Consider the following 115,343-nt stretch of genomic DNA (forward strand, 5'->3'; position numbering starts at 1 on the left):
ATGTTTATATGTGTAGACTGCCTTTTCAAGCACAAATAAGTGTACCTTTGAGTACGTAACCTTATCTTTGTTTAAACAATCTCGTTTAAATGCTAGGCTGTCAGTCAATGTCGTTTATCCCTATAATTTTTTAGAACTTCTTAGTTCAGAAAGGAGTCCCATATGGCTTTGAAAATCGTGTACAAAATCTGTTGTGGAATTGATGTCCACAAAACTTTTGTAGTTGCTTGTATTGCAACTACTAATTCTATAGGTATTACTACCTACAAGAGCCATCGCTTTTCTACCTACACGAGGGGTCTGAAAGAGCTGTTACAATGGCTGCTTGAGTCTAATTGTAAGGATGTCTGTATGGAATCTACCGGTAAATACTGGATTCCCGTGTACAACGTCTTAGAAAAAGGTTGTTCCATTGTACTTGCACATCCTAAATACGTTAAGGCTATTCGTGGTAAAAAAACTGACAAGAAAGATGCGAAATGGACTGCTGACCTGTTTAAGCATGATCTTGTTGCCGGTAGCTTTATGCCTCCTGCTGATATCCGTCAGCTGCGCGACCTTATGCGCTATCGTTACAAACTAACCTGCTTTATGTCCAGCGAGAAGAACCGTCTCCAAAACTGTCTCACGGTTTCCAACATTCAATTGGGAAACGTTGTTTCGGACACTTTTGGTAAAAGTTCAAAAAGAATTTTAGACAAAATTCTTGAAAATCCTTTGGATACTTCTTTTGATATTAAACCTTTAATTCATGGCTCTATGAAGAACAAAATTCCCGAACTAGAGCTCGCCGTTGATGGATATATTTCTCCTGAACAGGCTGGTAAATTAAAGATTATTAAGAAGCATTTTGAGGATTTGGAATCCCGGAAAGCAGAGTTAGAAGAACTGATTCTTGCGCTCGCCAGTCCCTATCAGCAAGAACTCGACCTAATTCTAACTGCTCCATCATTTAAGAATCCTTTCTCTGCAATTACTGTTATTTCAGAAATTGGTGTCAACATGGAGGCTTTTCCTTCGGCGAAACACTTATGTTCATGGGCAGGTCTAACTCCTACCAACAATGAAAGTGCAGGGAAGAAAAAATCTGTCCGGGTTTCCAAAGCCGGATGCTACATCAAGCCACTTTTAGTACAATGTGCTACTTCTGTGGTTAAAAGTGAAAAGCATCCAGAAATACGTAACCGCTATCTTCGTTTAAGAAAGCGTCGCGGTCACAAGAAAGCAATCATTGCAATAGCAAGAATGCTTCTAACAGCATTATACAACATGTTAAAAAATAAAGAAACTTATAATGCTGAACTTTATAGAAAGGCAGATGTTATACCTGTTGAACGTGAAATCACAGTGGAGCAAGCAATTTTAATGGCACAGTTCCAAGGTTACAAAATCAAGTCAGCTACCTAACCTTAACTTGCTAAATATTTAATTTTCAAAAAGTCATCAAATGATGGCTTATTTGCTATGCGCTTTTACTATGTTTCCAATTCATACTTTAATTTTCAACCTTGAATTCCTCCAAAGTCCACTTATTATAAATTTTATATGTTTTCAAATTGTACATAATATCTTTGATCATTTACCTAATTTTTACTCATACATGTTATTCAATTTATTTTGCAGCACGATCCCAACTATATCAGCAAATCTTTTTGGAGATTTTATATACACTAAATTGCGGCCGTATATCTTCTTGGCAGCAGGAAGATCTTCATTACGTCCTGTGAAAACACCAAGGACGTAAACTCCATTCTGCTGCAAACCTTTCCTCACTTCCAAAGCAGTGTCATTTACACCCATATCATCTGAATAACTGTATTCAACAGGATTGGTTCCACTTGCAGGGATACACTGCATATCATTGGGTTTCCCATCAGATAGGACTATGAGCATTTTATGTCTGCAGTTTAATTTTTTCATCATATGAAGTGCAGTACGTATAGCCAAACCGTCTCTATTACATCCTGAAGCCGTATAATTGAAAATCCTATTGTTCTTGTCAACTTCATCATAATCACGAAAAAGATTGATAATTGTATAATCGTGAAAACTGCAAAAAGAGTAGACTTTTACAGGAATTTGACAGCGTGTAAGGCTTTCAGCTATGATATATCCTTCCGTTGCAATAATTTCCTGACGATTTTTTTGTGATAATGATGCATCCAGCATTATATCCACCGTTAGATCTCTGATATCATTTTTAAGATTTTTTATAAAAATTTTATTGTCATAAAGATAAAGACTTCTCCAAATCTTTCCTACTATAAGTTTTCCCCTTTCCGCTCTGCAGGAAGATTCACGGTTAATGAGCATTACATTTTTAATTTTATTCGTCAACTTTAAGATGTTATTATTATTTCTTGCAAAATTTTCATTATAATGTATATTATTTTTTTCTCTTTGTTTTAAAACATCACCTCGATGTTTAACTGTACTAATATTACTTTTAATATGAACATCAAAATCCCCTCTTGTAAAATAAACATGACAATTTTTATGGTTTCCAACACACAAAATTTTTTCTAAAGCCTTTATCCGCGGTTCTTGCAAAATGGAAACTCCATAATACCCCTGCATAAATTTTCTATCGTATTTATTGATTTGATCTACAGATTTAAGCCAACTAAAAGCTCTGCGTAATTCATTTTTAGGACGTTTAAAAAATGAATTATGCCTAGAATTCGCTCCCTTCACCTTTACTTGAAAAATACTTCTGTCCTTATGTGATGTTGGAAGTATATTTTTTGATAAAAAGCGGGGTCCATATTGAAAATAAACTTTTATAATCTCCTTCATACGAGATATAATCTGCTTTGTATTCATATGTTCATCAAACTCTAAATCATTTAAAATGGTAAGTGCTAGATTTGTTGTATTAGGTTTTTCACCCAACGCTCTTTCAAAATGAGCTATCTTGATCTGATCTATAATGTCAAAAGACAAATCTGGATTACACCCGTCAAGAAATTTTTTTGAATAATCACGCCGCAGATTTTCAAGAACTAGTCGTTCATTTTTTGCTTTTTTATAAGTACAATTTTCTAAAGCTATCCATGTCAACTCTTTCAATAATTCACAGTTAGTGTCTTTTTTTAAATAGTTAAAAAATCCCTCTAAAAGTGAATAGTCATAGTATTTATGAACAGCTCCTATAATATAATTCAAGTAAAGATCAGCTTTTCCATTTTTATCATATGCCTTTATTTTTGAATTGAAGGAGTAATCAGACGAAGCATTCCATATAATATTATTGGCTCTTTTTATCTCATCATTTTGTTCCTGCATAGTTAATCTGTAAAAATTTCACTCCTTTCCGCCCTTTCTGGTATTCTCAGGCGAATAACGTCTTCTATAATCTCTCTTTCAAAGCCATCAAAAGATTTATTTGTAATGCCCATTTTCAAAGCCTCAGATGCTTTTAAGCCCTTGTCTATAAGATGAATAGAAGAAATAAGCCCCCTTAGATCTACGGATTTCGTAGAGATCTCCGAGCTTTCACTTTTCTTTTGAAGATCCTTAAACAGACCTATAAATTGTTCAAGATATTTATCTTTCATATTAGGAAATTCTCGCTTAAGCAGCTTCATAAGATTCTTGGAAGAAATTGTTGGCATTTCAATAACCATAAAACGCGAAACCAGAGCTTCATTAAGTTCTCTAGTACCTGCATATCCATAATTCATCGTAGCAATGAATCTGGCAGCATCTTCCAGAGGGATTCTGTCATAACCTGGTATGTCAATAATTCTTCGAAAATCCAGGATAGCATGAAGAAGTGCAATGGATTCATTCCTCGCCATATTGATCTCATCAAGAACTCCGAAGCCTCCCAATGTGGCACATTCATAAATTGGACCTTTTCTAAAAATGACTTGTCCATTTTTAAATGTATCAGCTCCCACAAGAGATGAAAAATCCGTATTGACATGAAAAGAAATATCCCAGATGGGCCTCCCAAAAGCAGCTGCCAGGTTTTCTGCAAAAACATTTTTTCCACTTGCCTTAGGACCAACTAAAAGAAGATTCTCTCCACAGAGAACAGCTGTAATTGCCTCCTCCCAAATTTCTTTCCCGTAATAATTGTATTTAGGTTTGGGTATTCTGTATTTTATATCAGGATTCACCTTATAAAAATTTCGGTAACACTCTATTTCAGAAATTAATTTTTCATCAATTCCCTCTCCTCTCAAAAAATTTAATATAATTAACACCTCCAACTATTCAATATCAATATTTTAAGCATAACTTCAAGTCATTCAATATACATTAAGGAAGTTGATTTTTATATTGGTCATTGCTTATTGACTCCACTGGTTCCACATATTCCTCATCTTCATCCCTGTATTCCTCTACTATATTTTTCCTTTTATTAAATTTTCCAACTGCCTGATAGCTGTCCTCCGCATCAAATTCAGTATGCCTATCATATCCGTCCTCCATGACATCTTCAAGTACATCTTCTTCCGGAGGTCTATTTTTTGTTTCTACAGGCTTTAAATTGTCCATATTTTTTTGACAGTGAACACAGTATTCTGCATAGGGAACATATTCCAAACGTTCCTTTTCTATCTCTTTGCCGCATTTTTTACACATTCCATAGGTACCGTCTTCCATATTCTTCAACGCACTGTCTATCTTCCCTATAATAATTTCCTCATTTTTTTGAAAAGCCAATCCTCTCTCTTTATCGTACAGGCTGCTGGCACTATCTGCAGGGTGATTGTCATAAGCAGACAATTCAGAAGAAAATTCTTCATTGGACTTTATAGTGTCATTCCTTTCCATCTGTATCAATAGATCCTCTGCTTCCCTTCTTTGTGATTTCAATTTATTCTTGAACTTTTCCAGTAAATTATTATCCATAGTTATAAAACTTCCCTTCATAATTATTTCAACATACATATATTTTAGCTAAAATGATGAAGGTTTATTCTATAAGCCAAAATTTTTCTTTAATTTTTTCAACATATTTTTATACCTAGTATTTTTCTTCAGAGCTTCGAATGAGGTTCAGATGAAAAAAAGCATTTCTCACTAGCAGACTGCATCTGAACCTAGAAATCACTTGACCTAGTAACTTCCCCTAGGTATTTTAAATTCACAGGGTACTTCAACCTGGCATTTTCCACATCCATACCTGGGCTTATATTTTTCAGATGTTTCATCTAAAAATCTGGCACAGACAATATGATCTTTTCCTCTTTCTACGGATATGGCCCTGGAGGGGCAATTCTCAGCACATTTACCGCACATTATGCAGTATTCATATATGTCCTTGTATTTTCTCTCATCAGGAGATAAATATAATTCTGTAACAATGCTTCCAATTCTTCCGGCTATGCCCTTTTGCGTTATAAGCCCCCTTGAAAGTCCAAATGATCCAAGACCGCATACAAAACCTACATGCCTCTCAGACCAGTTGCTTGTAAAGGACAATTCAGGATGTAGTGGACTACCTTCAAATTTCACTGACCAAAACCTTTCATCCAAGGAAGGTACTACACTATCATATCCTTCTTCCATTAATTTTGATTTCAAATGATTGCAAAGTTTATTTAAAAAATTTTGGCCTTCAATACGCCCATGAAGCCACTCTCTAGAAGGCCACAACATGTCCCTTTTATTTCCCTTCCTGACTGTTTCACTAAAAGGCAGAAAAAAGGATATAACAGTCTTAGAGTTTGGAAGCCATTCTTTCGGTGCCATAAAATGTTTTCCAACTGCATACGGTTTCTTCAACAGTAAAAAATACTCGTCACTGGCAGATCCAAATACCAAGATCGGTTTCTCGAAAATTTTCATCCCTATGACATCTTCTGAAATAGCTTCTTTCTTACCTATATAATTGTACTTTGAGTTCTCAACAAAATCCTCTGCGGCTTTTATTAAATCCTGTCTATTCACTATTATCCCCCCATATCACCACAATTTAAGATTATAATATAATCAATCAATCATTTTACTCAATTCATCTATACCATCTGATATCTCTTTTTCAAGTCTCTTTACTCTGTCAAGAATAACTTTAGGCTCATCGTAATGAACTTCCTTATATTCTACTTCCCTATACCTGTTTATAGAAAGATCATAATCATTTTCTCTTATTTCATATACAGGCACAAAAAAACTCTGGTCAGTTCTCTTTCTATCCGTTTCACCTTCTAAGTTGTTGAATCTTGCTATTATATCAGGTATATCGTTGTTTGCCACAGGTCTTCTCTTGTCATCCAGCGAAAATCCATCTGACTTCATATCATAAAACCATACCTTGTCTGTTCCACCGCTGCCCGTTTTTATAAATATAAGAACCGCTGTGGATACTCCTGCATAAGGTTTGAAAACTCCACTTGGCATACTTATAACAGCTTTCAGCTTGTTGTTATCTATTATTTCTTTTCTTACCTCCTTGTGACCTTTGGTAGATCCAAACAGCACCCCTTCTGGCACAATAGAAGCACACCTTCCCCCAATCTTTAATATTCTCAAAAAAAGTGCCAGAAACAAAAGCTCCGTCTTCTTAGTTTTAGTAATTTTTAAAAGATCTCCAGAAACCGCCTGATAATCGAGGCTTCCCTTGAAAGGAGGATTTGTCATAACAAGCGTATATTTTCCGATGTCTCTGTTTTTTTTAGAAAGAGAGTCCCTATATTCAATATTTGGAATGTCAACTCCATGAAGCATCATATTCATGGCACCAATTCTAAGCATAGTTCTATCAATGTCAAATCCATTGAACATCTTGTTGTCAAAGTGATCTTTTAGCCTGGATATTGAAAATAAATCACTGTAATTATTCCTCAAATATTCCTCTGCTCCAACTAGAAAACCTGCAGTACCCATTGCAGGGTCAACTATAATGTCTTCTGGCGTAGGTTTCATCAACTCAGTTATCATCTTTATTATATGCCTTGGGGTTCTGAACTGACCATTGGTACCTGAAGTGGAAACTTTAGAAAGCAGATACTCATAGAGATCTCCCTCTACATCTCCAACGCCTAAATCAAGTTTGTCTATGGCATCAACTATCTTAGACAACATAAGATCTGTAGGTATCTTGAAAATGGCATCTGACATGTACTTTGAATATGCAGAGCTTCTATTTCCATAAACGTTTTTTATAAAAGGAAAAACCCCTTCAGACACTATTTTGTACAGCTGCCCTGCTTCTTCATTCTTAAATCTACTCCACCTCAAATATTGTTTACTTTCCGGAAATGTTTTTTTTAATTTGGCTGCAGTAAGCTCAGTATTGCTCTCATTTAAAGTTTCATTATCATCTAGATCTTTTATAAACAGAAGATATGTAAACTGCTCTATTACCTCCAGCGGATTTGTAATACCTCCGGTCCAGAATATCTCCCATATTCTATCTATTTTATTCTTCAATTCACCCGTGATCATCTGCTATCTCCTATATTATATAGATGAATTTTTTCAACTCTCCTGATTTAAGTATACTATAAAGTACTGAAAATAAAAGTTTTTTACTAAATTTAGTTTATGCACATATTTCAAGCATATAATATCTTAGGCTGTATTTACAATCGAAATCCGTCAAAATACTAGCTTATTAATGGTTTCTTTGATAAAATATTCATAACAATCATCTGTTATGAAATTTTTCTAAATTATAGTATAATTAGACTCTAATAAGAAAAACTTATATATAAAATAAACACAAAGGAGGAACAGATATAATCATGAAAATTAGTGCGAGAAATCAACTAAAGGGAAAAATAATTGAAATCAAGGAGGGAGCTGTAAATGGTGAGGTAATACTAGATATAGGAAATGGGAACAAGATATGCTCCATCATAACTATGGATGCAATAAAAAACTTGGGACTTAAAGTAGGATCTGAAGCCACGGCAGTGATCAAAGCATCAAATGTAATGATTATGATCTAGTATGGCTTACTTGTATAAAATTTTTTATAATGTATGATGACTGCCTTTATGAATAAAAAATATCCATAAAAAGAACGCCTTTTATAGAGGCGCTCTTGACATACCAACAATTACATTCAACACCTGCATAAATTTCAGAAAATCACAGTTCCCAGCTCTTTCACCTATTCCGGATATAGTACAGTCCACAAATTTAGCCCCCGCCTCAGCTGCTCCGAGAGAATTTGAAAGAGCCATCCCAAAATCATCATGGGCGTGTATTTCAATTTCCACAGGTACTTCCTGCATCAATTTTTTTACACTGTAGAATACCCTCCTGGGATAAGATATTCCAACTGTGTCTGAATATCTCACCCTTTTAATTCCCATTTCAGAAACAGCACTACAGAATTCAATTAAAAAATTTATATCCGATCTGCTGGCATCCTCCATCCCTATGGTGACTTCAAAGCCTCTGTCAAGGGCATAGGCAGCACACCTTTTTACTCTGTCCAAAACCCATTTCTTATCTTTTCCCAGTTTTGAACTAATCTGCAGATCAGATGTCGGAATAGATATATGAATTATATCAACATTGCAATCTATGGATGCATCTATATCCTTGATATTTGCCCTGTTCCATGAAGATATCCTGCTTTTTAATCCCAAACCTGCAATTCTTTTAATGCTTTCCTTCTCATATCCGCCCATAGCCGGACAGCCCGCTTCTATTTGATAAATTCCCATGTCATCGATAAGTTTTGCAATTCTCACTTTTTCATTTACTCCAAAAGCTATACCAGCTTTTTGCTCGCCGTCTCTTAAAGTAGTATCAACTATCTTTACATCCACAATCACACCTTCTTTCAGATAAGCTCTACTTCAAGCTGATTTTTTAAAGTCGTTGAACATTTTGAGCAATTCATCATCCAAAATATTTCTCTTGAGTTCAGTACTCACTTTTCTTATTTTATCCAAAAATTTTTCAATATTCACACCCTCATAGTCCACATTGAGTTCTTTCAATTTGACCATGACAGCCTTTTTACCCGAATGTTTGCCTATATACATGGTTCTCGTTCCACCTATATCACAGGGATTGTAAGGTTCGTAATTTCGAGGATTTTTTTCTATTCCATCCACATGAATTCCCGATTCGTATTTAAAAATATCTTTTCCTATTACAGCTTTCATGGGGGATACTTTTTTATCTGTAAGTTTTTCATAAACTCCCACCGCTTTTGCCAGTAATTTTAAATTACCGTGAAGCTCTCCATTTTTTATGATTTTAAGGGCTAAAACAACTTCCTCCAGGGGTGCCATATTGTAAATTTGTCCATTAAAAGCTGTAGATACAGAGTCCGCTCCGTCGACACAGGCTTCCAGACTGACAGAAGTGGCCATATAATATTTATTGCTTGCACAAAAATCAACATAGACAGAAAATCTGTCCTTTATACCTTCTATAAATCTACTCCAGCCTGATAAATTGTATTTTACCACATCTTTTACTCTAATACACACCACATCCATGCTGTTGAATATCTTATCAGATTCCTCCATAGCAATTTTATCTAAATCCCTGATACTGACTTCAAGCATTATTTTCTTGTCTTTTAATTTTTCCAGAGAATTTTCATCCAAATATCTCAGCTTTTTATAATTTAAAATGACATATTTAAATTTTTGTGCGTCAAATGCATTTTCAAATCTGCATATATATTTGAGTCCTTCTGGCAGTTCCGTGATTTTTTCAACCACTTCCTGGTTTATCTCTATAAAATCCACTCCCAGATCTTTAATAAGCGCAAGAAATTCGGCTGTCAGTTTTAGATCAATGTTTCTATTTGCTTTCACAATTTCAGGCAATGTTCTGTCTATAATGATCTTTCTATGTTTGTCTATTACAATGGACATTTTATACACCCCCTCATTCAATTCACAATTCACAGTTGAAAATTATCAGTTATCAATCTCAGTAATAGACAAAATTTCAGGTTCGGCAGCTTTTTCAAGTTCCTTTGCAGCTTTTACCACCGCCCTGTTTATGGAATCATACATCTCCATAACCTTTATATTCTTCGCCTCCAGCTTTTCTCTGGGATCATCTCCAATTCTCAGCACGATTACTCCATCACAGTCACCTATAGTCCTCATTATTTTAGACATTTTATCTTCCTGATCCAAACAATCATAAATTCCCATACAATACTTATCTACATTTCTTTTTTCCAGAAGTCTTATGCTGCCCTGGTCATAGGAATATATATAAAATTCGTTAGCATGCCCAAAATGCTGATCTATGTTAATGCCCGATTTAGAAGAAATTGCAAACTTATATTTTCCACCCTCAGGGGCAGTTTCTTCAGGCTCATTTTTTTCTACTTTACCGGAGCACTTGCTTATGCAGCCTTCGCAGCCTATATTCCTAAAATCTATAGAGTGATCCTCCGACAGAGTTCCTATGGCATCTGCCCTGCACTGCCTGCAGTGATACATCTGCTTTATATCAACTTCACATTTTTTTCTCATTTCATTCAATTCCACATTTGAAACCAGCGGCAGATCTTCAAATCTGCTTCCCTGTACAGGTATCATCTGCATTATATTTGTCATATATGCCCCGCACTCTTTTACCTTTTTTATAACTTCCACTATGTGATTGTCATTTATACCCTTGAGCATAACTGTATTTACTTTGCATACTATGCCTTTCGAGCAGAGATACTTGAGCCCTGCGAGCTGGTTGTTTAAAAGTATTTCAGCTCCCTCTTCCCCTGTATATTTATGTCCTAAATAATTGACTTCCCTGTATATTTTTGCCCCTATTTTCTTGTCTACAGCATTTATCGTAACTGTAACATGCGACACTCCAAGCTCTATCAGCTGATTTACATAGAAAGGAAGCATAAGCCCGTTGGTTGAAAGACAGAAAGTTGTCTCAGGAGAATACTGTCTTATGAGTTCAAGAGATTTTTTCACTTCATCAAAGTTTGCAAGAGCATCTCCAGGTCCTGCTATTCCCACCACAGTCAGGTTTTTAATCTTGCTTTTCACCGCCTTGAATTTTTGAAGGGCTTCCTCAGGACTAAGCACCCCGCTTGTAACTCCTGGTCTGCTTTCATTTGCACAGTCATATTTTCTGCTGCAGTAATTACAGCTTATATTGCATTTAGGTGCAACAGGTATGTGCATTCTGGCAAATTTATGTGCGTTGTCTCCAAAACACGGATGAGTGCAGGTTTTATCGCCAACTGATTTTTCTTCTTTCTCCATTTTTGCCATAGGTGCATAAAAATCATTATATGCCTTTTCCCTATAAGTATTTTGAGTATGCTCCAGAACTGCATTTGCCACAGAATCTATTAAAAACGAAGAACCCGTGTATCCGGTTATAACCTGTCTCTGACCGCCAACCCTGTCATGTATAGGAAATCCTATCCTTATCAATTTCAGCTTCAGTTTTCCTGCCATCCTCCTTCCATCGGAATTTCCAAGCATCAAATTGATTTTCAGCTTTTCTGCATAACTTTCCATGGTGCCAAAATCCGTATCATCCAAAACTATGGAATCTTCCTTTTGAACTTTAAGTTCCTCCTTGAGTCTGCGGCGAAGTTCAGGATTTTTAGATCCCATTGCAGCCATCTTTATAAGTATCCCATTTTCAAGACAGAGTCTGGCAACTGCATATACAAGCTCCGGCTCGCCATACAGCATCACCCGGGCTTCCCCTGTATACTTATGGTTGTCAATCATGGCATCCAGATATCTTCCTCTCTGAACTACATATTCCTCTGGAATAGGAACTCCAGTCAACTTCGATACCAGGTCGATAAACTGGTTCGTATTTCTAAAGCCAATGGGAATAGGGCATTTATAAAGAGGTACATCGTACTCATTCTGCAAATACATTCCTGGAGACTTTTCATCGGATACGGTAACTCCCATTTCAATAGTGGCTGCTGCTCCAGGCATTTTTTTAATATCCTCTATTTTTGTGCCGCCCTTCGGTATCCTCCTGTATTTGTCATTATGTGCAGAATCGAGGGTATTTGACACATCCGGTAAAATTGTATATCCTATCTTGAAATCATCAAGTATTCTCTTTATATTTCTCACATCTCCCGGATTCAGGTTGGCACATATTATATTCAATTTACCTGTACTTTCAGATTTCTCACAGACTTGTTCAACAATACTCCTCAGTGCCGTATAGTATCCCTCGGCCTGAGTGGCTCCATATCCTGGAGTTGAAGCAGTTATTATTTTTATATGCTTTATCTTTTCATTATCCTTTTCTTCTTCATAAAATTCTTCTACAATTCTTTTTGTATCTTCTCCTATAGTCTCCGCAAGACAGGTTGTCATTACACCAATAGTAGTGGGCTCGTACATCTTAATCATATTTCTAAGACCTTTTTTAAGATTTTTGGTACCTCCATACACAGTGCCTTGTTCGGTAAGAGCAGATGATGCTATATCAACAGGTTCATTATAATGAGTTGCCATATGTCTTCTTATATAAGTACTGCAGCCTTGAGAGCCATGTAAAATAACCATGTTGTTTTCTATTCCCTTAAAAGCCATTACTCCTCCCATGGGCATGCACATTTTACACGGATTTACATCCACATTGACCAGTTTTTTATTACCCATTCCAATCATCTCCTCAAATTTTTTATACATAGTCCCAAACAGGGCTGTTTACAGTTAAATCTATCTCTTTTGCAAAATTTATAGCACCCTGAAATCCCCCAAGTATGTGCTTTCTCTCATGATTATGATCGCAAAATGCAACTCCCAGCTTATATGCAAGAGGCCTCTCTTTGACGCCGCCTACAAGTACATCTGCTCCCTTTTCCACCATGAATTTCTCAAGTTCATAGGGATTTGCATCATCAAGTATTACTGTTCCATCTTTTGTAATCTGCCTTATTATTTCATAGTCCTCAGGTTTTCCAGTCTGTGTTCCCACCATTACAGTTTCCATTCCCAGATCCCTGAACTGCTTTATAAGAGATATGGCCTTATAACCTCCGCCTACATATATAGCTGCTTTTTTACCCTTAAGTCTGCCCCTGTAATAATCAAGCTCCGGCTGTATTTTTTCACTTTCAGCCTTTATAAGTTCCCGAGCTCTTTCTACAGTTTCCTCATCTCCCACAATATTTGCAACCTGAAGCAGTGAATTTTCAGTATCTTCAAGTCCCACGAAGCTTGTTTTTATAAATGGAATATCATATAATTCCTCCATCTGCTTGGCCAGATATCCCATGGAACCGGCACATTGAACTATATTGAGCTTTGCCTCAGGTGCCTTGACTATTTCGTCAACTTTTCCATCACCTGTAAGTTTTGAAACAATATCAATGCCTATTCTCTTTAAATAATTTTCCACTACCCAGACTTCTCCTGCCAGATTGAAATCCCCAAGATAGTTTATTCCGCTCACTTTCTTATCACTTTTTTTATCTCCTATGAGCTTCAATATAGCATTACAGGCAGCTCTGTAACCTGTGGATTTATTCCCTGAAAATCCTGGCGACTTTACAGGTATTACCCTTATTCCATATTTTTCTTCAGCATTTCTACAGACTGCATCTATGTCATCACCTATAACTCCCACTATGCAGGTGGCATATATGAAAATAACCTTGGGATGAAATTTTTTAACTATCTCATCAACAGCTTCCCTCAGCTTTTTTTCTCCTCCAAATATGACATCTGTCTCACTTAAATCCGTTGAAAAACTGTTTCTGAACAATTCCGAACCGCTAGACAGGCTGCCCCTCAGGTCCCAGGTATAAGCTGCGCACCCTATTGGTCCATGTATTAAATGGAAGGCATCTGTTATAGGATTTAGTACTACTCTTGCGCCACAGTACACACAGGCTCTCTGGCTAACTGCACCGGAAACACTGTTTTCTTCGCATCTGATCTTTGAATTCTTATTTTTGGAGTTGTAACATACAAATTCTCTTCTATCTTCTATAATTTCAGCTTTCTCGGCTTCCAATCTCAACTGAATATTTTCCATAAAGATCCCCTCCATTAAATAAAAAGTACTTATAATATCAAGTTTGGATTCAAGGTGATGCCTGAATCCAAACCAGTCTTTAATTCATATGATTTATCGTACTACTTCAAAATCCTCCTCTTTACACTCTCTGTCATCCTTGTCGAGCATTGCATCACACATTCTCCTTACCAAATCTATGGCACCGGAGTAGCCCACTTTAGGAGTGTACTGATGTCCATACCTGTCCATTACAGGAAATCCAAATCTGACAAACGGAATGTCTTCTGCTCTGGCAATAAATTTTCCATAGGTATTGGATATCAAAAGATCCACGCCTTCATTTTTTATAAGCTGATGCATCTCAAAGAAATCACTATTAGCTTTTACAATTCCCTCTATACCGGCTTTATCCATAATGGCTTTGATCTTTTTCTCAAATAATGCTCCAGGAGTACCTGTTATTACATATTTGGGGGTCATTCCCAGGGTTATTAAAAATTGAACTAGTGGAATTACAACATCTGGATCTCCAACTACAGCTGCCTTTTTACCGTTGAAGTATTGAGCACAGTCAAGGATTAAATCAAGAAGCTGACCTCTTTCTTCCTCAATTTCTTCAGACACAGGCTTTCCTGTAATTTTAGCTAATGTCATAATCAAATCATCCATTGCATCAATTCCAATGGGAACCTCTAATGTTTTGAAGGGAACTTTGCATTTAGTCTCCAATTTCTTGGCTGCATCTTCTGAAGAATAGCTCCCAAAAGCTATAGTCATATCCGAATTTCCAGCATCTATTATATCTTTAACCCTGGTACCGCCTTCAGGAAATACTTTATAGTCGCCTGTATTTGGTGCATCAAGCACTCCATTGGTATCAGGAAATATTATATATGGGATATCCATAAGTCTGAATATTCTTTTCATCTCTTTCATGTCAGCAGGTCCTACAAAGCCAGGAATTATATTAAATTTCCCATTTTTCTTTCCACTGTTTACCGAAAGATACTGCACCATACTTCTTACCATGTTTGAAAATCCGGTGACATGTGATCCCACGTAACTTGGCGTATTTGTATGAATAACCAGCTTTCCTTCCGGTATTTCCATGTCCCTTATATAAGTAGGAAGATCATCTCCTATGGTTTCAGAAAGACATGTGGTGTGGATGGCTATTATATCTGGATTGTACATTGCAAATATATTCTTAACAGCTGTCTTTACATTTGAACCACCGCCAAACACACAGGCACCTTCAGTAAATGAACTCGAGGAAGCCAATGCCGGCTCTTTGAAATGTCTTGAAAGCACCGTCCTGTGATAAGAACAGCATCCCTGGGAACCGTGGCTGTGCGGCAGGCAATTGTGAATTCCAAGGGCTGCATACATTGCTCCAACTGGCTGGCAGGTTTTGGCTGGATTTATTCTCAAAGCTTTTCTTTTTACTAATTGTTTTGGTGTTGCATCTAACATTATTTTTCACCTCCTGAAACTGCTGCTTCATCCGACAATTTTCCCTCTATTAAAGGTTGTTTTTTCCAGGGCGGAGTCAAATACTTCCATGCCGGAGTATAAACTCCCCTTGCCAGTTCTCTGGCAAATACAACTGCACCTTTAAATCCTGCATAAGGTCCTGTATAGTCATAGGAGTGAAGCTGCCTTGACAACACTCCCATTTTTTCAATTACATACTTCTCCTTTATTCCTGTCAGAAACATATCAGGATGGAGTTCTCTTATGAATTTTTCCATTTCGTGGGCATTTAAATCGTCTATTATCACCGTATCATTATCCATTTCCTTTTCCAATCCGCCGTAATAAGATACTGGCACACCTTCTTTTCTAAGAGCTTCTGCTCTTTCCTTTGGTACTATAACACGATATTTTTCTTTATCCGGCTCTACAGTTATTTCAGGAATATTCTTGCTGTCCGCATCAACTTTTATAGTTGGAATAACTTCACTTCCTTCATAATCGTCACGATGTCCGAACTCATGGCCTGCAAGAATGGTTTTTACACCAAGATCCTTTAGCAGAACCTGATATGTCTGGGCTCTTGAGCCGCCTACATATAAACAAGCCAACTTGCCTTTTAATCTCTCTTTATAGTAATCTATGTCTGTTTCAATTTCAGCAAGTTCTTCTGCAATGATCTCTTCTGTTTTTTTATACAGATATGGATCATCAAAGACTTTTGCCAGCTCCCTCAGGGTATCAATTGTTCCCTTTATGCCTATAAAATTGCATTTGATCCATGGTATACCATACTTGGTCTGCATCATGCCTGCTATATAGTTGATTGATCTATAACACTGCACCAGATTTACATCTGCCAGATTGGCATTTTGAATGTGCTCATAACTTGCATCTCCTGTGAGAGCTGTAATCACATTATAGCCTATTTTTTCAAGAATTCTTTCAATTTCCCAGGAATCCCCGCCTATATTGTACTCTCCCAGTATATTTACTGAGTACTTTTTATGCTGGCCGTTTCCCTTTCCTATTATTTCACTCATAACCGTATTGTTCGCTATATGGTGACCTGCAGATTGTGTTACACCTTTATAACCCTCACAGTTAAAAGCAAGAACATCAATTCCATAGAGTTTCGAGGCTTCCCGTGCTACTGCATTTATATCATCACCTATAAGTCCAACAGGACATGTTGCATATACACCTATAGCCTTGGGATGGAAAATTTCAACTGCTTCCTTTATTGCATTTTTTAATTTGTCAACTCCGCCAAAGACTATATTTTTTTCTTCCATATCCGTAGAAAAAACATATTCATTAAAATTTTGTCCACCTTCTTCAGCTTTTGATTTAAATCTCCTTCCGCCCCAGGTATAAAAACAGCACCCTATAGGTCCGTGGGTTATGTGTACCATATCCTTTATAGGTCCCATAACAACGCCTTTACAACCGGCATAACAGCATCCTCTGGCTGTAATCACACCTGGTATAGTCCTTACATTAGCTGTAATGACCGGGTTTGGAGATTCTTCCGTCTTTATGACAATATGCTCTTTTCTCTTTTTATAGGTTTTAGCCGGATATGGTTCCAAAACCTCATTTACTACTTTATCTAATTTTTTTCTCATAAAATCCCATCCTTTCACAAAAATTAAATAGCGGCGTCTCCTGTTTCTTCTGTCCTTATCCTAACTATGTCTGTCACTTTTGTTACAAATATTTTTCCATCTCCGGGATTTCCCGTTCTATTAGTCTCTATTATAGTATCTACAACCTTTTTTACATCTTCGTCCCTTGCCAATATAATTACCAATCTTTTGGAAATGAGTCTGTGGGTTTCAGATATCTGTTCTGCAATTTTCCTGCCCGATGCCTCCAGTATATCTTTTTCACTGATAAAATCCTGGATAATAGAAAAATCAACTTTTTTTCTGCCTCTGCCAAGCACCTTTTTACATGTAATAGAAGGAAAACCAATTTTGGCAAGAGCATCTTTTGTCCTGCCCACCATATCCATTCTGATAATAACCATAATTTCTTTCATGCCGCTTTCCCCCTATAATTCCTCTGTATTTGAACTTATTGTATATGCTTCTTCTACAGGAGTTACAAATATCTTTCCATCTCCAAAGGCTCCTTTGGTCCCGGTTTTCGCATTCTTAGTGATTATGCTTATAATATCATCCTTGTCCTCATCTTTTATCACTATCAGCAGCATCTGTTTCGGTATTTCATCATAAAATATTTCTCCAACTTTTACCCCTCTCTGTTTACCTCTGCCCGTCACATCAAGCTTGGTAACTGCCGGGAAACCAGCATCACATAATTCCGAAAGTACAATTGAAGATTTTTCCGGCCTTATAATAGCTTTTACCATTAACATTATTGAACACTCCCCTTTTTTGTGTTAAACTTACATTGTATTAGAATTTAGTCGATTCTGGTACTTTTTTGGGTGTATCCCTTAAATCGCCTCAAAATTTAGGGATACACTTTATTATTTTATTCTCTATAAGCTGTACTTTCATATTATGACCTCAATCCATAAGACCATGTTCCATCATTATGGCTTCCAGTTCATCCTGTGCCATCGGCTTTGGTATTACAAACATGTCATTCCCATCTATGGCCTTGGCAAGTGCCCTGTATTCATCTGCCTGCTTGGCCTCTGGATTATATTGTATAACAGTTTGCTTATTTATCTCCGCCTCCGTAACCTCCGGGCTCCTCGGTACAAAATATATCAGTTGGCTGCCAAGTTTCTTTGCAAATGCATCAAGAAGCTCTCTCTCATTGGCAACCTTCCTGCTGTTGCATATTATACCTCCCAATCTAACTCCACCTGCATTTGCAAATTTACTTATACCTTTCGATATGTTGTTTGCCGCATACATGGCCATCATTTCACCACTGGCCACTATATATATTTCTCTGGCCTTTCCTTCACGTATAGGCATTGCAAATCCACCACAGACAACATCACCTAATACATCATAGAAAACATAGTCCAAATCATCCGTATAAGCTCCCAGCTGCTCCAGCATATTAATTGAAGTTATAATGCCTCTTCCGGCACAGCCGACTCCCGGTTCCGGTCCTCCGGATTCAACGCATTTTATGTTTTCAAATCCACTTTTCAATATTGAATCCAGATCAACATCCTCACCTTCTTCTCTCAGAGTATCCAAAACTGTCTTCTGAGCTAGTCCACCCATTAGAAGCCTGGTTGAATCCGCCTTCGGATCACAACCTACTACCATTATGTGCTTTCCCATTTCTGCCAGTCCTGAAGTAAGATTTTGCGTTGTAGTGGATTTTCCAATTCCACCTTTTCCATAAATAGCTACTTGTCTCATTCTACATATCTCCTCACTTATAAATTTTAATATGATCAATCATTATATATTTCAAAAAATATAACACAACTTTTTCAAAAATGCAATAGATAAAATTATTAATTTATCAAAATAAATATATTGTAAATGATAACATATCAATAATATAGTGCTTTAAAATATTGTTTAATAATTATCCACTTATACTCGTTGTATAATATGTTCACTATTAAACACAAAAAATATGGGTACTTATAATAGGATTTACAATGACCGTCATTGGGAGCAAATGGAGAGCAATAATATTATGACATATATTAAAAGAACAACCAATCAAATACGGTCAACTGAAAAAATCTATTTCGAACATATGTAATAAAATATTATCACAGGAATTAAAAAAATTGGAGATGGATAACCTTATTGAAAGAATTCCCTATACAACAATTCCGCCTAAAGTTGAATATCTACCCACTAACAGAGGAAAATCCTTGGAAAACATATTATATGAGCTATGCCTTTGAGGTAAAAAATACATGCCCTAAATATAATCTACATAAAAATAAATACATAACCATGTTGAATTTTCCAACACAGCTATGTACTTATAAATTTTAATAACAGAGGTTAACTCAATTTAAATTTCACTATTTTTTAGCACTGTTCATCATAAATAAATTTAAACTTTCTATTTATTTCTTTAAATTTATCTGTCCAATTTCTTCGTACATTTCATCATAATTACCTATGCATATAACTGAATTAAAGCCTTTTTTTATATCCTTATTTAATCTGAAAATATCAACCTTATCCTGTATTTTCTGTTTTACTAATGGAATTCTAAAATTCCAGTTTCCTTTTAAATTATCATCTCTGGCAAAATTCATGTTGAAATCAAATTTATCGGGAACTATATCTCCGCCGGTTACAGGAAAAACCTCTGTAACTACAGTCTTTGTATTATCAGATCTTTATAAGTCTGCCAAAAGCTTCCTTGTCACCTTTCTTAGCCCTCTTAGCCAATTTTGTTAAGTCTATATATCCCATCTTAGCCTCCATCTTAAAATATGATCATATTTTATATTTACATATTAGATAAGTTAAGTTCACTTTTGGTTCTTCATTTAAGCAAAAATAATTGGAATAGCTTTTCACTATTCCATACAGCCTTAAACTTTATATAGAGTTTTAAATTATTTTTACTTTTTTTATGAAATAATCAATTCAAATAGTTTTACCAATTCACTTCCAACCCTACTCCAACTTCTTTCACAGGTAAAAATTTATTTATCTCCGCTTTAACGACAAAGGATGTACAGTGACATGGATATAACTCTTTTATGTTGTTTCGTCTTAAATAATTAACAGTCTTATTAACCTGCTCATCTATTTCAAATAAGTGAAACCCACCTATAACTCCCAATACTCTATTATCTTTACATATTTTCTTTGCATATTCTATTATATTGCATATTCCACTATGAGAACATCCAGTAATAATATAAATACCATTTTTACTTTTATATGCAAGTGCTGTATCATCCATCAGATAATCCTCAACCAAAATTCTATCAACATTTTGTTTTCCAATAGGTCTTCTTCTTTCAAAATTATTTGTCTGCGGTATTTCCCCTAAAAAAGTTATGTGTTCACTGACTTTTTTAGGTTTTCTTGAAAGTATTAAATTGCACTTTTTTTCTAGTTCCCCCTGTAAAATGGGAGAACAGATTTTCAAATTTCCTTCAAATTTTTCTGTAAAGGCATCTGGATGTGCGATAATGTTTATATTGTTTTTATACTGATGCTCAAAATAATATTTTAACCCTCCAGTGTGGTCATTATGGCCATGTGAAATAATAATAGCACTTACTTTTTCTAAATCTACACCTAATGAAGCGGAATTTCTGAGAAATATATCAGAATAACCTACATCAAATAACAATATAGTATCCTCATCTTCAATATAATATGAAACAGCAGGTTCACCATAATAATATTGGTCAATATATGTATTATTATCCACTAAAACTTTTAATTTCACTTCTGCATCTCCCCTTCTTAAAATCACCTATGTTTTTTCATATTATTCACTCTATCTGAAATCTGTACGAATCTGTCGTCTTCCCTTACAGGATCAAATATATCATCCTCAAGAAGCTTGCTCATATTTTCATACATATCCAGTGTAAACCCTGGCTTGTTTCCCGAAAGCTCATCAAAACACCATACAGAAGAAATTTTCTCTTTTTCGTTCAGGTTGTTTACCTCAATATACTCTATCCATTTTTCAAGCATGCCGAAAGCCTTTTCATTTTGTCCCATTTTTAAATACACATTTGCAAAATTCATATATTCTATATGAAGTCCAAGTACAGCCTCGGCTTCAGGTGAAAACGCCCTTTTAATGTCAACTGCCGTATTGAGGTATTTTTCCACTAATTTAAGATTATTCTTGTCTTCACAATAGGATTTTGCAAGACACATTAAAATAAGACTCACATAAAATATATCCTTCCAAAGCTGTCCCTGAAGGATTTTGCGCCCTTTATTTAAAGTATCTTTCTTCTTCAAATATATATTTGCCAGCATGAAGTCAACCTGGTATTCACTTTTATTTATTTTGTTGAGCACCTCCACTGCCCTGTCATCTTCACCTCTTGATGAATATATGCTGCTCAGCGCATAAAGCGCCTGTTCAGTTATATCTCTGTCACTGCAGTTTTTCTCTATATCCTCAAACAGTTCTTTTGCATAATCCTCCATTTTATCTTCCTCTGCCTTGTCTTTACATCTCCAGGAATACATATTGTACAAAAATCCTATTCTTAATTTCAGAAAATAACTTGAACTATACTTCTCTATATATTTTTTGCCAAGTTCAATGCCTTTTTCCATATCCTTTCCAGCCATAAGTGCTTCACACTTTTTAAATATATCTATCACTTCTTCTTCAGACAGCTGTATCCTGTAATTTAAAAGCTTATCTATGGAAACACCAAAAAAAGAAGCAAGTGCCGGAAGAAGTTCAATATCAGGATAAGAATTGCCCATCTCCCATTTTGACACGGCCGCAGTAGAAACACCTATATATTTTCCAAGCTGCTCCTGGGTAATCTTTCTTTCTTTTCTAAGCTTTGATACTATTTCACCTATCTGCAATTTCCCCATAATCCACTCACTCCAGCATTTTTATATTATAGAGCTCTATAAATACATTATAACTTAACCCTTTAAATTCATCTACGGATTTCTAGTTTAGCATATTGCAAAAATTCAACCAGCAGTTGAATATCTGTAATTGACTATGAATAAATCAACCTTGGTCTTTTATATTATAATAACGTAAATAATAAGCCAATGCTTAGTTTTATCAAGCATTGGCTTTAGATTTTCAGGGTAGCAAACCCTATATTATTACACCCTGTGATTTTTTATCATCAATCTCTTTGCTGGACCAGAAAGCTGCAAGAGCAGAACCGGATATATTGTGCCATACACTAAATATTGCCGCTGGTATTGCAGCTGCCGGTGAAAAGAAGCTCATGGCCAATGTCACCCCTAACCCTGAATTCTGCATACCCACTTCAAATGATACAGCTCTTCTTTTACTTTCATTCATACCAAGCACTTTTCCTGCTAAATATCCAAACAGGAAACCAAATAAATTGTGGAGAATTACAGCACCAATTGCAATTGCAGCAGTTGTCAATAATTTTTTTGAATTGGCACTTATTACTCCTCCAACCAGCAAAACTATGCATATAGTTGATACAATTGGAAGTGCTTTTACAGCTTTTTGCGTTTTTTCTCCAAATATGCAATTTACTATAACACCTAAAAGTATAGGTACTATGACTATCTTAACAATTTCCATAAACAATCCCATTATCGGTATTGAAATCCATTTACCTGCCAAAAGTAATATTAAAATAGGCATTAAAAACGGAGCAAGTATTGTAGAAACTGCACCTATGCAAATAGAAAGTGCAAGATCTCCTCTGCCTATATAGCACATTACATTTGATGCGGTACCGCTTGGACAGCACCCTACAAGAATGACTCCTACTGCCAGCTCTTTAGGCAGTTTTAAAATCAAACACAGTATATATGCTACACAGGGCATTATACAATAATGGGCTGCTACACCTATAAATACATCTTTAGGTCTAGTAAACACTTCTTTGAAATCTTCCTTTTTTAAAGTAATACCCATTCCAAACATTATAACTCCTAAAAACACTGAGATATCAGGTACAATCCATAAAAAGGTCTTCGGCTGCAGAAGTCCTATGACCGCAACAGCTATGATTAACACTGAAAAATATCTGTTTAACACTTTCCCCAGTTTTTCCATAAAGTCCATGATAAATCTCTCCCAAACTTTTAGTTTGATTCATAATCGGATATTTTTTGTCTTGTCATCCGCACTTTATTTTTCTCCCGTTCTAAATGTAAAATTATCTATCAGCCTGGTTTTTCCTATGAATACTGCTATAGCTATCAATAAGAATTCATTTGTTTTTTTAACCGGTCTCAATGATTCACTATCTACAATTTCAATATAATCTACCCTGGCTAAAGGCTGCTTGTTTATTTCCTGCTCAATTACACGTTTAACCAACAATGTATCTTTTTCACCATCTTCCAATAGTTTTTTGGCTTTTTTCAGACTTTTATTCAACACTAAGGCCGCCTGTCTTTCTTCCTTTGAAAGATAAGTATTTCTTGAACTTTTTGCCAATCCATCCTCTTCTCTTATTATTGGACAGCCTACAACCTGGACATCAAAATTTAAGTCCCTTACCATTCTTTTAACTACAGCTAATTGCTGTGCGTCTTTTTCTCCGAAATAAGCCATGTCTGGTGTTACTATATTAAATAGTTTGGAAACTACAGTACACACTCCCCTGAAATGTCCTGGGCGCTTAGCTCCACATAATCCTTCCGTTAACCCCTCTACTTCTACATTGGTAGATCTATCTCCAAAATACATCTCTGAGGGCTCAGGATTAAATATCATGCTTGCTCCCGAACTTTCACAGAGTTTTTTATCATGTTCTATATTCCTTGGGTAAGTTCCAAAATCCTCGTTAGGTCCAAATTGTATAGGATTGACAAAAACACTGACTACCACTTTATCATTTTCTTTCACGGCTGTGTCTATGAGACTTTTATGTCCTTCATGAAGGCATCCCATTGTAGGAACAAGCCCTATGGATAATCCTTCTTTCTTCCATTCTCTGACTTGTTGTCTGACTTCTTTTATTGTTTTTACTGTTTTCATTATTTTCCTCCAAAAAGCATAATTTTAATACAACTTCACTTATTTAAAGAAGCTTTCAATAAAAAATACGTATTATTTAATTTTTCAAATTTTTTATAGGTGAAATATTTATTAGAAAATTAAAATATGGAATGAATTTATATCTGAAAACACCAAAATTGTTTATATTTAGAAAAGATTTTTGAAGATAAAAGCTATTGACGTGACATATAACCTTATCTTTCGAATTAAATCTTTGTATATTCTGCCAAATACTTGAGATTATGTCATCAAGAATTTTAATAAATGTTGTATCACTATTTTTTAATATTAGTCCCTCTAATTTCACATTAGTACCTTTAGCTTCTAATGCATACTTGTAGTTTCTGCTATCATAACCCTTAATACCCACGTTACCCGGGACAAAATATTCACTTAAAAAAAGCCTGATTTTTCTACTCCAACAAATCTATTATCAACCAATCACTCCTTTCTTCCTGTAAATTTAAGAAGTGATACAAAACTCCTAAGTTTAATTCAAAACCAGGGAGACCTTTATTGACTGTCTTATTCAAATGATATAAGCAGATATATGTATATAAATAATATTGGTACAGCTTTTAATAAATACCGCCCACTTTTACATTTTATTACATGATCAGCTTTCAGTCAACAGTAGTATTTCAAGTAAACATTCTTTATATATCACTTTGTAAACTGGCTGTCAAGACAATAATTTAAAACATTTTCTTATCCTCAAGCATGAAGACAATAGTCCTAATATCAATATAATATACAATAAGAAATTTACCATATATGCAGAGTTATCATATGTAAAAATATTAAATATACAAGCTATACCCGGTACAATAAAAATCATAACTGCTGCAATTCTTCCCAGTCTGTCAAAAATGAATGGATGCATTGATAATTTATCATATCTCTTTATAAAATTTGATGTACATAAAAACTCTATAAATTTGAGGCACATAAATATCAAGAACCATAAAGGCAATATTCTCAAAATCACTAAAATTACATAAGATGAAATTATGAAAAACAAATCTGCAAAGATGTCAAGTTTGGCACCTGCTGTTGAAGTGCAGTTGAATTTTCTTGCAATGTACCCATCAATAAAATCTGATACACATATACAAAAAAATAAGGCTATAAGGCTGAAAATTTTCTGCTGTCCATGCTTAAACTGCTCCAAAATATTTGATACAAATAAAATGGACATAATTATCCTTAGCACTGTAATTCCGTTGGGTATAAACCTGACTATTTTCTTCACTTTAAGCTAATCCTTTCATTTTTAGGTTTTTCTAAAGTTCTTGAAAAAGATTTTTCTCAATATAGGCAAAATTTTTTTACAATAATTCTATACTGTAATTTTTTTTGATACGTTCCCCCAAAAATCCACGGCTTCTATTTGATATTTAGATTCCGCTGAAATATTTTTACATACAAATTTTCCCCATGTCTGATCTTTATTCCCGCCATATTTTCTCTGCACAACAGGAGAATATATATTCTTTCCATTGCAGTATACTCTATACCCCGCTATATTTCCAGATGCTTCCCACTGAAGTGAAATTTTATTCTCCATTTTGTGAATTTTAACCCATTTAGGCGGATCCGGTCTTTTGTTATAGACTTCATGCTGATACAAATACCTTTTATAGGCCCTGTGAAAACCACTATTTATATTGACCGGGCTGTAATAGTGGCTGTAGGAAAAAGTTATGATATCATCTATAAATGGATTTTCAAGCCTCATTTGCTTTATAAACCTCTTCATAAATGCACTTGACCAGTTGGTATGATCAAAGGTCTCTACATTGGCCCAAAATAAAATTCCCTTTTTTGATTTTACAGCTCCCTCAAGAGCCTGAAACCAATCTTTCACCTGGCTTATATCAAGTCCTCCGCCTCCCACTGAATCCTGTGGACAGAATACATCCCCTTCTTTTAAATCAACTATTTTGAAAAAATACTTCCAATTATCTGCATAGAGCTGCGGAGTAGAATATTTTGAGTTCATGAAAGGCGATATCATAAATGGCAGTCTCAAATCATTTTTATCCATATATTCCAAATTTATATTTACAGCATTGGCCAATACTTTAAAATCTCTTAAATTTTTAAAATTAAGATTATCCACTTCATAGACCCAATACCATCCGTAAAAAGCATTTTTATATTTGCCATGGTATTTTTCATACAATTCCTGCACTATCAGATTTCCTTTTTTCATCTGTTCATACAGCCATCTTGGTTTTCTAGGCCCTATCCTCCACCACAAGACATTGTAATCAATTCCCAGGAATACCTTAAAGCCAAATTTTTCACAATTTCTCAGGCAGGTGTCAACTACATCCACCCTTCCAGCCCTATTTTCATTTTCTATTGAAGTCTCATATACTCTCTTGATACTTTGGTTTTGAACCACAAAAGTGTTCATCACAATATATTTCATTTTAACTTCTTTCAAATAGGAGAGTTCTTTCTGCCATTCCAAGTCATTCCATTTTATCACCATATCCGGTTGAATAAATGTACCCGATGCCTGTGGAAAATTATTTTGCATTTTTTTATTGTAATAATTGAACATTTTACGAAAGGGACTATCTATCATCAATGCAATCACCATACCCTGCAATATATTTCATTTCTCTATAAAATTAGTATGTGCAGTGTACTCATATTATTCTTCAAAGCAGTAAAAAACTGTAATTATCTTTGAGAAAATTGAGTATTATATGGGCAATCAGGGAATGTCCCTCCAAATTAGGATGAATACCGTCTATGCACAAAAATTTATTGTAGTCATTTTGTTTGAGAATTTCCGATCTCACATCAATCAAGGTAGTTTTTGTCCTATGGGCCACCTTTGTAATCATTTCACTGTATGTCCTGTGCCAATTGTAAATTTTCACTTCCGAACCCAACCACTTTAAAACATTTTTTTCGGCTGTTTTATCTCCCTTTGTAATCCAGTTAAAGTATCTTTTATAATCCAGAGGAGGCAGTGTCATAAGCATCGGTATTATACCGGATTCTTTAAAGGTGCATATCATATTGGACAGCATATCATTAAAAGTTGAGATATCCGTCTTTGGCCTGTGCTTGGAATCGGGGTCTTTTGCTATATCCCCCCAGTCAAAATCACAGTCATTTCCCCCAAACTCTATTAATACAATATCTGGAGTTTTTATTATGACATCAGTATACATCTTGCTTATTCCTCTCTTGATCGTACTTCCAAACCTCCCGGCATTGCATACAGTTCCCTTAAAACTTCTTCCAACTATACTGGCAAAACAGTCCTTTAACCTTGAATATCTTGCCCTCCTGCTGTCATATATAACGCCCTTTGTTATAGAATCACCAAAAGCAACTAAATTATAACTTTCTTTTGTTTTCATAGTATCCCCCCTCAAAACATAGGAACTTAAAAATCACTTAATCCAGCAGTAAAAAACATTTAAAATATCTTCCAGGTTTTCAATTCCACCATAACCCTTAAATAAACCATTCTTTTTAATACACTTAAACCAATTATCATCACCCTTTCGTATATATACGGTTTTGAAACTCTCAGTTTCATAAACTGTATCAAATAGGTCAATGCATACACACCACCCACAATTGTTTACAGTTTCTATCTGTATGCCCGTGCAAATGCTGCTCTTGGATATATTTTTATACCATTTTTGAAGAACTTCTATAATTGGCATAGTATCTCCTTTTTTGTTTAAATCTATTTTTACATTAATATAATACTATATATGTAACTATATTTCAATACATAGTTTTTATAACTATATATTGAAATAATATAGCAAACTATACTATATACAACAAAAAGAAAATGCCATTACCACATTTTGAATGACATTTCCTATCTCATTATTATGTTTGTATGAAAATTTGACCGTTATCAAGTGAAAAAATTATATTACTCTATTCCACACTCTAACAACATCACTTCATTCCACTTAAACCTTCATCAAGGTATCCCATTTTATCCTTATTCATTCTAAAGGATTTTTTGTCGATTGCTCTTTGAAAAGCTAATATACCATCAAGGTGATCGTATTCATGTTGTATTAATTCCGATAAATCACCCTCAGGTTCCATAGTACAATCATTCCATTCTAAATCTTTATAATGAACTTTACATCTTTTATGTCTATATAATCTTACTTCTATTCCCGGAAAACTCATACAATCATCCCACACTTCAAATTTTTCATCATCCACAAATTCAACCTTGGGATTTATTAAAGCTATCGAATTATAATTAAAATCTACATATATTATCCTAAACAATTCATTTATTTGAGGTGCTGCTATCGCTCTGCCAAATCCATACTTTTTCCTAAAATTCATCATTGTATCATGTAGTTCCTTAACTATTTGTTCAGCTCGATCAAGCTCATCTTTTGAAACCTCTTTACAGATTTTATACAAATTTTCATTTCCCAATAATAATATTTTTTTTATATCCATAATTTCCCCACCTCAACTTATTATACTCATAATAAAATTATACACTATTTTAAGTTATGGTTTGCATATTTACCGTTTTTTATAAAGGTTCCATTGTCAATTTCCTCAAAAGCTTTTTTAAGCTCCTCTCTTGTATTCATGACAATAGGACCTCCCCAGGCTACAGGCTCTTTAAGGGGATTGCCTATAAATATTGTAAAGCGCATTCCATCTTCACCGGAACGAATTCTAACTTCTTCTCCCCCATTGAATAGAACTGCACTTTTTTCCTTGATACACTGTTTCTCGTTTTTGTCAAAATAACCATATCCCCTAAAAATATACACAAATACAGTAGACTTAACATCTGTTTTAATAGACCATTCAGCTTGTTTTTCCATATTTATATCCAAAATGTCAGCTTTCACATATTCTCCCCTAAAAGCTCCAGGAATGTCCTTGTAGTGTCCTGATATTATTCTCACAGTAAAACCTTTCTTTTTCACTTCAGGTATACTTTCCTTACTTATATCATGGTACTTTGGGATACACATCTTGTCTTTCTTCGGAATATTTATCCAAAGCTGAAACCCAAACATTTTCTTTGAAGGCTGCGGCATCTCTTGATGAATTATCCCGCTTCCAGCAGTCATCCATTGACAGCATCCGTCTTCAATTATACCCTTATTGCCAAGACTGTCCCCATGTTCGATTTTCCCGCTCATAAGATAAGTAACAGTTTCAATTCCCCTGTGTGGATGCCACGGAAACCCCTTAATATAATCTTCAGAATTTTCCGAATCAAAAATATCCAACATCAGAAAAGGATCAAATTCTGTAACTGTATCCAGCGCCAGTACACGCAAAAGTTTCACTCCTGCACCGTCTTGTTGTACGTTTCCCCCCACTATTTTTCTTACAGTTCTAGCTGGCATATGACATTCCTCCTCAAATAATATTATAATTTTTATACTGTCCTTATTATAACATTATTACAGAATACAGCTTATGAAAATTATCTAAAATATTCATAATTTACAATTTAAAAACCCTAAGTCTATAGGCATTCATAGCTGTATTCCCCAGCTGCTTTATCAATTTATAATTGGCATATGCCCCCACTGCTGCCCCAATTCCAGGGACAAGCTGCAGCATCTTTGCAATGTCAATATAATCTCTGTATTCCTGTTGAAATGTTCTCCAGTCAAAATGACTCTTATCTTCAGGAAGTGATGCCCTGCAATAATTATCCCAATCCGACATTATATCATAGACTTCCCTTCTTCTTCCCTGGCTTGAAAAAGCTATTTGAAATATATAGAGTATATACAATCGCTCCCTGTAATTCTTTACATTGAAACTGTAGATACCAGCAGTATCAAACAAAAATTTCATTTTCAACCCAAGTAATATGGGAAAATCAGCCAAGCCCACAATAATTCCAGCTCCACCTGTACCTGCACCGCTTACTGCAGCTGCATTCCTGTAAAATTTCATCTTTTCCCTTACTAAATTTTCTCTTGATTCCAAATTCATGTCATGAACGGGAGCGGTAGAGATATATTTATATCCATATATAACTGTCTTCACCATACCTTCTATGGATTTTGTAATTATGTGCTGGCACTTTTCAGGAATAAACTCATTTAATTTTGACTGCATTTTTTTTGTAAAATCATTTGTAAAGCTGGGCCTGCTTGTCATTTCTTTTTTCCACTGGAGCAACTCTTCCAAGGCTTTATCTTCATACAAACTCATATAAATTTCTCCTATATCATTCATTTTATTAAAATTAGTTTAATTAATATAGATTATAATAATATAATCACTAATTCAAGTGAATGCTTAATATATCCATACGCTTGATTTTATTACAGTAAACTTTTGGCTTGTAAGTACATGACCACAGTATTATAATATATGTTACATACTTTCCCCAGAGAAAAATAATATACAAAAAGGTTGTAGGTAAAATGAAAATAGATGAGAATTTAAAAAAAATTCTATTTCAGATGCAATTGAGAGAAATAACTGAAAGACAGATATATATAAATGTGTCCAAAATCACAAAAGATGAAAAAAACAAAAAAATACTGTTAAAAATAGCAGGAGATGAAGAAGAACATTATAAATTTATAAAAACATATACTAATATGGAAGTTTCACCTGATAAAAAAAAGATATGGTTCTACTCTACCATAGCAAAGATCTTTGGTTTCACCTTTGCCGTAAAACAAATGGAAGGAAGAGAAACTGAGGCTGTCAGAGGTTACAGCTATAGTAAACTGTCAAATGCCTTCCCTGAATTTTCCAAAATAGCAGAGGATGAAGAAAAACACGAGTTCTTGCTGCTCGACATGCTGGATGAAGAAAAACTCAAATATATAGGTTCTATAGTTCTTGGACTAAATGATGCACTTGTGGAGATAACAGGCAGTGTTGCCGGTTTTACACTTTCCATGGCAAACACAAAAGTAATTGCACTAGCTGGAATGATCACAGGAATATCAGCTACCCTTTCCATGGCTGCCAGTGAATACATTGCCGAAAAAGCAGAAAATACAAAAGACGCCTTAAAATCCAGTGTTTATACTGGCGTTTCCTATTTAATAACTGTTATTTTACTCATACTTCCCTTTCTCTTTATGCCAGGAAACATGTACATACAGGCACTGGTAGTAACTCTTGTCATTGCTGTAATTATAATATCTATCTTTAATTACTATATATCAGTAGCTAAAGGATTCAATTTCAAGCAGCGATTTATACAAATGGCCGGTGTAAGCTTAGGAGTTGCTCTTTTTTCCTTTATTGTAGGCCTTGTAGTAAAAAATGTATTTGGAATAAATTTATAAATAGTGGACAGCTTACAAGAAGCTGCCCACCGTTATTATTATAGGAAAATTTATGATTTGGCTAAAATTTACATTCTGTTTGTCATCATTTCTCTAGTAGTAGTTTCAGAATCCTTTTCCATTTCTTCTGCAACATAATTTACAAGATCCACAGTCCTGCAGGAGTAAGCCCACTCATTATCATACCAAGATACCACCTTCACCATATTTCCTGATGCCATAGTTGAAAGTCCATCTATTATAGAGGATCTGTCATCGCCTTTATAATCTACTGAAACCAATGGTTCATCAGAATATCCCAATATTCCTTCCATAAGTCCCTCAGAGGCCCTTTTAAAAGTTTTATTTATTTCCTCTACAGTAACAGATTTTGAAAGCTGACATACTAAATCAGTAACGGAAACTGTAGCTGTAGGAACTCTAAAGGCAATCCCATTCAATTTTCCCTTTAAATTCGGAAGTACTTTTGCAACTGCCTTGGCCGCCCCTGTTGTAGTTGGAATTATAGATTGACCAGCTGCTCTTGCTCTTCTCAAATCCTTATGGGTTTTATCAAGTAATCTCTGATCATTTGTATAGGAATGAACTGTAGTCATAAAGCCATTTATAATACCGAAGTTTTCATCCAGAACCTTTGCAAAAGGAGCTAGACAATTGGTTGTACAAGATGCATTCGAAATAATATTGTGGGATTTTACGTCAAATTTTTCTTCATTTACTCCCATAACTATAGTTATATCTTCACCTTTAGCAGGCGCCGTAATTATAACCTTTTTTGCTCCGGCCTTTATATGCTTATATAAACTTTCTCTAGTTTTAAATTTTCCTGTGGATTCCACAACTATGTCCACATTTAACTTGTCCCAGGGTAAATTTTCAGGATCATCTTCTCTAAAGATCTTTATTTCAGAACCATTTACAAATATGGAGTCCTTTCCCGCTTTTGCATTTCCCCTAAACCTGCCATAACAAGAATCGTATTTAAAAAGGTGCACAAGGGTTTCATTATCTGCTCTGGCATTGATTGCCACAATATCAACAGTTCCCTTTAATCTCTCCTGGGCAATCCTTAAAACCAATCTTCCTATTCTTCCAAAACCATTAATTGCAACTTTTATAGACATTACTTTTTTCCTCCCATAAAATACTTACCTATCATATAAAGTTTATTTTTTATATATGCTACTCATATTAATAATTATATACCTTATATGTTGTATGTGCAACATATATGCTATATTATTTATATCAATAATACTCATATATGTCAAATTTACTTTTATGGAGGAATACTATATTGAAACGGCTTTTTTGCCATATACGTTGCATATTTCAGGTATTTAATCTAATTTGCTCACTTTTACAAGAACATGAATTTAAAAACTACCTTGACACAAATTCTCTATTATTATATTATTTAAAGAGTAATAGCAAGCTCATAACCTTTCGTCTAAAACGGATGAGAGGTTTTTACTTTAAAATAAATAGGAGTGAAAAAAATGACCAAGGTAAGAACAAGATTTGCACCGAGCCCCACAGGATATATGCATGTGGGTAATTTAAGGACTGCCCTCTATACATACTTAATTGCAAAACATGCTGGCGGAGACTTCATACTCAGAATTGAAGATACGGATCAGGGAAGATTCGTTGAAGGTGCCTTAGATATAATCTACAACACTTTAAAAACTACAGGACTAAAACACGACGAAGGTCCGGATATAGGCGGACCAGTAGGGCCTTATATCCAGAGCCAGAGAACCGATATATATTTAAAATATGCAAAAAAACTTATAGATATGGGAAAAGCTTATTACTGCTTTTGTACAAAGGAGAGAATTGATACACTGAGGGCTAACTCTCAAATATCAGGAGACTACAAATATGATAAACATTGTCTCCATCTTTCAAAAGAAGAAATAAAGGAAAAACTTAATTCCGGAATACCTTATGTAATAAGGCAGAATAATCCCGAAACCGGCGTTACAACTTTCCATGATGAGATCTATGGCGATATATGCGTGGACAATTCGGAATTAGATGATATGATACTCATAAAATCCGATGGCTATCCTACCTACAACTTTGCAAACGTAATAGATGACCATCTTATGGGAATTACGCATGTAGTAAGGGGAAGTGAGTACCTGTCTTCGGCTCCAAAATACAACAGGTTATATGAAGCTTTCGGCTGGCAGATCCCAATATATATTCACTGTCCTCCAATAATGAAAGATCTACACCATAAGTTGAGTAAAAGAAATGGTGACGCGTCTTTTGAAGATCTTATAAAAAAAGGATACCTCAAAGAAGCTGTTTTAAACTACATAGCCCTTTTAGGCTGGAATCCCGGAGATGAAAGGGAAATTTTTAATCTTCAGGAGCTGGTAGAAAGATTTGACTATAGAAATATAAATAAATCTCCTGCCATATTCGATACTGTAAAATTGAAATGGATGAATGGACAGTATATTAAAAATATGCCTTTGGAAGATTTTAATTCTCTTGCTCTTCCCTACTATAAAAAAGTCATTTCAAAGGATCTGGATTTTTTGAAAATAAGCAAGCTGCTTAAGACCAGAGTTGAAGTACTCAGTGAAATACCAGATTTTTTGGACTTTTTTCAGGAACTTCCGGATTACTCTGCAGACATGTATATCCATAAAAGAATGAAGACAAATTTACAGAATTCACTGATCACTCTTGAAAAATTTCTTCCAAGAGTAGAATCACTGGATCCCTGGACTTTCGAAAACATAGAAAAGTGCTGTATGGATCTGGTATCAGATATGCAGGTTAAAAATGGAGTAGTACTCTGGCCTGTAAGGACGGCACTTTCAGGTAAAAAATCCACTCCCGGCGGTGCTTTTGAAATAGCAGATATTATAGGAAAAGAAGAATCCATAAAGAGAGTAAAAATTGGAATTGAAAAACTTAAGAAGGCAAATCAATAAAATGAATACCTGGATTTTCATGTTCAATGTATTTTATACATAAACATCCAGGTATTTTCTCTATGAATTTTTATATTCATCCAGCTTCGATTCTCTTATAAATATTATTTTGGAAAATAATATGACAATGTTGTTTTCAATTATAACAAATCCTTTTCCTGTACCTGTGATGAGCTTTCTTGAGAGATATTTGAACTTTCCCTGGCCCCGTGTCTGTATGCACACCCTTTTGCCAATTATTGCGCCAAAATAATGACACAGCGATTTTTCCAGAGGGTAGTATGTCATATCATCTTTTTTAGAATGTTCTTCCATGTATACCGGTTCAGGCAAATTCATTCCAACTATATTTCTTACAGGTATTACTATGATTTCACCTTCCCCATTTTTAAATTTGGCCAGCTCTTCATCTGCACATATCAAATTTATCTGTTCAAACATACAGTTTTCATCGCCGTCAGTGCATATGTCAAATTTTTTATTCACATATCTGTTCAATAAATTTTTTATCTCCTCATTGCATGCTGAAAAACATACATCTTTTGTCGGCATCTCCCTTGTCTCTTTTGAGTCCAACTGTTTTATGCTTTTGGCAGCTCTGCCGTCCTGTCTCACATTTCTATCATCCGACAATTTCTTATCGGGTCCCTGGCCTGATTTTTTAATCTGTTCCTGTGCTTTTTTTAGTATTTCTTCATGAATCGGATTTTTACCTGTATTTTGGGGTTTTCCTCCATCAATTTTCTTCCCAATTTTTTTGTCTCCCATACCCTCCTTACCTTTGTCCCTGATAATATTTTTTTCTATGAACCCAATTAAATCCTTCAAATCCGCATATTCATCGTGCTCATAATGATGATCTTCACCGTGATGCGAATCTTCAAAATGCCTTCTATCGTATTTTTGTATTCTCTTCATATATTTGGGAAACATATATAGAGCAAGCTGCATCAAATCATCCATGTCATTCCTGGATCTTCTCAATATTATTACCTCCACAATTAAATAGCTATATTATCAGGATATGAAACTCCATGTAATATTGCAATCAAGTTATATTCAGGTTCAAAGAATTGGAGCTGCCGCAAATTGATTATACGGCAGCCTTCATAATTTAAAATCTATTTCTGTATTTTCATCACATTTATCCGATTTACCCTTTTAGGAAGTATGGAGGATCCTGGACCTCTCTGTTTAACTTGTTCTTCAGGTATATCCATTTCTCTTGCTATGAGTTTTCTGACCCTAGAACCGCAAAATGCCCCCTGGCACATGCCCATGCCAGCCCTTGTACGGCGTTTGACTCCATCAATGGATATTGTCCTTACCGGTCTATTTAATGCATCTACAATTTCCGCTTCCGTTACCCTTTCGCATCTGCATATAATATGTTTTTCAGGCTCTTTTGCATTTATGTCTCCATCAAAATTTTTATCCTTTTTTACTATAATAGGTTTTCTATAGGGATTAAAATCATCTTTTTCCTCCAGCTTTACTTTCTTGCTCAATATATTTACTACTTCCTCTGCTATGGCTGGAGCAGAAGTAAGTCCCGGTGAATCTATGCCCGCTACATTTATGAATCCCTCTACTTTTGTCTCTTCTATTATGAAATCTCTGGTACTGCTGGTAGGCCTCACTCCTGCAAAAGAGGTTATAGCTTTTTTCATGTCAAAACCCTCTACAGATTTCCTGGCGGTTTCAACAATGTAATTCAGCATTTCCTCATTCGTATTCACATCTTCCTTGTTTGAAACCTCCTGGGCGTTTGGGCCTATCATCAGATTGCCATGATAGGTGGTAGTCACTAAAATTCCCTTGCCCTTTTCCGTAGGTACCTGAAATATTACACTATTCACCAGGTAGGACTGATCCCTGTTGAAAAGGACATATTCACCTTTCCTTGGAATTATATGAAAATGGTCCAGGCCAACCATATTGGATATTTTATCACTGTAGACCCCCGCTGCATTTATTACATATCTAGCCTCTATCCTCTCCTGGCTGGTAACTATTTCAAAATAATTTTCCTTTCTATTTATGCCTATAACTTCACTTTCCAGTTTCAAATCCACTCCATTTTCCACTGCATTTTCTGCCAGTGCTATGGTGAATTCATAGGGAGAACAAACTCCTGAGTCTTTACAGTAGAGAGCCCATTTAACCTCATTGTTCACATAAGGCTCCATCTGTCTTACCTTTTCGCCGTCTATTATCTCCATTCCCCCTACACCATTTTTTATACCATTATGATACAACTTCTCAAGATGTTTTTTCTCTTCATCTGAAAAAGCTATTACAAGGGAGCCTGTTTCTCTGTAGCCAAAATTCAACTCCCTGTTTAACCTGTCATACATCCTGTTTCCCTTTACGCATAATTTAGCCTTTAAAGTACCCGGCGTGTCGTCATATCCTCCATGCACTATACCGCTGTTGGCTTTAGACGCCCCACAGGATACATCATCCTGTTTTTCTATCAGACAAATTTTTAATTTATATCTGGAAAACCTTCTTGCAATGGCTGAACCTTCCACTCCTGCTCCTATAATGGCAATATCGTACATATACAATCCTCCCATATATTAGACTAGACATTTATCTGGGCCTCTTTCCCCAGATACTGTTTATTATTTTCAAGCATTGGGCTTATTTGGCTCTCTATAAAATCCACCACTTGGCCTGGTGCCCTTCCAACAAATTTTTCGGGACTCACCAGAGACAGTATCTCTTCTTTTTTCATTTTAAAAAATGGGTCTTTTATAATTCTTTCCAAAAGATCATTTTCCTTTCCCTCTGATTTCACCCTCTTAGCTGCTTCCATAGAATGAATCCTGATTCTCTCATGAAGTTCCTGTCTATCCCCTCCTCTTTTAACAGCTTCCATTATTATATTCTCCGTAGCCATAAATGGAAGTTCCTTAAGTACATGGGATGCAATTGTCTTTGGATAAACCACCATATTTTCAGATACATTCATATATAAATTTAAGACCCCGTCCAGTGCCAAAAATGCCTCAGGAAGGACTATCCTCCTGTTTGCAGAATCATCCAGGGTTCTTTCAAACCATTGAGTCGAAGCAGTTATAGCCGGGTTCAAGGCATTCACAATTATATATCTGCACAGAGAGCCCATTCTCTCACATCTCATAGGATTCCTTTTATATGCCATGGCTGAAGAGCCTATCTGATTTTTTTCAAAAGGTTCCTCCATTTCCTTCATATTTTGAAGTATCCTGAGATCATTGCTGAACTTATAAGCACTTTGTGCTATCTCTGAAAGAGTATTTAATATTATGGAATCGAGCTTTCTGGTATAGGTCTGTCCTGTAACCATAAATTCCTGATTGAATCCCATCTTCTCCGTCACCATTTTATCCAGCATCTTTACCTTTTCTTCATTGCCGTTAAACAGATCCATGAAACTGGCCTGAGTTCCCGTAGTTCCTTTTACTCCTCTGAATCTGATTTTATCAATGACAAAATCAATATTTTCCATATCCAGATATAGATCCTGTATCCAGAGAGATGCTCTCTTGCCAACTGTAGTGAGCTGGGCAGGCTGAAGATGTGTAAATCCGAGAGTGGGAAGATCTTTGTATTCAAGTGCAAAATCCTTGAGATAATTTATCACATTCAGTATTTTTCCCCTCACTATGTAAAGTGCCTTTTTCATAATTATAAGATCTGTATTATCCCCTACATAACAGCTGGTTGCCCCCAGATGTATTATTCCCTTGGCCTTAGGGCACTGAAGTCCATAGGCATATACGTGGCTCATCACATCATGACGTACTTCCTTTTCTCTTTTTTCTGCATCCTCATAATTTATATTTTCCACATTGGCTTTCAATTCATCTATTTGTTCAGAAGTTATATTGAGCCCAAGCTCTTTCTCACACTCAGCCAGAGCTACCCAGAGTTTTCTCCAAGTTTTAAATTTCATCTCATCGGAAAATAGATAACTCATTTCCCGTGAGGCATACCTTCTATTTAATGGGTTATTGTATGTATCTCTCATGATAAAATACCTCCGTACATATACTATAATTTAATTGTTTTCATTCATATTATAACATATATTTATATTATATTATATTATTATATTCGTATAATCTTATAAAAGTGTACAAACTGTTCTATTTTACAAAGTTACTAATATACTTTAATTAGAAAAAGTATATTGTATGGAGGTGAATTTTTATTGAGGTTCGAATCTAAGAATGACTTATACAGCCTCAGTAAATGAAAGTATGTATAAATTCAGTATAATAGACAAAATTTCTTTAATATTGACCATCATAGGTGCAATAATTTGGGGACTTATAGGTTTATTTAATTTTAACATAATTCAAATTATATTTGGTGAACCTTCCAATCTAATCGGAAGGATAATAGACATACTCATAGGTGTAGCAGGTATTGACATGATTATATTGCTTTTTAAAACTAAAAACAGCTGCAAATAAAATGAGAAGACCTTTCATTGGTCTTCTATTTTATTCACAGTTATTCTTTTATCAAGCATTGGTTTTTGTAAAAGGTTGAGGTGGAAAAACACTACCCATAATAGGACTCCACTTTAACCAAAAATCACTCAATTAAAATTGACTATAATGTTTCCAATGAATTTATTAATTTGATAATTTCTTCTATGGCCAATGACTCGTCATCACCAGATGCAGTTATTTTAACAGTTGAATTCTTGGTTACACCTAATGAAAGTACTCCAATTAAACTTTTTATATTCGCCTTTTTTCCATCAAATTCTATGGATAAATCAGATTTAAATGAAGAAGCTTTCTTAACCAGTAGTGTTGCAGGTCTTGCATGTAATCCTGTAGGGCTTTTAACTATAACTTCTTTAGAAACCATTTAATTCACCTCTATCTCAGTTTATTGTTGTTATAACAGATCTCAAATTCTTCTTAATTATTATACCATTTTTTATTAATATTTGAATAATAATTTTTACATTTCAGTATAAATAATCTAATATTATTTTAACTTTAGCACAAACTGTTCTATCCTATCCAGTCCTTTTTTTATATTTTCCATGGAAGTAGCATAAGACAATCTTACATATCCATCTATTCCAAATCCTAGTCCAGGCACTACCGCAACTTTTTCTTTTTCAAGCAGCAGATTTGAAAATTCAAGTGAATTCTCTATTTTTTGTCCATTAATAGTTTTTCCGAAAGTTTTTGATATATTCAGCATCACATAAAAAGCTCCTTCTGGTTTTAAACAAGAAAGTCCTTCAATCGCATCTATTTTTTTTATCATATATTCTCTTCTTTTTTTAAATTCACCTACCATGTTCTCAATCTGAGTACTTTCTCCATGTAAAGCTGCCAATGCAGCATACTGAGCTATGGAATTGGGATTTCCTGTAGTATGACTTTGAATGTTGGACATTAATTTGACTATATTTTTATCTGCAGCACAATACCCTATTCTCCATCCTGTCATGGAATATGTTTTAGAAACCCCATTTACGACAATTGTTCTTTCATAAGCATCCTGAGATATACTTGCTATACTAACATGACAGTTGTTTCCATAAATGAGTTTTTCATATATTTCATCTGACAAAATAAATATATCCTTCTCTTTGGCAAAATCAGCTATTTCTTTTAGTTCCTTCTCTGAATAAATGCTTCCTGTTGGATTATTAGGACTGTTGATTATGATCATTTTAGTTTTTTCAGTATAAGCCCTTTCTAAATCTTTTACAGTATACTTAAAATTATTCTCTTCCTTTGTATTAACAAATACCGGTACTCCATCCGAAAGCCTAACCAATTCAGGATAACTTACCCAATAGGGAACAGCTATAATAACCTCGTCTCCTGGATTTAATATGGCCTGGAATGTATTGCAGAGACATTGCTTTGCCCCTGTAGATATTATAATTTGATCTGTACTGTAGCTTAGATCATTGTCCACTTTAAATTTTTTTAAAATGGCTTCCTTAAGCTCTAAAATTCCAGAAGCAGGAGTATATTTTGTATAACCTTTTTTCATAGCAGCTACAGCAGCTTTTTGAATATTCTCTGGAGTATTAAAATCTGGTTCTCCAGCACCAAATCCTATTACATCTATTCCCTGAGACTTCATTTGCTTAGCTTTTGCAGTTATTTCCAGAGTTATAGACGATTGAATTTTTTCAGCTTTTTTTGACAATATCATTTTTATTCCTCCCTTTATTCAATTCACAATACAAAATTCACAGTTAATAAAAATTTTCAGCTTCTTGAAACCAATATCACTCCTACTATTATAAAACCCACTCCCAATATTCTCATAAGAGTTATATTTTCCTTGAATATAAAATAGGAAAATAGCATGATTATTATATATCCTAAACTCACCATAGGATATGCATAACTCAATTCTACCTTACTCAAAATTTTTATCCATAGGAGAAAACTCAGTCCATAGGATACAATTCCACACATTACAGGAATATTCTTCAATATGGATAAAATACTTGGTAATAAATATTTTAATGTAAAATCTAGCTGCAAATTTACAGCACCATATTTCACAAGTACCTGACCCATAGCTCCTAAAAATACCGATATCAATATCAATGAAGTCATAATCTTATCCCCTTAAATTTAAATGCCAAATATTTCAATGCAAAATAAAAATAACAAACAAACACAAATGTTTCAGGAAAAGCATATCTTCCCTGACCCTCTGTTACAAAATAAACTGAAGTAAACATAAAAAACAATATCAGCATATATAATTTGAACTCATCCAGTAAGTGACTTTCACCCTTGAAGATATTGAATAGTACTTTTAAAAAGTATATTAAAATATATATTATGGCAGGTAAAAAAACTAACAATCTTATAAAAATACTACTTGAAAATATCAAGCTATTGAGATTATGGCTTATTCCACTACCATAAGTACTGTACAATATATCATCTCCGAAAAAGTATGTGTTAAATAACCTCTTAAATCCCAATTTGATAAATTCTACAGGATGTGATTTTATCCATTTTTTCGCGGCATTACTTAACATTTTATTCTGCTGAGTTCTATTGGCATTTTTATATTGGCTGGTTTTTGCAATGGAATTCTCCACTTTATTTACATCCATCCATCTTCCATTACCATTCTGGGAATTATTGTTTATATATAAGACTATACCACCATTATTAGATACATATGTAAGCTGCCCCATTAATTTTGTGTTTCTGTATATCCAAGGTGAAATGACAACCCCACACACGATAAGCACAACAAGAGAATTTCTAAGGGATAACAGAAACTTTTTATGTTTTATAAAATCAACTAAAAACACAGCAAAGAAAAATACAATAAAAAAAGGTTTTATCATCGTGTTTAATCCTGTAAGTATACCTATGAGAAGATATTTGTATTTTGCATCTCCAAAGTAAAGACAGGTTATAGCCAAAAGTAAGCTTGTAAACATCAATTCCGTACCTAAAATACTATTATATACTATATTGCTGGGAAAGAGTACAAACACAAAAAATATTATTTTTCTGTCAATTTCCCTTAATTTTACTTTAAATAAAATATATTTTAAACACATATAATTTACAAAAGTAAAAAACAAATTAAATACTTTTGCTATAAAAACACTGGCCCCAAATAATTTAAATACTCCCGCCAGCACTATGGGGTATCCCACTGAAGTATAAGTATCTCCCCACTGCCCACCTCCAGCTATACTCACTGCTAAATTATAGTAATAACTAAAATCTGAAAACGGAACTGATTTTACAAATAATATCCACAACACAGATAAGAACATTCCAAATCCCATGACTATATTGTAATATTTGCTGCTATTTTTGTCGTTTTTTATATAATCTCCACTATTCCAAAAATTCTTAATCTCCATACTCAATTGATTTCCCTTCTGCTTTACAATTTAAGATATATTATAATTATAACAATTACTATCCATAATAGTATATTTATTAAAAAAGGAATATCCCTCTCAAAGACATCTTCCGGCTTCCCTCCTATATTTTTCCTATCCATTAAATACTCATACCTAAATATACCATATAGTACAAAAGGTATGGTAAACATCATAGTCCTACTTTGTGTAGAAGAAAAAGTATAAAGGCAGTAAGCCATTAGTACAGACGGATTCACTATAGTAAGCATTTTATCAATATTTTTTACAGAATATTTTTCCAATATCTTTCTGGAAGAACTGCTCTTATCTTTTAAAGTTATAATTTCACTCTTTCTCTTATTAAGTCCTAAGAACAAGGATAAAAGCACTGTACACAGAATTAACCAGGGTGATACTTCGACTCCTGTGGCCAAACTTCCACTTGCAACCCTCAAAACAAATCCAAAAGCAATAGTCATAACATCTATTATAACTAAATTTTTAAGTACAAAAGAATACAATATATTTACTATTATATATGTTAAATACACTGACAAAATTTTTACATTTAAAAAAGTACAGGAAAAATATACTATTGAAATAAACAATATAACATCTAAAATAACCGCTGCGCTTTTAGATATACGTCCGCTTGGAAGAGGTCTTTTTCTCTTATCAGGATGGCATCTGTCTTTTTCCACATCTACAATATCGTTCAATATATAGATTATAGAAGATGTGATACAAAATAGTACAAAAGTTATTACATTGACCTTTAATAGATCCAATCTTAAAAAATTTCCCGAAAAAATAACTGCTGCAAATACAAAAAAATTCTTAATCCACTGCTTAGGCCTCATCAATTCGAGTGCTGCCATCATAATTTTTCCCCCAAACTATATACATACTACAAAATTACTATATACCTTTTTACATTTTAACACAGTATTTCATATAGTCAACACAGCTTCTTAAACTATGTATGCAATTCATATATAAATAAGGACTTGAGATAGCTCCACAAGTCCCACATAAAATTTATTTTTTATCTTGGCTGCACAATAAGCTTAATTGCAGTTCTCTCTTCACCATCTATTTCAATGTCCGTAAATGCTGGAATACATATTAAATCGATTCCACTAGGTGCTACAAATCCTCTGGCAATAGCTATGGCTTTAATGGATTGATTCAACGCTCCTGCACCTATAGCCTGTATTTCAGCGGCTCCTCTCTCTCTTAGAACCCCTGCTAATGCTCCTGCAACTGAATTGGGACTTGATTTTGCTGAAACCTTTAATACTTCCATAATAAACCTCCTATATATTATAATAATATCTTTATTTATTATTGTTATTAAATATACTATTCTACAAAAGATCAAAAATTCCTTTTAGGTTTTGTAAAGGTTACAAAACCTAAAAGGAATACTTTCTTTCTATACTATTATAAAATTTTATTTATTATTTTGCATATTCAATTGCACGAGTCTCTCTAATAACATTTACCTTAATCTGACCAGGATATTCTAGTTCCTCTTCTATCTTTTTAACTACATTCCTTGCCATTTCAAAGGCCCCTGCATCATCAATATCTTCTGGTTTAACCATAATTCTAAGTTCTCTTCCCGCTTGAATGGCATATGACTTTTCTACGCCTTCACATGTATTTGCTATTTCCTCTAATTTTTCCAAACGCTTAATATAAGCTTCTAATGTTTCTCTTCTAGCTCCAGGTCTTGCTGCAGATATTGCATCTGCTGCTTGAACAAGCACCGCTTCTAAAGATTGAAATTCTACATCCCCATGGTGAGCTGCAATGGCGTTTACAATTATTGGTGATTCTCTATACTTTTTAGCAACCTCTGCGCCTATAACAGCATGAGGTCCTTCAACTTCATGATCCACAGCTTTCCCTATATCATGAAGTAATCCAGCTCTTTTAGCTATGGCAGGATCTATGCCAATTTCTGAGGCCATAAGGCCCGCTAAATATGCAACTTCAATAGAGTGCTTTAGGACATTCTGGCCATAACTAGTCCTGTATTTTAACCTACCTAATAATTTTATTAATTCCACATGAAGACCATGCACACCTGTTTCAAAAGTGGCCTGCTCTCCCTCTTCCTTAATATCACTTTCCAGTTCTTTTTCGGCCTTTTCAACCATTTCTTCAATTCTCGCTGGGTGTATCCTTCCATCAATTATAAGCTTTTCCAGTGCTATTCTTGCAACTTCTCTTCTTATAGGATCAAATCCTGACAATATTACTGCTTCAGGTGTATCATCTATGATCAAATCCACACCTGTCAAAGTTTCAAGAGCTCTTATGTTCCTACCCTCTCGCCCTATTATCCTTCCTTTCATTTCATCATTGGGCAGAGCTACAACATGTACTGTTGTCTCAGCTACATGATCCGCAGCGCATCTTTGAATAGCGCAAGTTATAATTTCTCTAGCTTTCTTATCAGCTTCCTCTTTAGCTTTGGTTTCCATTTCCTTAATCATCATAGCAGATTCATGTTTTATTTCTTTTCTTACTTTCTCTAATAAAATATTCCTAGCCTCTTCTGAACTCAAACCTGACAATCTTTCAAGTTCATCTCTTTGTTTTTGATATAATTCATCCACCTTTATCTGTAACTTATCAACTTCCTGCTGTTTTTTATCCAGATTAATTTCTTTTTTTTCAAAAGCATCACTTTTTTTATCAAGCAATTCTTCTCTCTGTATTAATCTTCTCTCCAGCCTTTGTACTTCATTTCTCCTATCTCTAGATTCCTTTTCAACATCATTCTTTAATCTATGAATTTCTTCTTTAGCTTCTAGTATAGCTTCTTTTTTCTTGGATTCGGCTTCTCGCATAGCCTCTTCCTTCAATCTATTAGACTCCTCTTGAGCCTGTGCTTTTATAGCCTTTGCCTTATTTTTAATAATACTAAATTCAACTAGTAAGACAGCAACTATTATTATACCAGCAATAATCTCATATATTATTACGGAATTCACATGAACACCTCCTTTGCTCCTATTATAAAATCTATATCTCATTTAAATATGTAAGCATAGAAAAGGTGTCATATTATTCAATTGGCAATTCCTAAATATACGATAAACCAGAATTTGTCTTAATTTTATATTATATTTTAATTATTGTCAAGTTATATACATCTTATTCCATATATTAAATATTCCTTAAATTCGGATGGAGTTTGCCTATTTGAATCGATGATAAATATAAAATCGCAGGATAATTATCTCGCGATTTTATATTTGCATCATATATCCATATGTTTTTGCTCATTTTTTTTCGTACTTGGCTTATTATCTTTTTCGTTTTTATTACCTGTCGAAGGCTTTTTTAACTCAGGTAAATTGTACTTTTTTCTTATTTTACTTTCTATCTCAAATAAAATATCCTGATTTTCTTTTAAAAATTGCTTTGCATTTTCTCTTCCTTGTCCAAGCCTCGTTTCCTTATAGGAGAACCAGGAACCACTTTTCTGTATTAGTTCCTCTCTTACACCTACATCAAGCACATTTCCCTCTCTTGAAATACCATGATTGTACATTATATCAAATTCAGCTTGTTTAAAAGGAGGAGCTACCTTGTTCTTTGTTATTTTTACCCTCGTTCTATTACCTACTATTGTATCTCCCTGCTTTATGGCATCTATTCTTCTTACATCCATTCTAACAGAAGCATAAAATTTTAGTGCCCTTCCACCTGGAGTAACTTCAGGGTTTCCAAACATAATTCCCACTTTTTCTCTCAGCTGATTTATAAATATGGTTACACATCTTGATTTATTTATAGAAGACGTGAGTTTTCTGAGAGCCTGGGACATAAGTCTTGCTTGAAGTCCTACATGGGAATCTCCCATTTCACCTTCTATTTCAGCTTTGGGAACTAAAGCTGCCACCGAATCCACTACTAGAACGTCTATTGCATTTGATCTTACCAGTGCCTCTGCAATCTCAAGAGCCTGCTCTCCGCTGTCTGGCTGGGATACAATCAAATTCTCTATATCTACGCCTAAATTCTTTGCATAAGCAGGATCCAGCGCATGTTCTGCATCTATAAAAGCCGCTGCACCACCTGATTTTTGAGCTTCAGCAATTATATGAAGGGCTACCGTAGTCTTGCCCGAAGACTCAGGTCCAAATATTTCTATTACCCTCCCCCTGGGCACTCCTCCAATACCAAGAGCTATATCCAAATCAAGACATCCTGTGGATATAGCGTCTACATTTAAAACACTATTCTCTCCCAGTTTCATTACAGCGCCCTTTCCAAATTGCTTTTCTATCTGCCCCATGGCAGATTCTATAGCCTGTAACTTTTCATTACTTAAATTTCCCAAAGGATCACTTCCTCTCTTATGCGAACGCATGTTCTAATTAAATTATATACCATACATTTTAACTAGTCAACAGGTTTAAATTAATTATTTTACATCACTATACCAAAACTACAGATTTCCATTATCCACCTAAAATATATATTTTAATTATGTACAACATAATTGCATTTTAATCAACAAATTTATTATTTATCCGGCTTTAGTACTTCCTTATTTTTTACAAAATAATCTATTCCAGAAATTAATGTCATAATTATTGCTATGGCCATGGCAATATCAGTAGCCAAATTTAAAATTCTGTGAGGATGATATAAAAAACTTCTCAGCAGTCCAAAAGATATATGGTTGTAGTCCAAATTTATAAGTGCAAGTATTATAGCCACTATTTGCGTTACAGTTTTAGCCTTACCCCATGGGCTTGCAGCTATTACAATTCCCTCTGCCGCTGCGACAGCTCTAAGTCCAGTTACTGCAAATTCCCTTGCTATTATAATCATTGCCACCCAGGTTGGTATTATATGATATTCCACCAGAGATATAAGAGCTGCCGTAACTAAAAGTTTATCTGCCAAAGGATCCATAAATTTTCCAAATCTAGTAACTTGATTTCTGCTTCTAGCTATATATCCATCTAATTTATCCGTTATTGATGCCAATATAAAAATAGCTATTGCAATAATTTTTCCATAAGGCATATCTTTTATAGCCATAAAAATCAAGAAAAATGGAATCAGTAACATTCTAAGTATCGTAAGTTTATTCGCCAAATTCATCACATACAACTCCCACCAAATCATATTGAATACTACGGATTATTTTTACATTAATCATAGTACCTACTTTTAACCCTTTTTCACATTTTATATATATAAGCCCATCTATATCCGGAGCCATTTCATAGTTTCTTCCATACCACAGCTTCCCCTTTTTGCCCTCTACAAGTACTCTATACACATTTCCAATTTTGCTTTTTCCGGAAGCCTTAACAATTTCCTGCTGCAGTATCATCAATTCGCCTTCCCTTGCGGATTTTATTTCCTCCGGAACTTGATCTTTCATTTTAAAAGCTGCAGTTCCCTCTTCTCTTGAATACTTGAAAACCCCCATATTCTCAAACTTCATGGATTTTACAAATTCCTTCAGCTCATTAAAATCCTTCTCAGTCTCTCCTGGAAACCCAACTATTATAGTAGTTCTAATGGAAATATCTTTGATATTTTTTCTAAGCTCACCTATAATTTTTATTATATCCCTTTTTCTTCCTTTTCTTCCCATATGTTTCAATATATTATCACTTATATGCTGAAGAGGTATGTCTATATAATTGCACACCTTGTCATTGGAGGCAATTTCATCTATAAGTTCCCCTGTTATCTCTTCAGGATAGCAGTAAAGAAGTCTAATCCACTCTATTCCAGAAATTTTAGATATACTTCTGATGAGTTCAGGAAGCATCTTCCTGCCATATATATCAATTCCATATTTCGTAGTATCCTGTGCAATAACTATTATTTCCTTAACTCCATGAAGGGCTAGATCATTACATTCCTTTATTAAACTCTCCATGCTCCTACTTCTATATTTTCCTCTAATTTTTGGAATTATGCAATAGGTACAGCAATTATTACATCCCTCTGCTATTTTCAAATAAGCTCTGTAAAAAGGTATAGTAAGTTTCCTCCTGCCTTCATATATATTGAAATCGCTATAATCACAATTATAAATTTTATCATCTGTATTTTCAATACATTTTTTTATACTTTTATTTAATTTATCATAATCATTTACTCCCAACATCACATCTATTTCCGGCAATAATGACATAAGTTCTCTTCCATACCTTTGAGCTAAGCATCCAGTAACTACAAGAATTTTGCAATTAAATTCTACTTTATAATTTGACATTTGAAGTATGGTATCTATGGATTCTTGCTTAGCTGCTTCTATGAAGCCGCAGGTATTTACAATTATTACATCAGCCAGTTTTAAATTTTCAACTAGAATATACTCTTTTTCAATGCTATTCAATATTATTTCAGAATCTACTCTATTTTTATCACAGCCCAAACTTATCAGTCCAATTTTCAATTTACCCACTAAATTTCCTCCTGTTAAATCATTTTAATATTCAATATTAATATAAGTTAAATTAACCTTTATATCAAGTTATTCTTAGGTTCAACGGATATTGTAAATATCAAAGTTCAGAGAATAAATAACACTTAACGAAGATTTTCGGTCAATCCAAAAATCCACCAAAATTGATATTTAAACTTTGTACTTTAATTATGAATTGTGCACTGTGAATTGTAAATTGCATTCAATCTTTCCGGTCAATAAGTATCCGCCTTGGTTTACTTCCGTCTTTTTTTGATATTATCTCCCTTTCTTCCATCTGCTCTATTATCCTAGCTGCCCTGTTGTATCCTATTCTGAGCCTTCTTTGGAGCAGTGAAGTAGAAGCTTGTCCTGCATCTAATACAACTCTAATAGCTTCATCTAAAAGCTCATCGCAGTTATCATCAGCTTTAGTTACATTCGTATCTATCTGCTCTATTATTTTATCTTCATATTGTGGTTCGCCCTGTTTATTTTTTATGTAATCCACAACTTTTTCCACCTCATTTTCAGATATAAATGCCCCCTGTATTCTCATGGGCTTCGCTTCTCCCACAGGATAAAACAGCATATCTCCTTTTCCGAGCAGTTTCTCAGCACCGCTGCTGTCAATTATAGTTCTGGAATCAATTTGACTGGATACTGCAAATGATATCCTAGAAGGGATATTGGCTTTTATCACCCCTGTAATTACATCCACAGAAGGTCTCTGGGTGGCTATAACCAAATGCATACCTGCAGCTCTCGACATTTGAGCAAGACGTCCTATATAATCCTCCACTTCATTTGGGCACACCATCATTAAGTCTGAAAGTTCATCAATTATTATTACTACAAAAGGAAGTTTGCTTTCTATTTTTCCGCTTTCAAATAATTCATTATACCCTTCTATATTTCTAACACTGTTATCCGCAAAAAGTTTATATCTTCTATTCATTTCCTGCACAGCCCAATTTAATGCTCCTGCCGCTTTTTTAGGATCTGTCACTACAGGTATGAGCAAATGTGGTATCCCATTGTATACACTGAGTTCCACCACTTTAGGATCCACCATTAAAAATTTAACGTCATCAGGTGAATATTTATAGAGCAAACTCACTATAAGAGTATTTATACAAACACTTTTACCTGAACCTGTAGCACCTGCTATGAGCATATGTGGCATTTTCGTAAGATCTGATACTATACAATTTCCACCTATATCCTTTCCCAAACAATAAGCTAATTTATTTTTCGAATTCATAAACTCTTGAGATTCCACAACTTCTCTTAAATATACCGGCGTAAGTTCTTTATTTGGGACTTCTATGCCAATTGCAGATTTTCCCGGTATAGGGGCTTCTATTCTCACTCCTGATGCAGCAAGTCCAAGTGCTATATCATCAGATAAATTGACAATTTTACTCACCTTAATTCCAGGGCTTGGTTGAATTTCAAATCTAGTTACAGAAGGTCCTCTGCTAACCTGAAGTACTTTCACATCTACTCCAAAGCTGGCTAGAGTCTCTTCTAATTTATTTGCACTGTTTATCAATTCCCTTTTATCCTGCTTATTCAGCTTGGACTGGATATTTTGTTTCAATAAACTCACTGGAGGAGATTTATATATGGTACTTAATTTTTTCTCACTTTCTGTCATTTTCTTTTCCAGTTCCTCATTTATAGAATTTGATTTCCCTCCGGCAAACCCATTTTTATCACCGTTAAAATCATCCAATTTTTCATTATACAAAGGCTTGCTCATATAATCCTCTTCTTTTGGATCTGAAGATTTCATAAAATCCAGTATCTTTATCCTATTGTTTAAATTTTTAATAAAACCAGCCTTTTCATCTCCTTCAGTATCGTGCCCATCATTTTTTAATTCTCTATTTTCCATCTTATTGTCTTCTTTAATTTTAATGTCCTCACTGTCTTTTTTTCTTGTAAATATCACTTTTAATTTATTCAATATATCATAAACAGTAATTTTACTTATAATCATAAATGAAATTATATAAAGAGCTGCAAATATGATATAGCATCCCGTATTTCCAAACAGCTTATATAATGGTACATCTATCAAAAAGCTTATTATTCCTCCATGAAATATGGTGTCTGAGTCATATAGTTTTTTTACTCCTGAAAATAAATCATATTCAGAGTAATACTTTGACATTACAAGCATCTGCATAAATAAAAGGGTATTTATAATAAAAAGAAGAATTCCATAAAATTTTTTGCTGAAATTTATTTTATTCTTTTTTATAATAAGACAGCATCCTATAAATATTATGAGTATAGGGAATATATAGCATCCTAATCCAAACACAGCTATCAAAAGTCTTTTTATAAATCTTCCAGCTATTCCAGAGGAAGATGGTGAAAATACACTTATTATCATAAGCACTCCCAGTGTAGCAAGTAATATACCTTTTACATCCCTGTTAAAGATATGCTCCTGCTTTCTTCTACTTCTAGACATATGTTACCACCTCCTTCAAGTGCAAAGAAATATTTAATAAGTCCTAAAGTGAAAAGTTCCCTAATAAATATTCTACATCACTTTCTCTTTTCCTCTAATAATTTTGCAGCATAATCTCATCATCAGATAAATATAAATTACCATAGGATTTATCCTATGGTGACTTTTAATAGGTCTTTAATTATTTGATCATGTCATTTAATTTTTTAAGAGCCTCACTTATTCCCCCCACTTCATCAATCAAACCCTGCTGCACCGCCTGCTTACCAATCAGTATAGTTCCCGTATCGTTTAGCAATTCATCTGTTTGAAGCATAAGTTCAATCAATTTTTTTTCAGTTATATTAGATGTTCTAACAATAAATTCATTTATCCTATCCTGCATTTTGCTAAAGTACTCAAAAGTCTTTGGAACTCCAATCACCATTCCAGTCATTCTTATGGGATGCACAATCATGGTAGCCGTAGGAGATATAAATGAATAATCAGACGCCGTAGCAAGAGGTACGCCAATGGAATGTCCTCCCCCTATAACGAGAGATACTGTAGGTTTACTCAAGCTCCTTATCATCTCCGATATGGCAAGACCAGCCTCTACATCCCCACCTACAGTATTTAAAACCACCAGCAATCCTTTTACACTACTGTCACTTTCAACAGCAATTAAATTTGGTATTACATGTTCATATTTAGTGCTTTTGGTTTCAGAAGGCAGTACCACATGCCCTTCTATCTGGCCTATTATTGGAAGTATTTGGATTGGGCTGTTTCTCTGCTGTGGAATATTTGTAACACCCAGCTCTTTTATGTTTTGAAGCTGGCTGTTATTCTTCTGGGTTTCATTATTTATTTTATCCGACATTTTAATCTCCTCCTTAAACGATTTTATCTTATGCATTTTAGGAGATTCATATACCTTTTTACTTTTCACCCAATAGAAATTCCCTATGAAGGGCATTTATGGCTTTACTTGCTTTACTTCTTTCAACAAGACACCATATGGTAGTATGGGAATCAGCAGTTTGAAGTACTTTTATATTCTCTCTAGACAGTACTTTCAATATCTTTGCAATAACTCCTGGCACCCCTCTCATGCCGCTTCCAATGAGGGCTATTTTAGTACATTCTTTTATAGCATTATAATTGAGACCGAGATTTTTCATCACTATCTTAAAATTATCCATATCCTCATTACCTATAGTAAACACTTCCTCATAGGGAAACACATTTATCAAATCTATACTTATAAGATTATTTGCCAGCTCATCTAATAATGTATAATAATTTTCAGAATCTTTGTTTTCACTATATTTCACCGTAATCTGAACTCTGTCATCCATGGATGTTATACCGTTTACGACTTTACCAGATGCCCCCGCCGCAGAATTGCTTATGACGGTGCCTTTTCCATCATTCAATGTGTTCTTTATAACTAAAGGTACATTTCCATTCATGGCTATTTTTACGGCTCTTGGGTGTATGACCTTGGCTCCTTGATCTGCCATTTGGAACACCTCATTATAGCTTATCTTTTCAATCAATGAGGCATCAGATACTATTCTAGGATCTGCCGTCATTATTCCATCTACATCTGTATATATTTCTACGGATTCTGCATTTAAAGCAGTACCCAAAAGTGCTGCGGTAACATCACTTCCGCCTCTTCCCAATGTAGTTACATATCCATTTTCAGATACTCCTTGAAATCCAGCAACTATCGGAATTTTTCCACTTTCCAATATACTGGTCAGTTTGCCTTTTTCCACCCTTAAAACAGCAGCATCATTATAATTATCATCAGTAATTATTCCTGCCTGTCCTCCTGTTAGGGGAACAACATCCATTTTTAATTTTGAGAGCTCATCAGCAACAACTACAGTACTTATTATCTCCCCACAACTCATAAGCAAATCAATACTTAACGGACTGCTATTTCTAAAATCTCTGCTGACCAGAGATAGAAGCGTATCTGTAGCATAGGGTTGACCTTTTCTACCCATAGCTGAAACAACTACAACTGGTGAAAATCCCTTATTCTTGGCCTTAATTATTTTATTTACTACTCTATTTCTTCTTTCATGAGTAGAAACAGAAGTCCCTCCAAATTTTTGAATTAGTATTCTCATTTTAGTCCTCCATAATTTTTGACAATTTATAATTTACAATGCACAATTGACAGTTGACAATTTAAAAATCTTCAACTGTACTATCGCACTTTTTTGAGATTTTTTTCCTCCACATCTATAATAATTGTCTTAGCTCCTATTTTCTTGACATATTCCCAGGGAACCTCTATGAACTCACTTTTACCAAAAATACCAAATTTAGTTTTATTATCACTTAAAATCAATATCTTTAGGTTCCCCTCAGAATCAACTATTATGTCATTGTTCCCCAGATAATTGTATTTATTGCCATCATTCACATTAATAATTTCATATCTTTCCATTTCACTATAATATTTTATATTTTGATCCATAGTATCCTCCCACTTATATTATATAAAATATATCATTACTACATACTATGAACAATGTACATAACTTATTCTACAAGCTTCATAATCATATAAAATCCCAAATTCATACTCATTCTAATAAATTTTATAAAAAGCTGCTCTTTGATCCCTGAAAAGGTTTTATATCTTTATCCAATAAATTTTTTACAATTTCCATATCTATATTATCACCTACGAATGCGGAATTCACTATTCCATTACAAAAAGTGTTCTTCATCACTCTGTTTAGAATATCTTCATCTATGTTGTTTATCTTTTCTATTATATCTTCAGGAGTATTTAACTTATTGGTAAATAATAGAGATTTACCGTTATTAAACATCCTGCTGCTTATGCTTTCCATACCCAATATATAGTTTCCTTTTAACTGTTCTTTTGATTTTTTCAATTTACCAGGTTTAATGCCATTTTTTGAAAATAGCTCTAACTCTTCTTTTATTCTGCATATCACATCATAAACATACTTCGCATTTAATCCAGTATACACAATAACTACACCATTATTATTAAAAGAAGTCAAATAAGAATATACAGAATAACAAAGACCTTTTTCCTCACGTATCTTCTGAAACAATATAGAAGAAGCTCCACCTCCATATATATTATTCAATAATAAAAGTGGATATATATCATCACTGCCTCCTTTAACTCCCTGTATCCCTAAGCTCAAATGAAGCTGTTCTATATTCTTTCTCTTCAAAAGATGGTTATTTAGAAGTTTTGGGAAAGAATAATTGGTGATAACCTTGTCTTTTCCACACCAGTTTTTAAAATATTTTTCTATCAATTTCTCTACATTTTTTAAATTTACCTTGCCGGCTATAGATATTACGGAATTTTCAGGTATATAACGAGAATTTATATATTCCAGCAGCTGTTTTCTATTAAAGGATTTCACAGTATCAGCATTTCCCAGTATGGGAAGAGATATAGAATCATTTCCCCACATGGCTTTATTGTGAAGATCCGACAATACATCTTCTGGTAAATCTTCACTCATATTTATCTCTTCAACTATAACGCCCTTTTCCTTTTCGATATCTTCAGGTAAAAATTTACTGTTAAACAACATATCCGCTAAAACATCTATAGCCAAATCCAAATGAGTATCCAATACTTTTACATAAAAACATGTAGCTTCCTTCCCCGTAAAAGCATTTATCTGTCCACCAACATCTTCTATTGATTCAGCTATTTCAAGTGCAGTTCTATTAGCTGTGCCTTTAAACAGCATATGTTCAATAAAATGAGAAATACCATTATTGTATTTTTCTTCATTTCTAGATCCACTTTTTATCCAGAGGCCCACACTTACAGAATTTACATAATCTATATTTTCTACGACTACTCTTAATCCATTATCTAACTTAAATAAATTATACATTAAAAGTTTCACCTCTTTCACTAGACAGTTTTAATTTATTATCAAAATTATTCCCACAAGGTGTAAAAAAATCACATTAAAAAATAAAAAGGCACCTAAGCCCTTCTATTTTACTGTTTTACCTTTGAATCTTTTCCCTTTAGATCTTTTTTCTCAGAATCTTTTATGGCATCTTTTCTGGAAAGATTTATTCTACCTTGATTATCTATATCAGTTACTTTGACCAATATCTTATCTCCTACAGATACTACGTCTTCTACCTTATTCACTCTGGTAAAATCCAATTTTGAGATATGAACCAGTCCTTCTTTACCTGGAAGTACTTCAACAAATGCTCCAAAATTAGTTGTTTTGGTAACCTTACCCAGATATATCTCTCCCACCACTACTTCTTTAGTAAGATCGTCAATTATTTTCAATGCCTTCTTTGCACTTGCAGTGTCATCTGACATAACAAATATTTTTCCATCTTCTTTTATATCTATTTTAACTCCAGTCTCTGCTATTATCTTGTTTATAACCTTTCCTCCGGAGCCTATTACATCCCTGATCTTTTCAGGATCTATGGACATGGTAAATGTCTTTGGAGCATATTTTGACAATTCTGCCCTTGGTGCAGGAATACATTCATGGATTTTTTCAAGTATAAATAACCTTGCTGTTCTTGCCCTATTGAGGGTTTCTTTTATACAGTTATTGGATAGCCCATGAATTTTTGTATCAAATTGAATGGCTGTAATGCCTTTTTCTGTTCCTCCAACTTTAAAGTCCATATCTCCGAAGAAATCCTCTAATCCCTGTATATCAGTCAATATTTCCTCCTGAGACATATCTTCGCTGGTTACAAGTCCCATAGCTATTCCCGCCGCCGGTCTTTTTATTGGGACACCTGCGTCCAAAAGAGCTAAAGTACTTCCACATATGCTGGCCTGAGAAGTAGAGCCGTTTGAACTCAACACCTCAGACACCAATCTTATGGTATAGGGAAATTCCTCTTCACTTGGTATAAGTGGTTCCAATGCTTTTTCAGCCAGAGCTCCATGACCTATTTCCCTTCTTCCTGGTCCTCTAAGAGGCTTTGTCTCACCTGTGCTGTAGGATGGAAAATTGTAGTGGTGAATATATCTCTTGGACTCTTCAGAACCCACTCCATCAAGTATCTGCACATCTCCCAGGGATCCCAACGTAGCTACAGTCATCACTTGAGTTAATCCTCTTGTAAAAAGTCCAGTGCCATGAGTTCTGGGAAGAATTCCCACTTCACAGCTTATAGGTCTTATTTCGTCAAATGCCCTTCCATCTACTCTTTTATGTTCTTTTAAAAGCATATTTCTAACTACTTCTTTTTTCATTCTGTAGACTATATCAGAAATATCAGCTTCACTATCCGGGTATTCTTCAGAAAATTGCCCATTTAATTTATCGTCTATATCTTTAAGCGCTTCATTTCTATTATCTCTGTCCTCTATATGCATGGCATCTTTTATCATATCAGAGGCAAACTCTCTAACTTTTTCCTCCAGGGCTTCATCCGCCTTGTACAATACAGGTTCAACTTTTTCTTTTCCATACTTCTTTATGATTTCTTCTTGAAATGCCACTATCTTTTTGCATTCTTCAAATCCACATATTATACCGTTGTACATTATATCCTCCGGTATTTCATCTCCTCCAGCTTCTACCATCATAACCCTGTCCTTAGTAGCACAAACTGTAAGATTTAAACTACTTTTTTCCCTTTGTTTTAAATCGGGATTAATTATGAATTTGCCATCTACCAGCCCTACGGACACTGCTCCCACCGGAGTAGTAAAAGGAATACTTGACATACATAGAGCTAATGAAGCTCCATTTATGGCCAATATGTCAGGTGCATTGTCCTGATCAACTGACAGTACAGTACATACTACCTGAACATCATTTCTATATCCCTTTGGAAACAGCGGCCTAAGTGGCCTATCTATCGCTCTAGCATGAAGTATGGCCTTTTCCGTTGGTTTACCCTCCCTTTTTATAAAACCTCCGGGAATCTTACCAACAGAGTACAGCCTCTCCTCATATTCTATGCTCAAAGGAAAAAAATCTACTCCTTCTCTAGGTTCATCTGACGAATTTGCATTGATTAAAACCACTGTATCTCCATAACTTATAAACATAGCGCAGTCAGAAAGTTTACCTACTTTTCCATAATCAACCTTTAAAACTCTTCCTGCCACAGTAGTTTGAATTATATCACTCATTAAAAATATACCTCCTACCAATGAATTACAATTCTATTAAAAGAATAGAGCGGCACAAGCCCGCTCCAAAAATTATTTTCTTAAATTTAACTCCTTAATAATAGCACGATATCTCTCAATATCCTGTCTAATTAAGTAATTAAGAAGACCTCTTCTCTTACCAACCATCATTAGAAGACCCCTTCTGGAATGATGATCTTTCTTATGGATTTTTAAATGTTCATTTAAATGATTAATTCTTTCAGTAAGCAGGGCTATCTGCACTTCAGGGGATCCTGTATCTCCCTCATGTCTTGCGTATTTTTTCATTATCGCATCTTTAACTGCCTTCTCCATTTTGTTACACCTCCAATTGTTAATCCCCTTTATTCCAAGAACAACGTTGGCAAGTCGAAATTCTTAGCATAAGGATCACGTCTGTAATTATAGCAAATAAACCTAGTATTGTAAATTAATTTTTAAAATTAATTTCCGGTTTTTTTACTCACATACACTTTATCTTTCTTTAATTGATCGGCTAATTCAGCTAAACTGTTGAATTTTACCTCATCTCTAATTCTCTCAATAAAATATATCTTTATGTTTCTATCATATATATCCCCGCTGAAGTCCAGTATATTGGTTTCAACGCTGAGTTTATTGTCATAGGTGGTGGGATTATATCCTACGTTAGTTATACCTTTAAATATTTTTCCATCTAATCCCACCATAGTATAATATACTCCGCCCTTTGGTATCACAAATTTTTTGTCATAATCCAGATTTACTGTGGGAAATCCCAGTTTTCTTCCTAACTGCTTTCCATGCATTACCTTTCCCTGTATCATAAAAGGCCTTGTCAAAAGTTTGTTTACCTTTTTCATATCCCCTTCATCAGTTACAATGGCTCTTATGATTGAACTGCTAACTATTTGTCCTTTATATTTTACAGAATCAATAACGCTTAAATGAAATTTATAAACTCTGCTCAACTTCTTTAATAAATTTACATCTCCTAAATTCTTGTATCCAAATCTATAGTTGAACCCAACCACAAATCCTTTGGCCCTATAGTTATTTAAAAGATGAATCACAAAGTCCTCAGGACCTATTTTCATAAGTTCTTCATTGAAGTTTACCATATTTATTATATCCAAACCCATATTTCTCAATACATCTATTTTAGATTGGTTATCCATCAAAATTTTAGGTGCCAAGTCAGGATTTATAGTCATAAGAGGATGATTTTTAAATGTAAATACCATACTCTTTGCCCTATTATTTCTAGCGAGTCTGATGGTCTTATTTATAAGACTCATATGTCCTAGATGAAGTCCGTCAAAGCTTCCCAATGCTATATATGTATTCTCTTTAAAATGTTCTTTAAAATTATCTTCTATAACTTTCATAATCAATTACCTCGAATAAATAACTTAACCATTTTAAATTCAAAAGTTTTATGCATGCCTAAACCCACAAACTCATTTTTACTTGTATACACTCTATACAGTCTATCCTTTGATATTTTATCTAAAAATATCTTATCCCTTATTGGAATTCCATTTAAAACATTTTTTACATACTTATCTTCAACTGTGAGTACAGGGTATTGTGACAGTGCGGTATCTACAGGAATAATGTATTGTAATATGTTTTTATCATTTAAGCTTTCTAAAGTAATTGAATTTAAAATGTCAAAGTTTCCAGTGGATATTCTCTTCAAGTCCCACATAACAGCTCCACAATTCAATCTATTTCCAATATCATTACAAAGACTTCTTATATAGGTTCCTTTAGAACACCTTACCTTAAATACTACATAGGGCAGCTTTATATCCACAATTTCTATAGAATATATCAGTATTTTCCTCTTTTTTCTTTCCACTTCTATGCCGCGTCTTGCCAGATCATAAAGTCTTTTTCCCTTCACCTTTATAGCAGAATACATAGGTGGAAGCTGGTCTATTTGCCCCTCAAAACTCAAAATCACATTCTCTATATTCCTTTTACTTAAGTTAAAATCTAAGATATTTATTACAGTACCCTCTCTGTCGTAAGTATCCGTTCTAATTCCAAGTTTCATCTGAGTTAAATATACTTTTTCATCTTTCATTATATAATCCACAAACTTGGTAGCCCTGCCTATACATACTGGCAATACTCCCGAAGCGATTGGATCAAGTGTACCAGCATGACCTACCTTCTTATTATGTGACAAAATCTTAATTTTCCTGACCACATCAAAGGATGTAATACCTGCAGGCTTATTTATATTCAAAACACCATCCATCATATAAACTCTTTTTCAACTTCTTCCAATATCATGTCTTCCACCTCATCCATAGACTTACCCTCAATTTTAAGGCCACTTGCCCTTAAATGTCCTCCGCCGCCAAATACTTCTGCTATTTTCCTAACATCCACTTTTGATTTTGATCTAAGGCTTGCTTTTATCCCGTCCTCTACCTGCTTTAACAAAATTCCCACTTCTACAGTATCTATCTTCATACCTATACTTATAATATCAGAAGTATCAATTTCTGAATTCATGTCAACTTCCGAAAGCATATCCCGTGTAATTTTCATAATACAAATCCTGTCTTCTACAAGTTTCATACCTTCAATAGCTTTCCCATAGAGTTTTATTCTCTGAAACTTTTTATTTTCAAACACAATTCTGTGAATTCCACTAAAGTCTATACCCGTATTTATTAAATCTCCTGCTATGGCATGGGTTACCGACGTGGTCGAACTATATCTAAAAGAGCCACTATCTGTAATTATAGATGTATAAAGACACTGTGCTATATCCTTATCTATATCTATATCCATAAGTTTAAGCATTTGATATACTATTTCCGCCACAGCGGCAGCATTTGTATCCACATAGTTTAAATTCCCATAGAGTTCATTTGTTACATGATGATCTACATTTATTATTTTGTATGCCCTGTTTTGAAAATCCAACTCCGCATCTATTCTCTTTACATCTCCGCAATCCAGCACTATAACACATTGAACATCTGAACCCACTTTAAAATTTTTACCATCTATCTCTTCACTGCAAGGTAAGAATTTAAAATCTTCCAATATTTTCTCTCTCGAAAGAATTTTAACTTCCTTGCCCATCTTTTTTAATCCTTGAAACAATGCCAGCGAGCTTCCAAGAGCATCTCCGTCAGGAGAAGAATGAAAAGTAATTGCAATGTTGTTACAGTTCCTTATTCTATTGATTATATCATTCATTATCATGTCTTTCATTCTCCTTTATTTTATGGAGGATATCATCTATATGCATTCCATATTCTATAGTATTGTCAAGTTCTATAATTATCTCTGGCGTGTTTCTCAGTTTTATCCTATGCCCAATTTCCCTTCTTATAAATCCCTCTGAATTTTTAAGTGCTTCAAAAGTGTTTTCTTTCGATTTATTTTTCCCATATATGCTTACATAAACTTTAGCATATTTCTGATCTTTTGTAACATCGACTTTCGTAACACTCACCATAGCAGTTACCCTTGGATCTTTTATATCATTTCTGATTATATTGCTTATTTCCTTTTTCATCTCTTCATTTATTCTTCCACTTCTATAGTTAGTCACAAAATATCACCTCGCATCTATAACTGTTTTTTCTTGACTTCTTCCATAGCATAAGCTTCTACTATATCTCCTTCTTTTATGTCATTAAATTTGTCAATTGAAAGACCGCATTCATACCCTTCGGCAACTTCCTTTACATCATCCTTAAATCTCTTTAAAGAGGCAAGTTCTGATTCAAATATAACTATACCATCCCTTATTATCCTTACCTTAGAGTTTCTCACTACTTTTCCCTGAACTACATAACAGCCTGCAATAGTTCCCACATTGGATATCTTATAAGTCTGCCTAATCTCTGCCTTCCCAAGTATTACTTCTTTATAGTCAGGTTCCAGCATTCCTACCATAGCAGCTTTTATATCTTCTATGGCATCGTATATTACTCTATAAGTTTTTATATCCACGGATTCTTTTTCAGCGGCATTCTGTGCATTTATATCAGGTCTCACATTAAATCCTATTATTATGGCATTTGAAGCTGCAGCTAGGGTCACATCTGTTTCCGTTATAGCTCCAACTGCCCCATGTATTACTCTGACTTTTACCTCTTCATTGGAAAGTTTTTGGAGAGATTGTTTTAGTGCCTCTATAGAACCTTGTACATCCGCTTTTACTATTACATTAAGCTCTTTTACTTTTCCCTCTTTTATCTGGCTATATAAATTCTCCAGTGAAACCTTATGAGTGGATTGAAGATATTCTTCCCTCACCTTTTGTTTTCTCTTTCCTGCTATATCCCTCGCAGTTTTTTCATCTTTGACCTGATGAAATCTGTCTCCTGCTGCTGGTACTTCAGATAATCCAAGTATCTCTACTGGAATGGAAGGTCCTGCTGATTTGATTTTCTTTCCCTTATCATCAAACATGGCCCTTATTCTCCCGTAGGTATTGCCTACTATTACAGAATCTCCTATATGAAGTGTTCCATTTTGAACTAACAAAGTGGCAACAGCTCCTCTTCCCTTATCTAACTTCGCCTCTATGACAGTTCCCTTTGCATTTCTGTGAGGATTTGCTTTTAGTTCCAGCATTTCTGCTGTTAAAAGTACCATCTCAAGTAATGTATCAATTCCCTCTTTAGTATGGGCAGATACTGGTATGCATATTGTATTTCCTCCCCAATCCTCAGGTATCAAATCATAATCTGTCAGACCTTGCTTTACTTTATCGACATTAGCTCCTGGCCTATCTATTTTATTTATAGCCACAACTATAGGTACATCTGCAGCCTTGCAATGATTTATTGCCTCTGCAGTTTGTGGCATTATTCCATCATCTGCCGCTACAACCAAAATAACTATATCTGTAATTTGAGCCCCCCTGGCTCTCATTGCAGTAAAAGCTTCGTGTCCTGGAGTATCAAGGAAAGTTATTTTTTCACCATTTATATTAACAGTATAGGCACCTATATGCTGTGTTATTCCTCCCGCTTCAGTAGCAGTTACATGTGATTTTCTTATGGCATCCAAAAGAGATGTCTTGCCGTGATCCACATGGCCCATAACAGTTATAATAGGAGGTCTTTTTTCTAGATTGGTATCCTCATCCTCTTCATCTTCCTGCTCTACTGCTTCTTTATCTATATCCTTTTCCTCTCTAAGTACAGTTATATTAAATTTTTCACCTAATTTTTTTGCTGTATTAAAATCTATTTCCTCATTTATAGCTGCCATTACCCCCATAAATATAAGCTGTTTGATGACTTCTGTAGAAGGCTTACCTATTTTTTCAGAAAACTCTTTCACAGTTATAGTATCTTCTATCTTTATACTTTCCTGTAAATCCTCATTTTTTAAACCTTTTTCTTTTTGCCTGTCATCTTTTTTATTAACCTCTTTAGCATTTCCATTTTTATTTCCGCGTTTATGGGATTTCTTATTCGTCAAATCATTCTTTTTGTCCTTTTCTTTTTCTTCTCCTTCCTCTCCTTCCTCCTTATTTTCTTCCATAAATTCCTTAATTAAATCTGCATCTTCTTCTTCTATAGCACTCATATGGTTTTTTACTTTTACCCCAAATTCTTCTAGCAATAATTCAATTAATTTTTTACTGGATATATTTAATTCTTTAGCCAATTCATAAATTCTTATTTTTGACAAATCCTTCACCTCCGAAACTAAAGTCTCTCATTTTTCCACAAGTTCAACAAAGTTTTCTCCCCTTATTATATCTCTCTACAATCTCTCCTGCACACTTTACCCATACCCCAATCAAGAAATTTACCTGCTATTTTCTATCTGTTCCCTCAAACTATTATATAAAGTTTCATCTATCTGCACTTCAAGGTTTTTTTGAAGCCTATTGTTTTTAAAGGCTTTTTCAAGACATTGAATATCTTTACATATATAAGCTCCTCTACCATTTTTCTTTCCAGTAGGATCTACGGAAACTTCACCTTCTTTGTTCTTTACTATTCTTATCAATTCCTTTTTAGGTTTCATCTCCATACAGCCTGTGCACATTCTCTTAGGAATTTTTCTTTGTTTCATATACATATCACCTCTATTTTAAAGTTCAAACATTCAGGAATCAATTTCCCCATTCTCAGGTTCCACAGTAAACTTATCTTCTTCATCTTTCGGTTCTACCTGAGATTTACTTTTTATATCTATTTTCCATCCCGTAAGTTTCGCTGCCAGTCTTACATTTTGCCCTTCCTTACCTATGGCTAAAGACAATTGATTGTCATCTACTACAACCTGTGCAAATTTCATATCTTCATCCAAAGTCACATCCAAAACCTTAGCTGGACTAAGTGCATTGGCTATATACTCTTCTGGAAGTTTACTCCACTTTATTATATCTATCTTTTCATTCTTTAACTCATTTACTATATTCTGAACTCTTACTCCCTTGGGTCCAACACAAGCTCCCATAGGATCTACATTCTCATCACTGGAATGTACAGCAATTTTTGTTCTAGAACCTGCTTCTCTTGCAATAGACTTTATATCAACAGTCCCATCAAATATCTCAGGTACCTCAAGTTCAAACAGTCTTTTTATAAGTCCCGGATGAGTTCTTGATATCACAATCTGAGCACCTTTTGTAGTGTTTTTAACCTCTACAATATACAATTTAAGTTTATCATTAAAATTATACTTTTCACCAGGTATCTGCTCATTGGGGCCAAGAACTGCTTCTGTCTTCCCCAAATCAATAAGAACGTTGTTCTTATCTTTCCTTATAACAGTCCCCGTTATCATATCCTCTTCCTTTTCTGCAAAATCACTGTATATAATTCTTCTCTCTTCCTCTTTTATTCGCTGGATAACCACCTGTTTTGCTGCCTGTGCAGCTACCCTCCCGAATTTTCTCGGAGTAACTTCTATATTAACTGTATCACCTATATTATAGTTTGGATCCAATTGTTTTGCATCCTCTAAACTCATTTCACTAATCTCATCCTTCAATTCTTCCACTACATTTTTTTGGGAATACACATGAATTTCTCCATTTTCCCTATTCATAGTAACCTTAACATTCTGATTGTTTACTCCATGCCCCATATAATTTTTCTTATAGGCAGCAACTAATGCATCCTCTATGGTGGCAAACAATAGCTCTTCACTTATTCCCTTTTCTCTTACTATTTCTCTTAAGGCTTCTATAAACTCTTTATTCATTTTAAAATATACCTCCCCTTAAACATCACCTTTTAAATTTACAGTCGAAATTTTTTCTCTAGGAATAACTGTATTTCCATCCCCACAATCAATTTTCAATTGACTTTGATTAAATTCTAAAAGTTTTCCATCATATTTTTTCTTACCTTTTAAAAGTCCTTGTATATTCACCACCACATCATATCCAATATACCTTTTCAGATGTTCATCTGTATAAAGTATCCTTTCAATGCCTGGTGATGAAACTTCCAGATAATAAGAAACTTTTATGGGATCCTCCCTATCCAGTATATCACTAACTGTCCTACTTACATTTTCACAATCTTCCAATGATATGTTTCCCTGTTTTTTATCTATATATATTCTCAAATAATTATCTTTTCCTTCTCTTTTAAATTCCAAATGATATAGTTCATAACCTAGATCACTGACTACAGGTTTCACAAATTTCATTATTTTTTCCGCTAAGGCATTTTCTCTCACTTAAAATCCTCCTTTTAAAAAATGTTGTTTGTTACTTGTAATTTAAAAACGCAACTTTCGCTGCGTTTTTTACAAATAGAAAGAGCGGGTTCAAACCCACTCTTTTATGTCATAATAGCTTCTGTAGATTTACCATTTTTATTTTAACATACTATATTCTTTATTTCAAGAAAAATTATATATGTTTCTATTTAAATTATAGAATCTATGCAAATAGAGAGAGTTGATTGGTTTCAGGCATTCCTCTTAAAGCTCCATATCTATCCAGTGTCTCTATTACAGTTTTGGAAACCCCTGCTCTTATTCTCAAATCCTCCTTGGATATAAATTCTCCCTTTTCCCTGGCCTCCACTATGTTTTTAGCTGCACTTTCCCCAACACCGGCCAGGGCATTTATTGGAATTCTTATCCCTTCCTCCTCTATCAAAAATCTATCTGCACTGGATTTATACAAATCCACCTTCAAAAATCTTATGCCTCTCTTGTACATTTCATAGCACAATTCCAATATTGTAATGAGTCCTTTGTCTTTTTGAGTTGCATTATTTCCCATCCCATAGAGTTCATCTCTCTTTTTCTCTATGGCATCTTCCCCTTGAGCCACAATATCAGCATCAAATTCATCTGCCCTTACGGTAAAATAAGTGGCATAATACGCTTTGGGATAATACACTTTAAAATATGCTATTCTAACAGCCATCATGACATAAGCCACAGCATGACCTTTAGGAAACATGTACTTTATTTTCTTACAGGAGTCAATATACCAGTCGGGAACACCATGTTCCTTCATTTCCTTTTCATACTCCTCTTTAAGCCCTTTCCCCTTTCTTACTTTCTCCATTATGGTGAAAGCTGTCTTTGCAGGAAGATCCTTGTGAATTAGATACATCATTATATCATCCCTACAGGCTATACAGTCCCTAAGAGTTGTGTATCCTTCCTTTATATAGTACTGGGCATTATTTATCCACACATCGGTACCATGAGACAATCCAGATATCCTCACTAAATCCGAGAAGGTTTTAGGATGGGTGTCCAGCAGCATCTGCCTTACAAATTTAGTTCCAAATTCAGGCAATCCATAAGTTCCTACCGGACAGCCCAACTCCTCCTCTGTAACTCCCAGTGCTTCCGGTGATGTAAATAAGCTCATTACCTTAGGATCCCCAAGAGGTATACTCTTTGGATCAACCCCCGTTAAATCCTGAAGCATCCTAAGCACCGTAGGATCATCGTGCCCCAGTATATCCAGCTTTAAAAGTCTTCCACTTATGGAATGGTAATCAAAATGGGTTGTTATTATATCCGTGTCATTGTCATCCGCCGGATGCTGCACAGGGGTGAAATTATATATCTCATTGTCGCTTGGAACTACCATGACTCCTCCTGGATGCTGTCCTGTAGTTCTCTTTATTCCCGTGCATCCCCTGGTAAGTCTCTCTATTTCAGCCTGGGGGACAATTATATTCTTTTCTGACAAATATTTTTTTACATATCCATAGGCTGTCTTTTCAGCTATGGTACCTATAGTGCCTGCCCTAAACACGTGCCCTTCTCCAAATAACACTTCCGTATATTTATGAACTACAGGCTGATATTCTCCAGAAAAATTCAAATCTATATCCGGCTCTTTATCTCCTGAAAATCCTAAAAATGTCTCAAAAGGTATGTCATAGCCATCCTTTTTAAGTTTTTCACCGCATCTGGGACAGTTTTTGTCTGGCAGATCAACACCTGCGCCTACAGAGCCATCTGTGAAAAATTCACTATATTTACATTTTGGGCAAACATAGTGAGGCGGAAGTCCGTTTACTTCTGTAATATTCGACATAGTCGCAACAAGAGAAGAACCCACCGAACCCCTTGAACCGACTAAATAGCCGTCTTTATAGGATTTTGCCACTAACTTTTCTGCAATTAAATAGAGCACTGCATACCCGTTATTTATTATAGAACTCAATTCCTTATCCAATCTTTTCTCCACGATTTCAGGAAGCTTTTCTCCGTAAATAGAATGAACTTTTTTTAGTGTCATGTCCTTTATCTGTTCTTCCGCCCCTTCGATTTTAGGAGGAAAGGTTTCATCCGGTATAGGCTTTACTTCTCCTATCATATCCGCAATTTTATTGGTGTTTTCCACAACTACTTCCTCTGCTTTTTCCCTGCCCAGGTATTCAAATTCAGAGAGCATTTCATCCGTAGTTCTAAAATAGAGGGGAGGTTGATTGTCAGCATCAGAATAACCCTGGCCTGACATTATTATGCGCCTGAACACCTCATCTTCAGGATCCATGAAATGCACATCACAGGTAGCTACTACAGGCATATTATTTTTCTCACCTAATTCACATATTCTCTTGTTTATATTTTTTAATTCATCTTTATCCTTAACCAAACCCTCTCTTACAAGAAACATGTTATTTCCTACAGGCTGTATTTCCAGATAATCATAAAAATCCAGCACATCCTTCAATTCTTCATCACTTTTGCCACTGAGAACTTCCTTATATACCTGCCCTGCCTCACAGGCACTGCCTATTATAAGGCCCTCTCTATATTTCATTATCAGGCTTTTGGGCATTCTGGGCTTTTTGAAAAAATAACTCAAGTTGGATTCTGATACAAGTTTATATAAATTTTTAAGTCCTGTTTGATTTTTAACCAATATTATGAGATGATACATAGTTTGTTTTTTTACATCTATATTTTTTAAAAATTCCTCATTTAACCTGTCAAGACTTAAAATATTTCTTTCCCTTAAAATTTCAAAGCATTTTAAAAGTATATCGCAGGTAGCTCCAGCATCATCTACTGCCCTATGGTGGTTTTCAAGAGATATCCCCAGATGCTTTGCCACTATGTTTAACTTAAATTTTTTGAGTTCAGGAAATAAAAACTTACAAAGAGGGATAGTGTCCATAACTGGATTTTTAAATTTCAAATTCAGATCATTACAATTCTTCTTTATAAATCCTACATCAAAGCTGGCATTATGGGCAACAACTATAGAATCTCCTATGAACTCCATAAATTTAGGTAAAATTTCCTCTATATTAGGACATTTTTCCACCATTTCATCCGTAATTCCTGTAAGTTCCACAATACGGCCCGGTATAATTCTTCCTGGATTTACAAATTCACTAAATTTATCAACTACTTTTCCATCTTTCACCTTAACTGCTCCTATTTCTATTATACTGTCATTTATACTGGAAAAACCTGTTGTCTCAATATCAAAAATCACATAGGTGTCATCCAAAGTTTTACCTTCGCCATTTATAACAATAGGCACTCCGTCATCTACCAGATAGGATTCTATACCATATATCACCTTAATATTATTTTTTTTTGCAGCTTCCATAGCCTCCGGATAAGCCTGAACTACTCCATGATCAGTTATAGCAATAGCTCTATGATTCCATCTGGCCGCCCTTTCAATAAGACTTGAAGCAGAACTAACTGCATCCATTGCACTCATCTGCGTATGAAGATGAAGTTCCACCCTCTTTTTAGGAGCATTATCCTCTTTTATCTTTTTTTGAGTTTTAATTATGTCTCTGGCCATTATCACCAATTCCCTGGCATAGATATCATTTACGACCTCTCCTCTGACCATACAAAAAAGCCCCTCTTTTACCTCATCCACTATTCTATCTACATCTTTAGGTTTTGGAAAGAGCTTTACAATAATAGAGCTGGTATAATCTGTTATGTAAAAAGCAATTATCTTTCTTCCAGTCTTAGTTTCTATAATTTCTCTCTTAAATATTTCACCTTTTATAATAACTGATTTAGAAACTTCTGTTATATTTCTAATATCAGTAATATCCCCATTTATACTCTTTCCAATTATAATAATACCGCTGCTTGATACAGTATTCCCCTGTGAATTTTTTTTATATTTCAAATCCTGATTGAATTTTTGCATATTATTGTACTTTTTATTTTCCCTCTCCCGATAATTCAAGATATTCTCTATGTATTTTTTTTCTTTTTTTTCACTTTCCTCCAAATAGCTCTCTGAATTTAGCTTTTCATCATAATTTAATATTACAGAACAGCTTACACCAAATATATCTCTAATACTCCTGGTCATAAGCTTTTCTATACTCTTATTTTTCAGGAGTCCGCATATAAATTCATTTCCACTGTAAATTTTAACTGTATCTTTCTCTACTTTTCTAGAGGATTTCAATAAAAATTCCCTACACATAGGTACATAGGAACTTATAACATCCACCAGCTGAATCCAATAATTTTCACTTATTTCCTTTAAAGACACATTGGATATATCTCTATAGCATACGAGATCAATATTGAAAAAACTTCCAAGTTTCTTATTGACTATACTCTTTATTTTATTCTGTACATCTTTATTTAAATTTTCCCTGGATCTCACTACTACTTTTAATTTATTACTTTTCCTTAAATACTGTATTTTCAAAAGTTCTATATTTTGTTCCAAAGTATTGTAGTCATAATCCAAATCTTTCTGTAATATTTTCATAATATCAAGGCTCATCATTCACCCCCCCCTTATGCAATGCACAATTCACAATTCATAATACAAATATAAAGCACATAATCAGAGTTTTTCTACTTCCTCTATAAGGGCATCTACCAAATCCTTCTCTTTTACTTTTTTAACTATACTTCCCTTTTTAAATATGAGTCCCTCTCCTTTTCCGCCAGCTATGCCTATGTCTGCCTCCCTTGCTTCTCCCGGGCCATTTACCACGCATCCCATAACAGCTACTTTTATATTTTTACGCACATTTGAAAGCCTATTTTCTACTTCTTTAGCTATTTCGATTAAATTGATCTCTGTTCTACCACAGGTAGGACATGATATGAATTCAATCCCTTCTTTTAAAAGGCCGCAGGACTTTAATATTTCCTTCCCTACTCTCACTTCCTCTACCGGATCTCCAGTAAGAGACACCCTTATGGTGTCTCCTATACCCTCCATCAAAAGAGTCCCTATCCCAGCAGCTGATTTTATAGTGCCCCTCCAGACAGTGCCTGCCTCAGTTACTCCTAAATGCAGTGGATAATTTACAATTTTAGATATTTTTCTATAACTTTCCACCATTTGAGCTACATTAGAGGATTTTATGGATATGACTATATCGTAAAATCCCACGTTTTCCAGTATTCTCACATGTTCCAATGCACTCTCCACAAGGGCTTCTGCACATACCTTCCCATACTTATCCAATATGTCTTTTTTTAAGGATCCAGAGTTTACTCCTATTCTAATGGGAATTTTCATCTTTTTAGCCTCTTTGGCCACTTCTTTCACTCTATATATATCACCAATATTCCCGGGATTTATCCTAAGAGCTGAAACCCCATTTTCTATAGAATCAAGAGCCAATCTGTAATCAAAATGTATATCAGCTACAACGGGTACATCCACCATTTCCACTATCCTTTTAAGTGCGTTACTAGCTTCTTCATCAGGAACGGCACATCTTACTATGTCACATCCATTCCCCTTCAATTCACTTATCTGAGCTACGGTAGCTTCTACATCTCTCGTGTCCGTATTAGTCATTGACTGCACAGCCACAGGAAAATCATCACCTATAAATATACTTCCAACTTTTATTCTTCTAGTTTTCAGTCTTTTCATTATTTCACCCCCAGATGGCAGATCGATTTTCTAAAATTGTACAGGGTAAAGTATATCTTTTACTGTCACAAGAACCATAAGCGCCATCAGTATGGCAAATCCCACATAATTTATCATTCCAACCTTATTGTCATCTACTTTCCTTCCCGTTATTATTTCAAATAAAAACAAGAATATATATCCCCCATCCAGTGCTGGAAATGGTATTATATTAAATATAGCCAGTTGTATACTTATATAAGCTGAGAAAGCAAGCAAACTCAGTATACCAGCTTTTGCCGCTGCCCCAGATATCTTTATTATAGTTACGGGGCCGCCCACATCATTCATTGATGCCTTGCCTCTAAATAGAATCTTAAAAAAAGTAAATGTCTGCTTTATCAGTGATTTAGTTTCTATAAATCCATAGGATATGGATTGCCCAATATTAGGGCTGGTTACCAATGTTCCCTCAATCCCAATCATATACCTGTTTTCCTTTTTATCCTTGACCGGAGTTAACATAACCTGATTTGGGACTCCCTTTCTCTCATAAGTTACCTTAATGGGATTTCCACCTGCAGTATACACTTGAGTTACAAAATCTTCAAAAGTTGAAATTTTAGAATTATTTACTCTGGTTATCCTGTCACCAGCTTTAATACCCGCCATAGCTGCCGGTTCATTCGATATTGTGCTCTTTACCACCGGGGATACATATCCCCTGGCAGAAGCTATAATTGCAAACAAAACAATCCCCAGTATGAAATTCATTATGGGCCCAGCTATTACAACACTGAGTTTCCTAATGGGACTCTTATTGTTAAAAGCCTTTGGATCATCACTTTTACCTTCATCTCCAAGCATTTTTACGTAACCGCCAATAGGAAGCAGCTTTATTAAATATTCTGTTTCTCCTCCCTTTATTCCAAAAACCCTGGGACCCATACCTATGGAAAACTCTTCAACTTTTACTCCATTTAGTTTTGCCATTATAAAGTGTCCCAATTCATGAATTATAATCAATACCCCAAAGGCAATTATGGCTGCTATTATATACAAATTTATTCCTCCTAATCATATTTCTTATCTACCAAACTTAGTTTTTACATATTCTTTAACTTTTATTTCTATATGAAGTAAATCCTCCAATTGAAAATTATTTTTAGGAGGAAATTTATTCATACACATTTCCACTATGTAGCCTATATCTAAAAATTTAATTTTATTTAAAAGGAAAAGTTCTACAGCTTCTTCATTTGCACAGTTCAATATAGCTGGCATTGTTCCACCAATTTTCCCAGCTTCATAAGCCAATTTCAATGGTTTAAAAGTATCTATATCAGGTTTTTCAAAAGTCAAATTTTTTAAATTATAGAAGTTTAACCTATCCACTACAAGTTCACCTCTTTTAGGATAATATAAGGCATATTGGATAGGGAGTCTCATATCTGTACTGGCAAGCTGTGCTATAACACTTCCGTCTTTATATTCTACCATGGAATGGACAATACTTTCAGGGTGAACTACTACCTTTATTTTCTCATAAGGTAAATCAAAAAGCCAGTGTGCTTCTATGACTTCCAATCCCTTGTTCATAAGTGTGGCAGAATCTACAGTGATTTTCTTTCCCATATGCCATTTTGGATGTCTTAATGCCTGCTGAACAGTAACATTCAAAAGCTCTTTTCTGTTTTTCCCTCTAAAAGGTCCGCCAGAAGCAGTTATGAGTATTTTTTCTATATCACTGTCTTCATTTCCTTGAAGGCACTGGAAAATAGCACTGTGTTCTGAATCCACAGGAATCAGATTCACATTATTTTTCTTCACTAGCTTTTTAACCAGTTCCCCACCTACAACTAGAGTCTCTTTGTTCGCCAATGCTATATCTTTTCCCGCTTCAATGGCTCTTATAGTTGGAACCAGTCCTGACATTCCCATCACTGAAGTCACCACCATATCAATTTCCGGCAAGCTTGCTATGGTATTCAATCCTTCTGTACCAAATAATATTTCTAAATTCGCATTTTTATTCCTAAAATATTCTTTAAATTTTAAATAAGCTTCCTTTTGAGTTACCACCGCATATAATGGCTTAAACTCCTCCACTATTTTCAAAAGCTTTTCCACATTGCTATTTGCCGAGATCCCTATAAGCTTAAAATTTTCTCTATCTTTTCTCAATACATCCAGGGTTTGAGTTCCTATAGAACCCGTAGTCCCAAGTATTGAAATTTTTTTCATAAATAACAACTCCTTATCAAATCACAACCATAAGTTGAACAAGATTTTAACATGTTTAACTATACCATATTTATCTTATAAAATAAATAATAGAGAAGTACATAAAATATACTTCCCCTCTTAAATAAAAGCTATAAACATTAAATAATATAATACTATTACTCCTGAAAAAAGTATGCTATCAAATCTGTCCAAAATGCCTCCATGCCCGGGTATTAAATTGCTGTAGTCCTTCACTTTTACATATCTCTTTATCGAAGAGGCAGTTAAATCGCCAAACTGGCAAAAAAAACCGCATAAAATTCCCATTGCAACATAATTATGTAATGTCATTGGCACACCCCTTTTAAGGGCAAATAATCCAAACAGAGTGCATATAATCACACTTCCCAATATTCCTCCAATAGATCCCTCTACAGTTTTCTTGGGGCTTACCTTGGGACAAAGTTTCCTCTTGCCTAAAAATCTGCCTGTATAATAAGCAGCCGTATCACATCCCCAGGCAGATATAACGATAATCCATACAAAATATCTTCCGTAAGACATATTGTCAACCAAAACCATAGAGCTAAAAAACAACGATACATATAAAAATCCAAATACAGTACAGGCTACATCTATAAAATTATACTCCGTATCTAAAACAGGAATACACAATAACATAAACATTGAAACAATTATGGTAAAAAACACAAATTTATAGTTTGCCTCAGTACCTAAAGTAACATAATACGCTATACAGAGTAAATATCCTATTATATTTATGGCATTTATGCCTCTTCCCTTTATCACCTTGTAAAACTCATACATTCCCATAAGTGAAATGATCATAATTCCATATTTTAAATAAATTCCACCTAAAAATAAAATCAGAATAAAGGGTATGAGTGTAACTGCTCCTAAATATCTATTATTCACTTATCCACCTCCATATACAATTCACAATCAATGTTGATTTTGGGCTGTGTTAAAAATTTTCATCATCTGATGAAAATCACTTCACTCCACCAAATCTTCTGTCTCTATTTTGATAATCAAAAATAGCCTTATAAAGGTGTTCCTTCCTAAAATCCGGCCACTTTATATTGGAATACCAAAATTCCGAATAGGCACACTGCCACAGGAGGAAATTACTCAAGCGCTGTTCTCCACTGGGTCTTATTATGAGATCAGGATCAGGCATACCCTTAGTATACATATAATTTGCTATCATATTCTCATTTATGTCCTCTTCATTTATTTTTTTGGACTTTATATCTTCATAGATCAATTTAAAGGCCCTAGTTATTTCATCCCTTCCACCGTAATTCAATGCCAAGTTCAAGGTCAACCCAGTATTGTCCTCAGTATTTTTATGACATGCAACAAGTTCCTTCTGACATATATTCGGCAATCTGGATATATCTCCTATATAATTTATTATCACGTTATTATCGTCTAATTCCTTAAATTCCTTTTTTAAATACTCTGCTAGGATATTCATAAGTGCACTTACCTCATCTTTAGGTCTTTTCCAATTTTCAGTGGAAAAAGCATACAATGTAAGATATTTTACTTTTAAAATACTGCACTCCTTTACAATCTCTCTTATAGTTTCCACTCCTGCTTTATGTCCTATTACTCTCGGAAGATTTCGTTCCTTGGCCCACCTTCCGTTTCCATCCATAATGATAGCTATATGTTTTGGAATATTATTTAAATCAATAGATATATCTTCGTTTTTATATTTTTTTTCTCTACCATCATTAAAAAATCTTAACATAAGTATGTCTCCATTCATTACTATTACTAATTTTAGTTTTCATAAAAAACCTGCTATAGGCAGGTTTTTAAAAATTATTATAACGACATAACTTCTTTTTCTTTCTCTTCAACTATACCATCTATACCTTTTATAAAACTGTCAGTTTTCTTTTGGATTTCCACTTCAGCTTTTTTTATTTCATCCTCCGAAATATCATTTTCTTTTTTAAGTGCCTTCAACTTATCATTACCATCTCTTCTTATTGCTCTTATACTCACTTTAGCATTTTCCCCTAGTTTTTTTATCTTCTTAACCAGATCCTTCCTGGTTTCTTCTGTCAGCTCAGGTATTATAAGCCTTATAACTTCCCCATCATTAGATGGATTTATACCCAGGTCCGATTTTAATATTGCCTTTTCTATAGCTTTTAATGCATTTTTATCCCACGGCTGTATTACAAGCATTCTGGCCTCTGGAATAGATATGTTCCCCATTTGATTTATAGGAGTCATTGTCCCATAATATTCTGCCTCTATTCTATCCAGTATGGCAGGATTAGCTCTCCCAGCTTTCATTGAAGCTAGTTCCCTTTTTAAAGATTCTATAGTTTTCCCCATTTTCTCGTCTGCACTTTTCAAAGTATCCTTAATCATATAAAATACCTCCTCTTTTATTCTTTGCAAACAATAGTACCAATTTTTTCTCCAGCCACAATTTTTCTTATATTTTCCGGATCATCTAGACCAAATACTAAAATAGGTATATTGTTGTCCATACAAAGGGATGTAGCTGTAGAATCCATCACCTGAAGTCCTCTCTCAAGTACTTCAATATAAGTTAATTTGTCAAATTTTTTTGCGTCACTGTATTTATGTGGATCCTTATCATATACACCGTCTACTTTTTTTGCAAGGAGTATAACATCTGCTTCTATTTCCGCTGCTCTAAGCGATGCTGTAGTATCTGTTGAAAAATAAGGATTTCCAGTACCTGCTGCAAATATAACAACCCTATTTTTTTCCAAATGTCTCATTGCCCTTCTTCTTATAAAAGGCTCAGCCACTTCTCTCATCTCTATAGCTGTCTGTACTCTCGTAGTCACTCCTAAATTTTCAAGTGAATCCTGAAGTGCCAGTGCATTTATACACGTAGCAAGCATTCCCATATAATCAGCTGTTGTCCTGTCCATCCCTATTCCGCTTCTGCCTCTCCATATATTTCCACCACCAACTACAATTCCCACTGATACCCCCATGGATATAAGCTCTCTTATCTCAATAGCTATATTTTTCGTCACACCAAAATCTATTCCATAGCCCTTTTTCCCAGCGAGAGCTTCTCCTGAAAGTTTAAGCATTATTCTCTTGTATTTAGCTAAACTCATATATATTATACCTCCAAATTATCATAAAGTGAAACTTAAAATTTACAGTTTTTTCACATCTTAAAAAAAGAGAACACCCAGTGTTCTCTTTTCAGTTACTATTTACTCTCTATCTGCTTACGAACTTCCTCGGCAAAATCTTCTTCTTTCTTCTCTATTCCTTCGCCCTTTTCAAATCTAACAAAATCAGACACTTTTATCGGTGCACCAATTTCTTTCGATTTATTCTTAATATATTTATCAATAGTAAAATCGGAATCTTTAACCCATATCTGTTCAATCAGACAGTTTTCTTTATAATATTTTTGAATTTTTCCCATAATTATTTTATCTACAATTTTTTCAGGTTTCCCCTCATTTAATGCCTGAACTCTGTATATGTCTTTTTCTTTATTTAGAGTATTGTCATCTACTGAATTTTTATCTAAAAACAATGGATTTGTAGCAGCTATCTGCATAGCCACATTCTTTGCAACTTCTTTTAAAATATGGTCTTGATTATCACACTCCAGTTTCACCAGGACTCCTATTCTGCCCCCGCCGTGAATGTAGCTTTCAATTAATCCCTTGGAAACAGAAAACTTTTTAAATCGCCTTACCGCCATATTTTCTCCTAATTTTGCAATCAGAGCTATTAATGTTTCCCCCACAGTTTTACTGTCATCTAATATATATTTTTCCTTAAGTAATTCTTCTACGGTAGAAGAATTAGAACTGATTATCTGTTTTGCTAAATTGTCCACAAAACTTACAAAATCCGAATTCACTGCTACAAAGTCGGTTTCACAATTTACCTCTACTATTGATGCCGTTTTTCCATCTTCTGAAACATAGGTTTTAACCAACCCCTCCGAAGCTATTCTACCAGATTTTTTAGCTGCAGCAGCTAACCCTTTTTCTCTCAATATTTCAATAGCCTTTTCAGTATCACCATTGGCTTCCTTCAAAGCTTTTTTGCAGTTCATCATTCCTGCTCCAGTTCTCTCTCTGAGTTCTTTTACCATTTGTGCAGTTATCATAAATATATTCCGCTATTTAAAAACATAAAATATGTGGCCGACTTACAATGTTCATTACTTGCCATATAGCGGCTTTTTTCAACTCCTCTCACATTTTTGTATTTGATCCTCTTGTATTCCATTATATAAACTATTCTTCAGCTAACTGCTCTCCCTGTCTGCCTTCCATTACAGCATCTGCTACTTTAGAAGTAATCAATTTAACAGCTCTTATAGCATCATCATTTCCTGGTATAACATAATCCACTTCATCAGGATCACAATTTGTATCAACTATAGCTACTACAGGGATTCCCAAAATTTTAGCTTCTGATATAGCATTCCTCTCTTTTCTTGGATCAACAACAAATAATGCTCCTACATTTTTGGCATCCATATTCTTAATTCCGCCCAAATTTTTCTCCAATTTCTCCTTCTTATTTTTCAATTTTATAACTTCTTTTTTAGGGAGAACCTCAAATGTACCGTCCTCCTCCATTTTTTCCAGTTCCTCTAATTTGCCTATTCTAGTTTTTATAGTGACAAAATTAGTAAGCATACCACCAAGCCACCTATTATTCACATAATACATATTGCTTCTCTTTGCTTCTTCCTGAATGGCTTCCTGAGCCTGCTTTTTCGTACCAATAAACAATATATCCTTTCCCTCTTCTGCAATTTTCTTTATGAAATCATAGGCCTCTTCAATTTTTTTCACCGTCTTCTGTAGATCTATTATATAGATCCCGTTTCTCTCTGTAAAAATATAAGGAGCCATTTTAGGGTTCCATCTTCTCGTCTGATGTCCAAAATGAACACCTGCTTCTAATAATTGTTTCATAGAAATAACTGACATTTATTTTTCCCTCCTAGGTTTTACCTCCATTATCCTCATATTCATAAATGACCAAAGGCACCTTATTATGAATTAGACAATGTGTGTATTTTACTACCTTTTGTAGTATATCATAATGACTATGTCTATTCAATAAAAAAAATTATTTTTTTAATTCATATCACTTTATTTTTTTCAATTCATCTAATAATTTTTCATTCAATATCTTGATGTGGGTTCCCTTCATACCAAGAGATCTTGATTCTATAACCCCTGCACTTTCAAATTTTCTAAGTGCATTTACAATTACAGATCTGGTTATTCCCACCTTATCTGCTATTTTTGAAGCTACCAGTAATCCCTCATTTCCATCCAATTCACTGAATATATGTTCCACTGCTTCCAATTCAGAATAAGACAGAGTTCCAATTGCCAATTGAACCACAGCTTTTTTTCTGGCTTCTTCTTCTATCTCATCATTTTTGGCCCTTAATATCTCAAGCCCTATTATAGTAGCACTGTACTCCGCCAATACGAGATCTTCATCTATAAATTTCTCCCCAAAACTTGCCAGCAGCAAAGTCCCAAGTCTTTCTCTGTTTCCAATTATAGGAACTATAGTGGTGATCTTATTGTCCAGATTACAAGGGCTTCCATCTTCAAAAACACAGATCCCATGATTGGACAAATTAGGAAGAGTTTCGCGGGCATTTAACAACTTATTGTTATAATGCTCAGGGAATCTCATTTCGCTTATTACCTTTTCCTTAACAGTATCACACTCAAAACCATCTGGGAAATTATATCCCAATATTTTTCCTTTTCTACTTATAATGTAAACATTACAGCCTAAAACTTCACTTAATAATTTACATATGTCGTCAAAAACTACTGGTTCTGTTCCTGATTTTTGTAGTATCTTATTCAATTTTCTTGTTTTGTTTAATAGTGATGTCATTTATAATCCTCCTTGTATCTACTAGTTTTATTTTATCTATATAAATACTGTAATTCCAATTTTGTCATATTTTTTATATTATCGTGAAAAAGATCTTTATCTAGAGCTTTAGACTACATAATTCTAAATGTTTTAGATTTTTTAAAATATTTAGAATTATTCTTTACACATTAATTATGATAACATAACAATTATTATAATTCAACCATATCTTCTAATATAATTAAACTATATCATATCTTAAACCACTTAACTGCTTTAAACCCTATCCACTTTTTTTATTTCTTTGCCTTCCTCTTTACCTTCCTCAACATTATATTGTCTGTATTTACATTCTGAATTAGAGCATTCCAAATAATTTCCTTTAACTTTACTGTACTTTTTTACCATATAACTTCCGCATACAGGACACTTTTCCTTTACAGGTTCAGCCCAACTTACAAAATCACACTTGGGGTAATTGCTGCATCCATAAAATTTTCTGCCCTTCCTGCTTCTTTTAACTAAAATCTTTCCTCCGCATTTAGGACACTCAACATCTAATTCCTCAACTATTGGCTTTGTATTTTTACACTCAGGATAGCCCGGACACGCTAAAAAATCTCCAAATCTTCCATGCTTTATCACCATATTTCTTCCACACTTATCGCATTTTATATCCGTTACCTTATCTTCTATTGTAATTTTAGAGACCTCTTTTTCTGCTACCTCAATAGATTTTTTCAACGGTTTATAGAACTCATCAACTACCTTTCTCCAATTATCTTTTCCCTCTTCAACAGAATCCAGCTTGGATTCCATTTCAGCAGTAAATTCCACATCCACTATTTGTTTAAAATATTCACTTAATATATTATTTACTATATTCCCTAATTCAGTAGGAATTAGTGTTTTCTTTTCCCTCTGTATATATTTTCTATCCAAAAGCGTAGACAGAATCGGTGCATAGGTACTGGGCCTTCCTATTCCGTTTTCCTCAAGCGTCTTTACAAGAGAAGCTTCTGAAAATCTAGCTGGAGGCTGTGTAAAATGCTGTTTGCCCTCTATAGATTTCTTAAAAAGCAGTTCTCCCTTTTCAAGTTTCGGCAGTGCTCTATTTGCCCTTTCATCTTCAGTTGCATATTCATAGACTTTCATAAACCCATCAAATTTAACACTGGATCCGCTTACTTTAAGTCCATATCTACTATTTACTATATTTATAGAAGTAACATCAATTTTTGAAGAAGCCATTTGACTTGCCAGAAATCTATTCCATATCAATTTATAGAGCTTATACTGTTCCGGTTTTAAATTCTCTTTAGCCCTATCAGGCTCTATTTCCATGTAGGTAGGCCTTATTGCCTCATGGGCATCTTGTATGTTTTTTTTCTTGCTTTTGAAATTTCTAGGTTTTTCCTCTATATATTCTTTCCCAAATTTATCTATCACATAATCTCTGCAAATCTCTTGAGCTTCCCTAGAAATTCTTACCGAATCTGTCCTCATATAGGTTATAAGGCCTACAGTTCCATAACCCTTTATATCCACACCCTCATATAACTGTTGGGCTACAGCCATAGTTCTCTTAGTTGAAAAGTTTAATTTCTTATAAGCATCCTGCTGTAATGTACTAGTAGTAAAAGGAGGTAAGGGCATCTTATTCTTACATGTAGTTTTTATTGAATTTACAATAAACTGTCCTTTCTCTAGATCCTTTATAATTTTATCCGTCTCCTCTTTTGTTTTAATCTCAATTTTCTTTTTATCAAAGGTAGTTAATTTCACATTAAAACACTTAACTGAGGTTTTTTTATGAAGTTCACACTCTATAGTCCAATACTCCTGAGGTTTAAAGTCTATTATGCTTTTTTCTCTCTCACATATCATTTTAAGTGCTACAGACTGGACCCTTCCTGCACTCAATCCCCATTTAATTTTTTTCCAAAGTATCGGACTTATTTTATATCCAACCAATCTATCTAACACTCTTCTGGCCTGCTGAGCATTAACTAAATTTATATTTATAGTCCTCGGAGATTTTATTGAACTTTTTATAGCATTTTTGGTGATCTCATGAAACTCTATTCTACATTTTTCACTTTCATTTAATTTAAGCACATGAGATAAATGCCAGGAGATTGCCTCTCCCTCTCTATCCGGGTCTGTCGCCAAATATATTTTTTCACTTTTTTTTGCCTCTCTTTTAAGCTTATCTAAAAGCTCCCCTTTTCCCCTTATCGTTATATACTTAGGATTGTATTCATTATCTATATCAACTCCCAATTGGCTCTTGGGAAGATCCTTAACATGACCCATAGAAGCTTTAACCACATAATTTTTTCCTAAATACTTTCCTATAGTCTTAGCCTTAGCTGGTGATTCAACTATAACCAATTTTTGTCCCATATCGCACTCTGAATATCTTAATTCAGAGTCTACACCCCCTTATTTAACCATACCTTATTTTACCCAAACGCTTGCTAATACTCCTTCTTTGTAATTATGGACATAAGCACTGCTGCGCATTTGGATAAGTTCCTGTAAAGTTCAGATAGATAAAAGTATTCCTTGTGTAAACCCCACCTGAACCTAACTATCACTTGATAATATCTTGATTGTCTTCAATTTTTGCATAATAATTTCCCTGAAGACATATTATTTCACCTTTTAATTGCAATTCAAATAATAACTCATATAATCGTTTTATGTCAATATCAGTTACCCTGCATATTTCATCTATATGTATGGGAATATGACCAATAATTTTACATATTTTTTCCTCTTCAGCATTTAACCTATGGTCTTTTACGCATTTCTCCTTCGTATACTCTACAGGCAGCATTTGAAACAAATCCTCCATACAGGTAAATACATAGGCTCCTTCTCTTATAAGATTATTTGCGCCCTTACTTTTAGGGGAAAATATAGAACCAGGTACAGCCATAACATCTTTCCCCTGTTCCAAAGCACAACCGGCAGTTATTAAGGCCCCGCTCTTATCCCCAGCTTCAATTACAATTACCACATCACTTAGACCACTTATAATTCTATTCCTCATCGGAAAATTGTAAGGATAAGGTTTTGTCTTGGGAATAAATTCAGATATCACACATCCTTTTTTTAAAATATCCTCATATAATCCCCTGTTCTCTCTAGGATATACCACATCTATTCCTGAACCAAGTACAGCACAGGTATACCCGTCATTTTCAATTGCAGCTCTATGGGCACAGCTGTCAATTCCCCTTGCCATGCCGCTTATTATATTTAAATTATTTGCAGAAATCTCTCTACCTATCAATAGAGCTGCATTTTTTCCATATAAACTACAATCTCTGGCTCCTACTATTGCTATACTCAAATTGTTTAAAATATCAATATCTCCCTTATAAAACAAAATTGCCGGAGAGTCATCATAATTTTTTAACTTATAAGGATAATTCTTTTCACAACAATTCACCGTTTCTATACCTTCTTCTAAAGAATACTCCATCAGATCTTTCAATCTGCCTTCATTCCAGGACTTCTTTAATTCATCATATATTTTACTATAACCACTATCTAAAAATATAGAATCATTATTATAAATACTATGTATGTATATATTTTTTGTACCTTTAAATTTCTTTAATATATTATTTTTTATTTTATTCGATACTTTAACAGAAGCAAACCACAGATCATATATGTTCATAAATAATTCACATCCTATAAATATAATTATGTAAAAATTATGTTCACAATCCCATTATTTTATTCAAAATTTACAGTGTTTTATCTTTAAAAGTTTAAAACAAAATATTATTGTCAAGAATTAAGCAGAGGTGATAATAATATGGCTATCAAATTAAATACATCTTCCTTTTTAGGCATAGATGGAAGTATAGTTTCAGTAGAAGTAGACATTGAAAGAGGGCTTCCCTCCTTCAACATAGTTGGCCTGGCAGACACTTCTGTAAAAGAATCTAAAGAAAGAGTAAAAGCTTCAATAATAAATTCAGGATTTGAATTTCCTATAAAAAAAATAGTAGTAAATTTAGCTCCAGCAGATATGAAAAAAGCAGGTTCTCTGTTTGATCTTCCTATAGCCGTTGGCATACTTATATGCACAGGGCAAATGAATTTTTATGATTGGGAAGATTTTTTAATACTAGGTGAATTGTCCTTATCCGGCAATTTAAATAAAGTAAGGGGTGTACTCCCAATAACATTAGAGGGTATAAAAAACAATATAAAAAATTTTATAGTTCCTATTGAAAATGCAGAGGAATGCTCTTCTATAAAAGGAGTAAATTGTTACGCATTTGAGAATTTAAAGCAAATAGTATATTTTATAAAATACAGGGATCTACTTCCTTATAAGCATAAAAGAGTGTCATCTAAAATTCCACATTCCACTCTGGACTTTTCAGATGTATTTGGGCAGGAAAGTTGCAAAAGAGCCCTGGAAGTAGCTTCTGCTGGAAATCATAATGTACTCATGGCTGGCCCGCCTGGCTCTGGTAAAACTATGATGGCCAGGAGAGTTCCAACTATACTTCCAAATTTGAATTACGAAAAATCCCTAGAAGTCACTAAAATATACAGCGTTACTGGAAATTTAAATACAAACGAAGGTCTTATAACCAAACCACCCTTTAGAAGTCCCCATCACACCATCACAGCAGCTGCTCTCATAGGAGGTGGAAATAATTTAATGCCCGGTGAGATATCTTTAGCGCACAATGGTGTACTTTTTTTGGATGAAGTACTTGAATTCAAAAAAAATGTGCTGGAAGTTTTAAGACAGCCTTTAGAAGAAAAGAGAATAACAATAAACAGATGCTCTGGCAGAGTCTCCTTCCCATGCAACTTCATGACCATAATGGCCACCAACCCATGTCCTTGTGGAAACTTTGCTTCTGGTAAACATTGTACATGTACAGATTATGAGAGAAAGAGGTATATATCAAAACTATCAAGTCCCTTTATGGATAGAATAGATCTATTTACTTTCGTAACCTCTTTAAACTTCAAAGACATCCAGAATTCCAAAAAAAGCGAATCTTCTAAATCAATAAGAAAACGAGTGGAAGACGCCAGAAAAATTCAGAAGAAAAGATTCATGAATCATGGAATACAGTATAATTCAGAAATGAACAGCACTTTAATTAAAAAATACTGTAAACTCAATAAAAAATCTATAGAAATACTTGCAAAAATTTATTCTAAATATAAATTGACAACTAGAGCTTACAGTAAAATTCTAAAAGTTTCCAGGACAATAGCAGACTTAGATCACAGTGAATGTATAAACGAATCCCACTTAACTGAAGCACTGTGCTATAGGAAGTTTACTGGTGGTGGTTACATGTAAAGTCAATTAATTATATTTACTTTAATTTCTATTTTAGTTAAAAATATCTTTATTTATATTTACAATAATTGTATAATATATATAATTTAGGATAAATTTTAAACATTGTTAGGGGGAATATTATATGTACTTTCTTTTAGTTATACTAGGTCTTATAGTGGGCATTGTATTGATTCTCACAGGAATAGGAAGGAAGAATAGTGATATGATAAGTATTGGAAGTGTACTCTCTATATTTTTTTTACTGATCTGCATAAATGTATATATGCCAAATTTTATCAGCGAATTAAAAACAATTTCAATAGATGTACACAGATAGGAAAACCTATACATAAAATTAATTTTTGAGCTTAAATACTATATACAATGCAAGTATTCGATATAAATGCTATAATAATAAAAAATTCTAAAAATAGAAGGTGGAAAATCCATGCATTCTTTCAATAAGAATATAGGTTCCCTGGGTGAGGATGTAGCTGAAAATTACCTTAGAGAAATTGGATACACAATATTGGAAAGAAATTTTCGGTGTAAAACAGGAGAAGTTGATATTATAGGAAAAGACGGAAATTATCTCTGTTTTGTAGAAGTTAAATCCCGTTATGGCAAGTTATATGGAAGCCCCTGTGAAGCCGTAAATTATTCCAAACAAGCTAAAATATATAAAACAGCCACTGTATATATAATGAAAAAAAAATTATATAAATTTAATTTTAGATTTGATGTCATAGAAATAATATTCAACACCTATAATAACATTCCATCCGTAAAGCTTATTAAAGATGCTTTTCAAATATAAGTTATATACTTTTTTTGATTCGAATTTTAATAATTCACATTATATTTTTCAAAAAACTTTTTCTGTGTATCTTGCAGATCCCATATTTTTTTATAGCTTTTATATGTTCTTCAGTCCCATAGCCTGAATTATGCTCAAATCCATACTCAGTATATATATGGGAATATTCTTTCATAAGGCTGTCCCTGTAAACCTTGGCTATAATTGAAGCCGCTGCTATACTTGCACTTTTAGCATCACCTTTTATTATAAATTCGTTGTTGTTATATAAATTTTTTATGGAATATCCATCAGACAAGACCATATTTACGGGCAATTTCAACCCTTCTACGGCTCTTTTTAATACTTCATTATTGCACCAGGAAATTCCCCTTTTATCTATTTCCACATTATTTATAACCGAAATATTATATCCTAAAGCCCTATGCCTTATTTCCTCTGAAAGTTCACTCCTCCGTCTTGGAGTAAGTTTTTTTGAATCTTTTATTCCCAGAATAAGTTCTTCATCATTTTTACAATCCAAATTCAATATAACTGCAGCAGCAGCTATAGGACCTGCCAGCGGTCCCCTTCCTACTTCATCTGCTCCTGCAGTATATATATAGCGGCCAAATTTTTTATCGAAGGAATACATCTCTTTTATTCTTTTTATTTCTCTTTTTTTATTTACAACAAAATTATAGAAACTTACAGATAGAGCATTTACATTTTTTCTGCTGTCAGATTTTAAATCCCTCAGTATTTTATCTATAATATCTTCTTTCAAATGGAAATAATTTTTCTTTACAAAATTCACTTTTCTCTTTATATCCTCAAATTTATATTCTTCTAGTCTATTCCAATTAAAATTATCCATGTTCATTTAATATACACCTTTCAGAATTTTCTAGGGTCTTTCCAGAGAGATAGGCCCCAATTTTCCTCCCCTAAATTCATCCAAAATCAAAACAGATACTCTATTGTAGTCCACTCTACCACCGGAAACTATAGCTCCTCTTTTTCTAGCTATGTTTTCAACATTCTCCAAAGGCATTTCACTTAATCTATCAAGTTTATACCTGGCTTTAAGCCTGTCTGGATAATACCTACACAAAAATTCTACAAGATTCAATGTCAGCTCTTCTATATCCATAATCTCATCTTTTATTGCCCCAGTAAATGCCAAATTAAGTCTAGTTTCTTCACTTTCAAGTTTTGGCCACAATATTCCCGGAGTATCCATAAGCTCTATCCCCAATTTAGTTTTAATCCACTGTTTACTTTTAGTAACTCCAGGTTTATCCCCAATTTTAGCTATCCTGCCTTTAGCTAATTTATTTATAAGAGAAGATTTTCCCACATTGGGTATACCTACTACCATTGCCCTGTCAATTATCTTAGAAATTCCCTTTTTCTTCATTCTACTATGCTTCTCTTTTAAAAGTTTATTTACCTCAGTTTTTATATTTTTCAAACCTCTATCTGTATTACAGTTTACCGACAATACACTTATACTGTCTTTAGAAAGATATTCCATCCACAATTTAGTTATATTTTCCTCCGCCAAGTCACTTTTATTCAACAGTATCATCCTGGGTTTAGAACCACATATATCCTCTATATCCGGGTTTTTACTGGATCTTATTATCCTGGCATCTCTCATCTCTATAACCACATCTACTAATTTTAGATTTTCCTTTATTTCTTTTCTGGTTTTGGCCATATGCCCGGGAAACCAATTTATAGTCATATAAAATTTCTTCCTTTCTAATTTTGAACTGTGCTTAACCCTCCCATTCTATTAAAAGGATATATCCTAAATGCCGCTCTTCCGACCACCATTTTATAGCTTACAAATCCCACATCAGGAAATCTGCTGTCCCTGCTGTTGTTTCTATTATCCCCCATTACAAATACTGTATTTTCAGGTACTGTAACTTCATTAAAATTTGACGTCATAGCTTCCAATATATAGGGCTCATTTTTTACAACATCGTTTACGTATAACTTTCCATTTTCAATCTTTACTCTATCCCCTCCAACGCCTACTACTCTTTTAATAAACTTTTCCTTAGGATCAGCAGGATATTTTATTACCACTATGTCACCGGGCTTAGGCGCTCTAAAGTAATAACTTACTTTCTCTACAATCAGCCTATCTCCATTGTTTAAAGTAGGATCCATAGAATGTCCATCTACACTTACAGTTTCAAATACAAAGGTTATGATTAAAAACGCTGCTACAACAGCTATCAATATGGACTTACCTATTTCTATCAATTCCTTCATTAAAAATTTACACCACCTTAATACTTAAAAAAGGGACTTTATAAAGCCCCTTTTTATCTTAATATTTCTTTTACCTTAGCTGCTTTACCTACTCTATCTCTTAAGTAGTATAATTTTGCTCTTCTCACTTTACCTCTTCTCACTACCTGTATCTTATCTATTATAGGAGAATTAACTGGAAATGTTCTTTCAACTCCTACACCATAGGCAACTCTTCTAACTGTAAAAGTTTCCCTTATTCCTCCATTTTGCCTCTTTAAAACTACACCTTCAAAAATCTGTATTCTTTCCCTGTTTCCCTCTTTAATCTTTACGTGGACTTTTACCGTATCTCCTACATTAAAATCCGGTAAATCTGTTCTAATCTGTTTACCTTCTATCTGTTTTATTATATCTAACACTGTGCATTACCTCCTAATAATTATTCAACGTTCTTATCCAGCATATTTACAGACAGCGGAACGCTCGTGCAGCACAAACAAATTTTAACACATATGCATTTCATTTTCAACTTATTTTAAAAATATATTTATTATCTATTTTCATCATAGAGTTTGATAAGCTTTTTGTCTTCTTCTGATAATGAGATTTTTTTAAATAAATCTGGTCTCTTATTTCTGGTAATTATAAGGGATTTTGCTCTCTTCCATCTTCTTATATTTTCATGGTGTCCTGATAAGAGAATTTCAGGTACATCGTTTCCTTGAAAACATTCCGGTCTGGTATATTGCGGATATTCAAGCAATCCATTGTAAAAGGATTCCTCCATATAGCTTTCCTTACTGGACAGTACATTAGGTATCATTCTGCATATGCTGTCTACAATTGGTATACATGCCATTTCACCACCAGTTACTACAAAATCACCAATAGATATTTCCATATCTATATATTTATATACTCTCTCATCTATTCCTTCATAATGCCCACACAAAAATATCAATTCACTTTCTCTTGAAAGTTCTCTTGCAATAGATTGGTTAAATGTTTTTCCCCTAGGTCCTAAATAAATAACTTTCCCACTGTTTCTAGTCTTTACTTCTTTTATACAATCAACAATAGGCTGTACAGTCATTATCATACCAGCCCCGCCGCCATATGGGTAATCATCTACTTTTCTGTGTTTATCCTTAGTAAATTCTCTTATATCAATGGTATTTATACTCAATATATTATTTCTGAGTGCTCTTCCTATTATGCTATAATTAAATACATCAAACATCTGGGGAAAAAGAGTGAGTATGTCTATCTTTACATCCATGTTTTCACCGGCTTTATAACTATCTCTTCTTTTTTCACATCTATATTCACTATTACATCCTTTATGGCGGGAATAAGCAGTTCATCTTTCCCCTTTATCCAGTATACGTCATTGCTGTGAGTATGAAGTACATCTCCAACTTTCCCATAAAATACACCTTCTTCATCTACTACAGAACAACCTATTATATCCGCAATAAAATATGTTCCTTCCTTCAGCTCAACTGCATTCTCTCTTGGAACTTCCAGGTATTTTCCCTTATAGGGAAGGGCTTCTTCTATGGAATCAATACTTTGAACTTTAAGTATAACTCTGTTGGATTGAAACTTACATTCAAGTATTTTCTTCGGTACTCCCTCTATATACACTACATCCAATTTATTGAATCTTTTAGGATCATCGGTCAGCGGATATACCTTTAACTCCCCTTTTATTCCATGTGTATTTATTATTTCCCCTATAGTTATAAATTTTTTCATAGAGTAATATTCTGCATATTAAAAATTAAATCATGCTGCAATTAAAATTTTAAGATCACATTTATAATAAGCAGATTTCATCCACCTCTTTTCCACTATAATGTAACTTAAAACATATATGGTTTCAATTGGTTTATTCAAGAATTCACATTATACTCAAATACAAATATAAGAGTTAGATAATCTAACTCTTATATTATCTCCACAACAACCCTCTTATTTTCCTTTATAGCTGCTGCTTTTACAACAGTTCTTATAGCTTTAGCTATCCTCCCCTGTTTACCTATTACCTTTCCCATATCTTCTTGTGCAACTTTTAATTCAAGAATTATAGACTGCTCACCTACAATCTCATTTACTTGAACCATATCTGGGTTATCCACTAACGATTTAGCAATTATTTCCACTAGCTCTTTCACTTAATACACCCCCAGTTAACTACTTACCAAGTTTATCCTTCAATCCAGATTTATCGAAAATCTTCTTAACTACTTCAGTTGGTTGAGCTCCATTTTTTATCCATTTTATAGCTTTTTCTTCATCAAATTTAACAGTATTAGGGTCAGTCGTAGGGTTATAATACCCTATTTCTTCTATAAATCTACCATCTCTTGGAAACCTTGAATCTGCCACAACTATTCTATAAAAGGGAGCTTTTTTTGCACCCATTCTCCTCAATCTTATCTTTACAGCCATCTATATCACCTCCTTAAAGTGGACAACAAACTATTTTACTACTATATCTAAAAAGGGAGCTTTCCAAATGGTCCCTTTTTAAAACCTTTTTTCATTCCACCAAACTGTTTCATCATCTTTTTAATTCGCGTAAACTCCCTAAGAAGCTTATTTACCATCTGTATTGTAGTGCCAGATCCCTGTGCTATTCTCTTCTTTCTAGATGAAGAAGCACTTATAATCGATGGATTTCTTCTCTCTTTTAAAGTCATGGAATTGATTATAGCCTCAATTTTTACCAGCTCTTTCTCTCCTTTTGAAAAGTCAATTCCTTGAAATTCCCTGGCATTGACTCCAGGTACCATTTCCATAAGCTTACTTAAAGGTCCCAGCTTCTTAGCCTGCTGCATCATAGACAGGAAATCCTCAAAATTAAACTCTTTGGTCAGCATCCTGCTTCCAAGCTTTTCAGCTTCTTCCTTGTCAATAGATTGCTGTGCTTTTTCTATAAGAGAAAGCACATCTCCCATGCCAAGTATTCTTGAAGCCATTCTATCCGGATAAAAGACTTCAAAATCATTCATCTTTTCCCCGACACCAATAAACTTTATTGGTTTTCCGGTCATAGACTTTATAGAAAGTGCAGCCCCTCCTCTAGTATCTCCATCCAATTTTGTAAGTATCACTCCGCTTATGTTAAGCTTCTCATTAAAGCTTGAGGCCACATTTACTGCATCCTGACCTGTCATGGCATCCACTACAAGCAGTATTTCATCGGGATTGACCTCTTCCTTAATCTGGCCCAATTCATTCATCAATTTTTCATCTATCTGAAGTCTACCCGCCGTATCCACTATGAGTACATTGAAATTATTATTTTTAGCATACTCCACAGCTCCTTTGCATATATCCACCGCTGCTGCCTTATCTCCCATGGAAAACACTGGTATGCTTATTTCTTTTCCAACTATCTGGAGCTGTTTTATTGCAGCCGGCCTGTATATATCACAAGCTGCCAAAAGCGGCTTTTTATTCTTTTTTCTCAACTGTAGAGCTAATTTGCCACACATAGTTGTTTTCCCTGCGCCCTGCAGGCCCACCAACATTATTGTAGTCAGCCCATTGGAATTATATTCAATCGAACTGTGGCTGTTTCCCATTAAAGCCGTAAGTTCCTCATTCACTATTTTTATGACCTGTTGTGCTGGAGTCAAACTCTTCAGTACTTCTTCACCCAGGCATTTTTCGCTGACACTTTTTATGAAATATTTTACCACTTTGTAATTAACATCTGCTTCCAAAAGTGCTAGCTTTACTTCTCTCATAGCATCTTTTATATCTTTTTCAGAAAGTTTACCTTTACCTCTAAGCTTTTTTAATGTCTCCTGAAGCTTAGATGCCAATCCTTCAAAAGCCATTCTAATCCTCCTAAATTAAATATTCTTTTTTACATAATCTTTTACCTTGTTTAAAACTTCCTCATTTCCACTGCAACAAAGGGAATCTATAAATTTCAAGATAGATTTTTTATTTTCTTCTAAATTTTTTCTTTTTTTCAATATATGTAATTTATCCTCATACTCTAGTAAAAGCTTATGACATCTTTTTATAATATCGTATACCGCCTGTCTGCTTGTATTGGTATGCTCTGCTATTTCCCTTAAAGACAAATCTTCATCATAATAAAGTTCCATTACATCTCTCTGTTTTTTTGTTAAAAGTTCACCATATATATCAAGCAATACGGAAAGTCGTATTCTCTCTTCCACGCTATCATCTCTTTTATTTAATAAAATAAATAACATATACCAAACCTTAACCAAATAAATAATATCAAAATTAATAAATGCTGTCAAGTATTTATACTTAACAGGATTTAAAATAATGCCTCCACAAAATCCCTACTTTTAAATTCCTGTAGATCGTCAATGCCTTCTCCAACTCCTATTAATTTTACAGGTATATTTAAACTGTGCTTTATAGATATTACGATTCCACCTTTAGCAGTGCCATCCAGTTTAGTGAGTATTATACCATCTACAGGACACACTTCGGTAAATTGTTTTGCCTGCTGGACTGCATTCTGTCCCGTAGTTGCATCCAATACGAGAAATATCTGTTTAAAAGCCTCTTTATACTCTCTTTCTATTACTCTGTTTATCTTTTCAAGTTCTTTCATCAAATTTTTTTTATTGTGAAGCCTTCCGGCCGTATCACATATCAACACATCTGCTTTTCTAGCTTTTGATGCCTGAATTGCATCAAATACAACTGCTGCTGGATCTGAACCCTCTTGATGCTTTATTATTTCGACACCAGCCCTCTCACTCCACACCTCAAGTTGATCTATGGCAGCAGCTCTAAAAGTATCCGCTGCAGCCATAATCACTTTATATCCTCTATCCTTTAGTTTATAGCATATCTTTCCTATGGAAGTAGTTTTTCCCACTCCATTTACCCCTATTACCAATATTATCTCTGGAATTTGCTTAGGTACAATACTGTTTTCCTCCTCACCCAGTATGTCTATAATTATCTTCTTTAAACAGTCATTTAATAAATTGGGATCTTTTATTTTATCTTCTTTTATTTTCTCCTTCAATCTATCTATAATATACACTGTAGTTTCTACACCTATATCCGCAGTTATAAGTATCTCTTCTAGCTCATCATACAGCTCCTCATCTATAGTTACAGCTCTGCTCAACATGTCCGTTATTCTTCCCGTCAGGTTGCTTTTAGTTTTTTCAAGACCGTTCCTCAATTTGTCAAAAAATTCTTTAAACATTTTTATTTACCTTCCCATTTTCTATATATTTTGTTGTTAAATATACCTTTTTAGTAATTCTCTTTCAAATCCACAGAAACTATTTTTGAAATACCTTTTTCCTCCATAGTAACTCCATACATCACATCACTTACTTCCATAGTTGCCTTTCTATGAGTTATGATAATAAATTGAGTATTCTCAGCAAATTTTCTAAGAAATTTTGCATATCTCATCACATTTGCATCATCTAATGCAGCTTCTATTTCATCCAGTATACAAAAAGGAGTTGGTTTAATCTTGAGTATAGCAAATAGCAGCGCTATGGCGGAAAGTCCCTTTTCACCTCCCGATAGGAGATTTATATTTTGCAGTTTTTTACCTGGAGGCTGGACTGTTATATCTATATTTGCAGTGAGCTCGTCACCATTTACAAGGATCAAATCTGCATTTCCTCCATTAAACAATTCTTTAAATATAGAATTAAAATTTTCTCTCAATTTACTAAAATTTTTTTTAAAGAGCATTCTCATTTTTTCCGTCATCATATCTATCACATTTTCCAGTTCATTCTTAGACTTTACCAGATCTTCCTTTTGTAAACTCAAAAACGTAACTTTCTCTTTCAATGAATCATATTCTTCTATAGCTCCCAGATTAACTGCCCCAAGTTTAGATATACTATTTTTCAAATTTAATATTTCTTCATTGTACTCATTTAAATTATCTATGTCATTTTTATATTTTAGAGCATTCTCATAGGTAATTTCCATATCTTCTTTCAATTTCAAATACATATTATCTTTTTCTGTTGAAAGCTTAGCAATAGATAACTGCATTTTGTGAAGTCCCTGCTCCTTTTTATTTACTACAAGGGCTAAATCTTCCAATTTTTCATTATTCATTTTTATATTGTCTTTGAGTCTTGTAATTTTTAAATTATTTTCTTCCATAATTCCCTGTAATTCTTCTATTTTCAGTTTTGCATTGTCTATATTTTTAAAATTTGTAACTTTTTTCAATTCGCAGTCATGTATATCTCTCCTGCACTTTTCAATTTCCATATTTATATTAGATTTTTTTGAGTCCAATTCCTTTATTTCCTCTTCTAATCTTTTTAGTTCCTGTGATCTATTTAAGATATTCTCATCAGTTTTCGCTATTTTTATTTTTAATTGAGTGAGACTCTCTTTTTTATTCTCAGAATCCTTTTTTTTATTTTTTAATTCTTCTTCCATCTGCAGGATATGTTTGTTATTTTGGCTTTGTTTTTCATAAAGTATTTTTAAATTTCCCTCTTCTTCTTGTAATTTAACTTCTTTATTTGCTTTATTTTTAGAAATTATCTCTATTTCTCTATTTGATATATTTATATTTTCCAGTAACTTTGAATTTTCCCCTTCTATATTATCTATCTGGCCCTTCATTTTAGTCTTTTCTATATTTTCTGCATAAATTTTATCTTTCAAAGACAAAACATCTTCATTATTTCTAGTCATGGCCTCCTTATTATCACTTATTTTCTCTTTCAAATTCTGTATTTTTACCTGTATATCTTTTATATTTGTAGATATTTCTTCTATCTCTCTCTTTCTTCCTATTATGCTGCTGTTTTTTTTCCTGATACTTCCTCCTGTAAGAGATCCTCCCGGATTTACCATATCTCCTAAAAGAGTTACTATCTTAAAACTATACCCACTTAATTTAGCTATTTTAAGGGCACTGTCCATATCACTACAAATTATTGTCCTTCCCAATATATACTCCATAATTTTCTTAAATCCACTTTTACATTCTAAAAGATCACTGGCAATACCTATATAGCCTTTTACATTTTTCAATCTGTCACTCTTTAATATTTTTTTCCCCTTAATTGTAGTAAGAGGTAAAAATGTAGCCCTCCCCATATTATTATTTTTTAAATATTTTATAAGAGTTTTAGCCATAATTTCATCTTTGGTTATTATATTTGATATAGAACTTCCAAGGGCAATCTCTATACAGGTTTCAAATTTTTTTTCAAGAGTTATAACTTCTCCTACCAAAAAGCAATCATTCTCAGTAATATGAAGCTTACCCTTTTTTATTTCCATCATAAGTACTCTTGCCGCTCTATTATATCCTTCGTAGTGTTCCTTAAGATTTACCAGCATAGTATGATTTGCCTCTAATTTATTGTAAACTGCGTTTAATTCACTTAATTTTTTTTGTCTGGACGAAAAAACTTCATTTAGTTTCAAAATTTTTTTCCTATTTTCATCAATATTAAATTGATATTCTTTAACACGACTTTCTATATCATCCATTTTTAAAAGTACCATTTTCTTAGTGTTGGAATTTATTTTAATAGAATGAATATAGCTTTCACAGGATGTCTTCATACTTTGAATTTTTTCCGTCATATCCCTTATATCTTTTTTAATTGAAATTATATCATTTTTTAAACTGGATATATTTCTTAAATGTTCTATTTCATCTTCTTTAAGATTCCTATATAGATCTTCTTTCTCCTCTATACTTTTCTCAATAATTTTCACAAAATTATTCTGTTCCTCCAGCTCATCACTTATCTCTTTTTTAGTTATCTTCAATTCAGATAGAGTATCTTCCTGTATTTTCTTCTGCTGCATATTTTGAACCCTTTTATCCTCTATCACATTCAGCTCCAGCATATCTTTTTCTATAACTTTTTTTATGCTTTCAGTCTGCTGTACTAATAGTTTTACATCGCTGCTTGCCTTTTGAACCCTCTCCCTGTTTTCATAATAATTTTTTCTACGGCTGGTATTCTCTCTGTTTAAATTTTCCATTTCTTCATTTAATTGACTTACATTTAATTTTAATTCAACAAATTCTGAATTCAATTCTTTAGTGTCCTGTTCAGCAGATTCTGAAGATTTTTTTATTTTATCTATTTTGTCCTCTAATTTTTCAATGGAATGAATCAGCATATTTATTTTCATTTCTCTCAATTTTTTAGATAACTTCAAAAATTCATTGGCTTTTTTTCTTTCAATTTCAAGAGGTTCCAATCTGCCCCTGTAACTTTCCAAGATATCTCCTATTCTCAATAAATTAATATGGGTATTCTCAAGTTTTTTTTCTGATTCTTCCTTTCTCCACCTGAATTTTACAATTCCTGCTGCCTCCTCCAAAATACCTCTTCTATCTTCTGGTTTGCCATTCAAAATAGACTCTATATTACCTTGTCCTATTATGGAATAGCCCTCTCTCCCTATACCCGTATCCATAAAAAGTTCATTTATATCTTTTAGCCTACACTGTGTATTATTTATATAGTATTCGCTTTCTCCAGATCTATAAAGTCTTCTGGAAATTGTAACATCTGAATAATCTATAGGAAGCTTCTTGTCCGTATTATCTAAGGTAAGAGAAACTTGACACAATCCTACAGGTTTTCTAAATTGAGTCCCTGCAAAAATTACATCCTCCATTTTCCCTCCCCTTAAATTCTTTATGCTCTGTTCTCCAAGTACCCACTTAACCGCATCTGAGATATTACTTTTCCCACTTCCATTTGGTCCTACAATAGAGGTAATCCCATCTGTAAATACCAATTCTGTTTTATCTGCAAAGGATTTGAACCCCCTCATACCAATAGTTTTTAAAAACATAAACTAGACACTCCTTACCTAAAAAACATTGGCAGTAATCCCATTATAAATATAAGTACTACAAAAAACACAATTGCTTTAGTCATTTTATCTCTGGCCTGTTTTCTCACAACATTCACTCTCCTCATACTATAATTTTATTTAAATATTCCTTCGTTATATAATCCTCTACTGACAGGGTCTTACTAAAATCTTTACCGTCTACAATTAGGGTTTCCCTATTAACCGCACTGCTCTGTATGACTTTTATAGAACATCTTCTCAATTTTTCTTCCAGCTTTATGAAATATTTCTTTTTATCTGCATACAATTTAGATAAGTCTCTATTATTTATTCTTACCTCCACCTCACCTTCATATGATTCAGGTATAATGTGTTCTAAAATACTATTATAAATACTTCCTTCCACCAGTTCTCTAAAGGCTGGATGAAAAGGTCCTGCCACCACATCTGCTCCAACATTTATTTCCTCTGTAGGTTGAAGTCCAATTCTAATTACATTTATTTTATTTGCCCTTAAAATACAGTACAGAGTTCTACATACATCTACTGCACCATCTAGATCATAGGGTTTATATATTCCTTTTCTATACATTATTTCCATAGGTGTTTGCTTTATTACAAGAGCAGGATACAATCTGTATATATCTGGCTTCATGGCTATGGACTCCTTTACAGTCTTTATATCTTTATCAAAGCTATCACAGGGTAATCCCAGCATCACTTGATGTCCCAATGTAAAGCCATATTCTTTTATAAGGAAAGACGCCCTTTTAACATCTTCTGGAGAATGACCCCTCCCTGATTTTACAAGAACTTCTCTATCCAGGGACTGTATACCCAGCTCTATTACCTTCACTGAATAATACTTTAAATTATCCAGTATATTCTTATTTATATAATCCGGCCTTGTAGAGAGATGTATAAAATCTATATCTCCACTATCCTTGTATTCTTTAGCTATTTTTAAAAGTTCCCTTTGTCTTTTCATTGGAATATCCGTAAAAGTCCCTCCAAAAAATGAAATTTCCACTGTTGAATTTTCTCTTCTTATAGTTTTTAGATATTCTTCCACAGTTTTTCTGACAAAATCAGCATCAACCACTTGCCCATTTCCTGTAATGATACTTTGATTACAAAAAACACACTTATGCGGACATCCTTCATTAGGTACAAATATAGGTATTATATAATGTCTATTTTTCATCTATTTTACCTCTCTAAACTCTGCCGCTGGTCTTAAAATCCAATTTGTTCAGGGCATTGTGTGCCGCATTCTGCTCCGACTCTTTTTTACTGTAACCCATGCCTTTTCCCAACACATTTTTATCCATGCACACCTCGGTATAAAATTTTCTCCTATGAGGTGGTCCGTCATAGCTTATAAGCACATAGTCTATAGATACATCTCCATTTTTTTGAAGAATCTCCTGAAGCCTGGTTTTATAATCCAGTACTATTTTATTTTCCATGGCCTTTTGTATAATACCATTAAAATTATCAATGATAAATTTTCTGGCCCTCTCATATCCAAAATCCACATGAACTGCTGCAATAATAGCTTCCACACAATCTGCAAGTATGGATGTTCTCTCTCTTCCCCCTGTAAGTTCTTCCCCTCTGCTCATTTTTATGTATTTCCCTATATCCCATTTCCTGGCTATTTCATAGAGAGAATTTTCGCAAACTATAAGGGATCTCTTTTTAGTAAGCTCACCTTCAGGCTTATTTTTATACATTGAAAATAAATATTCTGATATACAAAGCTGCAATACAGAATCTCCCAAGAATTCCAGCCTTTCATTAAATTTTACATTTTTTCTTCCATTGGCATAGGAACTATGGGTCAATGCTATTTCAATCAATTCTTTATCTTTAAAACATATATTCAACCTTTTCTCTACATTCTCAATATAATTTGTTTTTTCATCCATTCATATTTCTCCTTTTGGAATTTATTCTTCAATTTACAGCAAATTACCCGCTGTATGCCTATAAAATCAAATTCAAGAATAAGTTCATCTTATTTATTCACTATAATACAATAATTGATTATCTACAAGAAATCAAAAACACAGCGTTCTTTTTGAAATTTAAAGCCCCGTATTCAAACGGGACTTTAAGGTATTTGATCTATTCTTCAGTATGAGCTTTTATGTACTCAACTACATCTCCCACTGTTTTTACTTTTTCAGCTTCCTCATCAGGTATTTCTAAATCAAACTCTGTTTCCAGAGCCATTATTAACTCGACTATATCAAGTGAATCTGCACCTAAATCGTCAACAAAAGATGATTCCAAATTTATTTCCTGTGAATCTATTCCAAGTTGTTCAGATATTATTTTTTGTATTTTTTCAAATATCATAATTCCACCTCCAAAAAAATTTTCTACATAAATAATATTACATAACTTATGTATCGTCAACAATAAATACCAGTGAATTTTGTTTTTAAGTATTTGAGTTTAATATATTTATATTATTGCTTTTTTATATTATCACTTTCAATTTCAGGTATCTTTTCTATTTCAGATTTTATTTTATCTATAACTTTATTGTCATAACAGTCTACAGCCCTTTTTATGGCATTTTTAAATGCTTTCCCATTTGAGCTTCCATGGGCTTTTATGCATATACCCCTAGAACCTAAGAAAGCTGTCCCTCCATATTCAGAGTAGTCCATCTTACCTTTAATTTCACTAAAAACCGGCTTCAGCATAATTCCACCAAGTTTAGTTCTAAAGGATTTCATAATTCCTGCCTTTAACATTTCAAACAAATTCAGTGCCACACCTTCATACATCTTCAAAACAGTATTTCCAATCATTCCATCACAGACTAATATATCTATATCTCCCGCTGCAATATCCCTTGGTTCCACGTTGCCAACAAAATTAAAATCCATTTTCTTTAAAATCTTATAGGCACTTTTGGTCAGCTCATTTCCCTTTTCCTCTTCCACACCTATATTTATGAGTCCTATAGATGGATTCTCCTTTTTTAAAACATTTTCCAAATATATTTTACCCATAAGAGAAAACTGCAGCAAATATTGAGGTTTACAATCCACATTGGCTCCCGCATCTATGACCATAAAATCTCCATTTTTTCCCGGCATAACAGGCGCCAGCGCCACTCTGTCAACACCTTTGATTCTACCTACAATTAAAGTAGCACCTGCCATAAAGGCTCCTGTGCTTCCTGCCGATACAACTGCATCTACCTTTTTTTCCTTTACAAGAGTCAGTGCTTTAACTAAACTTGAATTTCTCTTCTTTCTAACTGCCATAACAGGCGCTTCTTCAGTGGTTATAATTTCAGGAGTATTTAAAACACTTATTTTATCTTTAGGATAACTGTATTTGGATAACTCCTCTTCAATTTTCTTCTCTCTGCCCGTTATTATTATATCTACATCAGTTTCTTTAACAGCTCCAACTGCACCTTCAACTACAGCCGAAGGTGCAAAATCTCCCCCCATCCCATCTACAGCAATTATCATATATCCTCTCCCCTTTTACACACTAACCAATCTTATAAATACTGTCTTATCTATACAAAAAAAGAAAGCCTCAGGACTTTCTTTTATTAATTTTCAGTTGCAACAACCTCTTTGCCCTTGTAATATCCACAATTTTTACATACTCTATGAGCAAGTTTCATTTCATGACACTGAGGACACTCAACTAAATCCGGTAAGTTCAGTTTAAAAGTCTGTGCTCTTCTCGAATTTTTTTTTGCTCTTGAAGTTTTTCCGGCTGGATTTCCCAAAGTAAACACCTCCTTAATCAGTAAAAAGCATATCTTTTAATTTTGCCAATCTTGGATCAATATCATCATCTCTGCACTGACACTGAGAATAATTTAAATTAGTGCCGCACTTTTGACATAAACCCTTACAATCTTCTTTGCAGAGCCTTTTAATTGGCAAGCTCAATATAATATTATTCTCTAATATTTCTGTAATATCTATTATATCACCATTTATGAAGATGATTTCGTCATCTCCAACTGCGTTATTTGTGAACTTTTCAGCAATAGATATGTCTACAGCATATGGAAATTTTTCAAAACATCTTGAACAAGTGAGCTGTAACAAACAATGTAATTTCCCAGCTAATATAAAAACATCCTCTGCCCTAGTTAAAGTTCCACTAAAATTCATGGGCTGCAGAAATTTCATGTACTCCCCGCCATAGTAGAACCCCTCATCTTCTATTGTAAGTTCAAGTTCTCTTGATAATACATCCTTATCAAATAATTCCGATATATTCAATTCCATAATACTCACCTCTATACATTAGCCACAATTTATTATATAGAGATGAGCATTAAAAGTCAAGTTTTATATCCTATTTAAGATTTTTCACTATGTCCTTGGTATCCCTGGCTATCATGAGTTCCTCATTTGTAGGAATTACAAATACTTTTACCTTTGAATCAGAAGTACTTATCTCCAATGCTTCTCCCCTTATGTTATTTTTTTCAGGGTCTATTTTAATTCCAAGATAACCAAGTCCACCGCATACAGCAGCCCTGCTGGTAGCTGAATTTTCCCCAAGCCCTGCTGTAAATACTATGGCATCTACACCGTTCAAAACCGCAGCGTAAGCCCCTATAAAGGATTTAACCCTATGATAGTATAGATCCAATGCCAGTTTTGCCCTCTTATTCCCGGAATTAGCTGCACTTTCTACATCTCTAAAATCACTGCTAACTCCTGAAACTCCAAGCACTCCTGATTTTTTGTTCATCATTACATCAATATCATTTATAGACAGACCTGTTGCATTCATCAAAAATGGTATTACAGCTGGATCTATATCTCCACACCTAGTTCCCATGGCAAGCCCCGCAAGGGGTGTGAATCCCATACTAGTATCCGCCGATTTTCCCTTATCCACTGCACATATGCTAGCTCCATTTCCCAAATGACACGTTATAATCTTAAGTTCTTTTATATCTTTTCCCATCAATTTAGCTGCTTCTATAGATACAAATCTATGAGAAGTACCATGAAATCCATATTTTCTGATTTTATATTTTTCATACAATTCATAAGGAAGAGGATACATATAAGCATAATCTGGCATCGTCTGATGAAAAGCCGTATCAAATACTCCAACCATCGGTGTATCTGGCATTAATTGCCTACACGCATTTATACCTATTATATTAGGTGGATTATGTAATGGCGCCAGTGGTATGCAGTCTTTAAGAGCTTTCATAACCTTTTCGTCTATAAGTACAGATTTTGCATATCTTTCACCGCCATGAACAACCCTATGGCCTACTGCAGATATTTCCGACATATCATCTATTACACCGTATTCTTTATCCACAAGAGCATCAAGAACTAATTTTACTGCAACTTTATGATCTTCCATAGGCTGCTCTACAATATGTTTTTGACCATTGACCCTATGAGTTAAAATAGATCCCTTTATTCCAATTCTCTCTACAAGTCCCTTTGCCAGAACATTTTCGTCCTTCATGTCTATAAGTTGATATTTTAATGATGAACTTCCACAGTTCATTACTAATATCTTCATTCCAAACTTCCTCCCACTTTATAATTAAGTTTTCGCTTCATATTAAATATGATTATTTGTAAATAGATCCAATCTACTTTAACCTTGTGCTTGAACGGCCGTCACTGCTACTACATTTACTATATCTTCAAAGCTGCATCCCCTAGACAAGTCGTTTATCGGCTTTGCAAATCCCTGTGATATAGGTCCTATAGCCTCAGCTTTAGCAAATCTTTGCACAAGTTTATATCCTATATTCCCTGCCTGTATATCCGGGAATATTAGTACGTTAGCTTTTCCTGCTACATCGCTGCCTGGAGCCTTTAAATTTGCAACAGTTCCCACTATGGCTGCATCCAGTTGGAGCTCTCCATCTATTTTTAAATCAGGTCTGGCCTTTTGAGCTATCTTAGTTGCATTAACCACTTTGTCGACCAAATCATGTTTTGCACTTCCCTTAGTTGAAAATGACAGCATCGCAACTTTTGGATCCATCCCGCATAATTTCTTTGCAGTTTCTGCCGTAGTTATTGCAATAGAAGCCAGCTCATTTTCATCTGGACATGGATTTACTGCACAATCTGCAAATAGCAGCAGACCTTTATCACCATATTCACAATCTGGAACTCCCATTATAAATGTACTTGAAACTACTGATACTCCTGGAGCTGTTTTTACTATCTGAAGGCCGGGTCTTAAAAGATCCCCTGTAGTATGTACAGCTCCCGAAACAAGTCCATCTACATCTCCAAGTTTAACCATCATCGTAGCAAAATATATAGGATCCCTGACTATTTTATCAGCTTTTTCTAAGGTTATTCCTTTCTTTTTTCTCAATTCATAAAATTCATTGACATAAGTTTGGAGTTTGCTTGAATTCTCTGGATTCTCTATTTCAGCTCCATCTAAATTCACTCCTAATTTTGATGCTTTTTCCCTTATAGTACTTTCATTTCCTATTAAAATTATATCAGCAATACCATTGCTAATTATTTTTTCGCAAGCCTTAAGAGTTCTTTCCTCCTCACCTTCAGCGAGCACAATTTTTTTTCTGTCAGCTCTTGCCATATTCCATATTTGTTCCATTAATTTCATATTCGTTTCTCCTTTCAAAATTAATATAAGATTAAATACAATTATACTATAATCCTTTTTAACTATATTTTTCAATGAGAAATTATCAGATTTAAAGTTTTTAACAAGATTTTTTAATAAATCTGTATGTAAAATACGATTTATGGATTATAATATACTGGTATAATAATCTTTATGTTTTTATAAATAGACTATACTATAATAGAAAGGAAACTTCAATGAATATTACAGGAATAATAGCAGAATATAATCCATTTCACAATGGACATAGATATCATATTGAAAAGACAAGATCTGCAACTAAATGCGATGGAATAATAGCAGTACTGAGCGGAAATTTTGTCCAAAGAGGTACTCCATCCATTATAGACAAATGGACTAAAACCAATCTGGCACTTTTAAACGGTGTGGACTTAGTCATAGAACTTCCTGTACTTTACAGTTTATCTTCTGCAGAATTTTTTGCATTTGGTGCTGTAAGTCTTCTTGAAAATCTTGGTGTAGTAAAAAAACTGTGCTTTGGAAGTGAATGTGACAATATTCAGCTTTTAAAATCAATAGGTAAGATATTGTGTCAGGAACCTGATGAATTCAAGCATGCTCTAAAAAAGAATTTATTCTCAGGAATATCCTATCCTCAGGCTAGAAGCAGGGCATTAATCGAATTTTTACACAACAGAAACGATCCCGACTTCAAAGATTATGATCTGAAAAAAATACTGTCTTCTCCCAACAACATTCTTGCAGTAGAATACTGCAAAAGCTTATCAAAAATGGGAAGCAGCATTGTTCCTCTATGTATAAAAAGAGTTGGCAGTTCCTATGATAATTTAGAGATACAGAACAATTTTTCCAGTGCATCTTCTATAAGAAATTTTATAAAAAAGAAGGGTAATTTCGATGATTTAAAAAATAATTTACCTTCCAGTACATTCTCTATTTTAAAAAAGCTGCAGAATTCAGGATATAATTTCACTTTTGAGGATTCTCTAGTGCCCTATTTAAAATACAAGAACTTTTTCTATAATAAAAAGTTAAAAGAGCTTCCCGATGTATCTGAAGGTATTGAAAATAGAATATTCAATGCCATAAAAAATAATTTCTCCTACCAGAGTATTATAGAGGCATCCAAAACCAAAAGATACACTTACAGCAGAATAAGCAGAATATTGTGTCAATTCTTTTTGGGATTTGAAAATTTGGATACAGGAATCTTGAGAAAAAATACTTGCCCCTATGCAAGAATACTTGGTTTTAATGATACAGGCAAAAAAATTCTCAGAGAAGTCAAAAAAAAATCTCACCTTCCCATCTATATAAAAATTCCTCAAAAAACAAGTAAAATTCTAAGACTGGATATATTAGCTACTAATGCCTACAGTCTTTTAAACAAAAACGCACCTTTTAATAGCGATTATATTAAAAGTCCCATTATATATAATAGATAAAACTTAGAATAAGCATCCTACTTTATAAATATAATTTACTAAGGCACAGATCTTAGGTAAAAGTTTTTAGAAAGTAGGTAACTGCTGTTGATTGTTTTATTTTATCTTTTAATATTTACAATACTGTTTATTTTATGTGTTTCCATAAAAAATACAAATATTTTAATTACTATAGTGTGCACTATTTTAATAGGACAGATTATATTAGCCCCTAAAATATGTATAGACGGAGTGATATCTGGTGCTTTATTATTTTTTTATAAAGTATTTCCATCTCTATTTTCCTTTTTGGTTGTATCAAATATAATTTTGTCCTATGATGGGGTATACATATACTCTAGAGTAATAGGTAAACTTCTCTGCAGACCCCTTAAGCTTCCTGTTAATTGCAGTTTTGTATTGATAATAAGCATGCTCTGCGGATATCCTCTAGGTGCAAAATATGCCTGCGAATTATACGAAAAAAATTTAATAGATCTTTCCACCTGTGAAAGGCTTTTAAATATAGCTTCCAATGCCAGTCCTCTATTTGTACTGGGTTCCGTTGGCATATCGATGTTTAATAACTCCACTATTGGATACACACTATTATTATCTAATTTATTGTCATGTATATTCATGGGATTTTTAATGCCCTCTAAAAAAACATATAGAGCTCCCCTTCAGGAAAAAAGGCATATATATGTTCACGAAAATATTGGAAAATCACTTAAAAATAGTATTGAAAATGCTATAAAAAACTGTATGTCTATAGGAGGATTTGTTATCATATTCTCCGTAGTAAATAATATTTTAAAAAGTAATTTTTTATTTAATTCATTAATACATTGGGTTTCAAAATTCACAGGAATTTCTTATGACATAATAGAAGGAACTTTTCTCGGAACAATAGAGATGACCAATGGATGCAATTTGATATCCTCTTCTACTGCTTCACTCACTTTAAAAATCATTATTGTAAGCTTTTTATTTACTTTTAGCGGTGCCTCAATTATATCACAGGTTTATTCTTTTACTTATAAATTCAAAATATCCATGAAAAAATATGTCATCGGCAAAATATTTCAGGGAATTATATGTTCTGTACTGAGTTTTTCAATTTACACTTTATTTTTCAATAGATTATCAGAGGAAACATTTTTACCTTATTACAAAATCACGGGAGATTTAAGCGGTATACTTATATTCACTCTAACTCTACTTATACTTCCCTGGCTGCTGTTTAAAATGGTGAAACTATTTCATATCCCTTAATTCCTTTATATTTGCTCTTATGGAACTGGTTTTCAAATCTATATTGCCCTCTACATCATTTAAAAGTTTTTGAAATTCCAGTTTTAAATTTGTAAGCAGTTCATTACTTTTATCTGTTATCTCATTGTCTAACTGGCTCAACATTTCATCTGCATAATCTCTGGCTCCCAACCTTATAGCTTTGGCATTTTTCTGTGCAGATGAAATTATCTCCTGTGCTCTGATATTCGCTTCTTTGGTGATGTCATGATTCTCTATCTGTCTTCTCAGTAAATTTAAATTTTCTTTCTTTATATTATCTGCTTCCTGCACAGCCTCAGTTAAAATTCTATCCTTTTCTTCAACTATCCACTGTGCTTTTTTTAATTCACCAGGAAGGCAATTGACTATCTTGTCCAATATTTCTTGAATCTCTTTCTTATTTACCATAACCTTTCCCGTCATAGGAACTTTAGCGGAAGTATCCATAATTTCTTGAAGATATTCCAACAGCTTAATAGTATCCATAACTTTCTCCTCCCAAAGCTAATTAATAATTTTTATACATTCCATTAATTTTTTCTATAATATCAGGTATTATTTCTTCGGGAACCAGACCTTTAATGCATCCACCAAACATAGCAACCTGTTTTACCGATGAGGAGCTTAAAAACGAATTCATGGCACTGGACATCATAAATACAGTTTCTATATCTGGATCAAGTTTTTTATTCATCACTGACATTTGAAATTCATACTCAAAATCCGATACTGCTCTAAGCCCCTTCACTATAACTTTAATATGCTTTTTTTTCATAAAATCTATCAATAACCCACTAAAGCTTTCAACTCTTACATTAGGTATGTTTTTCACTACCTTTTTAATCAATTCAACTCTCTCATCTACATTAAAAAGTCCCTTTTTTTCAGGATTAATAAGTACTCCAACTACTACCTCATCAAATACCTTAGCTGATCTATTTATTATATCTAAATGTCCATTCGTTATAGGATCAAAACTTCCTGGGCATATTGCTGTGTTCATTTTAATTAATCCTCCTTGTATTTATAAAAACATAGAGTTGTGTTGCCATATTTTCTGTGATCTGTCAAAATTATATTGCTGGTTCCAATATATATTTTCTCACTGGTATCAATTTTGGTAACTATAATTCCATCTGGAATCAATAGATTTTCCCTTTCAATTATCTTCACTGACGGTGGAATCATATTCTTTTTATAGGGAGGATCAATAAATATTATATCAAATGCCTCTCTTTTTATACCCAATTCCTCAAGAGCCTTATAAGAATCCATATTCATAGCACTACACCTGGATAAAAACTTTAAATTTTCTATATTTTTTTCGAGACTAGAAAATGTATCACTGTCCCTGTCAACTAAAAAACACTTACTAGCTCCTCTGCTTACAGCTTCAAGTCCAAGGCTTCCTGTTCCTGCAAACAGATCCAACACAGTAGAACCATAAATTCTACTTTGAATTATGTTAAACATGGATTCCTTAACTCTATCCAAAGTAGGTCTTGTAGTATCATATCCATTTGGGGACAATATTTTTCTTCCTCTAGCAAGGCCTGAAATTATCCTCATAGACTTTCCTCCTATTTTAACTTTTTCATATACGTTATTTATTCTCTAATATTTTAACATATATATTTGCATTATTCAAAATCCACTTATATATTTGCCACGAGTTAATTAAAACTTATAAATTTTGATGTTCTCTTTAATTTTTTTTGTATTTCTTCTTTAATTCTTACATCCTCTGGATCTGTGCTTTTCAAGAGCCTTTTAGCCTCTAAATTGGCCTTTTTAAATATTTCTAAGTCTTCCACTAAATTTGACAAAATCAGCTCATCTTCTCCATGCTGCCTAAATCCGAAGATTTCACCTGCTCCTCTCAGTTTCAGATCCTGTTCTGAAATGTAGAATCCATCATTGCTGCACTTCATTATCTCCATTCTCTTCCTTATTATATCATTTTTAATATCTGCAATTAAAATACAATAGGCTTTATCCTCACCTCGTCCAACCCTTCCTCTAAGTTGATGAAGCTGTGCAAGCCCAAATCTTTCTGCATTTTCAACTATCATCACTGTGGCATTTGGTACATTTATCCCCACTTCTATAACAGTAGTGGATACCATTACTTTAATTTCACCTCTTTTAAACCTATCCATTATATCTTCTTTATCTTTAGAAGACATTTTTCCATGGAGCATCTCAATTTGGACATTCTTAAAATATTTTTCTTTAAGTTCCCTGTAGACATCCTCTACCGAGCTCAAATTTAACTGTTCATTTTCCTCCACCAGCGGACATACCACATACACTTGTTTACCTTTTTTTATTTCATCAAGGGCAAATCTATATACATTATCTCTGGAGTTTTTATCTCTATAATAGGTAGCTATTTTTTTTCTTCCCGGTGGGAGTTCATCTATGGTAGATACATCTAAATCCCCATATAAATACAAGCTCAGAGTTCTTGGAATAGGTGTAGCTGTCATAATGAGTACATCAACATTTTCCCCTTTGTTGGTAAGCTTGCTCCTCTGCATAACTCCAAACCTATGCTGTTCATCCGTAACTACCATCCCTAAGTTTTTAAATTGTACATCTTCCTGAATCAAAGCATGAGTACCTATCAATATATCTATTTTTCCCAGCTTCAGCTCCTGCTTTATCCCTTCCTTGTTTTTAGCAGTAGTACTCCCACAAAGTAATTTCACATTCACGCTGAATTTTTCTAAAAGTTTTTTAGCTTCTATATAGTGCTGAGTAGCCAGTATCTCGGTTGGAGCCATCAAAACCGCCTGGTACCCATTTTTTACCACATTAAAAATGGCTATGAGACCCACTATAGTCTTTCCACTTCCCACATCTCCCTGCAGTAATCTGTTCATTGGAACCTGTCTTTTTTCATCTATCAATATCTCTCTCATGACCTTTTTTTGAGCTCCAGTAAGTTCGTAGGGAATCATCTTTTTTAGCTTTATCAATTCCGGAGAAATTTTAAAGGCTATGCCTCTTTCATTGATAAAGCTATATTTGAGCATTAATATCTTCAAGGAATATATAAAAAGTTCTTGAAATTTAAGTCTTCTTTTGCTCTGGTTTAACTCCTTCAAATTAGCAGGATTATGTATTATTCGTATCGCCCTGTCTAGACTGTAAAATTTATATTTGTCAATTATCCATCCAGGGAGATTTTCCTCTATTTTTACTCCACGAAGTACCTCGGATATAAGCTTCATAAATGTATTATTTGTTATTCCTGATTTCAAAGGATATATTGGTATTATTTTTTCTTCTGTTTTATCCAATTTATGATCATTTACCATAACAGGATTTGTCATGTAACTTTGTCCTTTAAATTTCTGAACTTTTCCCATTATCCTATACTCATTATTCACTCTAAATTTATTTTTTATATAAGGCTGATTAAACCATCTCCCTTTAAAAACTGTGTTTTTGTTTTGAAATACTATAGTGGAAATAATCTTTCCGCTTTTAGTTCTGATATCCCTGCATATGTTTTTAACCCTACAGTCTATTATAACCTTTCCAACATTTTCATCCTTTAAATCTGAACAGCTAGAAATCACCTCATAATCTCTCGGAAAATACAAAAGTAAATCCAGTATATTGAATATAAAACATTTATTTAGAACTCCAGCCGTTACATCTCCAACTCCCTTTATACACTTTACATCATCATATGCATTCATAAATTTTCACCTACTTTTTCACTTAAAATATTATACTATATCTGAGCGAATTAAAAGTAACTAATAAAAGCCTATTCAAATAAAAAAAGCCCAAAGGCTTTTTTTACTCAACAGACACTATGAAATAATAAAGAGGCTGTTTCCCATTGTAGCACTGTATATCCATATCTTCATATTTTTTTTCAAGTTTCTTTATAAAGTCATTTACTTCCTCCTCATTACATCCATCGCCATAATATATGCTTATGAGTTCGCTATTTCCCCCTGTCATCTCATCTATTATGTCACCACATACCTGGAATTTATCCTTTCCAACCTGTTTTATACTGCCTTCGATAAGTCCCAATATATCTCCCTGTCTTATATCTTTTCCATCCACTTCCGTATCTCTAACTGCATAAGTCACTTGCCCCGTAGCCACTGTAGTTATAGCTTTCTCCATGGCACTTATATTTTCATCTAAATCCATATCTGAATTAAATGCTGTTATTGCAGTAATTCCTTGAGGTATAGTTTTAGTTGATATTACTTTTACTAATTTATCTGACAGCTCCGCAGCTTGATTAGCTGCCATAATTACATTTTTATTGTTGGGCAATACAAATATATTTTCTGCATTTATTTTTTCTATACAATTTAATATATCTTCAGTACTCGGGTTCATAGTCTGACCACCTTCTATCACGTAGTCTACTCCCAGATCCTTAAATATACCATTGATACCTTCTCCTATGGATACTGAAATAAAGGCGTATTTTTTTCGTTCAGTTTGATTTTCTCCACTCTCATGAGCTTTTTCTTCAGAAGAATCTTCTTTAAAATCATCTATATTTAAAATATGTCTATGCTGTTCTCTCATATTATCTATTTTTATTTTGGACAATTCCCCCAATTTAACCGCCTTCGATAGAACCCATCCCGGATCATTGGTGTGTATGTGAACTTTTATTATATCCTCGTCTTTCACTACCACCATGGAATCTCCTATTTTCTTCAATTCTTTTCTAAAATTCTCTATATCCGGCACCTGAGAATGAATCAGAAATTCTGTACAATATCCATATTTTATATTCTGTTCCCCTAAATTCTTAGCTGCAGGTTGAATTTTTGCGTTGTCGGCTTCTTTTAAATGCAGTTTTTCCATATGATCTTTTAAAGCCTCATACATTCCCTGAAGTATAATCAAAAGTCCCATGCCGCCGGCATCTACTACTTTTGCTTTTTTTAACACAGGAAGCATATCAGGAGTTTTGTCAAGCACAGTTTTACTGTAATCACACACTTCTTCCAAAAGCTCAGTTATATCTTTTTTATCAGACTTTACGGCACTTTCACCTGCAGCTTTTATAATAGTCAATATAGTACCTTCCGTAGGACGCATAACTGCTTTATAGGCAAATCTTGCTCCTTCTTCCAGTGCACTTCCAAGTTCCGATGAATCCACCTGTTTTTTGCCTTCAATTCCATTAGCTATACCTCTGAATATCTGTGAAAGTATAACTCCGGAATTTCCCCTGGCTCCCATAAGTGCACCCTTGGCCAGCTGTTTTCCTATTGCATCTATGGATTTCTCACCTGCATCGGCTATCTCCAACACTGCATTTCTAAGTGTCATAGACATATTTGTACCCGTGTCTCCATCAGGTACTGGAAATACATTTAGTGAATTTACAAAATTCTTCTGTTCCTCTAGTTTATTACTGGCATTTACAACCATATTGTAAAAAATCTGCCCGTCTATATTTAAGTATCCCATTTTTACAAATTACCTCCCTAGACCCTAACACCTTGAACGTTTACCGTAATAGTTGAGACCTTAAGTCCTGTGTAGTTCTCTATATTGTATTTTATCTTCTGTATTATATTATTTGCAATTACAGATATCTTTGTTCCATATTCCACAATTATGTGTAATTCTATAATCAATTCATTATTTTTAGAACGAACCTTTACTCCCTTACTTAAATTTTCACTTTTTATTAATTTCCAAAAACCATCTTTGGCGCTTTTAGAAGCCATTCCCACTACGCCATAGCATTCCATAGTAGATAATCCAGCTATATTGGCAACCACTTCTTCCGAATAATCTATATACCCGTTTTCCTCAACAATACTGCCTATCATACAAAAACCTCCTCATTCAATATCATATTCTATAATACCATAAAGACATTTTATTATTCAAGTTACATCAAAATTTTTCCAAAACAATCTCTAATTTAAATATAGGGGTTCAGATTTGATATTTATGCTTTGAACTTTAACTTAGCCTTGCATATACCACACCTTCTGTGGTAAAATAATTTATGTTTGAGTTGTATAAAACTCTTAAGGGAGGTGTTTTACAGTGTCAAAAAAATGTGAAATATGTGGTAAATCCGTTGTATTTGGTGTACAGTACAGTCATTCACATCGCCAATCTAAAAGAACCTGGTCTCCAAATATAAGAAAAATTAAAGCCATAGTCAATGGCACACCAAAAACTATACATGTTTGTTCGAGATGTCTTCGTTCCGGAAAGGTTCAACGTGCCATATAAAAATAAAAATGCAGTTGTTTAGTTACAATTGCATTTTTGTGTTTATATGATTATTTTTTCTTGGTAAAAAACTTTATAATTGCAGACAGGACACCTGGAAGCTTAAATGCAATAATTTTCATTAAATTACCTCCTTATTTATGACGTTCTATTAGATACCATCCACAATAAATCAATCCTGCACCTGCAGCTATTATCCATCCCCATATAGGGATAATAACTGTCAGTAGAAATCCTACACCTATAGATAAAGCCACTAATCCAATTTTTCTTTTTGTTCTTCTTCTGAATCCTCTTTTTTTCACGTTATTATCCCTTAAAAATTGCTCTACACTATTATATGCATAAAGATGTAATATTGTTACCACTTTTTTTAATATCATCATCAATTGTGCATTGGATAATCAATCTCTACTCTTCATTAAAAGTAATTTACCGCTGTCAAATATTATACTCACACTTCTATTTAAAAATTCATTCGATATCGTTCTTCCATCCCCCAACTTCAGATCGTAATTGTCAAGCTTATACCTCGCACCTATTATACTCAAATTTCTAACTATATCACAGTAGGCATGAAGGGAAAATGTTTCTCCCTCTCTGCCTTTTATTGTAACGGGTTTACTTATTAGTTCAATAGTATTGTGCTCATCTTTTATAAAAGCTCTAATTCCCTTTGAATTACACTTTAAAAGCATTCCCAGATTACCCAAAAGATGATCTACCCTGCTTCCCGTAACTCCAAGCAGCACTATTTCATCTGCTCTCAGACTCAGAGCCTTATCAATTACAATTTCAGTATCTGTACAGTTTTTAGCCTTAGGATATTTTTCTATAATACAGTTCTTTTCCCTGAAAAATTTTAGAGGCTCTTCATCTATAGAATCGAAATCTCCCATAAGATACATGGGTACAATATTATATCTGTAAAGACAATTTGCGCCACTGTCGGCACATATTAAAATTGAATCTCCATAAAGTTCCTCTTTAATTAATTTTTCGGAAGGAGCATTTCCCCCTGACACTATAACTACCCTCATACTAAATTCCCTCTCTCAGCATCTTTATATTGTCCTCTATCTTTCCATCTTTAAATACAGCAGAACCAGCCACTATTACATTTGCTCCATTTTTCACTGCACTACCTATATTATGCTTTGAAATACCTCCATCCACCTCTATCATCAGATTCTCATTGTATTTATAACTTAAATTTTTAACTTCCTCTATTTTTCTTGAACAGTAATCTATGTATTTTTGCCCTCCAAATCCAGGGTTTACAGACATTATAAGAACCATATCTAAATCAGGTATCAGATATTTTATGTTATCTACCAATGTAGCGGGATTTAATGCCACTGCAGCTTTTACGCCTAGACTTCTTATATAATTTAAAGTTCTATCCAGATGGTTGTCAGCTTCAAAATGAACCGTTATGATATCTGCCCCAGCTTTTACAAAACTCTCTATGTACCTTGCAGGCTCCTTTATCATCAAATGTACATCAAAAGGCAATTTAGTGTATTTCCGTACACTTTGTATAACAGGTACTCCAAAACTTATATTTGGTACAAAACTTCCATCCATAACATCTATATGGATTAAATCTGCTCCATATTTATCCAGAGATTTTATCTCTTCCCCCAATTTTGAAAAATCTGCCGATAATATGGAAGGTGCTATTTTTATCATTGTGTATTATCTCCTTTTCAATAATTAAGCGTAATTAGCCATCAATATCTCTCCCGGGAAGAAACTTCCTTTAAAACCTTAATATAAAAATCATATCTTTCTCTACTTATGGTCCCTTTTTCCACAGCAGCTTTAATAGCACATTTAGGTTCTCTATAGTGAATACATCCCGTAAATTTACACTCTCCTATAAAACCCATAAATTCAGGGAAACAATATTGAAGTTTTTCTATAGGTATATCACTTGTATCCAGTGAAGAAAACCCTGGAGTATCTACCACAAAACCTCCCTCAAGTTCTATCAATTGACTGTACCTTGTAGTATGTTTCCCTTTATTTAATTTTTTACTTATTTTACCCGTTTCCATGAGTTTTTCCCCACAGAGAGAATTTAAAATAGTAGATTTTCCTACGCCTGAGGGTCCGCATAAAACCGTAACATTTCCCCGGAGTTTTTCTCTTATGGTATCAATGCCATATCCTTCTTTTGCTTTTAACTGCAGTACTTCATAACCTATACTGCTTATTCTATCTATAATCTCTATTTCTCCACTTTCCTTAGGCAAATCCATTTTATTAAAGCATACAATTACTTCTAAATTACTGTACTCACAGCTTATGAGGATTCTGTTTAATAGATCTTCATTTATTTTAGGATGATTGAACGCAAAAATCACTAATACTTGAGTTATATTCGCTACTGTAGGACGTTTTAGCTGACTTATTCTAGGGTAAATTTTATCAATAACCCCCTGGTTCTTTTCAACATTTATATTAACATTATCTCCGACCATAGGGGAAAGTCCATCATACCTGAACTTTCCCCTAGCCCTGCATTCAATTACCCCATATTCAGTTTTTATATAATAGAATCCTCCTATACCCTTTACTATAATTCCCCTCATAATTCCTCCTAATTCACATTTAACGCTGTTTCATCCTGTGTTTTATTTTCCCGAATTATTGGAATTTGAGTTGTTGCCCTCTCCTGAATTACCGCCTCCAGTATTGCCATTTTGTTGTCCGCCACCATTTTGCTGTCCATCGCCATTTTGCTGTCCACTGGTATTTTGTCCGCTGCTGTTTTCATTACCATTATTTCCTCCATTATTTCCATCTTGAGGTATCTGATTACTACCCTGTTCTCCTTCAGGCTGCTTATATACATAATAAGTTAAAGTTACAGTAGTGCCTTCTTTAACCTGACGTGAAGCTCCTATGCTCTGATTTGTAATACCCAGGTTTTCTTGAGTCTTATCAGATGTTTCCACCGGGTTCTCAGCAACCCTTAATCCTGCATTCTGCATTATGGCTCTTGCCTCACTTATGCTTTTTCCTGAAACATCCGGAACCGTTACATATTTTGCTTCTGGTCCCTTGCTGACCACAAGATTTACTTTTGACCCATCTTTTACTTTAGAGTCTGCCTCCGGATCCTGACTTATAACCTGACCCTGGGATACGGTATCACTGTATTTGTAAGATATATCCCCAACATCTAATCCACTGCTGGTAATAATACTTTTGGCAGTACTTAAATCAATGCCAACTACATTTGGAACCCCCATAGTATCAGTACCTCCACTTATGATTACCCTTACATCTGAATTTGCTTTTACTTTTGTACCAACTTTAGGAAAACATTCAAGTACTGTGCCTTCAGGTTTATCACTTTTTTCCTTAGCTCCAACTACAAAATTGAGTTTTTTACTTTCCACTAATTTTTTGGCTTCAGCCTGTTTCATTCCAATTATATTGGGGACTGCAACCTCCGCAGAAGTCCTGTTGAAAGCAAAGTATCCTGAAACTGCACCTATTACTGTCACCAACACAAATAATGCTATTATAAGTATAGTCTTCTTTTTCTTTGGATCCAGGGTGGGTTTATTTTTTTTATCCTCAGGTTCACCTTCATAATCATTATCACTATAACCTTCTTCATCCTTATAATTGTCATTTACATCTACAGGATCCATTATCCGCGTCATATCATCATTTAGATCATCTTCTATTAAATTTAATTTCTGGTTATTTTCTATCTTTTTTAAATCCACAAGCATATCTTCCATAGTCTGATATCTTTTTATAGGCTCTTTTTCTACAGCCT

General features: G+C 34.0%; 112 protein-coding genes (1 of these 112 running past the window's edge). 12 read left to right on the forward strand and 100 right to left on the reverse strand.

What is annotated here, in order from left to right; translation table 11 throughout:
• The first annotated feature begins 162 nt into the window (after positions 1 to 162).
• Positions 163 to 1,407, forward strand: coding sequence for an IS110 family RNA-guided transposase (locus LN736_RS06780; protein ID WP_229981244.1), 1,245 nt, complete (start codon positions 163 to 165; stop codon positions 1,405 to 1,407).
• Positions 1,408 to 1,590: 183 nt separating this feature from the next.
• Here the strand turns inward: LN736_RS06780 and LN736_RS06785 are convergent, their stop codons facing one another.
• The 5 genes from LN736_RS06785 to LN736_RS06805 form a co-directional block, all read right to left on the reverse strand.
• Positions 1,591 to 3,285, reverse strand: coding sequence for a vWA domain-containing protein (locus LN736_RS06785; RefSeq protein ID WP_229981245.1), 1,695 nt, complete (start codon positions 3,283 to 3,285; stop codon positions 1,591 to 1,593).
• A 2-nt stretch (positions 3,286 to 3,287) separates the two neighbouring features.
• Positions 3,288 to 4,202, reverse strand: coding sequence for an AAA family ATPase (locus tag LN736_RS06790; RefSeq protein WP_150355519.1), 915 nt, complete (start codon positions 4,200 to 4,202; stop codon positions 3,288 to 3,290).
• Positions 4,203 to 4,266: 64 nt separating this feature from the next.
• Positions 4,267 to 4,863: a TraR/DksA C4-type zinc finger protein gene (locus LN736_RS06795; protein ID WP_229981246.1), complete on the reverse strand. Its 597-nt coding sequence runs from the start codon at positions 4,861 to 4,863 to the stop codon at positions 4,267 to 4,269.
• A 207-nt stretch (positions 4,864 to 5,070) separates the two neighbouring features.
• Positions 5,071 to 5,904: a 4Fe-4S binding protein gene (locus tag LN736_RS06800; RefSeq protein ID WP_229981247.1), complete on the reverse strand. Its 834-nt coding sequence runs from the start codon at positions 5,902 to 5,904 to the stop codon at positions 5,071 to 5,073.
• Between the two features lie 42 nt (positions 5,905 to 5,946).
• Positions 5,947 to 7,401, reverse strand: coding sequence for a class I SAM-dependent DNA methyltransferase (locus tag LN736_RS06805; protein ID WP_150355466.1), 1,455 nt, complete (start codon positions 7,399 to 7,401; stop codon positions 5,947 to 5,949).
• Positions 7,402 to 7,700: 299 nt separating this feature from the next.
• Here LN736_RS06805 and LN736_RS06810 point away from each other — a divergent pair, with 299 nt between their 5' ends.
• Positions 7,701 to 7,907 carry a TOBE domain-containing protein gene (locus LN736_RS06810; RefSeq protein ID WP_150355465.1) on the forward strand — a complete coding sequence of 69 codons (207 nt, stop codon included), beginning with the start codon at positions 7,701 to 7,703 and terminating at the stop codon, positions 7,905 to 7,907.
• A gap of 81 nt (positions 7,908 to 7,988) precedes the next feature.
• Here LN736_RS06810 and LN736_RS06815 read toward each other — a convergent pair whose 3' ends face one another.
• The 9 genes from LN736_RS06815 to nifH form a co-directional block, all read right to left on the reverse strand.
• A complete protein-coding gene (locus LN736_RS06815; RefSeq protein ID WP_150355464.1) occupies positions 7,989 to 8,738 on the reverse strand; it encodes a homocitrate synthase in 750 nt (249 codons plus the stop codon).
• 30 nt (positions 8,739 to 8,768) lie between these two features.
• On the reverse strand, positions 8,769 to 9,803 hold the full coding sequence (locus LN736_RS06820; RefSeq protein ID WP_106010185.1) for a homocitrate synthase/isopropylmalate synthase family protein: 1,035 nt from the start codon (positions 9,801 to 9,803) through the stop codon (positions 8,769 to 8,771).
• Between the two features lie 45 nt (positions 9,804 to 9,848).
• Positions 9,849 to 12,542 (reverse strand): nitrogenase cofactor biosynthesis protein NifB, encoded by a 2,694-nt coding sequence (gene nifB / locus LN736_RS06825; protein WP_106010206.1) that lies wholly within the window; start codon positions 12,540 to 12,542, stop codon positions 9,849 to 9,851.
• Positions 12,543 to 12,564: 22 nt separating this feature from the next.
• Positions 12,565 to 13,923 (reverse strand): nitrogenase iron-molybdenum cofactor biosynthesis protein NifE, encoded by a 1,359-nt coding sequence (gene nifE, locus LN736_RS06830; protein ID WP_150355463.1) that lies wholly within the window; start codon positions 13,921 to 13,923, stop codon positions 12,565 to 12,567.
• A gap of 93 nt (positions 13,924 to 14,016) precedes the next feature.
• Entirely contained in the window at positions 14,017 to 15,378 is a 1,362-nt protein-coding gene (locus tag LN736_RS06835) for a nitrogenase component 1 (protein ID WP_150355462.1), read from the reverse strand.
• Positions 15,378 to 17,006, reverse strand: a complete 1,629-nt coding sequence (gene nifD / locus LN736_RS06840) for a nitrogenase molybdenum-iron protein alpha chain (RefSeq protein ID WP_229981248.1) — start codon at positions 17,004 to 17,006, stop codon at positions 15,378 to 15,380. The genes LN736_RS06835 and nifD overlap by 1 nt, the downstream gene beginning before the upstream one ends.
• Before the next feature lie 23 nt (positions 17,007 to 17,029).
• Positions 17,030 to 17,422, reverse strand: coding sequence for a P-II family nitrogen regulator (locus LN736_RS06845; RefSeq protein ID WP_179977254.1), 393 nt, complete (start codon positions 17,420 to 17,422; stop codon positions 17,030 to 17,032).
• Between the two features lie 12 nt (positions 17,423 to 17,434).
• Positions 17,435 to 17,761 carry a P-II family nitrogen regulator gene (locus LN736_RS06850; protein WP_150355459.1) on the reverse strand — a complete coding sequence of 109 codons (327 nt, stop codon included), beginning with the start codon at positions 17,759 to 17,761 and terminating at the stop codon, positions 17,435 to 17,437.
• 154 nt (positions 17,762 to 17,915) lie between these two features.
• Complete coding sequence (gene nifH, locus LN736_RS06855) at positions 17,916 to 18,755, reverse strand: nitrogenase iron protein (RefSeq protein WP_268905663.1); 840 nt, start codon at positions 18,753 to 18,755, stop codon at positions 17,916 to 17,918.
• Positions 18,756 to 19,027: 272 nt separating this feature from the next.
• Here nifH and LN736_RS06860 point away from each other — a divergent pair, with 272 nt between their 5' ends.
• Positions 19,028 to 19,237, forward strand: coding sequence for a winged helix-turn-helix transcriptional regulator (locus LN736_RS06860; RefSeq protein ID WP_326839072.1), 210 nt, complete (start codon positions 19,028 to 19,030; stop codon positions 19,235 to 19,237).
• Between the two features lie 168 nt (positions 19,238 to 19,405).
• Here LN736_RS06860 and LN736_RS06865 read toward each other — a convergent pair whose 3' ends face one another.
• The 12 genes from LN736_RS06865 to LN736_RS06920 form a co-directional block, all read right to left on the reverse strand.
• Complete coding sequence (locus tag LN736_RS06865) at positions 19,406 to 19,600, reverse strand: hypothetical protein (protein WP_150355457.1); 195 nt, start codon at positions 19,598 to 19,600, stop codon at positions 19,406 to 19,408.
• Positions 19,601 to 19,947: 347 nt separating this feature from the next.
• A complete protein-coding gene (locus LN736_RS06870; protein WP_229981249.1) occupies positions 19,948 to 20,754 on the reverse strand; it encodes an MBL fold metallo-hydrolase in 807 nt (268 codons plus the stop codon).
• Between the two features lie 23 nt (positions 20,755 to 20,777).
• Positions 20,778 to 21,881 (reverse strand): helix-turn-helix domain-containing protein, encoded by a 1,104-nt coding sequence (locus tag LN736_RS06875; RefSeq protein WP_229981250.1) that lies wholly within the window; start codon positions 21,879 to 21,881, stop codon positions 20,778 to 20,780.
• A gap of 238 nt (positions 21,882 to 22,119) precedes the next feature.
• A complete protein-coding gene (locus tag LN736_RS06880; RefSeq protein WP_229981251.1) occupies positions 22,120 to 23,076 on the reverse strand; it encodes a bile acid:sodium symporter family protein in 957 nt (318 codons plus the stop codon).
• A gap of 66 nt (positions 23,077 to 23,142) precedes the next feature.
• Positions 23,143 to 23,997 carry a pantoate--beta-alanine ligase gene (gene panC / locus LN736_RS06885; protein ID WP_229981252.1) on the reverse strand — a complete coding sequence of 285 codons (855 nt, stop codon included), beginning with the start codon at positions 23,995 to 23,997 and terminating at the stop codon, positions 23,143 to 23,145.
• Positions 23,998 to 24,700: 703 nt separating this feature from the next.
• On the reverse strand, positions 24,701 to 25,270 hold the full coding sequence (locus LN736_RS06890) for a CDP-alcohol phosphatidyltransferase family protein (RefSeq protein WP_229981253.1): 570 nt from the start codon (positions 25,268 to 25,270) through the stop codon (positions 24,701 to 24,703).
• An 87-nt stretch (positions 25,271 to 25,357) separates the two neighbouring features.
• Entirely contained in the window at positions 25,358 to 26,629 is a 1,272-nt protein-coding gene (locus LN736_RS06895) for a DUF4434 domain-containing protein (RefSeq protein ID WP_229981254.1), read from the reverse strand.
• Between the two features lie 61 nt (positions 26,630 to 26,690).
• Positions 26,691 to 27,404 carry an SGNH/GDSL hydrolase family protein gene (locus LN736_RS06900; RefSeq protein WP_150355450.1) on the reverse strand — a complete coding sequence of 238 codons (714 nt, stop codon included), beginning with the start codon at positions 27,402 to 27,404 and terminating at the stop codon, positions 26,691 to 26,693.
• Positions 27,405 to 27,437: 33 nt separating this feature from the next.
• On the reverse strand, positions 27,438 to 27,716 hold the full coding sequence (locus tag LN736_RS06905; RefSeq protein WP_150355449.1) for an Imm53 family immunity protein: 279 nt from the start codon (positions 27,714 to 27,716) through the stop codon (positions 27,438 to 27,440).
• A 247-nt stretch (positions 27,717 to 27,963) separates the two neighbouring features.
• Entirely contained in the window at positions 27,964 to 28,491 is a 528-nt protein-coding gene (locus tag LN736_RS06910; RefSeq protein ID WP_150355448.1) for a peptide deformylase, read from the reverse strand.
• 44 nt (positions 28,492 to 28,535) lie between these two features.
• Entirely contained in the window at positions 28,536 to 29,405 is an 870-nt protein-coding gene (locus LN736_RS06915) for a pirin family protein (RefSeq protein WP_150355447.1), read from the reverse strand.
• A gap of 100 nt (positions 29,406 to 29,505) precedes the next feature.
• Positions 29,506 to 30,228, reverse strand: coding sequence for an EcsC family protein (locus LN736_RS06920; protein ID WP_150355446.1), 723 nt, complete (start codon positions 30,226 to 30,228; stop codon positions 29,506 to 29,508).
• 215 nt (positions 30,229 to 30,443) lie between these two features.
• Between LN736_RS06920 and LN736_RS06925 the strand changes: the two genes are divergently transcribed.
• Positions 30,444 to 31,325 (forward strand): VIT1/CCC1 transporter family protein, encoded by an 882-nt coding sequence (locus tag LN736_RS06925; RefSeq protein ID WP_229981255.1) that lies wholly within the window; start codon positions 30,444 to 30,446, stop codon positions 31,323 to 31,325.
• A 68-nt stretch (positions 31,326 to 31,393) separates the two neighbouring features.
• On the opposite strand, the gene gap is transcribed toward LN736_RS06925, so the two are convergent.
• Positions 31,394 to 32,449 carry a type I glyceraldehyde-3-phosphate dehydrogenase gene (gene gap / locus LN736_RS06930; RefSeq protein WP_150355445.1) on the reverse strand — a complete coding sequence of 352 codons (1,056 nt, stop codon included), beginning with the start codon at positions 32,447 to 32,449 and terminating at the stop codon, positions 31,394 to 31,396.
• A 375-nt stretch (positions 32,450 to 32,824) separates the two neighbouring features.
• Here gap and gltX point away from each other — a divergent pair, with 375 nt between their 5' ends.
• Entirely contained in the window at positions 32,825 to 34,279 is a 1,455-nt protein-coding gene (gene gltX / locus LN736_RS06935; protein ID WP_229981256.1) for a glutamate--tRNA ligase, read from the forward strand.
• Between the two features lie 60 nt (positions 34,280 to 34,339).
• On the opposite strand, the gene LN736_RS06940 is transcribed toward gltX, so the two are convergent.
• The 3 genes from LN736_RS06940 to purB all read right to left on the reverse strand — a co-directional run bounded on the left by LN736_RS06940 (position 34,340) and on the right by purB (position 38,297).
• A complete protein-coding gene (locus tag LN736_RS06940) occupies positions 34,340 to 35,263 on the reverse strand; it encodes a hypothetical protein (RefSeq protein ID WP_229981257.1) in 924 nt (307 codons plus the stop codon).
• A 137-nt stretch (positions 35,264 to 35,400) separates the two neighbouring features.
• Positions 35,401 to 36,843, reverse strand: a complete 1,443-nt coding sequence (locus LN736_RS06945) for an NAD(P)/FAD-dependent oxidoreductase (RefSeq protein WP_150355442.1) — start codon at positions 36,841 to 36,843, stop codon at positions 35,401 to 35,403.
• Positions 36,844 to 36,866: 23 nt separating this feature from the next.
• Positions 36,867 to 38,297: an adenylosuccinate lyase gene (gene purB, locus LN736_RS06950; RefSeq protein ID WP_150355441.1), complete on the reverse strand. Its 1,431-nt coding sequence runs from the start codon at positions 38,295 to 38,297 to the stop codon at positions 36,867 to 36,869.
• Between the two features lie 202 nt (positions 38,298 to 38,499).
• Here purB and LN736_RS06955 point away from each other — a divergent pair, with 202 nt between their 5' ends.
• Positions 38,500 to 38,745, forward strand: a complete 246-nt coding sequence (locus LN736_RS06955) for a DUF378 domain-containing protein (RefSeq protein ID WP_378061205.1) — start codon at positions 38,500 to 38,502, stop codon at positions 38,743 to 38,745.
• Positions 38,746 to 38,887: 142 nt separating this feature from the next.
• On the opposite strand, the gene LN736_RS06960 is transcribed toward LN736_RS06955, so the two are convergent.
• The 38 genes from LN736_RS06960 to dprA form a co-directional block, all read right to left on the reverse strand.
• The gene (locus tag LN736_RS06960) at positions 38,888 to 39,151 is read right to left on the reverse strand and encodes an HPr family phosphocarrier protein (protein ID WP_150359086.1); all 264 of its coding nucleotides are present in this window, start codon (positions 39,149 to 39,151) and stop codon (positions 38,888 to 38,890) included.
• A gap of 123 nt (positions 39,152 to 39,274) precedes the next feature.
• Positions 39,275 to 40,468 (reverse strand): pyridoxal phosphate-dependent aminotransferase, encoded by a 1,194-nt coding sequence (locus LN736_RS06965; RefSeq protein WP_150356422.1) that lies wholly within the window; start codon positions 40,466 to 40,468, stop codon positions 39,275 to 39,277.
• 56 nt (positions 40,469 to 40,524) lie between these two features.
• A complete protein-coding gene (locus tag LN736_RS06970; RefSeq protein WP_150356423.1) occupies positions 40,525 to 40,881 on the reverse strand; it encodes an SMR family transporter in 357 nt (118 codons plus the stop codon).
• Complete coding sequence (locus LN736_RS06975) at positions 40,878 to 42,164, reverse strand: hypothetical protein (protein WP_150356458.1); 1,287 nt, start codon at positions 42,162 to 42,164, stop codon at positions 40,878 to 40,880. Before LN736_RS06975 ends, LN736_RS06970 begins: the two co-directional genes overlap by 4 nt.
• Positions 42,165 to 42,187: 23 nt before the next feature.
• Positions 42,188 to 43,048, reverse strand: coding sequence for a decaprenyl-phosphate phosphoribosyltransferase (locus LN736_RS06980; protein ID WP_150356424.1), 861 nt, complete (start codon positions 43,046 to 43,048; stop codon positions 42,188 to 42,190).
• Between the two features lie 164 nt (positions 43,049 to 43,212).
• Positions 43,213 to 43,473 (reverse strand): stage V sporulation protein S, encoded by a 261-nt coding sequence (locus LN736_RS06985; RefSeq protein ID WP_150356425.1) that lies wholly within the window; start codon positions 43,471 to 43,473, stop codon positions 43,213 to 43,215.
• Positions 43,474 to 43,627: 154 nt separating this feature from the next.
• Positions 43,628 to 45,172: a ribonuclease Y gene (rny, locus tag LN736_RS06990; RefSeq protein ID WP_179977242.1), complete on the reverse strand. Its 1,545-nt coding sequence runs from the start codon at positions 45,170 to 45,172 to the stop codon at positions 43,628 to 43,630.
• Between the two features lie 269 nt (positions 45,173 to 45,441).
• Positions 45,442 to 46,482, reverse strand: coding sequence for a recombinase RecA (recA, locus tag LN736_RS06995; protein WP_229981268.1), 1,041 nt, complete (start codon positions 46,480 to 46,482; stop codon positions 45,442 to 45,444).
• A gap of 230 nt (positions 46,483 to 46,712) precedes the next feature.
• Entirely contained in the window at positions 46,713 to 47,300 is a 588-nt protein-coding gene (gene pgsA / locus LN736_RS07000; protein ID WP_150356428.1) for a CDP-diacylglycerol--glycerol-3-phosphate 3-phosphatidyltransferase, read from the reverse strand.
• Complete coding sequence (rimO, locus tag LN736_RS07005; RefSeq protein ID WP_229981258.1) at positions 47,284 to 48,624, reverse strand: 30S ribosomal protein S12 methylthiotransferase RimO; 1,341 nt, start codon at positions 48,622 to 48,624, stop codon at positions 47,284 to 47,286. Before rimO ends, pgsA begins: the two co-directional genes overlap by 17 nt.
• Before the next feature lie 223 nt (positions 48,625 to 48,847).
• Positions 48,848 to 51,109: an FtsK/SpoIIIE family DNA translocase gene (locus LN736_RS07010; RefSeq protein WP_150356430.1), complete on the reverse strand. Its 2,262-nt coding sequence runs from the start codon at positions 51,107 to 51,109 to the stop codon at positions 48,848 to 48,850.
• Positions 51,110 to 51,290: 181 nt separating this feature from the next.
• A complete protein-coding gene (locus LN736_RS07015) occupies positions 51,291 to 51,971 on the reverse strand; it encodes a ClpP family protease (RefSeq protein WP_150356431.1) in 681 nt (226 codons plus the stop codon).
• 58 nt (positions 51,972 to 52,029) lie between these two features.
• The gene (dapG, locus tag LN736_RS07020; RefSeq protein WP_150356432.1) at positions 52,030 to 53,235 is read right to left on the reverse strand and encodes an aspartate kinase; all 1,206 of its coding nucleotides are present in this window, start codon (positions 53,233 to 53,235) and stop codon (positions 52,030 to 52,032) included.
• A gap of 80 nt (positions 53,236 to 53,315) precedes the next feature.
• A complete protein-coding gene (locus LN736_RS07025; protein WP_150356433.1) occupies positions 53,316 to 53,588 on the reverse strand; it encodes a YlmC/YmxH family sporulation protein in 273 nt (90 codons plus the stop codon).
• A gap of 124 nt (positions 53,589 to 53,712) precedes the next feature.
• A complete protein-coding gene (locus tag LN736_RS07030; protein ID WP_150356434.1) occupies positions 53,713 to 55,011 on the reverse strand; it encodes a M16 family metallopeptidase in 1,299 nt (432 codons plus the stop codon).
• Between the two features lie 110 nt (positions 55,012 to 55,121).
• Complete coding sequence (locus tag LN736_RS07035; RefSeq protein WP_150356435.1) at positions 55,122 to 57,251, reverse strand: polyribonucleotide nucleotidyltransferase; 2,130 nt, start codon at positions 57,249 to 57,251, stop codon at positions 55,122 to 55,124.
• 72 nt (positions 57,252 to 57,323) lie between these two features.
• Entirely contained in the window at positions 57,324 to 57,587 is a 264-nt protein-coding gene (gene rpsO, locus LN736_RS07040) for a 30S ribosomal protein S15 (protein ID WP_150356436.1), read from the reverse strand.
• A gap of 128 nt (positions 57,588 to 57,715) precedes the next feature.
• On the reverse strand, positions 57,716 to 58,639 hold the full coding sequence (locus LN736_RS07045; protein ID WP_150356437.1) for a bifunctional riboflavin kinase/FAD synthetase: 924 nt from the start codon (positions 58,637 to 58,639) through the stop codon (positions 57,716 to 57,718).
• 2 nt (positions 58,640 to 58,641) lie between these two features.
• Positions 58,642 to 59,520 (reverse strand): tRNA pseudouridine(55) synthase TruB, encoded by an 879-nt coding sequence (truB, locus tag LN736_RS07050; RefSeq protein ID WP_229981259.1) that lies wholly within the window; start codon positions 59,518 to 59,520, stop codon positions 58,642 to 58,644.
• Positions 59,520 to 60,482, reverse strand: coding sequence for a DHH family phosphoesterase (locus LN736_RS07055; protein ID WP_229981260.1), 963 nt, complete (start codon positions 60,480 to 60,482; stop codon positions 59,520 to 59,522). The genes truB and LN736_RS07055 overlap by 1 nt, the downstream gene beginning before the upstream one ends.
• Entirely contained in the window at positions 60,469 to 60,834 is a 366-nt protein-coding gene (rbfA, locus tag LN736_RS07060; RefSeq protein ID WP_150356440.1) for a 30S ribosome-binding factor RbfA, read from the reverse strand. The genes LN736_RS07055 and rbfA overlap by 14 nt, the downstream gene beginning before the upstream one ends.
• A 17-nt stretch (positions 60,835 to 60,851) precedes the next feature.
• Entirely contained in the window at positions 60,852 to 62,933 is a 2,082-nt protein-coding gene (gene infB / locus LN736_RS07065; RefSeq protein WP_150356441.1) for a translation initiation factor IF-2, read from the reverse strand.
• Between the two features lie 120 nt (positions 62,934 to 63,053).
• Positions 63,054 to 63,323, reverse strand: a complete 270-nt coding sequence (gene rnpM, locus LN736_RS07070; protein WP_150356442.1) for an RNase P modulator RnpM — start codon at positions 63,321 to 63,323, stop codon at positions 63,054 to 63,056.
• 33 nt (positions 63,324 to 63,356) lie between these two features.
• The gene (gene nusA, locus LN736_RS07075; protein ID WP_150356443.1) at positions 63,357 to 64,460 is read right to left on the reverse strand and encodes a transcription termination factor NusA; all 1,104 of its coding nucleotides are present in this window, start codon (positions 64,458 to 64,460) and stop codon (positions 63,357 to 63,359) included.
• An 18-nt stretch (positions 64,461 to 64,478) separates the two neighbouring features.
• A complete protein-coding gene (gene rimP / locus LN736_RS07080) occupies positions 64,479 to 64,943 on the reverse strand; it encodes a ribosome maturation factor RimP (protein ID WP_150356444.1) in 465 nt (154 codons plus the stop codon).
• Positions 64,944 to 65,148: 205 nt separating this feature from the next.
• Entirely contained in the window at positions 65,149 to 69,468 is a 4,320-nt protein-coding gene (locus LN736_RS07085) for a PolC-type DNA polymerase III (protein ID WP_150356445.1), read from the reverse strand.
• A 63-nt stretch (positions 69,469 to 69,531) separates the two neighbouring features.
• Positions 69,532 to 70,581: a flavodoxin-dependent (E)-4-hydroxy-3-methylbut-2-enyl-diphosphate synthase gene (ispG, locus tag LN736_RS07090; RefSeq protein ID WP_150356446.1), complete on the reverse strand. Its 1,050-nt coding sequence runs from the start codon at positions 70,579 to 70,581 to the stop codon at positions 69,532 to 69,534.
• A gap of 30 nt (positions 70,582 to 70,611) precedes the next feature.
• Positions 70,612 to 71,622, reverse strand: a complete 1,011-nt coding sequence (gene rseP / locus LN736_RS07095; protein WP_150356447.1) for an RIP metalloprotease RseP — start codon at positions 71,620 to 71,622, stop codon at positions 70,612 to 70,614.
• Between the two features lie 24 nt (positions 71,623 to 71,646).
• Positions 71,647 to 72,804, reverse strand: a complete 1,158-nt coding sequence (locus LN736_RS07100) for a 1-deoxy-D-xylulose-5-phosphate reductoisomerase (RefSeq protein WP_150356448.1) — start codon at positions 72,802 to 72,804, stop codon at positions 71,647 to 71,649.
• Between the two features lie 120 nt (positions 72,805 to 72,924).
• Positions 72,925 to 73,722 (reverse strand): phosphatidate cytidylyltransferase, encoded by a 798-nt coding sequence (locus LN736_RS07105; protein WP_150356449.1) that lies wholly within the window; start codon positions 73,720 to 73,722, stop codon positions 72,925 to 72,927.
• Between the two features lie 76 nt (positions 73,723 to 73,798).
• Positions 73,799 to 74,566, reverse strand: a complete 768-nt coding sequence (locus LN736_RS07110; protein WP_150356450.1) for an isoprenyl transferase — start codon at positions 74,564 to 74,566, stop codon at positions 73,799 to 73,801.
• Positions 74,567 to 74,643: 77 nt separating this feature from the next.
• Positions 74,644 to 75,201 (reverse strand): ribosome recycling factor, encoded by a 558-nt coding sequence (frr, locus tag LN736_RS07115; protein ID WP_150356451.1) that lies wholly within the window; start codon positions 75,199 to 75,201, stop codon positions 74,644 to 74,646.
• Positions 75,202 to 75,218: 17 nt separating this feature from the next.
• Entirely contained in the window at positions 75,219 to 75,932 is a 714-nt protein-coding gene (gene pyrH, locus LN736_RS07120) for a UMP kinase (protein WP_150356452.1), read from the reverse strand.
• 98 nt (positions 75,933 to 76,030) lie between these two features.
• On the reverse strand, positions 76,031 to 76,951 hold the full coding sequence (gene tsf / locus LN736_RS07125; protein ID WP_150356453.1) for a translation elongation factor Ts: 921 nt from the start codon (positions 76,949 to 76,951) through the stop codon (positions 76,031 to 76,033).
• Between the two features lie 130 nt (positions 76,952 to 77,081).
• Positions 77,082 to 77,786: a 30S ribosomal protein S2 gene (gene rpsB / locus LN736_RS07130; RefSeq protein ID WP_150356454.1), complete on the reverse strand. Its 705-nt coding sequence runs from the start codon at positions 77,784 to 77,786 to the stop codon at positions 77,082 to 77,084.
• Between the two features lie 160 nt (positions 77,787 to 77,946).
• Positions 77,947 to 78,723: a GTP-sensing pleiotropic transcriptional regulator CodY gene (gene codY / locus LN736_RS07135; RefSeq protein ID WP_150356455.1), complete on the reverse strand. Its 777-nt coding sequence runs from the start codon at positions 78,721 to 78,723 to the stop codon at positions 77,947 to 77,949.
• A gap of 258 nt (positions 78,724 to 78,981) precedes the next feature.
• Entirely contained in the window at positions 78,982 to 81,111 is a 2,130-nt protein-coding gene (gene topA / locus LN736_RS07140; protein WP_150356456.1) for a type I DNA topoisomerase, read from the reverse strand.
• Positions 81,112 to 81,301: 190 nt separating this feature from the next.
• Positions 81,302 to 82,399, reverse strand: coding sequence for a DNA-processing protein DprA (gene dprA / locus LN736_RS07145; protein ID WP_179977236.1), 1,098 nt, complete (start codon positions 82,397 to 82,399; stop codon positions 81,302 to 81,304).
• A gap of 141 nt (positions 82,400 to 82,540) precedes the next feature.
• On the opposite strand from dprA, the gene LN736_RS07150 reads away from it, so the two are divergent.
• From LN736_RS07150 to LN736_RS07160, 3 genes are all read left to right on the forward strand, one after another.
• Entirely contained in the window at positions 82,541 to 84,061 is a 1,521-nt protein-coding gene (locus tag LN736_RS07150) for a YifB family Mg chelatase-like AAA ATPase (protein WP_150355903.1), read from the forward strand.
• A gap of 124 nt (positions 84,062 to 84,185) precedes the next feature.
• Positions 84,186 to 84,380 (forward strand): hypothetical protein, encoded by a 195-nt coding sequence (locus LN736_RS07155; protein WP_150355902.1) that lies wholly within the window; start codon positions 84,186 to 84,188, stop codon positions 84,378 to 84,380.
• A gap of 111 nt (positions 84,381 to 84,491) precedes the next feature.
• Positions 84,492 to 84,860: a YraN family protein gene (locus LN736_RS07160; protein ID WP_150355901.1), complete on the forward strand. Its 369-nt coding sequence runs from the start codon at positions 84,492 to 84,494 to the stop codon at positions 84,858 to 84,860.
• Positions 84,861 to 84,894: 34 nt separating this feature from the next.
• Here LN736_RS07160 and LN736_RS07165 read toward each other — a convergent pair whose 3' ends face one another.
• The 21 genes from LN736_RS07165 to pta form a co-directional block, all read right to left on the reverse strand.
• A complete protein-coding gene (locus LN736_RS07165) occupies positions 84,895 to 85,722 on the reverse strand; it encodes a ribonuclease HII (protein ID WP_150355900.1) in 828 nt (275 codons plus the stop codon).
• A gap of 24 nt (positions 85,723 to 85,746) precedes the next feature.
• A complete protein-coding gene (gene ylqF, locus LN736_RS07170) occupies positions 85,747 to 86,589 on the reverse strand; it encodes a ribosome biogenesis GTPase YlqF (protein WP_229981261.1) in 843 nt (280 codons plus the stop codon).
• Positions 86,590 to 86,606: 17 nt separating this feature from the next.
• Positions 86,607 to 87,128 carry a signal peptidase I gene (gene lepB, locus LN736_RS07175; RefSeq protein ID WP_150355898.1) on the reverse strand — a complete coding sequence of 174 codons (522 nt, stop codon included), beginning with the start codon at positions 87,126 to 87,128 and terminating at the stop codon, positions 86,607 to 86,609.
• Positions 87,129 to 87,181: 53 nt separating this feature from the next.
• Positions 87,182 to 87,529, reverse strand: coding sequence for a 50S ribosomal protein L19 (gene rplS, locus LN736_RS07180; RefSeq protein ID WP_150355897.1), 348 nt, complete (start codon positions 87,527 to 87,529; stop codon positions 87,182 to 87,184).
• Positions 87,530 to 87,660: 131 nt separating this feature from the next.
• A complete protein-coding gene (gene trmD / locus LN736_RS07185; protein WP_150355896.1) occupies positions 87,661 to 88,389 on the reverse strand; it encodes a tRNA (guanosine(37)-N1)-methyltransferase TrmD in 729 nt (242 codons plus the stop codon).
• Positions 88,380 to 88,868 (reverse strand): ribosome maturation factor RimM, encoded by a 489-nt coding sequence (gene rimM / locus LN736_RS07190; RefSeq protein WP_150355895.1) that lies wholly within the window; start codon positions 88,866 to 88,868, stop codon positions 88,380 to 88,382. Before rimM ends, trmD begins: the two co-directional genes overlap by 10 nt.
• 191 nt (positions 88,869 to 89,059) lie before the next feature.
• Positions 89,060 to 89,287, reverse strand: a complete 228-nt coding sequence (locus LN736_RS07195) for a KH domain-containing protein (RefSeq protein WP_106008009.1) — start codon at positions 89,285 to 89,287, stop codon at positions 89,060 to 89,062.
• Positions 89,288 to 89,306: 19 nt separating this feature from the next.
• On the reverse strand, positions 89,307 to 89,564 hold the full coding sequence (rpsP, locus tag LN736_RS07200) for a 30S ribosomal protein S16 (protein ID WP_150355894.1): 258 nt from the start codon (positions 89,562 to 89,564) through the stop codon (positions 89,307 to 89,309).
• Positions 89,565 to 89,611: 47 nt separating this feature from the next.
• Entirely contained in the window at positions 89,612 to 90,961 is a 1,350-nt protein-coding gene (ffh, locus tag LN736_RS07205) for a signal recognition particle protein (RefSeq protein WP_150355893.1), read from the reverse strand.
• A 15-nt stretch (positions 90,962 to 90,976) separates the two neighbouring features.
• The gene (locus tag LN736_RS07210) at positions 90,977 to 91,312 is read right to left on the reverse strand and encodes a putative DNA-binding protein (RefSeq protein WP_150355892.1); all 336 of its coding nucleotides are present in this window, start codon (positions 91,310 to 91,312) and stop codon (positions 90,977 to 90,979) included.
• Between the two features lie 107 nt (positions 91,313 to 91,419).
• Positions 91,420 to 92,331, reverse strand: coding sequence for a signal recognition particle-docking protein FtsY (gene ftsY, locus LN736_RS07215; RefSeq protein WP_150355891.1), 912 nt, complete (start codon positions 92,329 to 92,331; stop codon positions 91,420 to 91,422).
• 50 nt (positions 92,332 to 92,381) lie between these two features.
• A complete protein-coding gene (gene smc, locus LN736_RS07220) occupies positions 92,382 to 95,945 on the reverse strand; it encodes a chromosome segregation protein SMC (RefSeq protein ID WP_179977234.1) in 3,564 nt (1,187 codons plus the stop codon).
• Between the two features lie 14 nt (positions 95,946 to 95,959).
• Entirely contained in the window at positions 95,960 to 96,055 is a 96-nt protein-coding gene (locus LN736_RS07225; RefSeq protein ID WP_150355889.1) for a DUF4044 domain-containing protein, read from the reverse strand.
• 14 nt (positions 96,056 to 96,069) lie between these two features.
• On the reverse strand, positions 96,070 to 97,152 hold the full coding sequence (locus tag LN736_RS07230) for an elongator complex protein 3 (RefSeq protein ID WP_229981262.1): 1,083 nt from the start codon (positions 97,150 to 97,152) through the stop codon (positions 96,070 to 96,072).
• Positions 97,153 to 97,165: 13 nt separating this feature from the next.
• Entirely contained in the window at positions 97,166 to 97,879 is a 714-nt protein-coding gene (gene rnc / locus LN736_RS07235; protein WP_150355887.1) for a ribonuclease III, read from the reverse strand.
• Positions 97,880 to 98,078: 199 nt separating this feature from the next.
• Positions 98,079 to 98,312 carry an acyl carrier protein gene (gene acpP, locus LN736_RS07240; protein WP_150355886.1) on the reverse strand — a complete coding sequence of 78 codons (234 nt, stop codon included), beginning with the start codon at positions 98,310 to 98,312 and terminating at the stop codon, positions 98,079 to 98,081.
• Between the two features lie 113 nt (positions 98,313 to 98,425).
• Positions 98,426 to 99,448, reverse strand: a complete 1,023-nt coding sequence (plsX, locus tag LN736_RS07245) for a phosphate acyltransferase PlsX (protein WP_150355885.1) — start codon at positions 99,446 to 99,448, stop codon at positions 98,426 to 98,428.
• 86 nt (positions 99,449 to 99,534) lie between these two features.
• Positions 99,535 to 99,717 (reverse strand): 50S ribosomal protein L32, encoded by a 183-nt coding sequence (rpmF, locus tag LN736_RS07250; RefSeq protein ID WP_150355884.1) that lies wholly within the window; start codon positions 99,715 to 99,717, stop codon positions 99,535 to 99,537.
• 13 nt (positions 99,718 to 99,730) lie between these two features.
• A complete protein-coding gene (locus LN736_RS07255; protein WP_150355883.1) occupies positions 99,731 to 100,228 on the reverse strand; it encodes a YceD family protein in 498 nt (165 codons plus the stop codon).
• A 70-nt stretch (positions 100,229 to 100,298) separates the two neighbouring features.
• Complete coding sequence (locus tag LN736_RS07260; protein WP_150355882.1) at positions 100,299 to 101,498, reverse strand: acetate kinase; 1,200 nt, start codon at positions 101,496 to 101,498, stop codon at positions 100,299 to 100,301.
• A 78-nt stretch (positions 101,499 to 101,576) separates the two neighbouring features.
• Positions 101,577 to 102,572 carry a phosphate acetyltransferase gene (gene pta, locus LN736_RS07265; protein WP_150355881.1) on the reverse strand — a complete coding sequence of 332 codons (996 nt, stop codon included), beginning with the start codon at positions 102,570 to 102,572 and terminating at the stop codon, positions 101,577 to 101,579.
• A 218-nt stretch (positions 102,573 to 102,790) separates the two neighbouring features.
• Here pta and LN736_RS07270 point away from each other — a divergent pair, with 218 nt between their 5' ends.
• Positions 102,791 to 104,020 (forward strand): nucleotidyltransferase, encoded by a 1,230-nt coding sequence (locus LN736_RS07270; RefSeq protein ID WP_150355880.1) that lies wholly within the window; start codon positions 102,791 to 102,793, stop codon positions 104,018 to 104,020.
• Positions 104,021 to 104,107: 87 nt separating this feature from the next.
• Positions 104,108 to 105,274 (forward strand): sporulation integral membrane protein YlbJ, encoded by a 1,167-nt coding sequence (ylbJ, locus tag LN736_RS07275; RefSeq protein WP_150355879.1) that lies wholly within the window; start codon positions 104,108 to 104,110, stop codon positions 105,272 to 105,274.
• Here ylbJ and LN736_RS07280 read toward each other — a convergent pair.
• From LN736_RS07280 to LN736_RS07305, 6 genes are all read right to left on the reverse strand, one after another.
• A complete protein-coding gene (locus LN736_RS07280) occupies positions 105,257 to 105,781 on the reverse strand; it encodes a V-type ATP synthase subunit E family protein (protein ID WP_150355878.1) in 525 nt (174 codons plus the stop codon). The two genes, ylbJ and LN736_RS07280, sit on opposite strands and share 18 nt — an antisense overlap.
• A gap of 22 nt (positions 105,782 to 105,803) precedes the next feature.
• Complete coding sequence (gene coaD, locus LN736_RS07285) at positions 105,804 to 106,298, reverse strand: pantetheine-phosphate adenylyltransferase (RefSeq protein WP_150355877.1); 495 nt, start codon at positions 106,296 to 106,298, stop codon at positions 105,804 to 105,806.
• A 5-nt stretch (positions 106,299 to 106,303) separates the two neighbouring features.
• Complete coding sequence (gene rsmD, locus LN736_RS07290) at positions 106,304 to 106,864, reverse strand: 16S rRNA (guanine(966)-N(2))-methyltransferase RsmD (protein WP_150355876.1); 561 nt, start codon at positions 106,862 to 106,864, stop codon at positions 106,304 to 106,306.
• A gap of 104 nt (positions 106,865 to 106,968) precedes the next feature.
• Positions 106,969 to 109,005: an ATP-dependent DNA helicase RecG gene (gene recG / locus LN736_RS07295; RefSeq protein ID WP_150355875.1), complete on the reverse strand. Its 2,037-nt coding sequence runs from the start codon at positions 109,003 to 109,005 to the stop codon at positions 106,969 to 106,971.
• A gap of 103 nt (positions 109,006 to 109,108) precedes the next feature.
• Positions 109,109 to 110,761, reverse strand: a complete 1,653-nt coding sequence (locus LN736_RS07300; RefSeq protein ID WP_150355874.1) for a DAK2 domain-containing protein — start codon at positions 110,759 to 110,761, stop codon at positions 109,109 to 109,111.
• 17 nt (positions 110,762 to 110,778) lie between these two features.
• The gene (locus tag LN736_RS07305) at positions 110,779 to 111,129 is read right to left on the reverse strand and encodes an Asp23/Gls24 family envelope stress response protein (RefSeq protein WP_150355873.1); all 351 of its coding nucleotides are present in this window, start codon (positions 111,127 to 111,129) and stop codon (positions 110,779 to 110,781) included.
• A 223-nt stretch (positions 111,130 to 111,352) separates the two neighbouring features.
• Here LN736_RS07305 and rpmB point away from each other — a divergent pair, with 223 nt between their 5' ends.
• Positions 111,353 to 111,544 carry a 50S ribosomal protein L28 gene (gene rpmB / locus LN736_RS07310; protein ID WP_150355872.1) on the forward strand — a complete coding sequence of 64 codons (192 nt, stop codon included), beginning with the start codon at positions 111,353 to 111,355 and terminating at the stop codon, positions 111,542 to 111,544.
• 134 nt (positions 111,545 to 111,678) lie between these two features.
• Here the strand turns inward: rpmB and LN736_RS07315 are convergent, their stop codons facing one another.
• The 5 genes from LN736_RS07315 to pknB form a co-directional block, all read right to left on the reverse strand.
• Entirely contained in the window at positions 111,679 to 111,849 is a 171-nt protein-coding gene (locus tag LN736_RS07315; RefSeq protein WP_179977231.1) for a hypothetical protein, read from the reverse strand.
• A gap of 99 nt (positions 111,850 to 111,948) precedes the next feature.
• On the reverse strand, positions 111,949 to 112,584 hold the full coding sequence (locus LN736_RS07320; RefSeq protein WP_150355871.1) for a thiamine diphosphokinase: 636 nt from the start codon (positions 112,582 to 112,584) through the stop codon (positions 111,949 to 111,951).
• Between the two features lies 1 nt (position 112,585).
• Positions 112,586 to 113,236 carry a ribulose-phosphate 3-epimerase gene (gene rpe, locus LN736_RS07325; RefSeq protein WP_150355870.1) on the reverse strand — a complete coding sequence of 217 codons (651 nt, stop codon included), beginning with the start codon at positions 113,234 to 113,236 and terminating at the stop codon, positions 112,586 to 112,588.
• 41 nt (positions 113,237 to 113,277) lie between these two features.
• A complete protein-coding gene (gene rsgA, locus LN736_RS07330) occupies positions 113,278 to 114,141 on the reverse strand; it encodes a ribosome small subunit-dependent GTPase A (protein ID WP_150355869.1) in 864 nt (287 codons plus the stop codon).
• Positions 114,142 to 114,183: 42 nt separating this feature from the next.
• On the reverse strand, positions 114,184 to 115,343 hold the 3' portion of the coding sequence (gene pknB / locus LN736_RS07335) for a Stk1 family PASTA domain-containing Ser/Thr kinase (protein ID WP_150355868.1). It continues 736 nt past the right edge of the window; only the last 1,160 of its 1,896 coding nucleotides appear in the window; its start codon lies beyond the right edge, outside the window; its stop codon occupies positions 114,184 to 114,186.

Origin of the sequence: Clostridium aromativorans, from assembly GCF_020908015.1 — a bacterium.
Classification (GTDB): Bacteria; Bacillota; Clostridia; order Clostridiales; family Clostridiaceae; genus Clostridium_B; species Clostridium_B aromativorans.

Bases quoted from the DNA above. Each gene is read 5' to 3' on its own strand.
- LN736_RS06780 (WP_229981244.1), top strand. From the start codon at position 163: ATGGCTTTGAAAATCGTGTACAAAATCTGTTGTGGAATTGATGTCCAC.
- LN736_RS06785 (WP_229981245.1), bottom strand. From the start codon at position 3,285: ATGCAGGAACAAAATGATGAGATAAAAAGAGCCAATAATATTATATGG.
- LN736_RS06795 (WP_229981246.1), bottom strand. From the start codon at position 4,863: ATGGATAATAATTTACTGGAAAAGTTCAAGAATAAATTGAAATCACAA.
- LN736_RS06805 (WP_150355466.1), bottom strand. From the start codon at position 7,401: ATGATCACGGGTGAATTGAAGAATAAAATAGATAGAATATGGGAGATA.
- LN736_RS06810 (WP_150355465.1), top strand. From the start codon at position 7,701: ATGAAAATTAGTGCGAGAAATCAACTAAAGGGAAAAATAATTGAAATC.
- LN736_RS06820 (WP_106010185.1), bottom strand. From the start codon at position 9,803: ATGTCCATTGTAATAGACAAACATAGAAAGATCATTATAGACAGAACA.
- nifB (WP_106010206.1), bottom strand. From the start codon at position 12,542: ATGGGTAATAAAAAACTGGTCAATGTGGATGTAAATCCGTGTAAAATG.
- nifE (WP_150355463.1), bottom strand. From the start codon at position 13,923: ATGGAAAATATTCAGTTGAGATTGGAAGCCGAGAAAGCTGAAATTATA.
- LN736_RS06835 (WP_150355462.1), bottom strand. From the start codon at position 15,378: ATGTTAGATGCAACACCAAAACAATTAGTAAAAAGAAAAGCTTTGAGA.
- nifD (WP_229981248.1), bottom strand. From the start codon at position 17,006: ATGAGAAAAAAATTAGATAAAGTAGTAAATGAGGTTTTGGAACCATAT.
- LN736_RS06845 (WP_179977254.1), bottom strand. From the start codon at position 17,422: ATGAAAGAAATTATGGTTATTATCAGAATGGATATGGTGGGCAGGACA.
- LN736_RS06850 (WP_150355459.1), bottom strand. From the start codon at position 17,761: ATGTTAATGGTAAAAGCTATTATAAGGCCGGAAAAATCTTCAATTGTA.
- LN736_RS06865 (WP_150355457.1), bottom strand. From the start codon at position 19,600: ATGAATTTTGCCAGAGATGATAATTTAAAAGGAAACTGGAATTTTAGA.
- LN736_RS06875 (WP_229981250.1), bottom strand. From the start codon at position 21,881: ATGGGGAAATTGCAGATAGGTGAAATAGTATCAAAGCTTAGAAAAGAA.
- LN736_RS06880 (WP_229981251.1), bottom strand. From the start codon at position 23,076: ATGGACTTTATGGAAAAACTGGGGAAAGTGTTAAACAGATATTTTTCA.
- panC (WP_229981252.1), bottom strand. From the start codon at position 23,997: ATGAAAACAGTAAAAACAATAAAAGAAGTCAGACAACAAGTCAGAGAA.
- LN736_RS06895 (WP_229981254.1), bottom strand. From the start codon at position 26,629: ATGGTGATTGCATTGATGATAGATAGTCCCTTTCGTAAAATGTTCAAT.
- LN736_RS06900 (WP_150355450.1), bottom strand. From the start codon at position 27,404: ATGAAAACAAAAGAAAGTTATAATTTAGTTGCTTTTGGTGATTCTATA.
- LN736_RS06905 (WP_150355449.1), bottom strand. From the start codon at position 27,716: ATGCCAATTATAGAAGTTCTTCAAAAATGGTATAAAAATATATCCAAG.
- LN736_RS06910 (WP_150355448.1), bottom strand. From the start codon at position 28,491: ATGGATATAAAAAAAATATTATTATTGGGAAATGAAAATTTGTATAAA.
- LN736_RS06915 (WP_150355447.1), bottom strand. From the start codon at position 29,405: ATGCCAGCTAGAACTGTAAGAAAAATAGTGGGGGGAAACGTACAACAA.
- LN736_RS06920 (WP_150355446.1), bottom strand. From the start codon at position 30,228: ATGAGTTTGTATGAAGATAAAGCCTTGGAAGAGTTGCTCCAGTGGAAA.
- LN736_RS06925 (WP_229981255.1), top strand. From the start codon at position 30,444: ATGAAAATAGATGAGAATTTAAAAAAAATTCTATTTCAGATGCAATTG.
- gap (WP_150355445.1), bottom strand. From the start codon at position 32,449: ATGTCTATAAAAGTTGCAATTAATGGTTTTGGAAGAATAGGAAGATTG.
- gltX (WP_229981256.1), top strand. From the start codon at position 32,825: ATGACCAAGGTAAGAACAAGATTTGCACCGAGCCCCACAGGATATATG.
- LN736_RS06945 (WP_150355442.1), bottom strand. From the start codon at position 36,843: ATGTACGATATTGCCATTATAGGAGCAGGAGTGGAAGGTTCAGCCATT.
- purB (WP_150355441.1), bottom strand. From the start codon at position 38,297: ATGAGAGATACATACAATAACCCATTAAATAGAAGGTATGCCTCACGG.
- LN736_RS06955 (WP_378061205.1), top strand. From the start codon at position 38,500: ATGACTTATACAGCCTCAGTAAATGAAAGTATGTATAAATTCAGTATA.
- LN736_RS06960 (WP_150359086.1), bottom strand. From the start codon at position 39,151: ATGGTTTCTAAAGAAGTTATAGTTAAAAGCCCTACAGGATTACATGCA.
- LN736_RS06965 (WP_150356422.1), bottom strand. From the start codon at position 40,468: ATGATATTGTCAAAAAAAGCTGAAAAAATTCAATCGTCTATAACTCTG.
- LN736_RS06970 (WP_150356423.1), bottom strand. From the start codon at position 40,881: ATGACTTCATTGATATTGATATCGGTATTTTTAGGAGCTATGGGTCAG.
- LN736_RS06975 (WP_150356458.1), bottom strand. From the start codon at position 42,164: ATGGAGATTAAGAATTTTTGGAATAGTGGAGATTATATAAAAAACGAC.
- LN736_RS06980 (WP_150356424.1), bottom strand. From the start codon at position 43,048: ATGATGGCAGCACTCGAATTGATGAGGCCTAAGCAGTGGATTAAGAAT.
- LN736_RS06985 (WP_150356425.1), bottom strand. From the start codon at position 43,473: ATGGAAGTATTAAAGGTTTCAGCAAAATCAAGTCCCAATTCAGTTGCA.
- recA (WP_229981268.1), bottom strand. From the start codon at position 46,482: ATGGGGCAGATAGAAAAGCAATTTGGAAAGGGCGCTGTAATGAAACTG.
- pgsA (WP_150356428.1), bottom strand. From the start codon at position 47,300: ATGAATTTGGCGAATAAACTTACGATACTTAGAATGTTACTGATTCCA.
- LN736_RS07010 (WP_150356430.1), bottom strand. From the start codon at position 51,109: ATGTCTAGAAGTAGAAGAAAGCAGGAGCATATCTTTAACAGGGATGTA.
- LN736_RS07015 (WP_150356431.1), bottom strand. From the start codon at position 51,971: ATGTCGGATAAAATAAATAATGAAACCCAGAAGAATAACAGCCAGCTT.
- dapG (WP_150356432.1), bottom strand. From the start codon at position 53,235: ATGAGAATACTAATTCAAAAATTTGGAGGGACTTCTGTTTCTACTCAT.
- LN736_RS07025 (WP_150356433.1), bottom strand. From the start codon at position 53,588: ATGGATCAAAATATAAAATATTATAGTGAAATGGAAAGATATGAAATT.
- LN736_RS07030 (WP_150356434.1), bottom strand. From the start codon at position 55,011: ATGTATAATTTATTTAAGTTAGATAATGGATTAAGAGTAGTCGTAGAA.
- LN736_RS07035 (WP_150356435.1), bottom strand. From the start codon at position 57,251: ATGAGTGATATAATTCAAACTACTGTGGCAGGAAGAGTTTTAAAGGTT.
- rpsO (WP_150356436.1), bottom strand. From the start codon at position 57,587: ATGGAGAAGGCAGTTAAAGATGCGATAATGAAAAAATACGCAAGACAT.
- LN736_RS07045 (WP_150356437.1), bottom strand. From the start codon at position 58,639: ATGAAAGTTATAGAAGATAATTTTAAAGAACATTTTAAAGAGAATACA.
- truB (WP_229981259.1), bottom strand. From the start codon at position 59,520: ATGGATGGTGTTTTGAATATAAATAAGCCTGCAGGTATTACATCCTTT.
- LN736_RS07055 (WP_229981260.1), bottom strand. From the start codon at position 60,482: ATGATAATGAATGATATAATCAATAGAATAAGGAACTGTAACAACATT.
- rnpM (WP_150356442.1), bottom strand. From the start codon at position 63,323: ATGAAACAAAGAAAAATTCCTAAGAGAATGTGCACAGGCTGTATGGAG.
- nusA (WP_150356443.1), bottom strand. From the start codon at position 64,460: ATGAATAAAGAGTTTATAGAAGCCTTAAGAGAAATAGTAAGAGAAAAG.
- LN736_RS07085 (WP_150356445.1), bottom strand. From the start codon at position 69,468: ATGAGCCTTGATATTATGAAAATATTACAGAAAGATTTGGATTATGAC.
- ispG (WP_150356446.1), bottom strand. From the start codon at position 70,581: ATGAAAAGACTGAAAACTAGAAGAATAAAAGTTGGAAGTATATTTATA.
- LN736_RS07100 (WP_150356448.1), bottom strand. From the start codon at position 72,804: ATGAAAAAAATTTCAATACTTGGGACTACGGGTTCTATAGGAACTCAA.
- LN736_RS07110 (WP_150356450.1), bottom strand. From the start codon at position 74,566: ATGTTAAGATTTTTTAATGATGGTAGAGAAAAAAAATATAAAAACGAA.
- frr (WP_150356451.1), bottom strand. From the start codon at position 75,201: ATGATTAAGGATACTTTGAAAAGTGCAGACGAGAAAATGGGGAAAACT.
- pyrH (WP_150356452.1), bottom strand. From the start codon at position 75,932: ATGAGTTTAGCTAAATACAAGAGAATAATGCTTAAACTTTCAGGAGAA.
- tsf (WP_150356453.1), bottom strand. From the start codon at position 76,951: ATGATAACTGCACAAATGGTAAAAGAACTCAGAGAGAGAACTGGAGCA.
- rpsB (WP_150356454.1), bottom strand. From the start codon at position 77,786: ATGTCAGTTATTTCTATGAAACAATTATTAGAAGCAGGTGTTCATTTT.
- codY (WP_150356455.1), bottom strand. From the start codon at position 78,723: ATGACATCACTATTAAACAAAACAAGAAAATTGAATAAGATACTACAA.
- topA (WP_150356456.1), bottom strand. From the start codon at position 81,111: ATGGGACAAAAATTGGTTATAGTTGAATCACCAGCTAAGGCTAAGACT.
- dprA (WP_179977236.1), bottom strand. From the start codon at position 82,399: ATGAACATATATGATCTGTGGTTTGCTTCTGTTAAAGTATCGAATAAA.
- LN736_RS07150 (WP_150355903.1), top strand. From the start codon at position 82,541: ATGGCTATCAAATTAAATACATCTTCCTTTTTAGGCATAGATGGAAGT.
- LN736_RS07155 (WP_150355902.1), top strand. From the start codon at position 84,186: ATGTACTTTCTTTTAGTTATACTAGGTCTTATAGTGGGCATTGTATTG.
- LN736_RS07160 (WP_150355901.1), top strand. From the start codon at position 84,492: ATGCATTCTTTCAATAAGAATATAGGTTCCCTGGGTGAGGATGTAGCT.
- LN736_RS07165 (WP_150355900.1), bottom strand. From the start codon at position 85,722: ATGAACATGGATAATTTTAATTGGAATAGACTAGAAGAATATAAATTT.
- ylqF (WP_229981261.1), bottom strand. From the start codon at position 86,589: ATGACTATAAATTGGTTTCCCGGGCATATGGCCAAAACCAGAAAAGAA.
- lepB (WP_150355898.1), bottom strand. From the start codon at position 87,128: ATGAAGGAATTGATAGAAATAGGTAAGTCCATATTGATAGCTGTTGTA.
- trmD (WP_150355896.1), bottom strand. From the start codon at position 88,389: ATGGATGTAAAGATAGACATACTCACTCTTTTTCCCCAGATGTTTGAT.
- rimM (WP_150355895.1), bottom strand. From the start codon at position 88,868: ATGAAAAAATTTATAACTATAGGGGAAATAATAAATACACATGGAATA.
- rpsP (WP_150355894.1), bottom strand. From the start codon at position 89,564: ATGGCTGTAAAGATAAGATTGAGGAGAATGGGTGCAAAAAAAGCTCCC.
- ffh (WP_150355893.1), bottom strand. From the start codon at position 90,961: ATGGCTTTTGAAGGATTGGCATCTAAGCTTCAGGAGACATTAAAAAAG.
- ftsY (WP_150355891.1), bottom strand. From the start codon at position 92,331: ATGTTTAAAGAATTTTTTGACAAATTGAGGAACGGTCTTGAAAAAACT.
- smc (WP_179977234.1), bottom strand. From the start codon at position 95,945: ATGTTTTTAAAAACTATTGGTATGAGGGGGTTCAAATCCTTTGCAGAT.
- LN736_RS07230 (WP_229981262.1), bottom strand. From the start codon at position 97,152: ATGAAAAATAGACATTATATAATACCTATATTTGTACCTAATGAAGGA.
- rnc (WP_150355887.1), bottom strand. From the start codon at position 97,879: ATGGATGAAAAAACAAATTATATTGAGAATGTAGAGAAAAGGTTGAAT.
- acpP (WP_150355886.1), bottom strand. From the start codon at position 98,312: ATGATATTTGAAAAAATACAAAAAATAATATCTGAACAACTTGGAATA.
- plsX (WP_150355885.1), bottom strand. From the start codon at position 99,448: ATGATAATTGCTGTAGATGGGATGGGGGGAGATTTTGCACCTTCGGCT.
- LN736_RS07255 (WP_150355883.1), bottom strand. From the start codon at position 100,228: ATGGAATTGAATATATCGGAATTATTTGATAAGGATGTATTATCAAGA.
- LN736_RS07260 (WP_150355882.1), bottom strand. From the start codon at position 101,498: ATGAAGATATTAGTAATGAACTGTGGAAGTTCATCATTAAAATATCAA.
- pta (WP_150355881.1), bottom strand. From the start codon at position 102,572: ATGAAATTAATGGAACAAATATGGAATATGGCAAGAGCTGACAGAAAA.
- LN736_RS07270 (WP_150355880.1), top strand. From the start codon at position 102,791: ATGAATATTACAGGAATAATAGCAGAATATAATCCATTTCACAATGGA.
- LN736_RS07280 (WP_150355878.1), bottom strand. From the start codon at position 105,781: ATGGATACTATTAAGCTGTTGGAATATCTTCAAGAAATTATGGATACT.
- coaD (WP_150355877.1), bottom strand. From the start codon at position 106,298: ATGAACACAGCAATATGCCCAGGAAGTTTTGATCCTATAACGAATGGA.
- rsmD (WP_150355876.1), bottom strand. From the start codon at position 106,864: ATGAGGATAATTTCAGGCCTTGCTAGAGGAAGAAAAATATTGTCCCCA.
- recG (WP_150355875.1), bottom strand. From the start codon at position 109,005: ATGAATGCATATGATGATGTAAAGTGTATAAAGGGAGTTGGAGATGTA.
- LN736_RS07300 (WP_150355874.1), bottom strand. From the start codon at position 110,761: ATGGGATACTTAAATATAGACGGGCAGATTTTTTACAATATGGTTGTA.
- LN736_RS07305 (WP_150355873.1), bottom strand. From the start codon at position 111,129: ATGATAGGCAGTATTGTTGAGGAAAACGGGTATATAGATTATTCGGAA.
- LN736_RS07320 (WP_150355871.1), bottom strand. From the start codon at position 112,584: ATGAGGGTAGTTATAGTGTCAGGGGGAAATGCTCCTTCCGAAAAATTA.
- rpe (WP_150355870.1), bottom strand. From the start codon at position 113,236: ATGATAAAAATAGCACCTTCCATATTATCGGCAGATTTTTCAAAATTG.
- rsgA (WP_150355869.1), bottom strand. From the start codon at position 114,141: ATGAGGGGAATTATAGTAAAGGGTATAGGAGGATTCTATTATATAAAA.